123 protein-coding genes (2 of these 123 running past the window's edge) are annotated in these 108,965 nt (G+C 62.4%); 72 read left to right on the top strand and 51 right to left on the bottom strand.

The window, feature by feature from the left end:
* The 3 genes from AC1D1L_RS04520 to AC1D1L_RS04510 form a co-directional block, all read left to right on the top strand.
* Positions 1-128, top strand: the final stretch of a protein-coding gene (locus AC1D1L_RS04520; RefSeq protein WP_477339143.1) for an extensin-like domain-containing protein. 673 nt of this gene lie to the left of the window's left edge; 128 of the gene's 801 nt are visible here — the last part of the coding sequence; its start codon lies off the left edge, out of view; the stop codon is at positions 126-128.
* Positions 129-192: 64 nt separating this feature from the next.
* Positions 193-900, top strand: a complete 708-nt coding sequence (locus AC1D1L_RS04515) for an LssY C-terminal domain-containing protein (protein WP_477339141.1) — start codon at positions 193-195, stop codon at positions 898-900.
* A gap of 70 nt (positions 901-970) precedes the next feature.
* The gene (locus AC1D1L_RS04510) at positions 971-2,281 is read left to right on the top strand and encodes a hemolysin family protein (protein ID WP_112561005.1); all 1,311 of its coding nucleotides are present in this window, start codon (positions 971-973) and stop codon (positions 2,279-2,281) included.
* A gap of 13 nt (positions 2,282-2,294) precedes the next feature.
* On the opposite strand, the gene AC1D1L_RS04505 is transcribed toward AC1D1L_RS04510, so the two are convergent.
* The 5 genes from AC1D1L_RS04505 to AC1D1L_RS04485 form a co-directional block, all read right to left on the bottom strand.
* Positions 2,295-3,173, bottom strand: a complete 879-nt coding sequence (locus AC1D1L_RS04505) for a DMT family transporter (RefSeq protein WP_477339754.1) — start codon at positions 3,171-3,173, stop codon at positions 2,295-2,297.
* A gap of 135 nt (positions 3,174-3,308) precedes the next feature.
* Positions 3,309-4,865, bottom strand: a complete 1,557-nt coding sequence (locus AC1D1L_RS04500; protein ID WP_477339139.1) for a DHA2 family efflux MFS transporter permease subunit — start codon at positions 4,863-4,865, stop codon at positions 3,309-3,311.
* Between the two features lie 7 nt (positions 4,866-4,872).
* Positions 4,873-5,571, bottom strand: a complete 699-nt coding sequence (locus tag AC1D1L_RS04495; protein ID WP_477339137.1) for a hypothetical protein — start codon at positions 5,569-5,571, stop codon at positions 4,873-4,875.
* Complete coding sequence (locus tag AC1D1L_RS04490; RefSeq protein WP_477339135.1) at positions 5,568-5,978, bottom strand: hypothetical protein; 411 nt, start codon at positions 5,976-5,978, stop codon at positions 5,568-5,570. Before AC1D1L_RS04490 ends, AC1D1L_RS04495 begins: the two co-directional genes overlap by 4 nt.
* Positions 5,975-6,526, bottom strand: a complete 552-nt coding sequence (locus AC1D1L_RS04485; protein ID WP_477339752.1) for a winged helix-turn-helix transcriptional regulator — start codon at positions 6,524-6,526, stop codon at positions 5,975-5,977. Before AC1D1L_RS04485 ends, AC1D1L_RS04490 begins: the two co-directional genes overlap by 4 nt.
* A gap of 260 nt (positions 6,527-6,786) precedes the next feature.
* Here AC1D1L_RS04485 and AC1D1L_RS04480 point away from each other — a divergent pair, with 260 nt between their 5' ends.
* Positions 6,787-8,088: a glucoamylase family protein gene (locus AC1D1L_RS04480; RefSeq protein WP_477339133.1), complete on the top strand. Its 1,302-nt coding sequence runs from the start codon at positions 6,787-6,789 to the stop codon at positions 8,086-8,088.
* A 103-nt stretch (positions 8,089-8,191) separates the two neighbouring features.
* On the opposite strand, the gene AC1D1L_RS04475 is transcribed toward AC1D1L_RS04480, so the two are convergent.
* Positions 8,192-8,797: an NADPH-dependent FMN reductase gene (locus AC1D1L_RS04475; protein ID WP_192257837.1), complete on the bottom strand. Its 606-nt coding sequence runs from the start codon at positions 8,795-8,797 to the stop codon at positions 8,192-8,194.
* Positions 8,798-8,886: 89 nt separating this feature from the next.
* Here AC1D1L_RS04475 and AC1D1L_RS04470 point away from each other — a divergent pair, with 89 nt between their 5' ends.
* Positions 8,887-9,255 (top strand): winged helix-turn-helix transcriptional regulator, encoded by a 369-nt coding sequence (locus AC1D1L_RS04470; RefSeq protein WP_352556453.1) that lies wholly within the window; start codon positions 8,887-8,889, stop codon positions 9,253-9,255.
* Between the two features lie 457 nt (positions 9,256-9,712).
* On the opposite strand, the gene AC1D1L_RS04465 is transcribed toward AC1D1L_RS04470, so the two are convergent.
* On the bottom strand, positions 9,713-10,108 hold the full coding sequence (locus tag AC1D1L_RS04465; protein ID WP_112561014.1) for an acyl-CoA thioesterase: 396 nt from the start codon (positions 10,106-10,108) through the stop codon (positions 9,713-9,715).
* 225 nt (positions 10,109-10,333) lie between these two features.
* On the opposite strand from AC1D1L_RS04465, the gene AC1D1L_RS04460 reads away from it, so the two are divergent.
* From AC1D1L_RS04460 to AC1D1L_RS04450, 3 genes are read left to right on the top strand one after another with little or no spacing between them, the layout of a single operon-like run.
* Positions 10,334-11,950 carry a GMC family oxidoreductase gene (locus tag AC1D1L_RS04460; protein WP_477339130.1) on the top strand — a complete coding sequence of 539 codons (1,617 nt, stop codon included), beginning with the start codon at positions 10,334-10,336 and terminating at the stop codon, positions 11,948-11,950.
* Complete coding sequence (locus AC1D1L_RS04455) at positions 11,947-13,161, top strand: mandelate racemase/muconate lactonizing enzyme family protein (protein ID WP_477339128.1); 1,215 nt, start codon at positions 11,947-11,949, stop codon at positions 13,159-13,161. Before AC1D1L_RS04460 ends, AC1D1L_RS04455 begins: the two co-directional genes overlap by 4 nt.
* Positions 13,158-14,075, top strand: a complete 918-nt coding sequence (locus AC1D1L_RS04450; protein ID WP_477339126.1) for an NAD(P)-dependent oxidoreductase — start codon at positions 13,158-13,160, stop codon at positions 14,073-14,075. The genes AC1D1L_RS04455 and AC1D1L_RS04450 overlap by 4 nt, the downstream gene beginning before the upstream one ends.
* Before the next feature lie 72 nt (positions 14,076-14,147).
* On the opposite strand, the gene AC1D1L_RS04445 is transcribed toward AC1D1L_RS04450, so the two are convergent.
* Both AC1D1L_RS04445 and AC1D1L_RS04440 read right to left on the bottom strand, forming a co-directional pair.
* Entirely contained in the window at positions 14,148-15,086 is a 939-nt protein-coding gene (locus AC1D1L_RS04445) for a diacylglycerol/lipid kinase family protein (RefSeq protein WP_477339124.1), read from the bottom strand.
* A gap of 891 nt (positions 15,087-15,977) precedes the next feature.
* Complete coding sequence (locus AC1D1L_RS04440) at positions 15,978-16,580, bottom strand: hypothetical protein (protein WP_477339122.1); 603 nt, start codon at positions 16,578-16,580, stop codon at positions 15,978-15,980.
* A gap of 284 nt (positions 16,581-16,864) precedes the next feature.
* Between AC1D1L_RS04440 and AC1D1L_RS04435 the strand changes: the two genes are divergently transcribed.
* Together AC1D1L_RS04435 and AC1D1L_RS04430 are read left to right on the top strand one after the other, a co-directional pair.
* Positions 16,865-17,386, top strand: a complete 522-nt coding sequence (locus AC1D1L_RS04435) for a hypothetical protein (protein ID WP_477339120.1) — start codon at positions 16,865-16,867, stop codon at positions 17,384-17,386.
* Positions 17,387-17,475: 89 nt separating this feature from the next.
* A complete protein-coding gene (locus AC1D1L_RS04430; RefSeq protein WP_477339118.1) occupies positions 17,476-17,970 on the top strand; it encodes a YegJ family protein in 495 nt (164 codons plus the stop codon).
* A gap of 6 nt (positions 17,971-17,976) precedes the next feature.
* Here AC1D1L_RS04430 and AC1D1L_RS04425 read toward each other — a convergent pair whose 3' ends face one another.
* A complete protein-coding gene (locus AC1D1L_RS04425; RefSeq protein ID WP_477339117.1) occupies positions 17,977-18,954 on the bottom strand; it encodes a hypothetical protein in 978 nt (325 codons plus the stop codon).
* 53 nt (positions 18,955-19,007) lie between these two features.
* Positions 19,008-20,054, bottom strand: coding sequence for a CapA family protein (locus AC1D1L_RS04420; RefSeq protein WP_477339115.1), 1,047 nt, complete (start codon positions 20,052-20,054; stop codon positions 19,008-19,010).
* A 155-nt stretch (positions 20,055-20,209) separates the two neighbouring features.
* Between AC1D1L_RS04420 and AC1D1L_RS04415 the strand changes: the two genes are divergently transcribed.
* The 6 genes from AC1D1L_RS04415 to AC1D1L_RS04390 all read left to right on the top strand — a co-directional run bounded on the left by AC1D1L_RS04415 (position 20,210) and on the right by AC1D1L_RS04390 (position 27,703).
* A complete protein-coding gene (locus AC1D1L_RS04415; RefSeq protein WP_477339113.1) occupies positions 20,210-21,466 on the top strand; it encodes a hypothetical protein in 1,257 nt (418 codons plus the stop codon).
* Between the two features lie 122 nt (positions 21,467-21,588).
* A complete protein-coding gene (gene uvrB / locus AC1D1L_RS04410; RefSeq protein ID WP_477339111.1) occupies positions 21,589-24,768 on the top strand; it encodes an excinuclease ABC subunit UvrB in 3,180 nt (1,059 codons plus the stop codon).
* A 387-nt stretch (positions 24,769-25,155) separates the two neighbouring features.
* Positions 25,156-26,676, top strand: a complete 1,521-nt coding sequence (locus AC1D1L_RS04405) for an ABC-F family ATP-binding cassette domain-containing protein (protein WP_477339109.1) — start codon at positions 25,156-25,158, stop codon at positions 26,674-26,676.
* Between the two features lie 103 nt (positions 26,677-26,779).
* Complete coding sequence (locus AC1D1L_RS04400) at positions 26,780-27,058, top strand: type II toxin-antitoxin system RelE/ParE family toxin (RefSeq protein WP_142869261.1); 279 nt, start codon at positions 26,780-26,782, stop codon at positions 27,056-27,058.
* 27 nt (positions 27,059-27,085) lie between these two features.
* Positions 27,086-27,394 (top strand): HigA family addiction module antitoxin, encoded by a 309-nt coding sequence (locus AC1D1L_RS04395; protein ID WP_057143482.1) that lies wholly within the window; start codon positions 27,086-27,088, stop codon positions 27,392-27,394.
* A 135-nt stretch (positions 27,395-27,529) separates the two neighbouring features.
* Positions 27,530-27,703 (top strand): hypothetical protein, encoded by a 174-nt coding sequence (locus tag AC1D1L_RS04390; protein WP_185970417.1) that lies wholly within the window; start codon positions 27,530-27,532, stop codon positions 27,701-27,703.
* A 55-nt stretch (positions 27,704-27,758) separates the two neighbouring features.
* On the opposite strand, the gene AC1D1L_RS04385 is transcribed toward AC1D1L_RS04390, so the two are convergent.
* Positions 27,759-28,373, bottom strand: a complete 615-nt coding sequence (locus AC1D1L_RS04385; protein ID WP_477339106.1) for a glutathione S-transferase family protein — start codon at positions 28,371-28,373, stop codon at positions 27,759-27,761.
* A gap of 201 nt (positions 28,374-28,574) precedes the next feature.
* Between AC1D1L_RS04385 and AC1D1L_RS04380 the strand changes: the two genes are divergently transcribed.
* On the top strand, positions 28,575-29,003 hold the full coding sequence (locus AC1D1L_RS04380; RefSeq protein ID WP_112561031.1) for a VOC family protein: 429 nt from the start codon (positions 28,575-28,577) through the stop codon (positions 29,001-29,003).
* A gap of 194 nt (positions 29,004-29,197) precedes the next feature.
* Positions 29,198-29,551, top strand: a complete 354-nt coding sequence (locus AC1D1L_RS04375) for a DUF1428 domain-containing protein (protein WP_112561032.1) — start codon at positions 29,198-29,200, stop codon at positions 29,549-29,551.
* A gap of 8 nt (positions 29,552-29,559) precedes the next feature.
* On the opposite strand, the gene AC1D1L_RS04370 is transcribed toward AC1D1L_RS04375, so the two are convergent.
* The gene (locus AC1D1L_RS04370; protein ID WP_477339104.1) at positions 29,560-31,194 is read right to left on the bottom strand and encodes a tetratricopeptide repeat-containing sulfotransferase family protein; all 1,635 of its coding nucleotides are present in this window, start codon (positions 31,192-31,194) and stop codon (positions 29,560-29,562) included.
* 249 nt (positions 31,195-31,443) lie between these two features.
* Positions 31,444-31,626, bottom strand: coding sequence for a hypothetical protein (locus AC1D1L_RS04365; RefSeq protein WP_477339102.1), 183 nt, complete (start codon positions 31,624-31,626; stop codon positions 31,444-31,446).
* 328 nt (positions 31,627-31,954) lie between these two features.
* Between AC1D1L_RS04365 and AC1D1L_RS04360 the strand changes: the two genes are divergently transcribed.
* The 4 genes from AC1D1L_RS04360 to AC1D1L_RS04345 all read left to right on the top strand — a co-directional run bounded on the left by AC1D1L_RS04360 (position 31,955) and on the right by AC1D1L_RS04345 (position 33,094).
* Positions 31,955-32,224, top strand: a complete 270-nt coding sequence (locus AC1D1L_RS04360; RefSeq protein WP_112561035.1) for a hypothetical protein — start codon at positions 31,955-31,957, stop codon at positions 32,222-32,224.
* On the top strand, positions 32,221-32,487 hold the full coding sequence (locus AC1D1L_RS04355) for a hypothetical protein (protein WP_142869210.1): 267 nt from the start codon (positions 32,221-32,223) through the stop codon (positions 32,485-32,487). The genes AC1D1L_RS04360 and AC1D1L_RS04355 overlap by 4 nt, the downstream gene beginning before the upstream one ends.
* A 41-nt stretch (positions 32,488-32,528) precedes the next feature.
* On the top strand, positions 32,529-32,666 hold the full coding sequence (locus tag AC1D1L_RS04350; RefSeq protein WP_192257804.1) for a hypothetical protein: 138 nt from the start codon (positions 32,529-32,531) through the stop codon (positions 32,664-32,666).
* Positions 32,667-32,875: 209 nt separating this feature from the next.
* Positions 32,876-33,094, top strand: a complete 219-nt coding sequence (locus AC1D1L_RS04345; RefSeq protein ID WP_477339100.1) for a hypothetical protein — start codon at positions 32,876-32,878, stop codon at positions 33,092-33,094.
* Between the two features lie 138 nt (positions 33,095-33,232).
* Here AC1D1L_RS04345 and AC1D1L_RS04340 read toward each other — a convergent pair whose 3' ends face one another.
* Positions 33,233-33,631 (bottom strand): Kazal-type serine protease inhibitor domain-containing protein, encoded by a 399-nt coding sequence (locus tag AC1D1L_RS04340; RefSeq protein ID WP_477339098.1) that lies wholly within the window; start codon positions 33,629-33,631, stop codon positions 33,233-33,235.
* Between the two features lie 486 nt (positions 33,632-34,117).
* Between AC1D1L_RS04340 and AC1D1L_RS04335 the strand changes: the two genes are divergently transcribed.
* From AC1D1L_RS04335 to AC1D1L_RS04320, 4 genes are all read left to right on the top strand, one after another.
* Positions 34,118-34,330, top strand: a complete 213-nt coding sequence (locus AC1D1L_RS04335; RefSeq protein WP_006202520.1) for a cold-shock protein — start codon at positions 34,118-34,120, stop codon at positions 34,328-34,330.
* A gap of 51 nt (positions 34,331-34,381) precedes the next feature.
* Positions 34,382-34,555: a hypothetical protein gene (locus tag AC1D1L_RS04330; protein WP_477339096.1), complete on the top strand. Its 174-nt coding sequence runs from the start codon at positions 34,382-34,384 to the stop codon at positions 34,553-34,555.
* Positions 34,556-34,680: 125 nt separating this feature from the next.
* Positions 34,681-34,893 carry a cold-shock protein gene (locus AC1D1L_RS04325; protein WP_112561038.1) on the top strand — a complete coding sequence of 71 codons (213 nt, stop codon included), beginning with the start codon at positions 34,681-34,683 and terminating at the stop codon, positions 34,891-34,893.
* Between the two features lie 194 nt (positions 34,894-35,087).
* Entirely contained in the window at positions 35,088-35,498 is a 411-nt protein-coding gene (locus tag AC1D1L_RS04320; protein WP_477339094.1) for a BA14K family protein, read from the top strand.
* 70 nt (positions 35,499-35,568) lie between these two features.
* Here the strand turns inward: AC1D1L_RS04320 and AC1D1L_RS04315 are convergent, their stop codons facing one another.
* The 3 genes from AC1D1L_RS04315 to AC1D1L_RS04305 form a co-directional block, all read right to left on the bottom strand.
* Positions 35,569-36,207, bottom strand: coding sequence for an MBL fold metallo-hydrolase (locus AC1D1L_RS04315; protein ID WP_477339092.1), 639 nt, complete (start codon positions 36,205-36,207; stop codon positions 35,569-35,571).
* A gap of 194 nt (positions 36,208-36,401) precedes the next feature.
* Entirely contained in the window at positions 36,402-36,710 is a 309-nt protein-coding gene (locus AC1D1L_RS04310; protein ID WP_454576898.1) for a hypothetical protein, read from the bottom strand.
* A 146-nt stretch (positions 36,711-36,856) separates the two neighbouring features.
* Positions 36,857-37,750: a branched-chain amino acid aminotransferase gene (locus AC1D1L_RS04305; RefSeq protein WP_477339089.1), complete on the bottom strand. Its 894-nt coding sequence runs from the start codon at positions 37,748-37,750 to the stop codon at positions 36,857-36,859.
* A gap of 251 nt (positions 37,751-38,001) precedes the next feature.
* On the opposite strand from AC1D1L_RS04305, the gene AC1D1L_RS04300 reads away from it, so the two are divergent.
* From AC1D1L_RS04300 to AC1D1L_RS04290, 3 genes are all read left to right on the top strand, one after another.
* Positions 38,002-38,535: a MarR family winged helix-turn-helix transcriptional regulator gene (locus AC1D1L_RS04300; RefSeq protein WP_112561176.1), complete on the top strand. Its 534-nt coding sequence runs from the start codon at positions 38,002-38,004 to the stop codon at positions 38,533-38,535.
* Positions 38,522-39,241, top strand: coding sequence for a response regulator (locus tag AC1D1L_RS04295; RefSeq protein ID WP_112561043.1), 720 nt, complete (start codon positions 38,522-38,524; stop codon positions 39,239-39,241). The genes AC1D1L_RS04300 and AC1D1L_RS04295 overlap by 14 nt, the downstream gene beginning before the upstream one ends.
* A 307-nt stretch (positions 39,242-39,548) precedes the next feature.
* Entirely contained in the window at positions 39,549-40,559 is a 1,011-nt protein-coding gene (locus AC1D1L_RS04290) for a phosphatase PAP2 family protein (RefSeq protein WP_477339087.1), read from the top strand.
* 27 nt (positions 40,560-40,586) lie between these two features.
* Here AC1D1L_RS04290 and AC1D1L_RS04285 read toward each other — a convergent pair whose 3' ends face one another.
* From AC1D1L_RS04285 to AC1D1L_RS04260, 6 genes are read right to left on the bottom strand one after another with little or no spacing between them, the layout of a single operon-like run.
* A complete protein-coding gene (locus tag AC1D1L_RS04285) occupies positions 40,587-41,657 on the bottom strand; it encodes a phosphatase PAP2 family protein (RefSeq protein ID WP_477339085.1) in 1,071 nt (356 codons plus the stop codon).
* A 25-nt stretch (positions 41,658-41,682) separates the two neighbouring features.
* Positions 41,683-42,222, bottom strand: a complete 540-nt coding sequence (locus tag AC1D1L_RS04280; RefSeq protein ID WP_477339083.1) for a prepilin peptidase — start codon at positions 42,220-42,222, stop codon at positions 41,683-41,685.
* A 9-nt stretch (positions 42,223-42,231) separates the two neighbouring features.
* The gene (locus AC1D1L_RS04275; protein ID WP_477339081.1) at positions 42,232-42,771 is read right to left on the bottom strand and encodes a tetratricopeptide repeat protein; all 540 of its coding nucleotides are present in this window, start codon (positions 42,769-42,771) and stop codon (positions 42,232-42,234) included.
* Positions 42,772-42,824: 53 nt separating this feature from the next.
* Entirely contained in the window at positions 42,825-43,775 is a 951-nt protein-coding gene (locus tag AC1D1L_RS04270) for a type II secretion system F family protein (protein ID WP_477339750.1), read from the bottom strand.
* 18 nt (positions 43,776-43,793) lie between these two features.
* Positions 43,794-44,765, bottom strand: a complete 972-nt coding sequence (locus AC1D1L_RS04265; protein WP_477339079.1) for a type II secretion system F family protein — start codon at positions 44,763-44,765, stop codon at positions 43,794-43,796.
* Complete coding sequence (locus AC1D1L_RS04260) at positions 44,765-46,147, bottom strand: CpaF family protein (RefSeq protein WP_477339748.1); 1,383 nt, start codon at positions 46,145-46,147, stop codon at positions 44,765-44,767. The genes AC1D1L_RS04265 and AC1D1L_RS04260 overlap by 1 nt, the downstream gene beginning before the upstream one ends.
* A 504-nt stretch (positions 46,148-46,651) precedes the next feature.
* Between AC1D1L_RS04260 and AC1D1L_RS04255 the strand changes: the two genes are divergently transcribed.
* The 10 genes from AC1D1L_RS04255 to AC1D1L_RS04210 all read left to right on the top strand — a co-directional run bounded on the left by AC1D1L_RS04255 (position 46,652) and on the right by AC1D1L_RS04210 (position 54,805).
* Entirely contained in the window at positions 46,652-46,861 is a 210-nt protein-coding gene (locus AC1D1L_RS04255) for a Flp family type IVb pilin (RefSeq protein WP_477339077.1), read from the top strand.
* A gap of 95 nt (positions 46,862-46,956) precedes the next feature.
* The gene (gene cpaB / locus AC1D1L_RS04250; protein ID WP_477339075.1) at positions 46,957-47,973 is read left to right on the top strand and encodes a Flp pilus assembly protein CpaB; all 1,017 of its coding nucleotides are present in this window, start codon (positions 46,957-46,959) and stop codon (positions 47,971-47,973) included.
* Positions 47,974-48,024: 51 nt separating this feature from the next.
* On the top strand, positions 48,025-49,470 hold the full coding sequence (locus AC1D1L_RS04245) for a type II and III secretion system protein family protein (RefSeq protein WP_477339073.1): 1,446 nt from the start codon (positions 48,025-48,027) through the stop codon (positions 49,468-49,470).
* A complete protein-coding gene (locus AC1D1L_RS04240) occupies positions 49,457-49,756 on the top strand; it encodes a hypothetical protein (protein ID WP_477339071.1) in 300 nt (99 codons plus the stop codon). Before AC1D1L_RS04245 ends, AC1D1L_RS04240 begins: the two co-directional genes overlap by 14 nt.
* A 70-nt stretch (positions 49,757-49,826) precedes the next feature.
* On the top strand, positions 49,827-51,344 hold the full coding sequence (locus AC1D1L_RS04235; RefSeq protein ID WP_477339069.1) for a TadE/TadG family type IV pilus assembly protein: 1,518 nt from the start codon (positions 49,827-49,829) through the stop codon (positions 51,342-51,344).
* A gap of 7 nt (positions 51,345-51,351) precedes the next feature.
* Positions 51,352-51,843, top strand: coding sequence for a TadE/TadG family type IV pilus assembly protein (locus tag AC1D1L_RS04230; RefSeq protein WP_477339067.1), 492 nt, complete (start codon positions 51,352-51,354; stop codon positions 51,841-51,843).
* Positions 51,837-52,472, top strand: coding sequence for a TadE/TadG family type IV pilus assembly protein (locus AC1D1L_RS04225; RefSeq protein WP_477339065.1), 636 nt, complete (start codon positions 51,837-51,839; stop codon positions 52,470-52,472). The genes AC1D1L_RS04230 and AC1D1L_RS04225 overlap by 7 nt, the downstream gene beginning before the upstream one ends.
* Positions 52,469-53,632 (top strand): CpaE/TadZ family protein, encoded by a 1,164-nt coding sequence (locus AC1D1L_RS04220; RefSeq protein WP_477339746.1) that lies wholly within the window; start codon positions 52,469-52,471, stop codon positions 53,630-53,632. Before AC1D1L_RS04225 ends, AC1D1L_RS04220 begins: the two co-directional genes overlap by 4 nt.
* On the top strand, positions 53,616-54,215 hold the full coding sequence (locus AC1D1L_RS04215; RefSeq protein ID WP_477339063.1) for a L,D-transpeptidase: 600 nt from the start codon (positions 53,616-53,618) through the stop codon (positions 54,213-54,215). The genes AC1D1L_RS04220 and AC1D1L_RS04215 overlap by 17 nt, the downstream gene beginning before the upstream one ends.
* Positions 54,212-54,805: a hypothetical protein gene (locus AC1D1L_RS04210; RefSeq protein WP_477339061.1), complete on the top strand. Its 594-nt coding sequence runs from the start codon at positions 54,212-54,214 to the stop codon at positions 54,803-54,805. Before AC1D1L_RS04215 ends, AC1D1L_RS04210 begins: the two co-directional genes overlap by 4 nt.
* A gap of 146 nt (positions 54,806-54,951) precedes the next feature.
* On the opposite strand, the gene AC1D1L_RS04205 is transcribed toward AC1D1L_RS04210, so the two are convergent.
* Together AC1D1L_RS04205 and AC1D1L_RS04200 are read right to left on the bottom strand one after the other, a co-directional pair.
* Positions 54,952-55,491, bottom strand: coding sequence for a hypothetical protein (locus AC1D1L_RS04205; RefSeq protein ID WP_477339059.1), 540 nt, complete (start codon positions 55,489-55,491; stop codon positions 54,952-54,954).
* Between the two features lie 131 nt (positions 55,492-55,622).
* Positions 55,623-55,919 (bottom strand): hypothetical protein, encoded by a 297-nt coding sequence (locus AC1D1L_RS04200; protein ID WP_477339057.1) that lies wholly within the window; start codon positions 55,917-55,919, stop codon positions 55,623-55,625.
* Between the two features lie 143 nt (positions 55,920-56,062).
* On the opposite strand from AC1D1L_RS04200, the gene AC1D1L_RS04195 reads away from it, so the two are divergent.
* The 3 genes from AC1D1L_RS04195 to AC1D1L_RS04185 all read left to right on the top strand — a co-directional run bounded on the left by AC1D1L_RS04195 (position 56,063) and on the right by AC1D1L_RS04185 (position 59,887).
* On the top strand, positions 56,063-57,478 hold the full coding sequence (locus AC1D1L_RS04195; protein ID WP_477339055.1) for an ATP-binding protein: 1,416 nt from the start codon (positions 56,063-56,065) through the stop codon (positions 57,476-57,478).
* A gap of 275 nt (positions 57,479-57,753) precedes the next feature.
* Positions 57,754-58,776: a glycosyltransferase family 4 protein gene (locus tag AC1D1L_RS04190; RefSeq protein ID WP_477339053.1), complete on the top strand. Its 1,023-nt coding sequence runs from the start codon at positions 57,754-57,756 to the stop codon at positions 58,774-58,776.
* A gap of 184 nt (positions 58,777-58,960) precedes the next feature.
* Entirely contained in the window at positions 58,961-59,887 is a 927-nt protein-coding gene (locus tag AC1D1L_RS04185; protein ID WP_477339051.1) for a hypothetical protein, read from the top strand.
* Here the strand turns inward: AC1D1L_RS04185 and AC1D1L_RS04180 are convergent.
* The 3 genes from AC1D1L_RS04180 to AC1D1L_RS04170 all read right to left on the bottom strand — a co-directional run bounded on the left by AC1D1L_RS04180 (position 59,884) and on the right by AC1D1L_RS04170 (position 61,382).
* Entirely contained in the window at positions 59,884-60,243 is a 360-nt protein-coding gene (locus AC1D1L_RS04180; protein WP_142869237.1) for a tRNA-binding protein, read from the bottom strand. The genes AC1D1L_RS04185 and AC1D1L_RS04180 overlap by 4 nt on opposite strands.
* 19 nt (positions 60,244-60,262) lie before the next feature.
* Positions 60,263-60,763, bottom strand: coding sequence for a type III secretion system chaperone family protein (locus tag AC1D1L_RS04175; RefSeq protein ID WP_112396392.1), 501 nt, complete (start codon positions 60,761-60,763; stop codon positions 60,263-60,265).
* Positions 60,764-61,079: 316 nt separating this feature from the next.
* The gene (locus AC1D1L_RS04170) at positions 61,080-61,382 is read right to left on the bottom strand and encodes an accessory factor UbiK family protein (RefSeq protein WP_477339049.1); all 303 of its coding nucleotides are present in this window, start codon (positions 61,380-61,382) and stop codon (positions 61,080-61,082) included.
* A 177-nt stretch (positions 61,383-61,559) separates the two neighbouring features.
* Here AC1D1L_RS04170 and AC1D1L_RS04165 point away from each other — a divergent pair, with 177 nt between their 5' ends.
* From AC1D1L_RS04165 to AC1D1L_RS04155, 3 genes are all read left to right on the top strand, one after another.
* Entirely contained in the window at positions 61,560-61,799 is a 240-nt protein-coding gene (locus AC1D1L_RS04165) for a BrnA antitoxin family protein (protein WP_477339047.1), read from the top strand.
* Between the two features lie 104 nt (positions 61,800-61,903).
* Positions 61,904-62,788 (top strand): prolipoprotein diacylglyceryl transferase, encoded by an 885-nt coding sequence (lgt, locus tag AC1D1L_RS04160; RefSeq protein ID WP_477339045.1) that lies wholly within the window; start codon positions 61,904-61,906, stop codon positions 62,786-62,788.
* Complete coding sequence (locus AC1D1L_RS04155; RefSeq protein ID WP_477339043.1) at positions 62,785-63,849, top strand: class I SAM-dependent methyltransferase; 1,065 nt, start codon at positions 62,785-62,787, stop codon at positions 63,847-63,849. Before lgt ends, AC1D1L_RS04155 begins: the two co-directional genes overlap by 4 nt.
* A 125-nt stretch (positions 63,850-63,974) precedes the next feature.
* Here AC1D1L_RS04155 and AC1D1L_RS04150 read toward each other — a convergent pair whose 3' ends face one another.
* Positions 63,975-64,874, bottom strand: coding sequence for a hypothetical protein (locus AC1D1L_RS04150; protein ID WP_477339041.1), 900 nt, complete (start codon positions 64,872-64,874; stop codon positions 63,975-63,977).
* A gap of 151 nt (positions 64,875-65,025) precedes the next feature.
* Here AC1D1L_RS04150 and pgeF point away from each other — a divergent pair, with 151 nt between their 5' ends.
* From pgeF to AC1D1L_RS04125, 5 genes are all read left to right on the top strand, one after another.
* Positions 65,026-65,820, top strand: coding sequence for a peptidoglycan editing factor PgeF (pgeF, locus tag AC1D1L_RS04145; protein WP_352588480.1), 795 nt, complete (start codon positions 65,026-65,028; stop codon positions 65,818-65,820).
* Positions 65,820-66,971 carry a M24 family metallopeptidase gene (locus tag AC1D1L_RS04140; RefSeq protein WP_142869245.1) on the top strand — a complete coding sequence of 384 codons (1,152 nt, stop codon included), beginning with the start codon at positions 65,820-65,822 and terminating at the stop codon, positions 66,969-66,971. The genes pgeF and AC1D1L_RS04140 overlap by 1 nt, the downstream gene beginning before the upstream one ends.
* A 54-nt stretch (positions 66,972-67,025) precedes the next feature.
* Positions 67,026-67,628 carry a hypothetical protein gene (locus tag AC1D1L_RS04135; protein WP_477339039.1) on the top strand — a complete coding sequence of 201 codons (603 nt, stop codon included), beginning with the start codon at positions 67,026-67,028 and terminating at the stop codon, positions 67,626-67,628.
* Positions 67,629-67,787: 159 nt separating this feature from the next.
* Complete coding sequence (locus tag AC1D1L_RS04130) at positions 67,788-68,723, top strand: ribose-phosphate pyrophosphokinase (RefSeq protein ID WP_142869247.1); 936 nt, start codon at positions 67,788-67,790, stop codon at positions 68,721-68,723.
* 110 nt (positions 68,724-68,833) lie between these two features.
* Complete coding sequence (locus AC1D1L_RS04125) at positions 68,834-69,805, top strand: Bug family tripartite tricarboxylate transporter substrate binding protein (protein WP_477339037.1); 972 nt, start codon at positions 68,834-68,836, stop codon at positions 69,803-69,805.
* On the opposite strand, the gene AC1D1L_RS04120 is transcribed toward AC1D1L_RS04125, so the two are convergent.
* Complete coding sequence (locus AC1D1L_RS04120) at positions 69,777-70,706, bottom strand: AraC family transcriptional regulator (RefSeq protein WP_477339035.1); 930 nt, start codon at positions 70,704-70,706, stop codon at positions 69,777-69,779. The two genes, AC1D1L_RS04125 and AC1D1L_RS04120, sit on opposite strands and share 29 nt — an antisense overlap.
* Before the next feature lie 181 nt (positions 70,707-70,887).
* Here AC1D1L_RS04120 and AC1D1L_RS04115 point away from each other — a divergent pair, with 181 nt between their 5' ends.
* Both AC1D1L_RS04115 and AC1D1L_RS04110 read left to right on the top strand, forming a co-directional pair.
* Entirely contained in the window at positions 70,888-72,132 is a 1,245-nt protein-coding gene (locus AC1D1L_RS04115; RefSeq protein WP_352556403.1) for an MFS transporter, read from the top strand.
* A 270-nt stretch (positions 72,133-72,402) separates the two neighbouring features.
* On the top strand, positions 72,403-73,317 hold the full coding sequence (locus AC1D1L_RS04110) for an alpha/beta fold hydrolase (RefSeq protein WP_477339033.1): 915 nt from the start codon (positions 72,403-72,405) through the stop codon (positions 73,315-73,317).
* 77 nt (positions 73,318-73,394) lie between these two features.
* On the opposite strand, the gene AC1D1L_RS04105 is transcribed toward AC1D1L_RS04110, so the two are convergent.
* On the bottom strand, positions 73,395-74,237 hold the full coding sequence (locus AC1D1L_RS04105) for an alpha/beta fold hydrolase (RefSeq protein ID WP_477339031.1): 843 nt from the start codon (positions 74,235-74,237) through the stop codon (positions 73,395-73,397).
* A 152-nt stretch (positions 74,238-74,389) separates the two neighbouring features.
* Between AC1D1L_RS04105 and AC1D1L_RS04100 the strand changes: the two genes are divergently transcribed.
* The 7 genes from AC1D1L_RS04100 to AC1D1L_RS04070 all read left to right on the top strand — a co-directional run bounded on the left by AC1D1L_RS04100 (position 74,390) and on the right by AC1D1L_RS04070 (position 79,875).
* Positions 74,390-74,821, top strand: coding sequence for a MarR family winged helix-turn-helix transcriptional regulator (locus AC1D1L_RS04100; RefSeq protein WP_477339029.1), 432 nt, complete (start codon positions 74,390-74,392; stop codon positions 74,819-74,821).
* Positions 74,822-75,064: 243 nt separating this feature from the next.
* Positions 75,065-75,709, top strand: coding sequence for a 50S ribosomal protein L25/general stress protein Ctc (locus AC1D1L_RS04095; protein WP_023686131.1), 645 nt, complete (start codon positions 75,065-75,067; stop codon positions 75,707-75,709).
* A 21-nt stretch (positions 75,710-75,730) separates the two neighbouring features.
* Positions 75,731-76,471 (top strand): aminoacyl-tRNA hydrolase, encoded by a 741-nt coding sequence (gene pth / locus AC1D1L_RS04090; protein WP_477339026.1) that lies wholly within the window; start codon positions 75,731-75,733, stop codon positions 76,469-76,471.
* A 95-nt stretch (positions 76,472-76,566) separates the two neighbouring features.
* Positions 76,567-77,670, top strand: a complete 1,104-nt coding sequence (gene ychF, locus AC1D1L_RS04085; protein ID WP_477339024.1) for a redox-regulated ATPase YchF — start codon at positions 76,567-76,569, stop codon at positions 77,668-77,670.
* A 213-nt stretch (positions 77,671-77,883) separates the two neighbouring features.
* Positions 77,884-78,858 carry a magnesium/cobalt transporter CorA gene (gene corA, locus AC1D1L_RS04080; protein WP_477339022.1) on the top strand — a complete coding sequence of 325 codons (975 nt, stop codon included), beginning with the start codon at positions 77,884-77,886 and terminating at the stop codon, positions 78,856-78,858.
* A 94-nt stretch (positions 78,859-78,952) separates the two neighbouring features.
* Positions 78,953-79,414 (top strand): MaoC family dehydratase, encoded by a 462-nt coding sequence (locus tag AC1D1L_RS04075; RefSeq protein ID WP_352556395.1) that lies wholly within the window; start codon positions 78,953-78,955, stop codon positions 79,412-79,414.
* On the top strand, positions 79,411-79,875 hold the full coding sequence (locus AC1D1L_RS04070) for a MaoC family dehydratase (protein ID WP_477339020.1): 465 nt from the start codon (positions 79,411-79,413) through the stop codon (positions 79,873-79,875). The genes AC1D1L_RS04075 and AC1D1L_RS04070 overlap by 4 nt, the downstream gene beginning before the upstream one ends.
* A 44-nt stretch (positions 79,876-79,919) precedes the next feature.
* Here the strand turns inward: AC1D1L_RS04070 and AC1D1L_RS04065 are convergent, their stop codons facing one another.
* The 6 genes from AC1D1L_RS04065 to petA all read right to left on the bottom strand — a co-directional run bounded on the left by AC1D1L_RS04065 (position 79,920) and on the right by petA (position 85,388).
* Entirely contained in the window at positions 79,920-80,465 is a 546-nt protein-coding gene (locus AC1D1L_RS04065; RefSeq protein WP_477339018.1) for an adenine phosphoribosyltransferase, read from the bottom strand.
* Positions 80,466-80,474: 9 nt separating this feature from the next.
* Positions 80,475-81,620, bottom strand: a complete 1,146-nt coding sequence (locus AC1D1L_RS04060; RefSeq protein WP_436261069.1) for an alpha-hydroxy acid oxidase — start codon at positions 81,618-81,620, stop codon at positions 80,475-80,477.
* A 167-nt stretch (positions 81,621-81,787) separates the two neighbouring features.
* Positions 81,788-82,483 carry an acid phosphatase gene (locus AC1D1L_RS04055; protein ID WP_192257707.1) on the bottom strand — a complete coding sequence of 232 codons (696 nt, stop codon included), beginning with the start codon at positions 82,481-82,483 and terminating at the stop codon, positions 81,788-81,790.
* Between the two features lie 127 nt (positions 82,484-82,610).
* A complete protein-coding gene (locus AC1D1L_RS04050) occupies positions 82,611-83,483 on the bottom strand; it encodes a cytochrome c1 (RefSeq protein ID WP_436261070.1) in 873 nt (290 codons plus the stop codon).
* A 23-nt stretch (positions 83,484-83,506) separates the two neighbouring features.
* Positions 83,507-84,811, bottom strand: coding sequence for a cytochrome b (locus AC1D1L_RS04045; protein ID WP_192258845.1), 1,305 nt, complete (start codon positions 84,809-84,811; stop codon positions 83,507-83,509).
* Positions 84,812-84,827: 16 nt separating this feature from the next.
* Positions 84,828-85,388 (bottom strand): ubiquinol-cytochrome c reductase iron-sulfur subunit, encoded by a 561-nt coding sequence (gene petA / locus AC1D1L_RS04040; protein WP_027024461.1) that lies wholly within the window; start codon positions 85,386-85,388, stop codon positions 84,828-84,830.
* Between the two features lie 316 nt (positions 85,389-85,704).
* On the opposite strand from petA, the gene AC1D1L_RS04035 reads away from it, so the two are divergent.
* Positions 85,705-86,049, top strand: coding sequence for a cupin domain-containing protein (locus AC1D1L_RS04035; protein ID WP_477339014.1), 345 nt, complete (start codon positions 85,705-85,707; stop codon positions 86,047-86,049).
* A gap of 15 nt (positions 86,050-86,064) precedes the next feature.
* Here the strand turns inward: AC1D1L_RS04035 and AC1D1L_RS04030 are convergent, their stop codons facing one another.
* Genes AC1D1L_RS04030 through AC1D1L_RS04015 form a run of 4 tightly spaced genes read right to left on the bottom strand, consistent with a single transcriptional unit; the run spans position 86,065 to position 90,739 of the window.
* On the bottom strand, positions 86,065-86,376 hold the full coding sequence (locus AC1D1L_RS04030) for a DUF6665 family protein (protein WP_477339012.1): 312 nt from the start codon (positions 86,374-86,376) through the stop codon (positions 86,065-86,067).
* 9 nt (positions 86,377-86,385) lie between these two features.
* A complete protein-coding gene (locus AC1D1L_RS04025) occupies positions 86,386-88,269 on the bottom strand; it encodes an ABC transporter ATP-binding protein (RefSeq protein ID WP_477339010.1) in 1,884 nt (627 codons plus the stop codon).
* Between the two features lie 10 nt (positions 88,270-88,279).
* Positions 88,280-90,160 carry an ABC transporter ATP-binding protein gene (locus AC1D1L_RS04020; RefSeq protein WP_477339008.1) on the bottom strand — a complete coding sequence of 627 codons (1,881 nt, stop codon included), beginning with the start codon at positions 90,158-90,160 and terminating at the stop codon, positions 88,280-88,282.
* 27 nt (positions 90,161-90,187) lie between these two features.
* Positions 90,188-90,739, bottom strand: a complete 552-nt coding sequence (locus AC1D1L_RS04015; RefSeq protein WP_477339006.1) for a hypothetical protein — start codon at positions 90,737-90,739, stop codon at positions 90,188-90,190.
* Between the two features lie 298 nt (positions 90,740-91,037).
* Here AC1D1L_RS04015 and AC1D1L_RS04010 point away from each other — a divergent pair, with 298 nt between their 5' ends.
* Both AC1D1L_RS04010 and soxR read left to right on the top strand, forming a co-directional pair.
* The gene (locus AC1D1L_RS04010) at positions 91,038-91,496 is read left to right on the top strand and encodes a tRNA (cytidine(34)-2'-O)-methyltransferase (protein ID WP_477339004.1); all 459 of its coding nucleotides are present in this window, start codon (positions 91,038-91,040) and stop codon (positions 91,494-91,496) included.
* A 138-nt stretch (positions 91,497-91,634) separates the two neighbouring features.
* The gene (gene soxR, locus AC1D1L_RS04005) at positions 91,635-92,084 is read left to right on the top strand and encodes a redox-sensitive transcriptional activator SoxR (protein ID WP_477339002.1); all 450 of its coding nucleotides are present in this window, start codon (positions 91,635-91,637) and stop codon (positions 92,082-92,084) included.
* On the opposite strand, the gene AC1D1L_RS04000 is transcribed toward soxR, so the two are convergent.
* Positions 92,081-92,338, bottom strand: a complete 258-nt coding sequence (locus tag AC1D1L_RS04000) for a hypothetical protein (protein ID WP_006202578.1) — start codon at positions 92,336-92,338, stop codon at positions 92,081-92,083. The two genes, soxR and AC1D1L_RS04000, sit on opposite strands and share 4 nt — an antisense overlap.
* Before the next feature lie 112 nt (positions 92,339-92,450).
* Between AC1D1L_RS04000 and hemF the strand changes: the two genes are divergently transcribed.
* The 3 genes from hemF to AC1D1L_RS03985 all read left to right on the top strand — a co-directional run bounded on the left by hemF (position 92,451) and on the right by AC1D1L_RS03985 (position 94,388).
* Entirely contained in the window at positions 92,451-93,365 is a 915-nt protein-coding gene (gene hemF / locus AC1D1L_RS03995) for an oxygen-dependent coproporphyrinogen oxidase (protein ID WP_477339000.1), read from the top strand.
* Positions 93,366-93,609: 244 nt separating this feature from the next.
* Entirely contained in the window at positions 93,610-93,870 is a 261-nt protein-coding gene (locus tag AC1D1L_RS03990) for a DUF1344 domain-containing protein (protein WP_477338998.1), read from the top strand.
* Between the two features lie 332 nt (positions 93,871-94,202).
* Entirely contained in the window at positions 94,203-94,388 is a 186-nt protein-coding gene (locus tag AC1D1L_RS03985) for a DUF1059 domain-containing protein (protein WP_112561098.1), read from the top strand.
* A 6-nt stretch (positions 94,389-94,394) separates the two neighbouring features.
* Here the strand turns inward: AC1D1L_RS03985 and AC1D1L_RS03980 are convergent, their stop codons facing one another.
* From AC1D1L_RS03980 to AC1D1L_RS03970, 3 genes are read right to left on the bottom strand one after another with little or no spacing between them, the layout of a single operon-like run.
* Positions 94,395-95,660 (bottom strand): CCA tRNA nucleotidyltransferase, encoded by a 1,266-nt coding sequence (locus AC1D1L_RS03980; RefSeq protein WP_477338996.1) that lies wholly within the window; start codon positions 95,658-95,660, stop codon positions 94,395-94,397.
* On the bottom strand, positions 95,657-96,289 hold the full coding sequence (locus tag AC1D1L_RS03975) for a CoA pyrophosphatase (protein ID WP_477303869.1): 633 nt from the start codon (positions 96,287-96,289) through the stop codon (positions 95,657-95,659). Before AC1D1L_RS03975 ends, AC1D1L_RS03980 begins: the two co-directional genes overlap by 4 nt.
* Positions 96,289-96,918 carry a DUF1285 domain-containing protein gene (locus AC1D1L_RS03970; protein ID WP_477339743.1) on the bottom strand — a complete coding sequence of 210 codons (630 nt, stop codon included), beginning with the start codon at positions 96,916-96,918 and terminating at the stop codon, positions 96,289-96,291. Before AC1D1L_RS03970 ends, AC1D1L_RS03975 begins: the two co-directional genes overlap by 1 nt.
* Before the next feature lie 147 nt (positions 96,919-97,065).
* Between AC1D1L_RS03970 and AC1D1L_RS03965 the strand changes: the two genes are divergently transcribed.
* From AC1D1L_RS03965 to AC1D1L_RS03950, 4 genes are read left to right on the top strand one after another with little or no spacing between them, the layout of a single operon-like run.
* The gene (locus tag AC1D1L_RS03965; RefSeq protein WP_477338994.1) at positions 97,066-98,070 is read left to right on the top strand and encodes an AAA family ATPase; all 1,005 of its coding nucleotides are present in this window, start codon (positions 97,066-97,068) and stop codon (positions 98,068-98,070) included.
* On the top strand, positions 98,070-98,984 hold the full coding sequence (locus AC1D1L_RS03960; RefSeq protein ID WP_112561103.1) for a DUF58 domain-containing protein: 915 nt from the start codon (positions 98,070-98,072) through the stop codon (positions 98,982-98,984). The genes AC1D1L_RS03965 and AC1D1L_RS03960 overlap by 1 nt, the downstream gene beginning before the upstream one ends.
* Positions 98,981-101,806, top strand: coding sequence for a DUF4159 domain-containing protein (locus AC1D1L_RS03955; protein ID WP_477338992.1), 2,826 nt, complete (start codon positions 98,981-98,983; stop codon positions 101,804-101,806). Before AC1D1L_RS03960 ends, AC1D1L_RS03955 begins: the two co-directional genes overlap by 4 nt.
* 4 nt (positions 101,807-101,810) lie before the next feature.
* Entirely contained in the window at positions 101,811-103,898 is a 2,088-nt protein-coding gene (locus AC1D1L_RS03950; RefSeq protein ID WP_477338990.1) for a hypothetical protein, read from the top strand.
* A 253-nt stretch (positions 103,899-104,151) separates the two neighbouring features.
* Here AC1D1L_RS03950 and clpS read toward each other — a convergent pair whose 3' ends face one another.
* The 4 genes from clpS to AC1D1L_RS03930 all read right to left on the bottom strand — a co-directional run bounded on the left by clpS (position 104,152) and on the right by AC1D1L_RS03930 (position 105,656).
* Positions 104,152-104,457 (bottom strand): ATP-dependent Clp protease adapter ClpS, encoded by a 306-nt coding sequence (clpS, locus tag AC1D1L_RS03945; RefSeq protein ID WP_352588371.1) that lies wholly within the window; start codon positions 104,455-104,457, stop codon positions 104,152-104,154.
* Positions 104,458-104,589: 132 nt separating this feature from the next.
* Entirely contained in the window at positions 104,590-104,928 is a 339-nt protein-coding gene (locus tag AC1D1L_RS03940; RefSeq protein WP_477338988.1) for a hypothetical protein, read from the bottom strand.
* A 160-nt stretch (positions 104,929-105,088) separates the two neighbouring features.
* Positions 105,089-105,316, bottom strand: coding sequence for a hypothetical protein (locus AC1D1L_RS03935; protein WP_112561108.1), 228 nt, complete (start codon positions 105,314-105,316; stop codon positions 105,089-105,091).
* A gap of 37 nt (positions 105,317-105,353) precedes the next feature.
* Complete coding sequence (locus AC1D1L_RS03930) at positions 105,354-105,656, bottom strand: hypothetical protein (RefSeq protein ID WP_477338986.1); 303 nt, start codon at positions 105,654-105,656, stop codon at positions 105,354-105,356.
* Between the two features lie 256 nt (positions 105,657-105,912).
* Here AC1D1L_RS03930 and AC1D1L_RS03925 point away from each other — a divergent pair, with 256 nt between their 5' ends.
* The 3 genes from AC1D1L_RS03925 to AC1D1L_RS03915 all read left to right on the top strand — a co-directional run bounded on the left by AC1D1L_RS03925 (position 105,913) and on the right by AC1D1L_RS03915 (position 108,539).
* A complete protein-coding gene (locus AC1D1L_RS03925; protein ID WP_112561185.1) occupies positions 105,913-106,629 on the top strand; it encodes a response regulator in 717 nt (238 codons plus the stop codon).
* Positions 106,626-108,035, top strand: coding sequence for an ATP-binding protein (locus tag AC1D1L_RS03920; protein ID WP_477338984.1), 1,410 nt, complete (start codon positions 106,626-106,628; stop codon positions 108,033-108,035). The genes AC1D1L_RS03925 and AC1D1L_RS03920 overlap by 4 nt, the downstream gene beginning before the upstream one ends.
* Before the next feature lie 93 nt (positions 108,036-108,128).
* A complete protein-coding gene (locus AC1D1L_RS03915) occupies positions 108,129-108,539 on the top strand; it encodes a YciI family protein (protein WP_352588357.1) in 411 nt (136 codons plus the stop codon).
* A 25-nt stretch (positions 108,540-108,564) separates the two neighbouring features.
* Here AC1D1L_RS03915 and AC1D1L_RS03910 read toward each other — a convergent pair whose 3' ends face one another.
* Positions 108,565-108,965 carry the 3' portion of a pyridoxal phosphate-dependent decarboxylase family protein gene (locus AC1D1L_RS03910; protein ID WP_477338982.1) on the bottom strand. It continues 1,075 nt past the right edge of the window, so 401 of the gene's 1,476 nt are visible here — the last part of the coding sequence; its start codon lies beyond the right edge, outside the window; its stop codon occupies positions 108,565-108,567.

Raw genomic sequence — 108,965 nt, 5'->3', positions numbered from 1 at the left:
ACAATGTGCGCGCCGACGGCTGCCAGTATTTCACCACCGTGCTCGGTCCCGGCTACAATTACGACCACCGCAACCATTTCCATTTCGACATCAAGAACCGCAAGAGCGGCTACCGCGCCTGCCGCTAGCCGGCTCTTTGCCAAAGCCCCGTCACGCCGCATAAGGTGACGCCTCGCAGGCAGGCGGCGACAGGTGGGACAGAAAAGCCTCAGACGACGTGCAACGATCTGGCTTGCGGCTTTCGTGGCCGCCTGGCTGGCGCTCGCTTATGTCGCCGCACCTGAATTCTGGACATTCAGGGATCGCGGCTTTCGCAAGCAGACCTTCGAGATGGTGACGCACACGCCGCAAGGCATTCCTGGCGACCCGATCAATGTCGGCCTGGTCGGCAGCGAAAAGGAGCTTGTGCATGCCTTCGCCGTGGCCGGCTGGGACACGGCAGACGGTGTGACGCTGAAGACCGCGATCGAAATCGGGGAAAGCGTGCTGTTCGACCATCCCTATCCCGACGCACCGGTAAGCCGGCTGCTGTTCGAAGGCCGCGCCCAGGACCTCGCCTTTGAAAAACCGGTCGGCGACAGCGCCGACCGACGTCATCATGTCCGCTTCTGGCGCACTGACGCGACGGGCGACGATGGCCGCGCGCTCTGGCTGGGCTCGGCCAGCTTCGATCGTGGCGTTGGGCTGAGCCACGACACCGGCGCCATTACCCACCATATCGGCCCCGACATCGACGCCGAGCGCGATCTCGTGATCCACGACCTGTCGGCTGCCGGCATGGTGATCTCGGTGAGCGATATCCCCGGCATCGGCGCCACCAAAGCCGGACGCAATGGCGGCGGCGATCCCTATTTCACCGACGGCAAGGCCATCGTCGGCGTGCTCAGGCAACTTCCCTGAACCACTGTCATTTTTCAAAAATCGACGCGGACTATTTTCCAGCGGCCTGCCGCAATGCTATTGACCCCTGATGCTATACGTCGAAATCGCTACCGTGGTCGTCCTCATCTGTGTGAACGGCCTTCTGTCGATGTCCGAGCTCGCCATCGTTTCGTCGCGCCCGGCACGGCTCAAGGCGATGATCGACCGCGGCGTCAATGGCGCCGGGCGCGCGCTGGCGCTCGGCTCCAACCCCGGCAAATTCCTGTCGTCGGTGCAGATCGGCATCACCTTGGTCGGCGTGCTGTCGGGCGCCTTCTCCGGTGCCACGCTGGGCGACAGGCTGTCCGTCTTCCTGGCCTCGACCGGCATCCGCGAGAGCGTCGCCGATCCGCTCGGCGTCGGCATTGTCGTCGCCATCATCACCTATTTCTCGCTGATCGTCGGCGAACTGGTGCCCAAGCAGATCGCGTTGCGCGATCCCGAGCGCGTTGCAGCCCGCGCCGCCCCGGCGATGACCATCCTCGCCACCGTCTCGGCGCCGCTCGTCTTCCTGCTCGACATTTCCGGCCGCGCCATATTGTGGCTGCTCGGCCAGCGCGGCGAAAGCGACGAAAAGGTCACCGACGAGGAGATCAAGATGCTGGTCGCCGAGGCCGAGCATCACGGCACCATCGAATCCGACGAACGGCGCATGATTGCCGGCGTCATGCGGCTCGGCGACCGCGCCGTGCGCGCGGTGATGACGCCGCGCACCGAAGTCGACTGGATCAATCTGCAGGCCGATGAGAGCGCCATCCGCAAGCTGTTGATGGACACCCAGCATTCGCGCCTGCCGGCGGGCGATGGCGGTGTCGATGTCATGGTCGGCGTCGTCCAGACCCGCGACGTGCTGGCGGCGATCCTTGCCGGCCGCCCGCTCGACCCACGCAAGCATGCGCGCGCCGCCCCCATCGTCTATGACCAGGCCGACGCGCTGGACGTGTTGCAGAAGCTGAAGGATTCCGACGTGCCGATGGCCCTGGTGCATGACGAATACGGCCATTTCGAAGGCATCGTCACCCCCGCCGACATTCTGGAAGCCATCACCGGCGTCTTCCGCGCCGACCTCGACGCCGGCGAGGAGGAAAACGCCGTCAAGCGCGAGGACGGCTCATGGCTGCTCGCCGGCTACATGCAGGCCGACGAGATGGCTGAGGTTCTCGGCATCGACCTGCCGGAAAACCGCGACTACGAGACCGTCGCCGGCTATGTGCTGTCGCACATGCACCATCTGCCGGCGACCGGCGAATGCGTCGACGCGCAAGGCTGGCGCTTCGAGGTCGTCGACCTCGACGGCCGCCGCATCGACAAGCTGATCGCCACCCGCCTGCCGAGCGGCCATCGCGAAGTGGTGCGCTGACAACAGCGCCGCTTCAGACCGCAGCTTCGATCGGTTCGGCAAGTCTGGGATTGGAACGCGAGGCGATCAGGCAACTGGCAACGATCAGGGCGGCGCCAGCCAGCGTGGTCCAGGTCGCCGCCTCGTCGAAGAACAGCCAGCCAAACACGATCGCCCAGATGAAGGCCGAGTACTCCGTCGGGATCAGATATTGCGCTTCGGCGCGCGCATAGGACCAGCTCATCAGGTATTGGCCGGAGAGCGACAGTGCCGTCACGCCGGCCAGGGGAAGCCAGAGATTACCCGGCAGGGAAACCGCCAGCCAGGGCGCGGCGGGGAGAAGGACAGCGGCAACGCACAGGTTCTGGAACAGCATGATCTCGACTGGTTTGGCCACCAGCGCCTGCCGCCGCGAGAGGATCAGATTGTAGGCGTAGAACACCGTCGATGCGAGCACAGCCACCGTGCCAAGCAGAGCATCCCCGGTATAGTTCCCTTGCCCGAACTGTCCGGCCATGATGATGACGACACCGGCAATGCCCGCCAGCGACGCCCAGATCGCCTGACGCTGTATGCGTTCGCCCAAGAGCAGCGCGGCCAGCAGAAGAGCAAACAGCGGCGCGACGAAACTAAGCCCGATCCCATCCGCCAGCGGCAGCCTTGCAAGCCCCCAAAAGAATGACAGCAGGACGATACCGACGACGATGGCGCGTAGCGCGTGCAGTCTGAGCACGGAGGGCGTGGGAAGCGAGCGCGGCCCCGCCGCCCAGGCCGTGCCCGCGACCACGGTCGCAAGCATGCTTCGCCACAGCACCGTGTTGTAGACGCCGACGGCGATGACCAGCACCTTCATCGCTGCATCCATGGCCGACAGAAGGAAGATCGCAAGCGCGCAGACCAGCACCGGGATCATGGGGGAAACGACGCCTGTCAAGCTGGATGATTTCACGGGGACCGCTCATGTGATGGATCGCGGCCGATATATCAGGGCAAAACGGCAGGGCCAGATGGCAGCCCTGCCCATATGCCGGTCCAAGGCAAGTTTGCCTCAGTGCGCGTCCGGCGGCGGCGCCTTCGGTGCGACGTTGCGCAGGAAGGGAACCAGCGCGGTGGCGATGACGAAGGCAACCATGATGACCAGGAACGCATCGGCATAGGCCATGGTGGAGGCCTCGCGATAGGCAAGCTGCCAGAGCTGCTTCAGCGCCGCGGCATGACCATCGTCGACAGCACCCGGCAACTGCCCATAGCGCTGCCCGACATTGTCGAGGAGCCGCATCGCCGCCTCGTTTTGCGGCGTCAGATGCGAGGCGATGGTCAGGAAATGGAAGTTGGTGCGGTCGTTCAGGATCGCCCCACAAATGGCAATGCCCACCGCGCCGCCCAGATTGCGCATCGTGTTGAACAGGCCACTGGCATATTTCAGCCGCTCCGGCGGCAGGCTGCCGAGGCCGAGATTGACGCTCGGCGCCACCGCAAAGACCTGCGGAAAACCACGAAAGATTTGCGGCAGAAGCAGTTGCGCGGCGCCCCACTGGCTGGTGATGGCGCTAAAGCTCCACATCGAGGCGCCGAAGGATGCCAGCCCGAACATCATCAGCCAGCGCGTGTCGAAGCGCTTGGCGAGGAAGATGTAGACGGGCACGCCGACCATCGAGGCGACGCCGGTGGAAAACACCGCAACCCCGGTCTGGAAGGCGTCGTAGCCGCGGACATAGCCGAGGAACAGCGGCGTCAGATAGATCGTGGCAAAGATGCCGATGCCGGTGACGAAGGAGAGGAAGCAGCCGATGGCAAAGTTGCGGTTGCCGAAGGCGCGAAAGTCGACCACCGGCTGCGCATAGGTCAGGCTGCGGATGACGAACAGAACCAGGGTAACGCTGGCAATGATGGCGCCGTTGCGGATCGTTGCGTCGTCGAACCAGTTCCAGCGCGTGCCCTCCTCCAGCACATATTCGGCCGTGCCGAGGCTGACCGCCATCAGCACCATGCCGATATAGTCAGCGCCCTTCAGCAGCGACGGATCGGCCTTGTCGATCTTGACCAGCAGCGCGACGAGGATGGTGATGATGGTGCCGGGAATGACGTTGACATAAAACAGCCAATGCCAGCTCAGCGTATCGGTGATCCAGCCGCCGATCACCGGGCCGAGCGTTGGCGCGATCGACGCGATGCTGCCGACCACCGCCGCCGCATAGACCCGCCTCGGCCCCTGGAAATAGTGGAACGACGAGGTGAACACCGTCGGGATCATCGACGCGCCGAGCAGCCCCTGCAGTGCGCGGAACACGATCATGCTTTCGATGCTCCAGGCGAAGCCGCACAGCATGCTGGCCAGCGTGAAGCCGGCTGCCGAGAAGGTGAAAAGCCAGCGTGTCGAGAACACGCGGGTCAGCCAGCCCGAGAGCGGGATGACGATGATTTCCGCCACGAGGTAAGAGGTCTGCACCCAGCCGATCTGGTCTTGTGCCGCCGACAGACCACCACCGATGTCCTGCAGCGAGGACGCCACGATCTGGATGTCGAGCAGCGCGATGAACATTCCCACGCACATCACCATGAACGGCAGGATGCTGGTGATGAAGGATTCCTGGCGCTCCGGCATGGCGTCCTCAGCGTGACGCGGTATCGACGGTGACCGTTGTCGACAGACCCGGTCGCAGCGCGACTTTCTGCGCCTGGTCCGGGTCGATCGTGATCCGGACCGGAACGCGCTGGACGATCTTGGTGAAATTGCCAGTCGCGTTCTGCGGCGGGATCACGCTGAAGATCGCCCCGGTCGCGGGCCCCAGGCTGGTGACGTGACCTTTGAGCGGCGCATCGGGCGCAATGTCGGTGTAGACCGTTGCCGCCTGGCCGTCGGTCATGTCGCGCAGCTGGTCTTCCTTGAAATTGGCGTCGACCCACAGGCCCGATGCCGGAACGATCGTCAGCAGATAGCTGCCCGGCGAGACATAGCTGCCGACCTGCGCCAGCCTGTTGCCGATGATGCCGTCCAGGGGCGAGCGGATTTCCGTGAAGCCGAGATCGAGCTCGGCCGTATCGACGTCGGCCTTGGCCGCCGCGACAGCTGCGGTCGCTTCCGCGATCTGGGTGTTGAGCACGTCGAGCTGCTGTCTGGCGGCGGCAAGCCCGGCGCGCGAGGCGGCAACGGTAGCCTTGGCCTGACCGTCGGCGGCGAGGCTTCTCTGCGCATCCTGCTGCGTTCCGGCCCGGGTGCTGGCCAGCACTTCATAGCGCTTGGCATCCTGGGCGGTGAAAGTCGCGGCAGCGCTCTTGGCTTCGAGATCGGCCTCGGCCTGCTCGATCACCGAATTCTGCAACGATATCTGGGCGCGCAGATTGTCCAGGGCGCCGATTGCTGCTGCTGGACGGACGCCTGAGCATGCTCCAGCGCCGCCTTGAACGGCCGGTCGTCGATGCGGATGATGAGCTGTCCGGCGGCGACGTGCTGGTTGTCCTCGACAAGGATCCGATCGATGTGGCCGGCGACCCGCGGCCCCAGCGGCGTGACGTTGCCGCCGACATAGGCATCGTCGGTCGACACGAGGAAGCGGCCGGCCCGCCACCAGTCGAAGCCATACCATCCGGCGGCACCGACGACGATCACGGCTGCCAGCGTTAGCCACGGCTTGCGGCGCTTTTTGGCGGGTGCGGGGATTTGCACGACCGGGGGCTGCGCCGGCTGCAGCTCGGCGGCGGAAAGAACCTTGTTCATTGGCGCGCCTCATCCGACCTGTGCTCAATCACCGTATTCTCTATAAGCGGAAGGCCTGAGCCCGCGCTGCTGAAGCGATATCGCAACCGCATACGGTTGGTGGCAGTCGGCCCAGTCGCCAGGGTGAAGCCCTCGCTATCGAGTTCGCTGCCGGTTTGGCGGTCGACCAGAACCGGCTCGGCCCAGCGTCCATCCGCCCTGTCCACCACCACCAGGCTTGGGCCTTCAGGGGCCAGATGCTTGTTGCCCCAGGCGAGCAGCGAGAGGAGAACCGGGCGAAAATCGCGCGCCTTGGCGGTCAGCACATATTCATGGCGAAGCGGCCGTTCGCAGTAGACGCGCTTTTCGAACAGGCCGCGCTCGACAAGGCTGTTCAGCCGCCGCGTCAGAATGTTGGGCGCAATGTCCAGGCTCTTTTGAAACTGGTCGAAGCGCGTCAGGCCCTGGAACGCGTCCCTGAGCAGCAGGATGCTCCACCACTCACCGACAGCATCGAGGCTGCGCGCAATCGGACATGGGCGATTTTCGAAGCTTGTCTTTGCAACCATGACTACGGTCTCTTTCATAATGAAAGTTACAGATAGCAGTGTGAGTTGCATTATGCAATTCACTCGGACGTGATCGAGCAAGGGACACGAGCGCGTGGCGGCTCAAGGTCGGCAAGCAATGCCCGCGACGTGGCGTCAGAAGGCCTTTGTCAGATGCTCGCTTGCATGGCGAAGTACGGACTCCGAAAGCAGCCTGCCTCACCTATGATTGATCCACTGAGAGATTGGGAAACGCAGCCAAAGCCTCTATATCGGTAGCCATGGATGCATCGAACGAACACGCGCTAAACGACGAGCTTCTCCAAGATATCCAGCGTCTGTCCTTCGAGTATTTTCTCAACGAGGCCAACCCTGCCAACGGCCTGGTCGCCGACCGCAACACGCAGGCGTCGCCTGCCAGCATAGCCGCCGTCGGCCTCGCTTTGTCGTCCTATCCCGTCGGTGTCGAACGCGGTTTCATGACGCGCGCGGCCGCAATCGAGCGCACGCTCGCCACGCTCCGTTTCTTCTGGAACGCTCCGCATGGGCCAGAGCCCGATGCCACCGGCTACAAGGGTTTCTACTATCATTTCCTCGACATGCAGACCGGCCGCCGCGTCTGGAAGTGCGAGCTGTCCACGGTCGATACCGCGCTCCTGCTTGCCGGCGTTCTATCCGCCGGCGCCTATTTTGACCAGGACGATGGATCCGAACTGGAAATCCGCCAGCTCGCCGATGCGCTCTACCGCCGCGCCGATTGGCGCTGGGCGCAGAATGGCGGCGCCACCGTCACCCATGGCTGGCGGCCCGAAAAAGGTTTTCTGCGCTATCGCTGGCAAGGATTTGACGAGGCGCTGATCCTCTACGTGCTTGGTTTGGGATCGCCGACACACGCGCTGCCGCCCGAGAGCTACGCGGCCTGGCTGTCCAGCTACAAGTGGAAGAAAATCTACGGCCGCGAACTGGTCTATGCCGGCCCGCTCTTCATCCACCAGTTCTCGCATATCTGGATCGATTTTCGCGGCATCCGCGATGCCTTCATGCGCGATCACGACAGCGACTATTTCCAGAACAGCCGCCAGGCGACCTATCTGCAGCGCGACTACGCCATCCGCAATCCGAAGGGGCTAAGCGGCTATGGCGAGAATTGCTGGGGCGTCACCGCCAGCGACGGCCCAGGTCCAATCAAACGGGAAATGACGATCGATGGCCGCCGCTTCTTCGGCTATCTCGCGCGCGGCGCGCCTTTCGGGCCCGATGACGGCACGCTGTCGCCATGGGCGGCGATTACCTCCCTGCCCTTTGCGCCGGAAATCGTGCTGCCGGCGCTGCGCCATTTTCACGAGATGGACCTGCACGTGGGCAATCCTTACGGCTTCGTCGCAAGCTTCAATCCGACGATCGCCGCAGCCGACGGCCGCGCCTGTGGCTGGGTATCGCCGGACCACGTCGGCATCAATCAGGGGCCGATCGCCCTGATGATCGAGAATTACCGGTCGGACTTCCTGTGGCAGCTGATGCGCGGCGTGTCGGCCGTCACAACAGGTCTGCGCCGAGCCGGTTTTTCCGGCGGTTGGCTGTGACGGGCGGCCGGCGCGATTAATCGAAGCAAGATACTCAAAGCACCAACGAATTCGCGGAACTGAAAAAGGGCGGCGCAAGCGCCGCCCCTTGGGAGGATAAGGCTCAGGCCGCCTGGGCTTCACCGGCAATCGCGTCGGCCTGACGCGCAGCCTTGAGCACCCGGGCCCACCAGGCGACATCGTTGACCAGCGCGGCAGCAGCCTGGTTCAGATGCTCGATCTCCTCGAGCTTCTTTTCGCCCTGGCGTACCGCCAGGAAATCGCCCCAGGCGATGTGGACGGCAGACTTGACCGGCGCCATCTGCAGCTCAACGGCGGCAAGGCGCAGGTGCTCGACAGCACGCGAGCCGCCGACGCTGCCATAGCCGACGAAGCCGGCCGGCTTCTTGTTCCATTCATTGGCGGCATAGTCGATGGCGTTCTTCAGCACGGCGGTCGGGCCGTGATTGTATTCGGCGGCGGTGAAGATGAAGCCATCGAACTCGGCGACCTTCTTCTGCCAACGCTGCGCAACTTCGTTCTGCGACGGTGCCCAGGCGGACGACGCAACTTCATCGAAGAAGGGCAGCGGCCAGTCGCGCAGATCAACGATCTCGACATCGATGTCGGCATGCGATTTTGCGATCTTGGCGATCCACTGGGCGGGCACATCGGCGAAACGCGCGGCGCGTGTCGAACCGACGACGATGGCGATTTTGGGCTTGGACATGGGGCTCTCCATATATGTAAAAGCTGGTATCGTTTGGATACCGGCGCTATATGAGATACTGTCAAACCACTGCGCAAGGAGGCACCGTTTTGTTACTGAGGCACCCGCACAACACCGAAGACTGCCGCGCCGTCTCGGAAATCCTGCAGCGCGTCGGCGACAAATGGACCGTCCTGGTCGTCGGCAAGCTCGGCGGCGGGCCGCTGCGTTTCAATGAATTGCGCGCCGCCGTCGGCGGCATTTCGCAAAAGATGCTGACCACCACTTTGCGTGGCCTGGAGCGCGACGGTTTCGTCACCCGAACCGTGTTTCCGACCATCCCGCCACGCGTCGATTACGAGCTGACCGAGCTCGGCCATGAGCTGCTGGTCCCGGTCGGCGCCCTCGGTCTCTGGGCGCGCAAGAACACCGGCAGAGTTCAGGAAGCGCGCGCGAAATTCGACAGCTTGAACGGCTGAAAGCCTTGCTGCAAAAAGGGTTTCGCGCCGAAGGCAAGCAGGCCGCTTTTCGGCGAGCGCGCCTGTGGCCATAGGGAACCCGTCGCGGCTCAGTTGCTCTGTTGCGCCCGCCAGGTACCTGTCCACCCTGCACGGAGGAATGTCTTACGCGCCTGGTCCGTCAGGCCTTTGGCGTGGGATTGCCGCAGCACTTTGTGCACACGTTTCGACCCGTGCACCCTGCTGGTTGTCGACTGTCCGGTGGTGCTTGCAGGCGACGCTCGGAAGTTCTTTCCTGATCTCGGTATAGGCGGTGGTGCCAAGCAGACAGATCACCGCGACAAGGGCCGCCACGAGCCAGCCGTTCAGCATGTGTTGACGCATTGTCTTCCCTCCGCCATCCGTAGAATCGGATGGGAAGGCAACCATTGGATGTCGCGCAGCGCATCGCCCGCGTGGGGGATGTTACATAAGCGCGTCAGCTTTCCGCTGGAATCGGCTTCGGCTTGCCGTCGCTATCCAGCGCCACCATGACAAAATCGGCATGGGTGACCTTCTCCATCAGATCGGAGAGGTAGCGTTGTGCCCAGGCTTCGACCTTGAGCGTCATCGACGTGCGGCCGACGCGCTCGACATGGGTGTAGATGCACAGCGTGTCGCCGATCTTCATCGCCTTGGCGAAGGACATCTCCTTGACCGCCGCCGTCACCACGCGGCCCTTTGCGCGCTCGGCGGCGCGGATGCCGCAGGCAAGGTCCATTTGCGCCATCACCCAGCCGCCAAAGATATCGCCGGCCGCATTGGCATCGGCCGGCATGGCCAGCGTGCGCAAGGTCAGATCGCCGATCGGCTGTCCGTCCGCGTAATGCACCATGCGCCAAATCCCCTGAAACGATTGCCCTCGATCCCGTAGCGTCACGGCGCAGGGAGGTCAACGCGATGTGCGAGGCTGGTGGCGCAATGTCGTTTCCCTGTTGGCATTTCCGAACCAGGCGTCTCGCAGTCGCATTTTTCACAACGCATGCCGGAAGGTGCGGCGACTTGGCGAAGCCGTCGCGTCTAGGCTGCGGCCAGTTTTGCGGAGCCGCCAACACCAATCATGCAGACCTATGACTTCATCATCGTCGGCTCCGGCTCGGCCGGCTCGGTTCTCGCCGACAAACTGTCGGCTTCCGGCCGCTACTCCGTGCTGGTGCTGGAAGCTGGCGGCACCGACCGCCGTTTTTACGTCCAGATGCCGCTCGGCTATGGCAAGACCTTCTTCGACCCGGCGGTCAACTGGAACTACAAGCCCGAACCGGACCCCGGTCTCGGCGGCAATGTCGACCATTGGCCGCGCGGCAAGCTGCTTGGCGGCTCAAGCTCGATCAATGCCATGGTCTGGATCAGGGGTGCGCGCGAGGACTTTGACGACTGGCGCGATGCCGGCAATCCCGGCTGGGGCTATGACGATTTGCTGCCGGGCTTCAAGGCGCTCGAGGACAATGAGGCCGGCGCCGACAAATGGCGCGGCACCGGCGGGCCGCTGCACATCACCGACACCACGAACGCCGTCCATCCGCTGACCAAACGCTACCTTGCTGCCGGCCAGCAGGCGGGCCTGCCGCTCAATCCCGACTTCAACGGCGCCGCCCAGGAAGGCGTCGGCGTCTACCAGATCTCGACCAAAAATGGCCGCCGCATGTCGGCGGCGCGCGCCTTCCTGCGCCCGGCGATGAAACGCGGCAATGTGCGCGTCGAGACGAATGCGCTGGCAAGCAAAATTCTGTTCGAAGGCAAGCGCGCCGTCGGCATCGAGTACCAGCAGAACGGCGAGACCAAGACCGCCCGCGCCGGTCGCGAGGTCATCCTCTCCGCCGGCTCGATCAACTCGCCACAGCTGCTGCAGTTGTCCGGCGTCGGCCCCGCCGCTTTGCTCGGCGGCCTCGGCATTCCGGTCGTGCATGCCAACGAGAATGTCGGCGCGCATCTGCAGGACCATGTCGGCATAAACTACACCTTCAAGGGCAAGGTGCCGACGCTGAACCAGATCCTGCGCCCCTGGTGGGGCAAACTGCTGGTCGGCATGCAATACATCCTCACCCGCTCCGGCCCGCTGTCGCTGTCGATGAACCATGGCGGCGGTTTCTTCCGCACCGACCCGGCGTTTTCACGCCCTAACATGCAGCTTTATTTCCAGGCCTTCTCGACCGTCATTCCGAAAAGCGGCGAGCGGCCTATCCTGACGCCGGACCCATGGCCGGGTTTCTCCATCGGCCTGTCCAACTGCCGCCCGTCGAGCCGCGGCGAGATCATGATCCGCTCCAGCAATCCGCTCGACCATCCCAAGATCGTCGCCAACGCCTACTCCACTAATGCCGATGTCGACGAGATGCTGGCGGCGGTGAAATTCGTGCGCAAGATCGCCTCGATGCCGGCCATGGCCGAGATCATCGCCGAAGAGGTTTTGCCGGGGCCATCGATCCAGTCGGATGCCGACCTGATCACGGATTTCAGGAAGCGCTCGGGCACCGTCTATCACCCGGTCTCGACCTGCCGCATGGGCCCCGATGCCGGGCAGGCGGTCGTCGATCCGCGCCTGAAAGTGCATGGGCTCGACGGCCTGCGCGTCATCGACGCCTCGATCTTTCCCGCCAACATCACCGGCAACACCAACGCCGCCGCCATCATGACCGGATGGAAGGGCGCCGAACTGGTTCTGGAGGACCAAAAATGAAGATCACCGACGTCAAGACCTGGGTTGTCGGCAATCCGCCGCCCGGCATCGGCGGCAAGTATTTCATCTTCGTCAAGCTGACCACCGATGGCGGTGTCGTCGGCTATGGCGAGGCCTACAACGCCACCTTCTCGGCCCACACGACCGCGAAAATGGTCGAGGACATGGCAGAGCGCTATCTCGTCGGGCGCGACCCGCACGACATCGAGAACTTTTTCCGCCGCGCCTATTCCTCCGGCTTCACCCAGCGCCCGGATGTTTCCAGCATGGGCTGTTTTTCCGCACTCGAAATGGCCTGTTGGGACATCATCGGCAAGGAAGCCAACAAGCCGGTCTATAAATTGCTCGGCGGCCAGGTGCACGAGACGCTGCGCTCCTACACCTACCTCTATCCACACACCGGCAGTGTCCATTCGGAGGACGCGCCGGATGGCAGGAATGTCTACAACGATCCCGAATTGGCGGCAGCCTGCGCGCTCGAATATGTCGAGCAGGGTTTCAATGCCGTGAAGCTCGACCCGGCGGGGCCCTACACCGCTTTCGACGGCCACCAGCCGCGCCTCATCGACATCGATGTCTCCACCCGCATGATCAAGGCGATCCGCGAGGCGGTCGGAACCCGCGCCGATATTCTGTTCGGCACGCATGGCCAGTTCACGGCATCGGGCGCGCTGCGCATGGCGCGCGCCATCGAACCTTACGATCCGCTGTGGTTCGAAGAGCCGGTGCCGCCCGACATGCCCGAAGTGATGGCGCAGGTTGCCCGCGGCACGTCGATCCCGATCGCCACCGGCGAAAGGCTGACGACGAAATTCGAATTCGCCCGCGTCATCGAGAACCGCGCCGCGACCATCCTGCAGCCGGACCTCGGCCGTTCCGGCGGCATTCTCGAAACCAAGAAGATCGCCGCCATGGCCGAGGCCTACCACATCCAGGTCGCGCCGCACTGCTATTGCGGGCCGATCGTCGGCGCCGCCAACATCCAGCTGGCCGTGACGCTGCCCAATTTCCTCATCCTGGAATCACTGAAGCAGTGGGACGGGTTCCACGCCACGCTGTTGAAAACGAAGATCGAGTGGCAGGACGGCAATGTCATCCCGTCGAAGGAGCCTGGCCTTGGCGTCGAGCTCAACGAAGCGGTCTGCGATGCGCACCCTTACACCGGCAAGGATTTGCATCTGCAGATGATGCAGACGCCGCTGATGCCGTGAGCGAGCGCTACGCATTCATCGGCCTTGGCCATCTCGGCGGCAACCTTGCCGCCAGCCTGCTGCGCAACGGTTTTGCCGTCGTCGTCTTCGACCGTGACCCCACAGCCGTCGAGCGGTTGGTTGCGCTCGGCGCGACAGCAGCAGCTAGCCCTGCCGAAGCGGCGGCGCAGGCCGGCAACGCCATCACTTGCCTGCCTTCGCCAAAGGTCAGCGAGATGGTGCTCGCAGGTTCAGACGGATTGCTCGAAGGCCTGCCCAAGGGTGGCACCTGGATCGAGATGTCGACCAACGGCCGCGATGAGATTCTGCGCCTCGCAGCCCTCGCCTCGTCCAAGGGCGTCGAGACGCTGGAGTGTCCGGTCACCGGTGGCGTGCATCTGGCGGCAGTGGGAAAGATCACCGCGCTGGTCGGCGGCGATGCAGTCCTCTACGAACGCCACCGGCCGGCCATCGAGGCGATGTGCGCAAAATCGTTCCTGATGGGACCGGTCGGCTCGGCGGCGGTGATCAAGGTCATCACCAACATGCTGGCCTTCATCCATCTCGTCGCCGCCGGCGAGGCGCTGATGCTGGCCAGGCAGGGCGGCCTCGACCTTGCCCAATCCTACCACGCCATCGTCGCCTCTTCCGGCAACAGCTTCGTCCATGAGACAGAAAGTCAGCTCATCCTCAACGGCTCCTACGACATCGGCTTCACCATGGACCTGGCGCTGAAGGACCTCGGCTTCGCGCTCGCCATGGCCGAACAATCCGGCGTACCGCTCGACCTTGCCACGCGCGTCAACGCGATTTTCGAGCAGGGCAAAGCGGCCTATGGCGGCAGCGCCTGGTCGACCCAGATCGTCAAATTGCTCGAGGATGCCGTCGGCACCGACCTGCGTGCACCCGGCTTCCCGGCCAAACTTGAGACCTAGCCGGCAAAGTATTTAGCCAATGTCTTCAGTGGCTTAGTCTGGCCTTCAGAATCAGCACCTAAGGCACTTGATTCAATATCTCAGCGTCAGCGCTCCGGGCAAAATCTCGAAGGTCGCGGGAATACGCCCCGGCGACTCGCCATCTATGTCGACAAGCGCGCCATTTTTCTCGGCATCGCCGAGCGGTTCGACCACCACTTTCCGGCCTCGCAGGATCGTGATGGCCGGATGGTTGCGGTGCCGTCCGCCATAGAGCAGGCGGATGTCCCAGATCAGCTTCAGCTTGCCGGCCGCCCGCAGGATGACGATGTCGAACTGACCATCGGCCAGCTCAGCGTCCGGCGCAATCATCATGCCGCCGCCGAAGTACTTCCCGTTGGCCACCGCCACCAGCGCCATGCGCGCCTCGACCGGCACACCGTCGTCGACAGTGATCCGGACGTCCTGGAAACGGTAGCGGATGAACTCGACCACGGTGCGCCACAGGAACAGCGCCCTGGCCGACATCTTGCCCTTGCGCTTGTCGGCATTGACCGCGCGGTCAGTGGCGCCGGACAGGCCGAGGCTGGCGATGTTGATGAAGTGCCGGCTGGCCAGCGCGCCATGATCATCGATGTAGCAGATGCGCCCGGCATCGACCTTGCGGGCCTTGGCTTCGGCGATCCGCTTCAGCACTGCGTCCACCTCTTTCGGCATGCCAAGCCCGCGGGCGAAGTCGATCCCTGTGCCGCAAGGCAGCACCCCAAGTTCGGTTATCCGGCCGTTCTCATCGAATGCCTGCAGCAACCCATCCGCTACTTCGCTGGCGGTGCCGTCGCCGCCGGCTGCGATCACCAGATCGAAACCGCTGGCCGCGAGGTCGAGTGCCAACCTTTCGGCGTCGCCCTCGGCTTGCGTCTCGCGCAGCTCAAAGTCGCCGAAATGGGTTTTCAGAGACGCGGCTACCTCCGGCCAATGCCGTTTCAGCCGGCCGCCACCGGCAATCGGATTGAGCACCACCCCGACTTTCAAAGCGCACCCTCCCCGCACCGAGCCGATAGGTGCGATGCTTTGCCGGCATTGAAACCCGCGCCTGCGTGCGGAGCAAGGGGTACAACCGGCTGGGCGTCAAAAAGCGGGCAGGCTGTCTAAGGCAGCCGACGCCGAGATTCCGAGGTTTGTGGCAAACCGTCCCCGATAATCCCGTTATCCACAGGCTCACCCCCATTCCCCAAAACCCTTACCCCGCGTAAGTTTAACCCATCTCAGGCGGCTACCGATCGCCACGCCGAAAGGCAAAGCGAAAAGGCGGATTTCCTGAGGCCCGTACGGCCCGAAGCGAGAGCAGGCTTGCCTGTTCGAGGGACGGATGCCGAGACCTACGGGGCCGCGGAAAGCGTGCGAACGCCGACGGCGGACCGATGCTGCCATGAAGGACGGCAAAAACCTTCGATGGCACGCTGAGCGAAGCTCGCAAGAGTGGAGAACGGCGTGGCCTGGAACGGGCATCGCCTTCGGGTGGTGACTGGCAGGGCCGTCAAAATCAAGGCCGGCATGGCGCGACATCTCTAGGGAAGTTGCTGCCCGACCGTGTCCTGATCTGACAGGGAGGCGCTGGGAGAAATCCCGGCGCCGACTGTCCTTCGGGCCTCCCACATACCTTTCCAGCTGGGGCTGCAACCCTCGGCAAAATCGGCTAACGTCCTGTCGGCGGCCGAGCTTGCGGCGCCCGAAGGCGCCCGCGTGCTGTTCAGCCAGCCGATCCCGGTCGATCCGGCCAACCACCGCACCGGGCTGATCGTCGCCGTGCGCAAACTGCACCTTTGCTGCCGGAGCTGCTGAGGGCCGGCGCCAGGCTGGAACACGTCTACGATTGCTGAAGCCGCGACGGCCGTACTGCGACGAGGCCGGCCTCCGCGCGGCCTACTTCTTTGGCCCGATGCCCGGGATCAAATTGAGGGCAGCGTTGATATATTCCGGCCGTATGGCGCCGCTGATGATCGTGAAGGTGGCCAGCATGATGCTGGCAAGCGCCCCGTCATGCCATGGCCTGAAGGCGAGAGCATCGACAGCGTAAGCCCAGAACGGGAAGGCGAGCATCGACATGACGATGTTGGCGCCGGGAGCCTCCGCACTGTCGGCGGAATCGCTCACCGATTTAAGATAGATTGGCGTCATTGCCAGCGCGATGATCAACACGATCCATGAAATGTTCCAGATGCTGAAGCCGGCCATTTTGACCGTGTCTATAGCGGCCCGCACAGCGCCGGGAACATCGGTGGATTTCTCATCCAGCGCCTTTGCCAAAGCCTTGGCCACCGGCTCCTCGGCCGCGTTGTCGAGGATGGAATTGACGAAGATGAAGAACGCCACGACCTCGGCGGGCACATATTTCGCCACCCGGTCAAGATAACCATCGCCGCCTTTCGAGTCCGTTTCGCCCTGACCGTTCCGCCCGCCTTGGTCGTCTGCAACGCCCTCAAGATTGCCTTTCGACACCACCGCCGATCGGACAATTCTTCCCATGGTAACCCCTCCGATATTTGTTGTATCGCCCCGTCAGTATCGTAATAGAAAACCGCTCCAGGAAACAGTTGTTGCTGTCATAGAATGCAATATTTATTTTGCCCTTCTTTCACAAACGCACCATGGTCGCCGCCCTATCTGCTCCCGGGCATCTCGAAATCCACCTATAGTGAGCCGTTCCCGAAACCGCATCGCCTGGCTCATTGCGCGATCGTGGCCAAAATCCCGCCTTGTTCGCGCGCGATGGAAAGGGGGCTGCCGGGGGGCAATCCGAGGACAAGACCGTGATCAAGACCGCCCTTGTCGCCATGACCATCGTCGGCTGCGACTGCGACGCCAAGCTTTGCGAATATATCGGCGAGACGCCGGCGAAGTGGGCAACCATCGCCGACTGCGAAGCGGCGATGAAAAGCCAGATGCTGCATCAGAAGAACTTCGACTATCCGCTGGTCTCCGGCATCTGCCGCACCAAGGGGTCGGCATCCTCTTCGCAACTGGCGGCGACCGCATCCGGCCCGGAACTGAAGCCGGCCAGCCGGAGTGTTCAATCCGAAAGCCCATTGCCGCCGGAACTGAGCCGTCGGCCGAGCGTGCCCGTCGGCTCGCCGACGACGGCCATGGAAGCAGCAGCGGCGCGGCCCGTCGCCTACGAGCAAGTGGTCGATGGCGGAACCGGCGTGCTCTACCGCACCAGGAACGGCTATGCCGTGGTCAAGACCGATCTCGGCCGTGCCGCATCGGCAACGGTCGGCATGGCCAAGCGATCCGCGAACTGGCTGGCAGGGCTCGTACCGAGCGGGCTGTGAGCGGGTCCCCCGCCCGTGTCGCACTGCGGTTGAAAACCCTCGCTAGATGCCTGATGGCACCTGGCATCAAGGTGGAGGATCGCCATCCCATGAAGCATGCAATTCGCGTTATGCTATCCCTGATATTGGTGTCTGCTCCGTTAGCCGCCGGGGCGCAAGACTCCAGCCAAGGCGATGACAAGGTCGTCAACGTCGCCAGGGACGATCCGGACATGGCAGCGGCCATTGCGCAGGCGCGCGTCAGCCTCGATCAATTCCTGTCCTTGTCGGAAGCACCGCCAACCGGAACCGCCGATTACAAATTGAAGGTCGAGGTCAAGGACGGAGACACTTCGGAACACTTCTGGATCATCCCCTTCCACAAGACCGCAACCGGCTTTGCCGGAACATTGGCGAATGAGCCGCAGGCCGTGCACAACGTGGTTGCCGGCCAGGAACTCGAATTCACCCGGGACGATATTTCCGACTGGGGCTACACCAGGAACGGCCGCCAGGTTGGCAGCTTCACCGTCTGCGTGCTGTTCAAGACGATATCGAAGGAAGAAGCCGACTATTATCGCGAGAATTACGGCTTCGACTGCTAACGCGAGTCAGCTGGGCTGAACCTCGCCATCCGTCGCGCCGATCTTGCGCACCAGCGCCGCCGTCGCCAGGATCGAGCCCATATCGGCGATCATCGGCGCTATATGGCTGGTGTAGTCGAGCGGCACGGAAATGGCGGGCAGCTCGAAAAAGTTCTTCGGCTGCGGCAAAAGCAGGAAACCGTCGCTGCCGTTGAGCGCGACCCGCGCCGGATCATCGCGCCATGTCTCATGCAGCCATTTCAGCGCCTGCGCCAGCCGGCCGGTTACCAGCGGCTGGGCGGCGGCGACATTGTCGGTGCGGAATTCGTAGTCGCCATCGAGCAGGGGATCACCGCTCGACAGTTCCTGCATCTTGCCGGCGAAGATGCCACGGAAGAAACCGACGACCGCATTGCTGCGCCGCGTCGCCACCAATGTGCCGGGAAATGGCGCGATCGTCTCGAAGGCGACGATGACGCCCTTGAAGACCGTCGACGAGCCTTTGCCCGAGCCTTGGCGCAACTCCGCCTCGTAAAGCTCGAACGGAAACTCCTCGTAGCGGCCTGACACGATGTCGTCGAAGCTCTGCCGGTTGAAGGCGCCGACCACGGCCCGCGGCAGCCGGTCGAAGGAATTCGGCGTCACGCTGTGCTGATAGCGCACATCCCTGATGAAGCCGAAAATGATCGGCAGCAGCGTGTCGCGGAACGATTGCTGCAGCCGCGTCGCCGGTCTCATCGCCAGGAAATAGAGCAGCAGCGCCGCGAAGAAACCAACGACATAGAGGAACACATGCGGTGTCGAGAACCACTGCTCGTTCAAGTCGGCGACCTTGTTGAACAACCAGGCCACCAGAGCGACGAAGACCAGCAGCAGCCCGAGAAACACCGGCACCCGCCAGCGCACCTGGCGATAGGCCGAGGCGCGTCCGGCCTCATAGGCTTCGATGTTCTTCCTGATGCCGGCGATGACCGTTTCATCAGGCATGAAATCCGCTGTTTCCATCGCCCCCTCGCAAGCCGCATTTCACCTATCATACCGTTTTTTGCGGAGAGTCGTCAGTCGCCGAAAATCGCCTTCAGCCTGGCCTCGACCTTGCCCTTTATCAGGTCGGTGAGCGCCTCGACCGGGACCAACCGCTCATGCCCGCCGGCGCGGAGCCGCATGAAGGGATACATCCTGTAGCCGGCGATGGCGCCGCGCTTGCCAAGATCGGCGCTGACATCGACGACGAAAATGCCGCCGATGCGGCCAGGCCATGGCTGGCGCGCCAAGGCGGTACCGAGGAAGTCGCCGAGCCCATAGGCGACAAGCGTCTTGCCGACCCACTGCACCGGCTGCACGACATGGGCATGGTGTCCGGCAATCAGCCCGACGCCATGCGAGGCAAGCTGCCTTGCCAACGCCTGCGTCTGGGGCTGTGGGAAATGCCGGAACTCCCAGTCCCAGTGCGGAATGGCACAGCGGAGATCGATGCTCTTGTCCGCTGCACCTTTTGCCCATGCCACCGGATCGCTTTGCATCGACACACGCTCGTTGAACAATACAGCGTCGGCATTGCGCCACAGCGTGAAGGCGGCAAAGCCGATCGTCAGTGGCCCGGCCTTGACCTGCTCTACAGGTCCTTTTTTCGCGGTGCCGATGGTGCGGATGCCGAGCCGTTCCAGCGCCGCAACGGTCTCGTCGAAACCGGCGATACCCTGGTCGAGCACATGGTTGTTGGCCAGGGACAGCACCAGTCTTTCGCGCGCGATGCCGAGGGCGGCCAGCGCCTCGGCGAGAAACCGTTCGCTCATCGCGTGGTGCGTGCCGAGCCGTGTGCCAAGCGCTACGCTCGGCCGCTCCACGACCGGACTCTCGCAATTGCCGATCACCAGATCGGCCGATGCCAGCAGCTTTGCGATCATCGGGTCGCACTCCGGCGCACTGCGGTTTGCCACCGCCGAAATGTCGCCGACGAAAGCCAGCCGCACCTTCCGCGCCGGCGGCGGATCGATGATGGTTGTGGCCGCAATCGGCGCAAAGTCCCTGACATCGCCGCCGAGCGACGGCTTCAGGAAGCGCGGCAGCCATGACAGTTTATAGGAAAGCGGATAGTTCGACACGCGACGCCCAATCGTTTGCCCAATCGGTTGGCTTGTGTAGACGGTCTGCCCGGGAAGTGTCGACCGTCAGCCTCGAAACACTGCCGCTCGTGATGGGCAGACGCGGCGCACTGAATACGTGTATGGTCCGCGCAATGACATAGTGGAGGAATGAGATGACACGTGTAGCAAGCCTGCTGGCGTCCGCCCTCCTTCTGTTGCTGCCGATATCTTCCGCCCGCGCCGCGGCGCCCGAAGCGGCAACCGCTTTGTTCGAAGCCAAAACCGTGGCCGACCGTAACGCCGCGCTGACCGCGCTCGAGGCCGCGTCATCAGGCGATCCGGCACCGGCCTACGCCGCCGGCGCGGGCGAGTTCTTCACCGCGCTGGAAATCCTGGCCGGCGGCCTGCACCGCCACGGCTTCGATAGCCCGCAATCCTTCATGCTGCCGCTGATGCGGCTTCCGGTTCCGGACAATCCCAATCCCGAACCGCTGACCTATGAACAGTTCCGCGCCATTCTGGTCGCTTTCCGCGACCGGCTGGAGAAATCCGCCGCCACGCTGGGTTCGGTACCGGCGGATGCCGATATCGGCATGGTCATCGACCTCACCCATGTCGGCATCGACCTCAACGAGGACGGCGCCATCGCGCCGGACGAAAGCATGGCCGCCATCATGGCCTCGCTGGCGCGCGGCGGCGTCGCTCCGGACGCCGCCGCTCCCTCACTCGCCTTCCGCTTCGACCGCGCCGACGGCTACTGGCTGCAAGGCTATGCCGAGTTCCTGATGGCGCAAGCCGATTTCTGGCTGGCGCATGATTTCCGAAATATGTTCGACGGCTCGTTCCACATGCTGTTCCCGCACGCCAAACTGCCGCTGCAGGACATTCTCGTGCCGCTGGACGGCGGCACCAGCGGCGGCATGCTGGCCTCCGAATGGCGCATTGCCGACTTCATCTCGCTGGTCCACCTCGTCAACTGGCCGGTGGTCGAGCCCGAGCGCCGGCAGGCTGCCCGCCGCCATCTCCTGGAAATGATCCGGCTGTCGCGCGAGGACTGGAAGGCGATCCGCACTGAGACCGACAATGACCGCGAATGGCTGCCCGGCCCGCAGCAGAAGGGCGCAAACCCGCTGACCGGCCTCGAAGTCGGCGAGGAGCAGGTGCAGGCCTGGCTCGCCACTTTGACCATGGCCGAGGATCTGCTCGAAGGCCGCGTGCTGCTGCCGCATTTCCGCATCGCCGACAAGGGCATCAACATGAAGCGCTTCTTCGAGGAGCCGAAAAATTTCGACCTGGTGCTGTCGATCACCGGCCCTGCCATCGCGCCCTATCTCGAGAGCGGCAAGATCCTGACCAGCGACGAGTTCGACCAAATCCAGCGCCAGTTCGGCGGCGCCGGATTTTTGACCTTCGCGCTGTGGTTCAACTGACGGCAATCGCCAGGCATTCGCACCACCGCTCCTGACACCCTTGTGTCAGCAGCCGCGGTTCGCATCGGGCCCCTCGCCACTGCGCCCTTTCCATTTCGGCGGACTCTGCCCATATTCGGGGCATGGCCAAACTCCCCGACAAAAAGACGCCCTCGACGGCGGGTGACAACAGCGCTTCGCCGCCCAAGCGGCGCAGCCCGCTGACCGATTTCCTCGATGCCTCGGAGCCCCTGCACAAGGGCGGCTTTGCCGAGGCGCCGCAAGCCGACTTCACCGGCACGCCGCTGACCGGTTCGATTGCGGACTGGGCCGAGCAGATCGAGCAGGAGGCCGAGAAGGAAGGGCGTCTCGCCGGCAAGGGCGACGGCGGCAAATCGCCCAAGGCTGCGAAAAAGATCCCGGAGCGCTCCGCCGCGCCCGGCCGCAGTTCACGCGGCACTTCGATGGGCGGCGCCGCCACGGCCCGCGAACGCACCGCCGCCGGCCTCAATCCGGTTGCCGGCCTCGACATCTCGCTGGAAGACGCCGAGACGATGGCCTCGGGCAGTGTCACCGCGACGGTCGCGGCGCTGTCGGCGCTGATCGAATCCGGCAATCCGCTGCACAAGGACGGCGTGCTGTGGACACCGCACCGCCCTGCCCGCCCGGAAAAATCCGAAGGCGGCATCGCCATCAAGATGGTGTCGGATTTCGAGCCAGCCGGCGACCAGCCGACCGCCATCAAGGATCTGGTCGAAGGCGTCGAAAACAATGACCGCACCCAGGTGCTGCTCGGCGTCACCGGTTCGGGAAAAACCTTCACCATGGCCAAGGTGATCGAGGAGACGCAGCGCCCTGCCTTGATCCTGGCGCCTAACAAGACGCTGGCAGCGCAGCTCTACTCCGAGTTCAAGAAATTCTTTCCCGACAATGCGGTGGAGTATTTCGTCTCCTATTACGACTATTACCAGCCGGAGGCCTACGTTCCGCGCACCGACACCTTCATCGAGAAGGAATCCTCGATCAACGAGCAGATCGACCGCATGCGCCATTCGGCGACGCGCTCCCTGCTTGAGCGCGACGACGTCATCATCGTCGCCTCGGTGTCCTGCATCTACGGTATCGGCTCGGTCGAGACCTATACGGCGATGACCTTCCAGATGCAGATCGGCGACCGGCTCGACCAGCGCGCTCTGCTCGCCGACCTCGTCGCCCAGCAATACAAGCGCCAGGACATCAATTTCGTCCGCGGCTCGTTCCGCGTCCGCGGCGACACGATCGAAATCTTCCCGGCCCACCTTGAGGATCGCGCCTGGCGCATCTCGATGTTCGGCGATGAGATCGAAGCGATCACCGAATTCGACCCGCTTACCGGCCAGAAGACCGGCGAACTGAAAAGCGTCAAGATCTACGCCAACTCGCACTATGTGACGCCGCGCCCGACCTTGAATCAAGCCATCAAGTCGATCAAGGAAGAGCTCAAGCAGCGCCTGCAAGAGCTTGAAAAGGCTGGTCGTCTGCTGGAGGCGCAGCGGCTGGAACAACGCACCCGCTTCGATCTGGAGATGCTGGAAGCCACCGGCTCCTGCGCCGGCATCGAGAACTATTCGCGCTATCTCACGGGACGCCAGCCGGGCGATCCGCCGCCGACCTTGTTCGAATACATTCCCGACAATGCGCTGGTGTTCGTCGACGAAAGCCACGTCACCGTGCCGCAGATCGGCGGCATGTATCGCGGCGACTTTCGTCGCAAGGCGACGCTGGCCGAATATGGATTCCGCCTGCCCTCCTGCATGGACAACCGTCCGCTGCGCTTCGAGGAATGGGACGCCATGCGTCCGCTTTCGGTCGCGGTTTCCGCTACGCCCGGCGGCTGGGAAATGGAACAGTCCGGCGGCGTCTTCGCCGAGCAGGTCATTCGCCCGACCGGGCTGATCGACCCGCCGGTCGAGGTGCGCCCGGCCAAAAGCCAGGTCGACGATGTCGTCGGCGAGATCCGTGACACCACGGCCGCCGGCTACCGCACGCTGGTCACGGTGCTGACCAAGCGCATGGCCGAGGACCTGACCGAATATCTGCATGAGCAGGGCATTCGCGTCCGCTACATGCACTCCGACATCGACACGCTGGAGCGCATCGAGATCCTCAGGGATTTGCGCCTCGGCGCCTTCGACGTGCTGGTCGGCATCAACCTGCTGCGCGAAGGCCTCGACATTCCCGAATGCGGTTTCGTCGCCATTCTCGACGCCGACAAGGAGGGCTTCCTCCGTTCCGAGACGTCGCTGATCCAGACCATCGGCCGCGCCGCCCGTAACGTCGACGGCAAGGTCATCCTCTATGCCGACCAGATCACCGGCTCGATGGAACGGGCGATGGCGGAGACCAACCGCCGCCGCGAGAAGCAGATGGAGTGGAACGCCGCCAATGGCATCACCCCGGAATCGGTCAAGTCGCGCATCTCCGACATTCTGGATTCGGTCTACGAGAAGGACCATGTCCGCGCCGACATCTCGCAGTTCACCGACGGCGCCGGCGCGATGATGGGCAACAATCTCAAGGCCCATCTGGACGCCATGGAAAAACAGATGCGCGACGCCGCAGCCAATCTCGACTTCGAGAAGGCCGCCCGCATCCGCGACGAGATCAAGCGGCTGCGCGAGATGGAACTGTCGATCTCGGAAGACCCGCTGGCCAAATATGCCGACATGGAAAGCCCGGTCTCCGGCCGCGAGAAGGGCAAGCACAACAAGGGCGTGGCCAAACACCGTACGGCTGAGGAGCAGGAGCGTTTCCGCAAGTTCGACGAGGCACGTGCCGCCGAAGAGGCGGCCAGGGCTGCCCGCTCCAACCTGTTCCGCAAGCCGGCGCTCGACGAGATGGGCGCCGACGGCGCCGTACCGGTGAAGAAGCCGCTGTTTGCCAAACCGTCGCTGGACGATATGGGTCCCGGCACCGACATGCCGACGCCGTCAGGCGCGGTGTCGCGTTCGCTGTTCAAGAAACAGTCGGCACAGGAAGCACACGGCTCCGACTTCGGCATTCCGGGTGACGCCACCAAGCCGCTGTTCAAGAAGAACTCGCTCGATGAGATGACCGTGCGGCGGACGGAAAAGCCGGTAGAAGGAAAAGTGCCGGCCAAGCCGCAGCCAATCTCCCCCCTTGTGGGGGAGATGTCCGGCAGGACAGAGGGGGGCGCGAAGGATCGCAGCGATTCCGCCAAGCCCATCGTTCGCCAGCGCGCCGGCATCGGTTCCTACGAGGACGCGGGCGACGCCCGCCGCGAAAAGCGCCGGCCCGGCAAGACCGGCAGGCCGGGGAAGTAGGTTCGTTCGAAACGTGTGCGGGACAGCGCCCCCCTCTGTCCTGCCGGACATCTCCCCCGCAAGGGGGGAGATCAGCAGTCTCGCCGCCCCGGCACTCCCCCACCCACTTGCCTCCACCACCACCTTTGGTGTAATCGCTCCCGCACACTCAACGTCTTGTCTTGAAAGGAGGGCTCACGTGTTTACGTTTTTTCGTCACCATCGTCAGCGTGGCCCGATTTCTGCCCTGCGAGTTCGCTTGCAGGGCTGACCAGGGACATCACGGGTTTTTTCCCGCTTTGATTTTTTGGTCTGCCCTTCGTGGTGCGCAACACTGAGCCTGATGGCCGGAATGCGCACCGTCAAAGTGCATCCGGAGCTGTCTCCGGCAAGACCAGAGAAATCACAATGGCCCTGATCAGCCTCAAATCCCTTGGCGTCACCATGAGTGCGCCGCTGTTTTCCAACCTCGATCTCACCATCGGCACCGGCGACCGGCTCGGCATCGTCGCCGCCAATGGCCGCGGCAAGTCAACCTTGCTCAAATGCCTGACCGGCGAGATGGAGCCGACCTCCGGTGACATCAGCCGCACGCTGCGCGTCGGCCATGTCGAGCAGTCGGTTCCCCCTGCCCTTCTCAGCCACACTTTCCATCAGGTGGTGGCTGACGCGTTGCCGGCCGAGCAGGCCGACAGAGAGATGTGGCGGGTCGACGTGGTGCTGGATTTGCTCGACGTGCCGGAGCCGATGCGCGAGCGCCCCATGCAGGCGCTGAGCGGCGGCTGGCAGCGGCTGGCGCTGATCGCCCGCGTCTGGGTCACCGATCCCGATGTGCTTTTGCTCGACGAGCCGACCAACCATCTCGACCTCGCCAAGATCAGCCAGCTGGAGAGCTGGCTGAACGCGCTGCCGCGCGAGGTGCCGGTGGTGACCGCCAGCCATGACCGCGCCTTTCTCGACGCCACCACCCACCGCACGCTGTTCCTCCGCCCTGAGGAATCGCCGGTGTTTGCGCTGCCCTATTCGCGGGCGAGGCAGGCGCTGGACGAACTGGACGCTTCGATGGCGCGCCGGTTCGAGCGCGACATGAAGGTCGCGCAGCAACTGCGAAAACAGGCCGCCAAGCTCAACAACATCGGCATCAATTCCGGCAGCGACCTTTTGACGGTGAAAACCAAGCAGCTCAGGGAACGGGCGGAGAAGCTGGAAGACGCCGCGGTATCAGCGCATCGCGAGTGCCCGGCCGGCGCGATCCGGCTGGCGAACCGCGGCACCCATGCCAAGGTGCTGATCACGCTTGACGACGCAGCCGTGGAAACACCCGACGGTACGCTGCTGTTCAAGACCGGCAAGCGCCACATCTGCCAGGGCGACCGCATCGTGCTGCTCGGCCGCAATGGCGTCGGTAAGTCGCGTTTCGTCAATCTGATCCGCAATGCCATCACCGAGCTGGACACAGTGCCCAACGTCAAGGTGACGCCTTCGACGGTGCTCGGCTACAGCGACCAGGCGCTGGCCGGCATCAGCGGCGACGACACGCCGCTGGCCATGGTCTCGCGCCGCTACGATGTCGGCGAGCAGCGCGCCCGCTCGCTGCTCGCCGGCGCCGGCGTGGTCATCGAGATGCAGGAGAAGAAGATCGGCATGCTGTCAGGAGGCCAGAAGGCGCGGCTGATGATGCTGGCGCTCAGGCTCGCCAACCCCAACTTCTACCTGCTGGACGAGCCGACCAACCATCTCGACATCGATGGCCAGGAAGCGCTGGAGGAGGAATTGCTCAAGCACCAAGCGAGCTGCGTCCTCGCCTCGCACGACCGCTCCTTCATCCGCGCCATCGGCAACCGCTTCTGGCTGATCGACAAACGGCGACTGACCGAAGTTGAAGATCCCGAGGACTTCTTCCGCTCGGTGGCCGAACCAGACGGTTGAGGGCGAAGGATCGACGCTCGATGGACTTATCGATGATCAATCCGTCTGTAAATTATTTGCTTACAGGCCCTTGATCTATGTAAGCAATATGTTTACATACGGCATGATCAAGTCCTTCAAGAATAAGGCGCTGTCGGACCTCTTTCAAACCGGGAAAACCGGTAAGATCGACGCCAAGATGCACAAGCGCATTCTTGTCCGGCTTGACCGCCTGGAAGCTTCAGAGAAGCCGGAGGAGATGAACCTCCCCGGCTTCGACTTCCACCCGCTGAAAGGCTTCGATCCCATCCGCTACACGGTCCACGTCAATGGCCCGTGGTGTATCACATTTGAATTCGACGGCATGGACGCCGCCCGCGTCGATTTCGAGCAATACCACTGAGGCGGCCAGATTGGAGAAGTTCGACTTATGACCGTGCACGAGCCGACGCGTCCGATTGAGCGTTGTCCCTCCCACCCGGGAGCGCTGCTTGAGGACATTATCCCGGCAACTGGAAAGACCAAGGTGGAAATCGCAAATCTGCTCGGCATCTCTCGACAGCAGCTCTATGACATCATCCGCGAAAAGAAACCGGTTTCGCCGGCTGTGGCTGCCCGCCTTGGGAAGCTGTTCGGCGACGGCGCCGCGATCTGGCTTCGGATGCAGGCGGCTTTCGATGCCTGGCACGCCGAGCGTGAAGTTGATGTTTCAGCCATCCCGACGCTGAAGGTTGCGTAGGCGCATTCGGCGGCGTCTGAATGGATATCAAATTCTGCAGCAAAAAGATTTCGGCGCTCTGTCGGATCGCCTGAACCTGCTGCGTCCTTGGGATGCCGACACGATGATGCCGGCTTCATCTGAGGAGAAAGCATCATGTCCATTCTGTCATCCATAGGCCGCGTCGCCACCCGTTACGCACAGAACCGCGCCCGCCATCGCAGCGAGCGCGAGCTGCTCGCCCTGCCGATCGAACTGCGCAAGGATATCGGCTGGCCTGAAATCGTCATCGACGCCCAAAACGGCCCGAGGATCTGCAGGGCGCCCTGACCATGCGGCCCGGGAGAAGTGCTATCGATGCAGGCCGCCGCCGGGCGACCTTTGCTCAGTCATGCGTATCGCCCGAAAGCGGCGTCGCCTGCATCGATGCGCGCTTTTCGAACGCTTCGAACCAGCGCGTCAGCCGCACGCGCGCGCGAAACGACGGCAGCTGGCGGAACGCCATCCAGGACAACGTGGTGGCAAGCGCTATGTGGCCGACATGGAGCGGCGCCTCATCATCCAGCGTGCTGTCGATCCAGTCGTAGCTCGCCTCGATCTTGTCCCGGTATCCCTGGGCGAGCGTGGCATGGCGCAATTGTTCGGGCCTCCTTTCCGTCTCCCAGCGCAAGCCTATCCCCGTCTGCGCCAAGCCTTGGGCGACCGCCTGCAGCCGCAACGCCTGCCAACGCGCCTCGCCATCCTGCGGCAGCAATTTGCGGCCGTCATGCAGCGTGTCGAGATAGGCGCAGATGACATCGGAATCGAAGAGCGGCGACGCATCCGGCCGCAGCAGCACCGGCACCTTGCCGAGCGGATTTTCGGCGTAGACACGGGCGTTGCGCAAGGTCGAGCTGGTCTCGTGGTGAATGATCTCGAGCCGATCGGCAAGGCCGACCTCATGGGCGAAGACGAGCGCCTTGCGCGCGAAGGGCGAATGGGTCTGGTAGTAGAGGATCATTGTCGTCTCAACGGGTTGAAGAAGCGGTCCCTTTTCTAACCCGCGGGCCGCGAGGATTGCGCTCTGATTGGGCGCCGCCGGCGCAAGTTCCTTTCACGCCAAAAAATCGCAGCGGCCATGTAGGATTGCCGCCGCCTCGTTCGTCCTAGGGTTCGCAAGACCAGATCAAACGCCCAGTCCAAACGCAAAGAGGAGCAAGATATGACCGACCAGACCCCCGTTCAGCCGGCCGCGAAAGTTCTCGGTGGATTGACCCCCTATCTGCAACTGGACGGCGCCTTCAAGGCAGCCGAATTCTACAAGAAGGCCTTCGGCGCCGAGCAGGTGTTCTTCTATCCGCCCGACGACCAGGGCCGCACCATGCACATCCATCTCCACATCAACGGCTCGACGCTGATGATCTCCGATTTCTACCCCGAAAACGGCATGCCCGCCGTCAAGCCGCAGGGCTACACCATGCAGCTCCATCTCGGCGCCGACGACATCGACGCCTGGTGGAAGCGCGCTGTCGATGCCGGCTGCGAAGTCGCCGTACCGCTCCAGCTGATGTTCTGGGGCGACCAGTGGGGCAACATGCGCGACCCCTTCGGTGTCGAGTGGGCGATGAACGCACCGGCGAAGAAAGGCTGACGCTTCTTACCTCTCCCCCTGTGGGAGAGGTCGGATTGCCCCGAATTGCTCTTCGCAATTCGGCTGGCAATTCGGGTGAGGGGTAACTTGGCGCCAAGCTGGAACACCCCTCAACCGTCTCGGCGCTGCGCGCCGATCCACCTTCTCCCACAACAAGGGGAGAAGGAAGAACGCCACCAACCAGGGAGAACCCCATATCCTACGTCGATGGTTTCGTGCTCGCCGTGCCCAAGGCAAATCTCGATGACTACAAGAGACTGGCCAACCTCGCAGGCCCGATATGGATGGAGCACGGCGCGCTCGCCTATGTCGAATGTATCGGCGACGACGTGCCCAATGGCGAGGTCACTTCGTTTCCGCGTGCAGTTCAGGCCAAGGACGATGAGATCGTCGTCTTCGCCTGGGTGGTTTATGAATCCAGGGAAAGCCGCGACACGGTGATGCCCAAGGTGATGGCCGATCCGCGTTTCACGCCCGATTGGGGACCTATGCCCTTCGATATGAAGCGCATGATCTACGGCGGCTTCCAACCGTTCGTGGAGCTGTAGCCGCTGCCTCAGGCCAGCTTGTCGAGGAGAGGCTTCAGCCTGTCTCCATAGCGCTTCCACAGATCGACCGAGCCCTGATACATCGGCTGGCGCACCTGCGCGGCCGAGGCCGTGCGCACCGGACGATCGGTCTCGTGGAACGACAGCACCTTGTCGTCCCAGGGCAGGCCGAGATGCGAGATCAGCGCCCGCGTCTGTCCCTCCTGGTCGGCGACGAAATCCTCGTAACGCACGTCATGGACAACGCCGGGCAGCACGCTGCGCCAATGCGCCATGATGTCGGTGTAGAGATTGTGGAAGTCGGCAAGTTCGCCGAGATCATAGCCGTAGCGGTGACTGTCGCCGCGGAAATGCACCTTGTAGATCGAAAGGCACGTCGCCGCCGCATCGCGCGCGCAATGGATGATTTTCGCCTTCGGCAGCATCATATGGATAAAGCCGATGAGCAGGAAGTTGCCGGGCATCTTGTCGGTGACATGCCTGAAGTTGGGATAGCGGGCATGCAGCATGTCGAGATAGGCTTGGCCTGCCTCGGCAAACTCCGCGTCGGATACATCAACCAGTCCCCAGGGGAAGCCGCCGGGCATATTTGTCGGGAATTGCTTGCCGACCGCGGTCTTCAAAATGCTGAGCTCGCCCGCACCGTAGACCTCAGGATGGCTGGCGATGATCTGTTCGACCAGCGTGGTGCCCGAACGCGGCATGCCGACGACGAAGATCGGCGTGTCATTGGAAATCGGGCTCGGCTTGTGCTTTTCGAAAAAGCCGGTGTCGAACACCGTCTTCATCGCCTCGAATTCGTCGCGTGTCCTGACGGAATCGTAGTCGATGCCCTTGCGGCGAATAGCATTGCCTTCGGCGAAATAGTCGAAGGCCCTGCTGTAATCCTTCAAATCGTCATTGGCCTTGCCGAGACCGAAGGAGAGCTGCATGCGCGCCAGGCTGTCGGCCGGCGCCTTGGCGTGCTGTGCCTCCATCCCCGCGAGTTCGGCGTCGCGCTCCTTCTGGCGCTTGACCTGCGTCAGCATCAGCCAGGCTTTGGCCATGCCCGGCGCGATCTCCAGCGCCTGCCGGAACAGGTCGGCGGCTTCATCGAGCTTGCCTTTTTCCATCAGCCCGACGCCGAGCCCATGCAACAGGTCGGCATCCTTCGGTCGGATGGTCAACGCCTCGCGGAAGGTCGCCAACGCCTCGTCCAGACGCCCGGCCTCCTGTAGCGTTTCGGCAAGCCCGATGCGGGCACGGACATGGAAGGGATTGCGTCCGACCGTGCCACGATAAATGTCCTCCGCACCCTCGAACTGGCCGAGCTGTTTCAACGCGGACCCCAGATTATCGCGTGCCGCGAGCTGGTCGGGCTTGAGATCGACCGCACCACGGAAGAAATCGGCCGCTGCTGCAACGCGACCGAGATCGCGCATCACCGTGCCGAGATTGTTGAGGAAATCGGGATTCTTCGGCTGCAGACGCACCGACTGCTCGATCAGCTCCAGCCCTTCGGCGCTGCGCCCGGTCTGGTGCAGCAGCAGGCCCAGGAAATGCGCCGCCGCCGCGTGATTGGCCTTGCGCGCCAGCACCTGCCGGTAGAGCGTCTCGGCCTCCTGCCGGCGCCCGGCCTGGTGCAGCTGCAGCGCCTGCTGCACATATTGGTCGAGGCCTAGCGGTGGCTGTCCGCCCGAACCTGCGCCTGCCGCTCTTCTCTGATCTCTGTTGATGGGAAACCTGCCGTGTTTGTCCGCTAGCCGGACCTAAGGCATGGAAGAGACAGATTCAAGGGCAGATCGAAGCCGGGTATCGTCTTCGATCAGGGCAACAACCGTGCGTAAAATCAAAGTGCTGCGGGGGTGTCCAGCGGGCGCGCAGCACTGCACGTCGTGACAAAGCTCGTCCGGTCAAATTAGCCGGTTGCTTTCGGCAAGCTGGCGCTTCCGCCGCAGCGTTCCGTCGGTGTCGGCGACCTTGCGCCGTGCCGCTTCGTCGCTCCTTATCGTCAGGCGCACAGAGAGGGCTTTCGGGAACGCGACGATTGGCGCGACGGTTGCGACTGGGCCGTCCGGTGTTTTCATGATTCTCATAGATTCCGCCTTTCAGCAAAAATAAAATCAGGCGACAGGACAATTATTCCGGCGCGCCATCGATAAGGGATTTGTTGATATAATGACGTCATAGCAGTTTTATCCAAGATTTATATGCGTTAAATTTTTAGGTTGGTCGAATCGAGCCAGAAATTATCTTGAACAAGCCACTGTTTAAGGCTATGAGTTGTAAGATCGTTTTTGGGCCAAGCTTGGCATATCGCGGCGTCAGAAGTTCTCGACCCGCCAAACTCATTCCAAATCGCCGATATCTGAATTGCCGGCACAGTGGCGTGCAGCGCGTCCAGGCGGAACCAGAGCGAAGCCAATGTCGGAGCGCACCACCCATTCCATCGCCCATTTCGCGGCACCCTTCGTGCTCGGCGGACTGGAAGGGCAACTGCCGGCCGGCGACTATGACATCGATCACGATGAAGAGCTGATCGAGGGCATGTCGCGGCTTGCCTGGCGTCGCGTCGCCACCTTCATCCATTTGCCGGCAAGGGCAGTGAAGAACCCGACCACCAGCCAGCTTGTCGCCATCGACTACCTCGAACTCGAAACAGCGCTGAGGCGCGACCAGGAGAACGCAGCATGATCCGCTTCCAGCAGAATGCGCGTCCGCGCACCGACACGCCCTCGCACCGCTTCGCCGTCGGCCAGACGGTCCGCATGAAGAGCCGCATCGGGATGCTCCAGAAGCCCGTGGAACTGTTCGAGATCAAGAGCAGGTTGCCGGTCAAGGACGGCTCGCCGCAATACCGCATCCGCAGCGAGCAGGAGACCTATGAGCGGGTCACCACGGAAGACAATCTCGAAGTGGCCGACGATCCGGTTGCTGCCAACAACCCGGCCGCCTGAAACGCCGGCAAAGCCAAGCCAACACGCACCAGGAGCAGTCCATGTCCAAGGGTCAACAGCGAAGCAACCGCGAAACGCGCAAGCCGAAGAAGGATAAGGTCGTCGCCAAGCCGGCCGCCCCCTTCGGCTCGTCGGTCAAGCAGGCCGAGAGCGGCCTGAAGCCGAAGTCCAAAAACTGACCGGCAAGGGGCGCTTCGTGCGCCCCTCCGTCGCCTTAGAGCAATTCCAGGAAAAGTGTGAGCGGTTTTCCCAGGAAAAGCGCGTAGCGCTTTCCCTAGGGAATTGCGAAAAAACAGAGAGATAGAGCGGTTCGCCGTTTCCGGGAAACGCGCTCTAGGTGCAAGGTGACGGCAACAAGCTCGCGCAACGCTCTGCCACGGAGACGTGCTTGAACTTCTTCATCGAGTTCTACCGTTCGCGCGACGCCGACGAAGCCACGCTCGACAAAGTGTCGCTGGAAGCGCCCAACCTGCGCGCCGCCCTTCAGGGCGCAACCGCGCTGTTCCATACGCTGGCCATGCCGCAGATCCCCGACCGCCTCCGCATTTGCGACGAGGACGGCAGCGAGCTCTACGCCGGCCCGGCCGACGGGGCGTATCCGGTGTAGGCAGCCATTCCGATTTGATCCGCGCGCCAACCCCAAGCGCTCGTCTCATCCCGTCCAGCCACCCTTCCCGGCCTCGGCGCTGGCGCGGCGATCCCCCGCCCGGGGCGAGTTATGGGTCTCGCCCCATCCTTTGCCCTCTCAGCAGGGGCCGTTGTCGACGACGCGATAGTCGGCGGCACGGGCCTCGCAGGCATTTGGGAAGGTGCGCAGTTCGCCATGACGGCGGGCGCAGACGGGCGCATATTCGCGCGTGCAGAATGTCGGTTCCTCACCACCGCCGTCACGGCAAGGGCCGTCTCGCACGATGCGGTAGCCCGAGCGCTCTGCCAGGCAGGCATTGGCGAAGGTCTGGCGGTCACCGCCGCGCCGCGCGCAGACCGGCTCATATTCCCTGGTGCAGAATTCCGGTTCCGGCCGTGGCGGCCGCGGACGGGGTCCCGGCCCGTCGTCGACGACGACGGTGCAGGCCGCAAGAAGACCCGACAGGAAGAGAATGGCAAAACCCTGGCGCGAGAAGATCGTCGCAAGAAATCTCATGAATATGCCTCCCTCGAGAACCTCCGTCCCGGCGCAAAACGCGCCTGTCGATCCTCGTCATTCCCTTGCCAAATACAACCCCTGTTTGCGGCGCGGCGGAGCCATGCGACACCCCTCCCCGCATTGTTTTAACCTTAGACTATATCAGCTGGACCATGCGTGGCCGGGCTCTGGCTGATGACCGCCAACGGGGCCGGGTCTATCGAAGCGCCTGCGTTGGGATGCGTCGATGGTCGCGGCCCGCGGCGCTATCTTGCAACTATCACGTTTCCGTGCGATAAATTTTGTGTTCGGGCATTTGCGACCCGGAGAGCGGAACGTTTTGGACGACCTTTCCCCGATACTGTGAATCTCTGACGGCCCCGTTTTCGGCGGGGGGTTTTACCATGCGCAAATGCAGGACTGCCGAAGCAACCACCGGGACTTGCCCACGATGCCAGGCGGCGGGCAAACCACAAGACTGACACGGGTGAAGGAGTTTCCCCAATGGCCCAGACCGGCACCGTTAAATTCTTCAACGCGACCAAAGGCTTCGGCTTTATCACGCCCGACGGCGGCGCCAAGGATGTGTTCGTCCACATTTCCGCGATCGAGGCTTCGGGCCTGCGTACGCTCGTCGACGGCCAGAAGGTCACCTTCGACGTTGAACCCGACCGCATGGGCAAGGGCCCGAAGGCGGTCAATCTCCGCGCGGCCTGAACCGGCGGTGCCCGCGCGCCTGTCAGGGCGCGCGAAGGAAGTACTGAAAGCGTGCTTGAACCGGCTTTGTCAGCCGTCACAGAGTTTCGAAGGCGCGACGTTTCCCGTCGCGCCTTTTTCGTGTCCGCCGGTGATGGGCAAAGGACGCTCGACCCGTTCATCGAATGGCTGATCGCCGGCGCGATCGTCTGGCGCGAATTGCCTTGCCTGCAACGATCTATTTGACCCCCTCGACCGTTGCCGGCCTCGCCAAAACTTTCTCTTGCCGATAGCGCTAAAATAAAGGACAAATTTCCCTTCGGGCATTTGCCGGCCCGAAACTGACTTTATGGGATCAAAGGGAGCTTCCCATGCCGCAGACCGGCACCGTCAAATTCTTCAATCATGCCAAAGGCTTCGGCTTCATCACGCCGGACGACGGCCAGAAGGATGTCTTCGTCCACATTTCCGCCGTACAGGCGTCGGGTCTTCCCGGTCTGGAGGATGGGCAGAAAGTGACATTCGACACCGAGCCGGACAAGCGCGGCAAGGGTCCGAAGGCCGTCAATCTGTCGGTCGGCTAAGCCGGCTCAAGACAGTCTGGACGGAGATTGATGAGGCGGGGCGCCTTCCGCACGCGCTTGGTTTTTGCCGCATGGCCTGAATTCAGAGGTGTAAATTCCGTTCAGCCCCCGTTCAGCCACGGTCTCCTATTAATCGTCCCCAAGGCCGGACCGCATCCCCTAGAACTACCCGGGCCGGCACGAAGGAGACCAAAATGAATCGCATTTTCAAGACCGCCATCCTGGGCGCCGCACTCGGCGCGACCACGCTCGCCGCTCTGCCCGCCGCCAACGCCGACGAATGGCGCCATCGCCATCATGGTCACCACAATGGTGACGCGCTTGCAGCCGGTGTGGTCGGCCTTGCGGCCGGCGCCCTGATCGCCGGAGCGCTGAGCAATCCGCAGCCGCGCTACAGCAGCTATGACGACGACTACGAATATCGCGAAGTGCGGCCGGTGCGCCGTTACTATGCCGAGCCGAGGGTTGTCTATGCCGACCGCTATGCCGAGCCGTGGACCCGCGACTGGTACGAATACTGCTCGGACCGCTACCGGACCTTCAACGCCCGCAGCGGCACGTTCACCGGCAATGACGGTGAGCAGCATTTCTGCACCGCTAATTGAGGCTTCCCTGCCCCAAACAAAAAGCGCTGACTGCAAGGTCGGCGCTTTTTTTGTTGGCAGAAAGACATCGCTAAGTAAGGAACGGATTGGTCCGCCGCTCCTCGCCAAAACGGCCGCCCGGGCCATGGCCGCAGATGAAGCCGATGTCGTCGCCGAGCGGCAAAAGCTTGTTCTTGATCGAGGCAATCAGCGTCGCATGGTCGCCACCAGGCAGGTCGGTGCGACCGACCGAGCCGCGAAACAGCACATCGCCGACATGGGCGAACTTCGCCGCGCGGTTATAGTAGACGACATGGCCGGGCGCATGGCCAGGGCAATGCAGCACCTCGAACACATGCGAACCGAACGACACGGTTTCGCCTTCGGTGAGGAAGCGGTCGGGAACGCAGTTGCGCACCCCGGCAATGCCGTAGCGCTGGCCCTGGTTCTCGAGATTGTCGAGAAGCAGCTTGTCGGCCTCATGCGGCCCGATGATCTCGACGCCGAGCGCCTCTTTCAGTTCCATGGCGCCGCCGGCATGGTCGATGTGGCCATGAGTGATCCAGATCGCTTCGGCCGAGATCGCATTGTCCTTCAGCACCGCCAGCACCTGGTCGATGTCGCCACCCGGATCGACGACGACGCCATGCTTGTCATCCATGTCGAACAGGATGGTGCAGTTCTGCTGGAAGGGCGTGACCGGCACGATGCCGGCATTGAGCTGACCCATGGTTGTCCTTTCGCTGTGTCTGGCGTGATGTAGAGCAATTCCAGGAAAAGTGTGAAACGGTTTTCCGTCCGGAATTGCGCCAAAATAGGCACAGGCAGGCAACGTCCACAGCTCCGCGGCAATCTTGACAGACCCCAAAACAGAAATGGGCGGCCCAACGGCCGCCCATTTGACGAAGCCCGAGATGTCGAGGCTTATTTCTTCATCGCGCCCATGACCGCACCGATGATGCCGGTCAGGATCGCGCCGCCGCCTGCGCCGCCGACGAGATTGTCTACGTTAAACGCGCTGCCCGCTGCCGTCGCGGCCGCTGCCGGATCGACCGTGCCGCCGCCGAGCAGGCTGCCGAGGATCGCCGCGCCGCCGACGCCGCCAATGGCGCCGCCCAGGATTTTGGTCAACTGGCCCATCGCCGCATTCTTCAGCGCAACGCCGATCGCCTGACCACCGACAACACCCGCTATTACCTGCACAACGATCGCAATGAGCGTGTTCGTATCCATGTACCTAGTCCCTCCATAGCTGCCAGCCTCCCAGGCCGACACCCATCATGAGACGCCGAATTAGACGAAAGTCAAATGCGTAAATGCTGAAATAAAAGGGGCGGCCCTAAAACCGCCCCTGCTTGCGAAAAAAGCTGTGATTTTCGTTATTCTGCGGCTATGGCATGCTTAGGCTGCACTGCGGCAGAATAGTCATTCATCAAAGTCTTGGCGATTTCACCGACCTCGAATCGGTAGGGACCGATCTCGGAAACCGGCGTCACTTCCGCCGCCGTTCCGGTGAGGAAGCACTGTTCGAAGCCTTCGAGTTCCTCAGGCATGATGGCGCGCTCGATCACCTCAAGGCCGCGGTCCTTGGCCAGGCCAATGACAGTGCGGCGGGTGATGCCGTCGAGGAAGCAATCGGGCTTGGGCGTATGGATCTTGCCGTCCTTGACGAAGAAGATGTTGGCGCCGGTTGCTTCCGCGACCTGGCCGCGCCAGTCGAGCATCATGGCATCCGCATAGCCCTTGGCCTCGGCGGCATGCTTGGACATGGTGCAGATCATGTAGAGGCCGGCGGCCTTCGACTTCGACGGCGCCGTGCGCGGGTCGGGCCGGCGCCATTCCGCCAGATCGAGACGAATGCCCTTGAGCTTCTGCGCCGGGTCGAAATAGCTCGGCCACTGCCAGATGGCGATGGCGCAGTTGATGCGGCTGTTCTGCGCCGACACGCCCATCTGTTCGCTGCCGCGCCAGGCGATCGGCCTGACATAGGCATCCTGGAAACCCTGCTTCTTCAGAAGCGTGGTCGAGGCCTCGGTGAGCTCGGCCACCGAATAGGGAATCTTGAAGCCGAGCAGCCGCGCCGATTCATGCAGGCGCTCGGTATGCTCGTTCAGCTTGAAAATCGCGCCGCCATAGGCGCGCTCGCCCTCGAAGACGGCGCTGGCATAGTGCAGGCCGTGGGTCAGCACGTGGATCTTGGCGTCGGCCCATTTGACGAACTCGCCGTTCATCCAGATGAAGCCTTCCAGCTGGTCGAAGGGAACGGATGCCATGGAAACCTCCCGCGGGCGGAGGCCCGCACATCATTGGTGTTGTTGTTTGTTTCGCGACAGCCGCATCGGGCGGCCGGATATCTTGAAGCGTAAGCGGATAATCGAACTCTGGCAAACTCAGGAAGTTCCGGAAAAACCGCGCTCCCTTGCCTTTTCGTTCGCAATCCGCCCAAAAGCTTGTCAAAAATTACCATTGCAGGGAAATTACGTCAATAGTACTGACATAATTTCCCTCTATGGACGGAGAAATGATGACGGATCGAAGCCCAGCTGCCGGAAAACCGATCAAGACGGCGATCACCGACGAGGACGGCATCGACTTCGCCATCATCGAACTGTTCTTCTTTGCCTATCGTGATTTCACCTCCGACCCCGACCAGATCCTGGCCGATTACGGCTTCGGCCGCGCCCATCACCGTGTGCTGCATTTCGTCAACCGCCGGCCGGGGCTGACGGTGGCCGAACTGCTCGACGTGCTCAAGATCACCAAGCAGAGCCTGGCGCGGGTGCTGAAGCAGCTGATCGACACCGACCATATCGTGCAGTTGCAGGGCCCGCGCGACCGCCGCCAGCGTGAACTCTACCCGACGGCCAAGGGCCGCGCCCTGGCGCTGGCTCTGGCGCGGCCACAGTCACGCCGCATCCGTGCTGCATTGGAAGATTCCGGAGCCAGCGAGCGCCCCTTGATCGAAAGATTCCTGGAAGCCATGGTCAATCCGGAACTAAGGGCGCAGATCGACATTGTGCCTGCAAACATGTCAGGGAAAAGCCATGGAGACCATTGAGAGGGTGGACCAGCCGGCGGCGCCGGACGATGACGCGCCGCATCTGCTTGTGGTCGACGACGACACCCGCATCCGCAATTTGCTGAAGCAGTATCTAACCGAAAACGGTTTTCGCGTCACAGTCGCGGGAAATGCCGGCGAGGCCAGGCGCAAGCTCGCCGGTCTCGACTTCGACCTCCTCGTCCTCGACGTCATGATGCCGGGTGAAACTGGCGTCGACCTCACCAAGGCGCTGCGGGAGGAGAAGAACGTACCGATCCTGATGCTGACCGCGCTATCGGAGACCGACAGCCGCATCACCGGGCTCGAGGCCGGCGCCGATGACTATCTGCCCAAGCCCTTCGACCCGCGCGAGCTGATCCTGCGCATCAACAACATCCTGCGCCGCGGCGGCCCGGCGACCACGCCCAAGGTCGAGCAGCTGGTCTTCGGCCCCTACACCTTCCAGATCGCCAGGCGCGAACTGAAGCGTGGCGGCGAGGCGCTGAAGCTGACCGACCGAGAGCAGGAGATCCTGGCGATCTTCGCCGCACGCGCCGGCGAAACCATACCGCGCCATGAGCTGGTCGGCGACGATTCCGAAGTCGGGGAGCGCACCATCGACGTCCAGATCAACCGCCTGCGCCGCAAGATCGAGCGCGATCCGTCCAATCCGGTCTGGCTGCAGACGGTGCGCGGCATTGGCTATCGGCTCAGCGTGGAATAGCGGGCCCGGCCAGGCGTTTCAGTTGCTTGCTAGCTGCACGGTGCCAGGCGATGGCATTCATCGCTTCATGCGGCATGCGCTCGCTAACGAAGTAGTTGCTTCTTAACCAAGTCGAGCGCATCCTCTCTGCCGGCTTGAGGAGCGATTTGCGCGTGGGCTTTTTGAGAATGCTTGTAATTTGCGCGATTGCGAGCGCCGGTGCCGGCGGCTTCGTCACCGTCGTTGAACACTTGATGTTTACCCCACCGCCGCCGGTCGCGCTCGACGCTCCGGTCCTTTTGAAGAAAGACCCGCCAAAGAAGCGAATATGGCGGCGAGCGCTGACCTAACTTCCGCACCGAGGATAGGGCTGTCGGCAAGACTGGCGATCTTCGGCCTTTGCTACGCTGGTGTCGCGGCCGGCCTGTTCCCTGAAACCTACCTCGCGGCACTGGGAACGCAGCGGCTGCTGATCCTTTATTTCCTGCTGCCCTTCTTCATCCTGCTCGGGATCGGCATCGCGGCACCATTTAGAGACCGACGAGCCCCGGCGACTTGGTTCCTCGCGAAGATCAGTTCCCGCTGGCGCGGCGCGACCCTCACCCTTGGTATCTTCATTCTCTGCCTGGCCGCCTTCACCACCTACAAGCATGAGCTTGCGCAGATGGTGCCGTTCTTCGCGGACCGGCAGCTTGCCGAAATCGATGCGGCCCTTCATTTCGGGCATATCTGGAAATGGGCGCGCTCGGTTCCCTTGCCAGGTGTTGTCGACCAAGCCCTCTATGTCCTCTATGCCCAATTCTGGTTCGTGGCAGTCGCCTTCGTGGTCGTCACAGCCGCCTGGATGGATGACGCCCCCAAGCGCCAGCGATACTTCTTGTCGCTCTCTGCGACCGCGGTCATCCTCGGCATCGTTGTGCGGGTAGTGGGGTCATCCGCAGGCCCGATTTTTTACGACCGGCTGTTTGACCCGGACCTTTTTGACGATCTCACCGCCTCGCTTCGAAGCAGCAATGCAGGCCCGGCCATCCTGCGCATAAGCGACTATCTCTATTCGTCCTACACCAACCGCCAGGCCTCGATCGGGACCGGCATATCCGCGATGCCAAGCTTCCATGTCGCCATGGTCACGCTTAACGCGCTTCTACTTGGCAGCATTAACCGGACGGCTGGCATCTTCGCCTGGCTCTACGTCGCAGCGATCATGTTCGGCTCGGTCTATTTCGGTTGGCACTATGCCATTGACGACTATGTCTCGATCATCCTGGTATGGCTGATCTGGCGTGTCGCAGGAAAGCTTACAGGCGCAAAGCAGAAAATGATCTCGTATGAGAGCTAGCCGGGTTTAATGGCGATTTAGGCAAGCTCAGTCCATTTCGGCCCGACGATCTTTCATACCGATCTGAAGGCCAGGCTGGGCGTTCGACAGCCGTCCTGCAATAGCCCAGATGATTGGCGTCAACAGCATAGAAGCGTATCCATCGACCGCGTAGTGCCAGGCCAAGTGCACCGAGCCCAGCTGGATTGCGGCCAGAAACGCAATGCTGGCCCAGCGGAGTAAACGCCCAAAACGCCAGAGATAAATCGCGTTCAGGGTCGCGACAGCCACGTGCAACGATGGAAAGGCTGAAATGCCGCTGCCCAAGCGTGGCCCATCGAGTCCGGCATTGGCCAGCAGATAATTTTGCGTATCCAGCGCCGAGACGGGATAGGTCAGGTTGGTCGTCTGAAGGTAGTCCATCAGGGGAGAAAACGTACCTTCGCCATAAAACGGCATAACGAATACTGGCCCAACTGAAGCGAAGACCGCCGCCAAAACGTTACCTATCAACACCCAGGTAAGGACGAAAGTGACCAGAAACTGGGAACGCAGCCGCCCGTCCCTCGTTGAAAAAGCGACGCAAAACAAAACGATGAAAACCTCGGCAAACCAAAGATTGTAAAGAACGTTCAGCGAAAAGGTGAGAGGGCCAAAGCCAAGCACAGGATGAAAAAATCTCCATGCATCGACCCCGCCATGAATTGCCCTGTCGATCGCCGCCAGGGACGTGTCGGCATAGAATGGTTGAATCTTGCTGATCCCTCCCTTGATGCTGGTAAACATCGAGAAAAAGAGCGGAATGACGAGCGCAACCGGCAGTCCGGCTGCAAGTCGATCCGGCAGGTTGTTGGCCAGCATGAGATCTTTCATGGCACGTAACGGTTGCTCTGGCCGTTGAATAGCCAACCGAATCAAGACTATAGCAAGAAGGATCAGGGTCACCGATGCCCCGAAAAATAGGAAATTCTTATTATATATTTTTAAGTTTATGACGATGTTCCAATGCGCCGCGGCAATAAGCGCGAGTAGAACATAGGCGATTACTGTCAGGAAAAATGGTTGATTGGCGCGCCAAGCCTCCGAAGTGCTACGGACCGCTAGCCGCGCTATCGACATTGAAGAAAATCTCCGGAACCAAGCGCTAGTTAAGCTGCTGCAGTATCCCCGAACTGCCCACCAACGCCAGACTGGCATAAATCTGGAACGCTATCGTGCAGATCGCAGCCGCCGAAATCGGCACGCCGAAGGGCACGACGCCCTTGCGGTCCAAGTGCTGTATATAGACGCGAAACGCGCCTGCCGGCAGCATGAAAGGGTTTTTCATGATCGCCACGGTGGCGACGGCGAAAACCAATAGCAGCACCGAGAACACGGCGAGACCGCTTCCAGCGGTCAGAAACGGAACGACCGCCATCAGCTTGACGTCGCCGGCTCCGACCTTGCGCAACGCCCAGAACGGAAAGAGCGCAAGAAACAGCACGAGGCCAGCTAGCGCGCTCAGGCCCATGTCCCACCATGATCCGGATAAGATCGAAAGGAACTGCAGCGATCCCAGCCCGAGGCATAAAAGCAGCAGCACGTCACGATTGGATATTTTCTGTGTCGTGAAGTCCAGCCATGCAATCCTCGCGAGAAGCGGGAGGGCGAGAGCCTTCAGCAGCAGCGACGCGGCAAGCAACATGTTGGGGTTCTACCGCTCGATGTTCTGCACGCTGGACGATAGCAGCTTCAGATTGTTGGCCACGGTCGGATCATTGGGCGCCAGTTCGTAGGCCTTGAGGAAATTGCTGCGCGCGTCCTGCAGCTTGCCGCGCAGCAGGTAGGAATAGCCGACATTGTTGTAATATTCGGGCGTCGCGCCAACCAGCTTGAAGGCACGGCCATAGGCCCGATCGGCAAGGTCGAAGCGGTGTATCCGGTCGCAGGAGGCGGCCAGTCCCATCCAGGCGCCACCATCATTGGGGGCGAGCTGCGTCGCCTTGAAGAACAGTGCGCCGGCATTGCCGTAATTTTCCGCACGGAACTGGTTCTTGGCCTCCGCGACAGCCTGATCCGAGGCGTAATATTCGACGTCACCGACCGTCTTCAATCCGTCGAAAGCGTCGCCAAAGGACGTCACGTCGCCTTTCGACGGCTCGTTGGTTCGAACGACACCGTCCGCCCCGTTCGTCTGGCAGCCGGCAAGTGCCGCCATGAACAGGCAGGCCATGACTGCAATGGGCCTTTTCATACAATCTCCCCGTGAGTCCCCCGACCCATATTAGGACCAAAGCATATACGCAACTAGAAGAAAATGCCCTTCATGCGAATGACCACCGGCAGCATGATTACCATCATCACCACCGGAAAGATGCAGAGTCCCAGTGGGATCATCATTTTGACAGGCAAGGCATTGGCGCGCTCTTCCGCCTGCAGAACCCTCTGGCTGCGCATCTCCGCGCTGTAGACACGCAGGGCATCCGTCAGGCTGGTGCCCAGTTCTTCCGACTGCCGGAACAGCACGGCCAGCGCCCGCGCCTCGTCAAGGCCAATGCGGTCAGACAGTTCGCGAAGCCCTTCCCGAAGTGGCTTGCCGGCGCGCAGTTGCAGATTCATGATCGTGAGCTGAATTCCCAGCCATTTGTGCGTGGCCGCAAGTTCCTGGCTTACCCGTTCGACCGCGGCTTCGAGGCTCATACCGGCGTCGGCGCAAGTGATCATCATATCCATGAAATCGGGGAAGGCGCGACGATAGATCTGTTTCTGTGAATTCTCGAATCGGTCGAGCATGATGCTGGGAATGACGATGCAGGCTAACCCAAACAAGGCCGCGCCACCGAAAGTCATGAATCCCGGCAGCCGTGGCGGCAGCACCCACGACAGCAGGGCATACATGGCCAGAAACCCTATACAAACGGCGCCGAGGCGACAAACCGTGTACACGAGAGGCGCGCCCGCTCGATAGAATCCAGCGCGAAAGAGTTTCGCCTCCAGAGCATTGGGCTCGGTGCGTTCTTTCTCGATCGACCTGAAGTAAGCGTCAACAGGCTTCTGCGCCGCGATCTTGGCGAGGCGGTCCCGTCCCAGGATCGATCGCGGATCGACAGCGCCTTCGCCCAAAAGGCTGTCCGCGACCAGTTTCCGCGTTTGCAGTGCCGGCAGGAAAACCAGCGCCGCAAACAGGAACAGCGCCACCGCCGACGCGAAGACTGCGATGGATACAAAAAAGGTCAGGTCGTCGGTGTTCGAAAGCAGGTTTATGATTCGCTCCTGTCAGAAATCGAAATTAACCATTCGGTACATGATGTAGTCTCCCAACAGGGCCCAGCTTCCAAAGATGACGAATGCGGGCGTAATGAGAGGATTGCTCCAGACTTTGCCGTAGTAGCTTGGCGCGATGAGCCAGAGTATCCCAAACATGACGAGCGGAAACAAGGAAATGATCCAGGCCGAGGCCCGGCCTTCGGCCGACAACGCCCTGATCTTCAACCGCAGTTTCTGGCGTTCCCGCAACACGGTTGAGAGATTCGCGAGGATTTCGGTAAGATTGCCGCCGGTCCTCGCCTGAATAGAAAGGGACACCGATAGCAAATTGAGTCCCTCGAAGCCGACCCGTTCCGTTAATTTCCGCACGGCCTGCTCCATGCTGAGACCGAAAGTAATCTCGTCAGAGACGATGCCGAATTCGGTGCCAAGCGGATCGGGTATCTCGCGGGCGACGAGACCTATCGCAACTGAGGCGGGATGGCCTGCGCGCAATGAACGAACGATCATGTCCAGTGCATCGGGCAATTGCCTGGCGAATTTCTGAATCCGCCTGTTACGTGCCCGGCGCAAAACAAGGACAGGCAAGGCAAAGCCCACCATGAGAAAGATGATGAAGGCTACCGGCGCCGCAACGTGCAGGAAAAGCCAGAACAGTAAAGCCGACGCCAGGCCGGCCAGAAAAAACGACGCTGCGAAGGTCATCGGGTTTCCGGTGATGCCGGACTGGGTATAAAGCCTGTTCAGCGAGACAAAGCCGAAGATAAAATCTCCTGAATCGGTCAGGCCGCGTTCTCGCAGCAAACCTTGCAAGGTTTTCTCCGCGGGCGCTTCATCAGCGAGACGGCGGAGCCGGTGGTTCACCGCCACGATTCGGGAGCGGCGACCGGCCAGAGAAAGGTAAAGGGCTTCGCCGGCAAGGATCACCGAAGCTGCCGCAAGCATGTAGATGAAATAAAGCAGCGCCTGTCCGGTAAGCATCAGAGGGGGACCTGCGGGTTGAAGGCATCCTTGGCGAAATGGAGCCCCAGCGTTGCGGCCTCTGGCGCGAAGCGTGGACGGATACCGGTGGCGCGAAAATCCCCGACAATCGTTCCATCCGCGGCTACATCGCGCCTCACGAAATTATAGATCTCCTGCAGTTGGACGACGTTGCCTTCCATGCCGGTAATCTCGGAAATCGACGTTACGCGCCTGCCGCCATCGGCGAGCCGCTGCGTCTGCACGATGATGTCGATGGCTGAAGCAATCTGCGCCCGGATGGATTCGTGCGTCATTGGCATGCCGGCCATGCCGACCATCTGCTCCAGACGAGAAATAGCATCGCGAGGCGTGTTGGCATGGATAGTGGTCATCGACCCTTCATGGCCGGTGTTCATGGCCTGCAGCATATCAAAGGCCTCCTCGCCGCGAACCTCACCGACGATGATGCGGTCCGGCCGCATGCGTAGCGCGTTCTTCAGCAGTTCGCGTTGACGAATCTCGCCTCTGCCCTCGACATTCGGTGGCCGGGTCTCCAGCCGGCCGACATGCGGTTGCTGCAATTGCAGTTCGGCCGCGTCTTCGATGGTGATCAGGCGCTCCCTGGCCGGGATGTAGCTCGACAGCGCGTTGAGCAAGGTCGTCTTGCCGCTACCGGTTCCGCCCGAGACCAGGATCGACTTGCGCGCCTGAACGGCGATCCGCAGCAGCTCGATCATTGGCGGGCGTATCGAATTGAACGTCATCAGGCGCTCGAGCGAATAGGGATTCTTGGAGAATTTGCGAATTGACACCAGCGGACCGTCTACAGAAATCGGTCGCACCGCGATGTTGACGCGCGAGCCGTCCGCCAGGCGAGCGTCGACCATAGGCGCCGATTCATCGACGCGCCGACCGATGGCCGAGACGATCTTGTTGATGACCCGCAACAGATGCGCCTCGTCGCGGAAACGGATTGCCGTCTCCTCGATCACGCCGCGCCGCTCGATGAACACGCGTTCATGCGTATTGATAAGGATATCGGTGATGGAATCGTCCTTGAGCAGCGGTTCGATCGGCCCGAGGCCTAGCATCTCGTCAGCGGTGTCACTGGTCAACTGGTCGAGCTCGCGGGCGTTTAACGGCACGGCACGAATGCGAACGAACTCGCGCACGATCGGGCGGATCTCGTTAAGGATCTGGTCCTTGGAGGCTGTTTCAAGAGCGGACAGATTGAACCTGTCAATCAGGTGCCGGTGCAGCTCGACCTTGAGCGTCAGAAAATCGTTGCTGTGCGGTTCGACTTCGGGCGGCGGGGCTGGCGCCGAAACGCTTACAGGCACCGGCGCTTGCTGCTGCAGCGCCTGCGGCTCACTCGGTCCCTTGATGAAGCGGCCCAACATCTCGCCCAAGTCCTCTGAAATCCCCAGGCTGAAACTAAGCGTTAACCACGAGGGGCACAAGCGCCGAACAAGGCCAAGGCGACCGATACTTACAACATAGTTAAGAATGGCTTCCAGAAAAAGGCGCTTTATCTTTCCTGAAAGCGTCCTTCCGCCGACCTCACGGAACCTTTCGGCTCGCAACAAGCCGTGCACCCTCCGGACGCCCTCTCTAACCCATTAGATATAAACGAATATGCAGAACGACTAATTCAATCGCGCCGCCACCGCACCGTGGCGGAATTGTGAATGAATGGTTAAGGCGACTTGAAAAATTAAACGAATCAAGCTCTTGTCGAAATTTAAGTCGCTTCTGATCAGGTATTCGAAGGTTAAGGAACTGTTAATCCGTTTGACTCTGCTTTTTGGTGCGACCTAGGATTGAGGTGACGGGGGATGCTTGGGTATGGGGTTCATCCTTGGCTCTGTCTCGTCGGGTTTAAACCTCCAGAGGGAGAAATTGACATGAAAAAGCTCATGACGATGACCCGGCAGTTCCGCGACGATGAAAACGGCGCTGCTATGGTCGAGTATTCTATCCTGATCGGCATCATCGCGGTGGCCTCTATCGGCTTCATCATCGGTATTGGTCTCTGGGTCGCGGGCCGTTTCAGCGGCCTTTGCACTGCGCTCGACAGCACGATTGGCTCTTGCTCCAGCGGTGCCGGTTCTTGATCGTTTGATCGACATCAGGCCCGGGTTGTCCAACCCGGGCCTGAACTCAGTCGTGGCGGGCGAATTCCCGCTCTATTGACTTGGGGCTTGGGGTTATGCGCGCCAACACGCTTATTATGATAGTCCTCGCCGGCGTCTTCGGAGTACTGGCGGTCGTGCTGATCAATATCTGGCTCGCTGGCCAGCGTAGTGCCTTGGCTCAATCAAACGGCAAAGGCGTTACGATCGTTGTTGCGGCAATGCCGTTGAAGTTCGGCGATACATTGAGCGCCGACAAATTGCATGAGATAGCTTGGCCCGCGGGAGCAGTCCCTGCTGGAGCGTTCAAGACCACCAAGGAAGCCTTGGCCGGCAGTGGCGCAAGGCAGGCGCTGCAGGCGATCAGCACCAATGAGCCGATCCTCGCCAGCAAGATCACCGGTCCAGGCCAGCGCGCCACGCTTTCGGCGGTACTCGGCGAGGGCATGAAGGCCGTATCCATCCGCGTCAACGACGTGCTGGGAGTAGCCGGCTTCGTCTTCCCAGGCGACCGGGTTGATGTGCTGTTGACGCGCTCCGCGCGCGGTGATGACGGTTCGGACAAGAGTTTTGTCGACGTTCTACTGCAGAGCATGAAAGTGCTCGCCGTCGACCAGGTTGCTGACGTGAGCAAGGACAACCCGACGGTGGTTAAGTCGGTGACGCTCGAAGCCAGCACAAAGGACGCCCAGAAACTGACGCTGGCCGCCGGCGCCGGGCAGTTGTCTCTTGCACTGCGCCAGGCCGCCGCCAACAAGGGCGAGACGACCGAACGCGTCACACTTTCGGACCTGAACGGCGAGACGCCGGCTGATGTCGCGAAGAGGCAGGCCGAACTGGACAAAAAGGCCGCGGCCGACGCCGCAGCCGCAGCCGAACGTCAGCGCGCGGATGACAAGATCGCCGGCTTGGAAAAAGCCGTCGACCAGTTGAGCAAGGTCAAGCCGGTTCCGGCCGTGGTGACGGCACCCGCATCGAAGGAAGTCGTCAAGGAAGTTATCAAGTATTTGGAGCCGGCACCGCCAAAGAATGTTACAGTGGGCGTGTTTCGCGGCGTGAAGCTCGAATCCTATGACGTGCCGCGACAACCATAAAGGGGCGCGGCGAAGCGGGGGCTGCCGGCGGCAGCAGTTTGGGAGATGGGGATGCAGGGTTTTTGGATGAGGGTAGCGGCGGCCGCGCTGTCGTGTTTGGCTGCGCTGCTGACGTCGAGCCTTGGGGCTGAAGCGGCCGACCGCTTCATCGACGTATCGAACCCGAGCGTCCATCGCGTCTTCCTGCCCATGTCGCAGTCGGTGACCCTCCAGGTGAGCGCCAATCTCGGCGATATCGTCGTTGGCGACGAGAAGATCGCCGATGCCCAGCCGATGACCGACCGGACGCTTTACGTCATCGGCAAGAGCGCCGGCACCACAACGGTCAATCTCTTCTCCCCGGAAAAGCGCTCACTGGGCGTGATCCAGATCGAGGTCGGTGTCGACGTCAGCGACATGGCGCAGGCGATCCGCCAGGTGGCGCCCAGGGCGCGCATCGAGATCGGTTCGATCAACGGCAAGGTCAGGCTTGGCGGTCACGTCAAGGACGGCGCCACGCTGGCGTCGATCCTTGAGGTGGTCCAGCAGTATGGCCCCGACGCCATCATAAATTCCGTCATTGTCGATGACAGCCAGCAGGTCAATCTTGAGGTCCGCGTGCTTGAGGCCAAGCGCAATGTTGGGCGCGATCTCGGTGTCTCAATAAGAAGCACGAATGGCAGCGGCACAACCCGTACGGGGACAGGCGACGCGGCCGTCGACAAAGATGGCATAGTGCTTGGCCCGGGCGAACTGCTCAGCGGCCTCTTGTCGGGCAGCAATCCATTTGCGGCTTTGATCACCCGGGTTATCGACAGCAACATCAAGGTCGACCTGATTATCGAAGCACTCGAGGCCAAGGGTGTGGTGCGCACGCTGGCTGAGCCCAACCTGACGACGCTTTCGGGCGAGCCGGCCAGCTTCAACGCCGGCGGCGAAGTGCCCATCCGTGTCATCGGCACCGATGGCCAGGTAACCATCACGTACAAGCAATTCGGCGTCAATCTGCTGTTCACGCCGGTCGTACTCGACGACGGCAAGATCCATATGAAGCTGGCGCCCGAAGTGAGTGACCTCACCGGCTTCACCACCGCCGGCGACCCGATCTTCACCAACCGCAAGCTTGATACCGTCGTCGAACTGCGCGACGGCCAGAGCTTCGCGGTCGGCGGGCTGCTGTCCAGCAAGACCACCAAGCTGCAGAACCAGGTGCCATGGCTCGGCCAGGTGCCGGTCATAGGCACGCTGTTTCGCAATTCGAGCAACCAGAAGGAAGAGACCGAACTGGTCGTCATCGTCACGCCGCACGTCGTGCGGCCGGTGAAGCCCGGCGAACAACTGGCGACGCCGTTCGACAAGACACGGCCGGCCAACGATCCGGAATTCTTCGTGCTGGGTCAGCTTGAGGTGAACAAGGACATGATCCGAAAATATGAAACGGGCGACGGTGTGACTGGCCCCTATGGCCACATGCTGGACTTCAAATCGAAGGACAAGATGCTCTATGTCAAGAAATAGCGCCTTGATCCTCATTCTGTGCGCCGGTGCACTATCGGGCTGCGCCGCCGACTATCTGAACCACTACGATTCGGTGACCCTGGCCGCCGGCGACACGCAGAAATACAATTCGCTGGCGCAGACGGTCGATCCGTTCAATCCGAACGCGAAGAACACACATATCGAAGGCGACGGCACGCGGGCTGCACTTGTTGCCCGCAACTACAAATTTCCACCACCACCACCGCCACCGCCCGCGATGACGGTGAATGTCGGTGGCTCGGGTGTGACCAACGGAGCGAATTGAACAGAAGGATGCGGTCGCAATGCGCCGGGCGGGACGAGGGGCCAGGTGCAGGGAAGCAGAGAGTAAGGTCATGTTGGGGACCATTAGGGCGTTCTGGAACGATCAACGCGGCATAGCGATGATCCTTGTCGCGATCATGCTGCCTGTGCTGATTGGCTTCGCATTGTTGGCCATCGATATGAGTCGGGCCTACGGACTGCACAATGATCTTCAGAAAGGTGTCGATGCTCTTGCGCTTGCCGCCGCAGCCGAATTGGATGGCCGAGCGGATTCGACTGCACGGGCAACCCACGCGGCGACGACGCTTCTGACCACCAACACGACCCTGTTTTCGACTTCGGGCGGCCACACGCTCGCACCAGCGGACGTGACGATCACCTATCTGTCCGGTATCCCCGCCAGTGACAATACCAGGTTGGGCGCCAACGGTGTTGACGCCGATGGTGTCAACTGGGTGGCGTCTGACTCCAAGTCCGCGACATTCGCCGAAGTCACGGTGAATGCGTCAGGCTTGGCAGATGGCGCCGGTGCCTTCGCAACGATCTTTCCTGCAAGCTTTATCGGCAGCAACGACACTATGGACATGCGGCCACAGGCCGTGGCCGGGTTCGTTCAGTCGATCTGCGAAACCGTACCGATTTTCATGTGCAACCCGTTCGAGACGACCGACACGTCGACCAGCAAGACAATCCAGCAGGCGTTCGCATCGGGCGATACCTACAGTCGGGAATTCCGCATCCTCAAGGTAGATTCCAACCCCGGACCAGGCAACTTCGGGCTGATCGACAACAACCTGACCTCGCTGCGCGATGCCATAGCGATGGGAACGGCAGGCACTTGCTACAACCGCGAGGCGCTCACCACGAAAACCGGCGTCACCTTGGGGCAGGTCAACACGGGGCTGAACACCCGGTTCGATCTGTATAGCGGCTCGCTGAACAAGAACAACAAGGACTGGAACTACCGGCCAGCCAGCAATGTCCGCAAGGGCCAGAAGACCGGTTGCAGCAAATATGACCCCGTTACCGATGGAACGGCGCTGCCGCTTCCGCCCGGAACGAACTATGACGACACGAAGGGAATGTCCGACAAGATCGCCAATGCAACCTTCTGGACCACATACTGGACCGTCAATCACGGCGTGGCATACCCCAATGTCCCAAGCGCCACCAACCCGACCGGTACCAAAACTGCGCCGGCCTCCCGATACGACGTCTACAAATACGAGATTGCGAACGGGCTCGTCGGGGACAAATCCAAGGCGCCGACAAAGGAGACTGGAACGCCGTCTTGCTACAAGGGCGACAACCCGACACCGGACCCCGACCGGCGGCTGCTCAATATGGCGATCGTCGACTGCCTCGCCAACAAGGCCAAGATAAATGGCCACATCTCGCTCAAGCCGGACGGCTATGCCAGCGTATTCGTCAACGCGCCGGTACAAAAGCAGGACAACACCAAGGATCCCGAGGATACCACGGCCGGTGAGAAACCCATCAGCCTGGAGATCGTCGACGTCGATGGCGGGTTTGCGAACAACACCCTTGTCGACAAAGCATTCCGCAACGAAGCCCAGCTGTACCGGTAGAGCCGACATGACCAAGCTTGGCCAAATCATCCGGCGGTTCCAGGGCGACGAAAGGGGCGCCGCCTTGGTGGAAGTCGCGATCACCGTACCACTCGTCTTGCTGTTGTCGGCCGGTGTGTTTGAGTTCTCCAACATTCTGAACACGCGCCTGCTCCTTGCAGCAGGCGTCGAGGATGCAGCTCGCTATATGGCGCGATGCAGTAGCGACTGGGACACTTGCGTGGCGCGCGCGCAAAACCTTGCTGCCAATGGGGCGGTCTCTAGCGGCAGTGCCAGAGTGGATGGATGGCTTCCAGAAACAGTTGACATTGACAAAACATCCTTTGATGCGACCGATGTATCCACGGGCACCCAGATTTATCTTAGCAACAAGAGCACGGTCGATGTCGTAGACGTCAGTACATCCTATTCTTACCCGGACGTCGGCTTCTTGTCGTATCTTGGCTTTGGTACTCTTACCCTCAGTGTCTCCCATCAAGAACGAGTCATCGGATGGTGATGGGAAACCAAAGGTTTTGCGCCGAGCAGTCGGGCACCGCTATGGTCGAAATGGCCATCGCTCTGCCATTGCTATTGACGCTTCTCCTCGGCTTCGTCGATTTCGGCTATGCCTTTTACCAATGGAACTCTGGAAACAAAGCTGTGCAAGCCGGCGCAAGACTGGCGCAAATTTCTGGCCCTGTAGCACTCGGCCTCCCATCTGAGACGATAACGCAGGCCGATGTGACCAAAGTCGGAACCGCGGTGCCGGCCGGCACGTATGACTATGTCTGCACTGCAAGCACAGCAGGCGTCGCTTGCTGCAGTATCGGAGGAGGCTTGTGCAAGCCCGAGAACGCGAGCCAGGACTCGTTCGACGCGATCTATGACGGCACCACCAACCGTGCCGGAATGCATGACTTCCTGCCGATGCTGGAAAAGTCAGAAGTGCGGATCGAATACACCGCCTCCGGCCTCGGCTATTGGACGCGCCCCAGTGGCCCGGTGCCGACCATCACGGTCAGCATCACCGATCATCCCTTTCAGTTTTTCTTCCTGGCCGGACTGCTCGGATTCGGAAACATCACCATGCCCTCCATGCTGAGCACGGTTACGGGCGAAGACATGAAGAGCACGTGGACACCATGAACGCCATCAACACCAAGGTTACACCGACCAAGCGAAAGCAGGTGGCGCTGTTCTCGTCGGATGCGAATTTCAAGCGCGAAGTGACGACGCGGCTCGATGCGCTGGCGATCTACGACGTCAGGGTTTCCGAGACCGGCGACTTCCTTAGGGGTCCGCCCGCGGATACGCGCCCTGGCATCGTCATCCTCGACCTCGGCAATGGCGAGCTGCTCGGCAGGCCCGACATCGTCGAAGCGCGCGCCCTTTGGGCGGCCGTGCCGCTGATCGCGGTCTCCGACGAACTGTCGTCGGAGCAGACGCGCGTGCTGGTGCGCATGAACGCTTCGGACTGGCTGCACAAGCCGCTCGATGGCAAGGAACTGCTGAACGCAGTGACCTTCCACGACACCGGCAACCAGGGAACCAAAAGCCGCATCATCACCTTCATCGGCGCCAGCGGCGGCGCCGGCGCGACGACGCTGGCTCTGTCCGCGGCGGAACACCTGGCGTCGAAATCGACAGAGCGGGCGACGTCCACCTGTCTGGTCGACCTCGATTTCCAGAGCGCCAATTGCGGCGCCTATCTCAACCAGTTCAACCAGTTCGACCTTAGTGGCATCATCGGCCAGCCGGAGAGGCTCGACGTTGAGCTGATGGATGTCATCAAGCTCTCGCGTCCGTCCGGGCTGACGCTCTATTCCTTCGAGAGGCCGCAATTGCCTTTCGAGCCGCAGGGCGCCGATTTCGTGTTTCGTCTGCTGGACCTCGTCGCCTACCGGTTCGACGACATCGTCATCGACCTGCCGAACATCGAGACGCGCTGGCACAATTCCGTGCTGTCGACGAGCGATGAGATCTTCATCGTCTTCGAACTCAACGTCGCCTCGCTGCGGCAAGGCAAGCGGCTCTACAAGAAGATCCGCGAGTTGCGTGGCAATGCGGTAAGCATCACGCTGGTCGCCAACAAGCACAAGCGCAAATGGTTCGGGAACCACTTTTCGCGCAGCGAACTCGAAAAGATTTTCAAGGCGCCGCACATCAAATCGGTCGCGCTGGACAATGCGCTTCTGGCCGATGCGTTGAACCGTGCTATCCTGCCTGCCGAGGTGGATGGGCGTGCGCGCTTCAACAAAGACTTGAAGCGGATGTTCAAAGAGCGGCTTGATGACGCTGCCAAATAGGTATCGGCCAGGTAGGAATCGGGTTGGCCCGGGATTGGCCTGCGTCATGGCCATGGCGCTGGCAATGTCGGTTCAGGACTTCGCCAGCGCGCGATCGGCACTTGCGGATCGGCCGCCGCTGCCGGCAATGGGCCCCAGCCTGCGCAAGACTGTCGCCTTCGAGACCACGGAACAACCCGGAACGATCGTTATCCGCAAGGGCGAGAAAGCGCTTTATCTGGTGACCCGACAAGGCCAGGCGCTTCGCTATCAGATCAGCGTCGGTCGCGACGGATTTGGCTGGACCGGGGTCGTCAAGGTGGGGGCGAAGACCGAATGGCCGGAATGGCGCCCACCCCGGGAAATGCGCGCCCGCCAGCCGGAGCTGCCGCAAATGGTACCTGCCGGTCCCTACAATCCACTCGGCGCCCGGGCGCTCTACCTGCTTCGGGACGGGCGTGACACGCTCTATCGGATACACGGAACCAACGATCCGTCAGGGGTTGGCTTCGACGGAACATCGGGGTGTTTTCGCCTTACCAACACCGATGTGATCGATCTCTTCAAACGCGTCGCGATCGGCGCAAAGGTGGTGGTTCAATGACGATGATCAGCGAACCGGACATGCCGGCAATCGAGATTGGGACAGCAACCCGCGTTGAAGAGCAGGCTGTCGCTGGGAAACCGAGCGACAAAAGCATTATCGGCGCAGTCATTATCGGCACGTCCCTGATCACCCTGGTGAACATAATAGCCGCCGTTTATCTCTACCGCGGCATCAGCGATATGCGCTTTCTGGAAGGGCGCCTGGAACAACTCGGAACCTTCGAACAACGAATCGGGGGCCGGCTGGACACGGTCAACAACGGTTTTCAGAGCCGATTTGAAAAACTCGACAGTCAACTGCAGAGCAGCTTCGGTGAGATCAACAGGAGCATAGCCCGGCTGGAACAGAACCAGCCCCTTGCCCGTGACGACGTCATGTCGAGCGCAGCGGAACCTTCGATGGTCGCAGCCAACGCCGTGGCGGAGGCACCCACCGTTATCGATGGTGAAGACGCGACCGACCCCAGCGTGGTCGATGCGCCGCGTGCTCCGAAAAAGAGGATCGTCGCTACGGCGCCTGCCCCAAGCCCAAACTACCAGCGCATAGAACAGGCCGACGGCAAGGTTTACTACAGAAAGATCAACTAGGCAGTTCCAGGAAAAGTGTGACGCGCTTTTCCCGGGAAAAGCGCGTAGCGCTTCCCCGAGGAACTGCATCAAAACAAAGAGATAGGCCGGTTCGCTGTTTCCGTGAAAAGGTGAAACGCGCTAGCGCAGGAAAAAATGGAGCTGCCCTAGTAATCTCGCTGCAGAGCAACAAGCCGCGCGGCCAGCGCTTCGGACCGCTTTCGGGTTTCGCTTAGGAAGGCAACGTGACAGTAGGCGCATGCTGTCAGACCCAGAAACAGCACAAGGCTGTTCTTCAAGGTGAAATCGACCATTAGTGAGAAGGGAAGGCCCCCGGGTACCGTGAACGAGGCGATCGTGCTCGCCGTTTCGGAATGGCTGGTGGCGGCGATCATCAACCCGGCAAAAAGCAGGGCGACGTGATTTGCAAGGAAGAAGAAGGCAGCCGACTTTCTTGTGCGGCACGCCGTCCAGCAAACGATCGACGCGGCTGCCAGGATGGAGGCATCAACGACCATCGACGCTCCCAGATAGAGATCGATCTGTTGCCAGAACATCGTCGACAGCGGCCTTAGTTCAAGCCAGATCCACCACATTGTGGGACTGGCCGGATAAGCCCCCAGCAAGAAGGCCGCCATGCGCTCCCCTGCCAGGATCAGCAGGATCAGAGCTGGGAAGGCAAAGAGCATTACCGACTTGCGCTTCATGTCACCCTCGACAATCTGGCATTCAAGATAGATTGCATAGATTGAGCGAGGCTTAACGGAGCGTTGGTGGTCCTGCGGCAGCGCGGCCAGTTGCGAATGGCAGCCTGCATATCAGAAAGAGCCATTCGTCATCAGTTGTTTTGGCTGAGCACGAGCGTCACCACCTTCGGCTCGACCCGTTGCAGACATCGTTCCGGAATATTGGGCCACATCGCCTTGGCGCATCCCTCTTCGCCTGGCGCCGGCGCCAGCGAGAGTTCTGAGCTCCGGGCTTCCTCAGCGGTCGATAGGAATACCTGTGTAGCCAGCGCGGCCGCCATGGATACCTGGACGAAGATAAGGGCGTAGGCAAATTGTCTGATCATCCGCTCGTAACGCTCGATCCGCGAAGTGGTTCCAACGCAACGCGCCGGTGAACCCTTGATCACGAGACTTGCGATTCCGTGCCTGCTGGTCGTCGGCCGCCATGCCACGGCTGTTCCAGAACGGCTCGGCGTGGAATAGAATGCCACCGACGGTCGCCGTTTGGCCATAGACGAGTGCCATCGACGAGCGACCAGCGGAAGGACACATGGCGACCACGCAACTGGAACGGCCGGAACAGGGCGGCTTCGGCACGCGCATATTACGCGCGCTGAAAGCCATGCCGCGCGCCTGGAACCGGTTCTGGCGCCTGGTCGCTCTCTATATGCCGAAGCGGCTCTATGCCCGCTCGCTCATCATCGTCATCGCGCCGATGATCCTTCTGCAATCGGTCGTCGCCTTTGACTTCATGGAACGACACTGGGCAACCGTGACGCAGCGCCTGTCGCAGGCCACCGTGCGCGACATCGCCGCCATCATCGACATGATCGAGACCTATCCGCACGACGGCGACTACGCCAACATCATCCGCATCGCGCAGGACCGCATGCAGCTGAAGGTCGACCTCTTGCCGCCTGACCCGCTGCCGGCGCCAGGTCCCAAGCCATTCTTCTCGATCCTGGACGACGTCCTTTCCACCGAGATCACCCGCCAGATCAACCGCCCGTTCTGGATCGACACCGTCGGCAACTCCAACATCATCGAGGTACGCATCCAGCTTGAAGGCAAGGTGCTGCGCGTCTTCGTGCGCCGCAGCCAGGCCTATGCCTCCAACACCCACATCTTCCTGATCTGGATGGTCGGCACCTCGCTGGTGCTTTTGACGATCGCCATCCCCTTCCTGCGCAACCAGATCCGGCCGATCCTGATGCTGGCCGAGGCCGCCGAAAGCTTCGGCAAGGGCCGGCCGATGCCGCGCGATTTTCGCCCCCGTGGCGCCGAGGAGGTTCGCCGCGCCGGCTTTGCCTTCATCCAGATGCGCGAGCGCATCGAACGGCAGCTGGAACAGCGCACCGCCATGCTGACCGGCGTCAGCCACGATCTCAGAACCATCCTCACTCGCTTCAAGCTGCAGCTGGCGCTTGCCGGCGGCAAGCCCGAGACCAAGGCGGCGCTCAACCAGGACATCGACGACATGCAGTCGATGCTGGAAGGTTATATCGCCTTTGCCCGCGGCGAAGCGTCGGAAGATGCCGGCCATTTCGATCTCGAGGCCTATTTCCAGAAGCTCGGCGAGGAGGCGTCGCTGCACAAGCGCAAGCTGTCGACGGTGCTCGCCGGTGACCCGGACGTGCATGTGCGCCCGCACGCTTTCGCCCGGCTGTTGTCCAATGTCGCCGGCAATGCCTTGCGCTATGCCAAGACCGTGGAGATCAGCGCCAATCACGGCCGTGGTTCGCTTGTCGTCACCATCGACGACGACGGTCCGGGCATCCCGCCCGAAAAGCGCGAGGACGTGTTCAAGCCGTTCTTGCGGCTTGATGAAGCTCGCAACCTCGACGCCAGCGGCACCGGTCTTGGCCTCTCCATCGCCCGCGACATCGCCCGCAGCCATGGCGGCGACATCACGCTGGACGACAGCCCGCTCGGCGGCCTGCGGGCGGTGATCAAGGTTCCTGCCTGACGAGGCATGATCCCGAAAAATGGGAACCGGTTTCCTCGAACAAACGGGAAACCGTTTGTCCAGAGATGATGCTCAGCCAAAAACCGCCTTCATCCGCCCGTCATGAAATCATGGTCAAGAGCGCGCATGAAGCGCGCGACCTCAGTTGATTCGGCTCAGCCGCCTCACTTCGAAATCGTGCCCGCCCGGGTGCGCTGGAGCGAAGCGAGGGCCGCCGTGTGGGTGCCGTTCCGCCATCGCATCAAGGCATCCGTCGATCCGAGCAAAGGACCGCCATGCGCATCCTGATGGTCACCGACGCCTGGCGCCCTCAAGTCAACGGCGTCGTCCATACGCTGGAGCGGCTTACCGAAACGCTGAAATCCTTTGATGTCGAGGTCGACTTCCTGACCCCGAACATCTTTCGCACCTTGCCCTTGCCGACCTATCCCGACATCCGGCTGGCACTGACCACGCCCGGCAACGTCGCGCGGTTGATCGATCAGCGCAAGGCCGACCACATCCACATCGTCACCGAGGGACCGCTCGGCATCATGGCGCGGCGCTATTGCCGCAACGCCGGCCGTCCTTTCACCACCAGCTATCACACCCGCTTTCCCGAATATCTCAGCGCCCGCCTGCCGGTGCCGGAGAGCTGGGCCTACCGCTGGCTGCGCGATTTCCACAATTCCGGACAAGGCACGCTGGTTGCCACACAGTCGCTGGCCGACGATCTCGCCGCGCGCGGCTTCAACAAGCTCAGGCCGTGGACGCGCGGCGTCGACACCGACCATTTCCGCCCGGACAAGAAGAAGGACCTCGGCTTTCCCGGCCCGGTGTTCCTGTGCGTCGGCCGTGTCGCCATTGAAAAGAACCTGGGCGCCTTCCTCGATCTCGATCTCCCCGGCAGCAAGGTCATCGTCGGCGAGGGGCCGGAACTGGCCAAGCTCAAGGCGAAGTACCCGCAGGCCCATTTCCTTGGCCACCGTCCGAACGACGAACTGGCGGAAATCTACGCCTCTGCCGATGTCTTCGTTTTCCCGAGCCGCACCGACACGTTCGGCAACGTCATCATCGAGGCGCTGGCCAGCGGCACGCCGGTCGCCGCCTATCCGGTCACCGGGCCGATCGACATCGTCGGCGACGGCATCGGCGGGGCGGTGTCGATCGATCTGCGCGAGGCCGCGCTCGCCGCGCTAAACGTCGACCGCGCCGAGGCGCGCGAACGCGCCATGCGTTACAGCTGGAAAGCCTGCGCCGAAATGTTCATGGACACGGTCGAAGAGGCGCTTGGCACCAAGCGGAAGCTTGCCGCCTGATACACCAGCGCGCAGGATGTAACGAGTTCCAGGTCAGGTCGAGCCGGGAATGGTGCATCAGCCTCGGCGATGCCGATCGGTGGCAGTTGCGTGGCCTCTTCAATGGCGCCCACTCGCTCCTTGCGAGAGCTTGTGCGGCGGTTTCTTGCGGTGCATTATTCTGCGTGTGTAGTTCCCTGTGGGATTGACGCCGATTTCAACGCTGGACGAGTTGCCTGCTTTATTGCCGAAGCGTCGCGTCGTGCGCATCAGCAAAACCGTTGCGCGGGTGTTCGACTATTGCCGTGCGAATGCCTGGCCACTGTTCTTGGCTGCCTGGTTTCCCTGCTTTCTGACGACGATCTGTCTGACGGTGCTTGCTCTTATTCTTTTTGCCGATCCGGAGCAGGCGCCCGCCTGGCTTCTATCGCGCGGCTTTGACCCCAGGACTTGGCTTTCCGCGATTGTTGCCGCTCCGTTCTCGGCGATGGTCTTTGCGTTTGTTCTGGACCGCATGGCAAACGCGCCCGAGCACGGCCGTGTCGTTATTCGGCGAGGCATTGAAGGTGTTAAACCCTTCGCTATCCCGGGCATGCGCTTTGAGCTCGGCCAGCGGATTCTTTTGGCTGCGTTGCTTCTGGCGACCATTCAGCTTCTTTGCGGCTTTGCGGTCGCCGGCGAGCACAGACTGCTTGTAGCCGGCCTGCTGGCCACACATGACTTGCCGCTCAGACCCGAGGACATCGCGCCTTGGACGTCGGCGATGGGAGTCGCCAACGCGTTCGCGGGTGGTGTTGTCCTTGTCTGGACATATCTCTTTGTCGGCGATTTTCTGTGGACGGGGTCGTTTGACCCAATCGGGTGCTGGCGTGCGCTCGACGGCAATCGCCTACGTTTCGTCGCCATAATGTTCATCGTTCTCGCGATCGTTGCCATACTCAAATATGGGCTGATCCTGGCCGCAGGCTTGATCCTGATTCCCGCTGATGCCGCGCCGCCTTCCTTCTTGAACCTCATGCTGATGCATTTCGGCCTCGCCTTGCCGTTCGACGTCCTGCATCTTGTGCTCTCGGCCGCAACGGTCGGAACCATTCTCGGCGCATTCCGGCCCCAACCTCTTCGCCAGTCCTAGAACAGCCGCCCGCCGTCCGGCACCTTGCGCTCGATGGCGCCGAGCACCACGGCGCCCTCTTCGTCGGGAAAGCCGAGCGTCAGCACTTCGGACATGAACGGACCGATCTGGCGCGGCGGGAAATTCACCACCGCAAACACCTGCCGGCCGATCAGCGTTCCCGGCGCATAATATTTGGTGATCTGCGCCGAGGATTTCTTCACGCCAATATCGGGGCCGAAATCGATCTTCAGCTTGAACGCGGGCTTGCGCGCCTCGGGGAAAGGCTCAGCCTCGACGATGGTGCCGGCACGGATGTCGACACGATCGAAATCGGCAAAGCTGATCTCGGGCTTGCGCGCGCTGCTCGAACTCATCTTCTTTTCTTAGCGACGATCAGGCGTTACCGTAGGTCTCGAACAGGACGCCGGCCAGCGCATCCTTGGCCGAGGTTCCCGACCAGACAACGAACTGGAAGGCCTGAAAATAACATTCACAGGCTTCCAGCGCCGACGACAAAAGCACCTCGACCTGCTGGCTCGACGGTTCGACCCCGCCGGCGAGCAGCAGCGACTGGCGAAACATGATCGCGCCCTCCTGCTCCCAGAGATCGAAATGGCCAAACAGCATCTGCTCGTTGATCAGCGACAGAAGCCGCATCACTTCCAACGCACGGGCTTCCGGCACCTTGATGTCGAACGCGCAGGCCAGATGCAGCGCCTCGAAATCCTCCATCCACGAGAAGGAGACATGATAGTCCGTCCAGCTGCCGGCGACCGAGATCGAGATTTCGTCATCGCCGGCCCGCTCAAAGGCCCAGTCGTTGTTATGGGCCACCTGCTCGATGACATCCACCGGATGGATTTCGCGGGAGAATTCGAGTTCGAGAAGTTCCATGGAATGCTTCCTGTGTTCAGGGGAGCGCCACACGCTCCGCGGGGCACACACGACGAACAATCTTGCCTAGAACTCGGACGGCCAGGACTTCACGACACAAAGACCCCGGACCGGACCCCACCGCCCGGCCGCATGACCCTGCTCCGAATCATGCAACAAATTCAGTCTATTGATCGGGAGTCGCGTGAACAGCCTAATTTTTCGCACTGCGTCATCCGCATGTGGAAAGGCACTGTCACAAAGATTCATGCATCGCCGGTAAACGATTCACGGCAAAGCACTTTTTCGGATTGCGCTTTGTGGAAAAGTTTAAAGATTATTTTTTTGCTTTGGGCTTTGCCGCCGCCGCAGGTGCGGCCTGACCGGTCAATTCGGCAAGCCTGGCCTCGAGCGCATCGATGCGCGCGGCCAGCTTTGTGTTTTCTTCCCGGGCCTTGGCGGCCATGTCGCGGGCAGCCTCGAACTCTTCGCGCTGCACCACATCCATGGTGTTGAGGAGGCGCTCGGCTTGGCCCTTGAAGGCAGTCTCGACCTCGCGGCGCACGCCTTGCGCGGCACCCGCGGCATCGGTCATCAGCTTGGCGAATTCATCGAGAATGCGGTTCGGTCCGGTCGACATGGCAAATCCTCGCTTGGTCGAATTGAGGTAATGGCGCCGTGTGCGGAATGCAAGAACGTTGCGATGGCTGCGGCATCGCACCTCGGCTGCCCAGCCCTGTACGTGATGGCGCGACGTCGCCTATTGTAGTGCTTTCAAGTCGACCTGCGTCAAGTCGCTCTGATCAAGGATCAACCAATGGCATCACCCCCGCGCCGACCGATAAATCCGATGGAAGCCGCAGAAGCAGCCTTCAAGCCGATCAAAAAACCGGCGCCACCAATTCGCGAACCTTCGACCGCACCAAACGTCAGGGAGCTCGTTTCGATCAGGATCGACCGGGCCGTACTGGATCATTTCCAGGAAGATGGTCCCGGCTGGCAGGACAGGATCAACGACGCCCTCAGGCAATTGGTCGCCGGCAAGCCTCAGGGTTGAACTCGCCATCTGTGGCGAATAGGGCAATCACCACCTTGCCTTGACCCCGCCAAAACCCTGCCGCATGGTCCGCGCCCGAACGCGAGCCCTTCTGGGAGACCCTGTTGAACGACTATTTCCTGCTGCCGATGGCGTCGCTGCCTTTCCCCAACATTGACCCGATCCTGGTCCAGATCGGCCCGCTGGCGGTGCATTGGTACGGCATTGGCTACATCGTCGGCATCCTGTTTGCCTGGTGGTATGCCAAGCGGCTCGTCACCAACACCAGGCTGTGGCCTGACGGCGTCTTGCCGATGAAACCCATCGACCTCGACGATTTCATCGTCTGGGCCGCCGTCGGCGTGGTGCTTGGCGGGCGCACCGGCTACGTGCTGTTCTACGACCTCAAGCGCTACATCGACCACCCGCTCGACATCTTCGCCGTCTGGCAGGGCGGCATGTCGTTCCATGGCGGTTTGCTCGGCGTCATCCTCGCCATGACGCTGTTTTCCATCAAGCGCGGCATCCGCACCTGGTCGCTGTTCGATGTCGTGGCGGCCGGCGTGCCGGTCGGTCTCGGTCTCGTCCGCATTGCCAACTTCGTCAACGCGGAACTGTGGGGTCGCGTGACCGATGTGTCGTGGGGCGTCGTCTTTTGCAACGAGCGCCTCCAGCAGACGGTGGCGGGCTGCGTCGCTGGCCTCGAACCGCGCCATCCGAGCCAGCTCTACGAGGCCTTGCTCGAGGGCCTGGTGCTGTTCCTGGTCCTGCGGTTCCTTACCCATTCGCGGCTGAAGCTGAAGACACCGCGCTTCGTCGGCGGCGCCTTCATCTGCGGTTACGGCCTGTCGCGCATCTTCGTCGAGTTCTTCCGCGAGCCCGACCAGCAACTTGGCTACCTCCTCGGCGGCTGGCTCACCATGGGCATGGTGCTGTCGCTGCCGATGGTGCTCGCCGGCATCTGGGCGATGGCCACCGCCAGGCCGGTGCCGCAGCCACAGCCGGCATGACACGGCTGAAAACCCGCATTGTCGACCTGATCGGTGCGCTAGGCCCCCTTCCCGTCAACGAGTACATGGCGCTCTGCCTGTTCGATCCCAGCGATGGCTACTACACGACGCGCGAGCCGTTCGGCGCCGAGGGCGACTTCGTCACCGCGCCGGAGATCAGCCAGATGTTCGGCGAACTCGTCGCCGTCTGGCTGTATCAGGCCTGGTCGGCGATCGGCCGGCCGCTGCCGGTCACCATCGCCGAAATCGGCCCCGGCCGCGGCACGCTGATGAAGGACATACTGCGTACCCTGGCGCGGCTGGATCCCACACTCGCAGCCGGTGCGTCCTTCGCCCTGATCGAGACCAGCCCGCGCCTGGCTGAAATCCAAAAGCAGACGCTTGCCGACAGTTCAGCTGAGGTCGGCTGGCACGAAACCATCGCCACGCTGCCGCAGGCGCCGCTGCTGATCGTCGGCAACGAATTGTTCGACGCGGTGCCGATCCGCCAGTTCATTCGCGCCGACGCCGGATGGCGCGAACGGATGATCGGCCTGGATGTGTCAGATGAACTGAGCTTCTTCGCCGGCGCCGGCTCGGTCGACGCGACGCTGCTGCCGGACAATGCCGCCGAGGCGCCGCAAGGTTCTATTTTCGAAGTAGCACCGGCCCGCGCGGCGCTGATGGCGGCCATTGCCGAATACATAGCCGGCCACGGCGGCGCCGGGCTATTCCCTGACTACGGCCATCTCCAGCCCGGTTTCGGCGACACGTTGCAGGCCGTGCGCAAGCACGCTCCCGAAGACGTGCTGGCCAATCCTGGTGAAGCCGATCTCACCGCCCATGTCGACTTCGCAGCGCTGGCCGCTGTCGTGCGGGCGCTTGGCCTCGATGTGGAATTGACCACGCAGGGCGACTTCCTGCTTTCCATGGGTTTGCTCGAACGGGCCGGCCTGCTGGGTAGCCAGGCAAGCGACGAGGCAAAACAAACCATTACCGACGCCGTCGAGCGCCTGGCCGGCCCCGACGCCATGGGCACGCTGTTCAAGGTTCTTAAAATCCTGCCCCACCAGCCAGGCTGACAAGAGCAATTCCAGGAAAAGTGTGAGCGGTTTTTCCGGGAAAAGCGCGTAGCGCTTTCCCTTGGGAATTGCGTCAACACAAAGAGATAGAGCGGTTCGCCGTTTCCGTGAAACGGTGAAACGCACTAGAGGTCGTTTACAAGCCGCTCCGCCACACCGCCAAGATAGGTCTCCCAGACATGATCGCACATCAGCCGGCGATAGTGGCGCGTGCTGATCAGGCCGCGATACGAAGCGCCGCCGACATGAAAGAAGCTGTTGTCCATCATGCGATGGTCGGCCTCGATGCCGCCGAGCTTCAGGCTGATCGTGGTCTTCTCGGCATTGACGATATTGCTGTCGTCCAGCCTGTCGCGCAGCATCGGCCAGTTGCCGCCGCCAGTATCGAGCCCGGTGTCGAAGCGCGGCGTGAAATCGAGCTCAAGGTCCTCGACGACGGAAAAGCGAAAGAAGCAAAGCCCCGCCCAGAAATACCAACCTTCATGGCCTCTTTTGGCGGGGTATTTGGTGCCGTAGGCGTCCGTGCCCGCCATGCGCGTGGCTATATCGAGGGCAACCACCGGAAAGCAGTCATGGTCGAGAAAGCCGAACAGGTCGGGCCGCAGCGGGCGCACGATGTTATGAAAAACCCAGTTCATCGAAATGCCATGCGACCGGTTCGGATTCCATTCGGGATTTCGCGGCAAGCCGAAATAAGCAATGCCGCGCCGCTGGCAGATGGCCTCGATCGCCTGCCGCGCCGCGGGCTTGGACGAATTGTCGATGACCACCAGGGTCATCCCGCTCGAATAGGTCAGCCATGCCTTGGTCAGCGCATCGATGACCCAGGGCGTGTTGTAGGCGATGGAGAAGCAAAAATGCCGGGCGCCGGTTCGCCGCAGACCTTCGGCGAATTCCGCTCCCGACGCCGCATTGCGTGAGCGGAAATAGCCTTTCACCAGCGCGTTGCGAAAATCCTTCGCCTTGCGCACCTGGCGATTTCGGTGGATCTGTCGGATCAGGCTTTTGACTGGATTCCAGCCCATGCACTTTCGCCCGCCCCGGAAATTGTCTGGCCATTGCCTATAGTCGAATGCCCGCTTTTCGCCAACTCGGAGCCAATGCGGCATGGCTGCCGCATTGGCTTGGCCGAACTTCGCCTTGACGAAAGCGCTGGCGCGGACAACAAACCCATCCATGCTGAATCAGACCAAACCGGATCCTGTTCGCTCGCCGCTGCTGGAAGCGGCGAAGCCGCGAGGCATCCGCCATGGCTACTTCACCCGTATCGGCGGTGTCTCCAGCGGCATCTACCAAGGGCTCAACATCGGCACCGGCTCGGATGACGACCAGACGCTGGTCGCCGAGAACCGCCGCCGCGTCGCTGCCTGGATGGGCGTGCCGGCCAGCCATCTCTTGACTGCGCATCAGGTTCACTCGCCCGACGTCGTCATCGTGAACGAACCCTTCCCCGGTCCACGGCCCAAGGCCGACGCCGTCGTCACCGACCGGCCGGGCATCGCCATCGGCGCCTCGACAGCCGATTGCGGCCCGGTGCTGTTTGCCGATGCAGAGGCGCGCGTCATCGGCGCGGCGCATGCCGGCTGGAAGGGCGCTTTCACCGGCGTGCTTGAAAACACCATTGCGGCGATGGAAAGCCTCGGCGCCCGCCGAGAGCGCATCGTTGCTGTTCTCGGTCCTTCCATCGGCCCTGAAAACTACGAAGTCGGGCCGGAATTCGTCGCCCGTTTTGTCGAAGCCGATGCCGAAAACATCAGCTATTTCATCCCTTCGGCCAATCCGGGGCATGCGATGTTCGACCTCAACCTCTATACGGTCGACCGGCTGAAAAAGGCTGGCGTGATCGCCGAGGGGCTTGGCCGCTGTACTTATGCCGAGGAGGATCTCTTCTATTCCTACCGGCGCACCACGCATCGCAAGGAACCGGACTACGGTCGGCAGGTTTCGGCAATTGTTTTGGAGAATGAATAATGGCGCTGCATTTCGAACGCTCGGAGTTTGACGCCCGGCGTGACCGGCTGATGATCGAGATGACCGAGAAGAAGCTCGACGCAGTGCTGCTCTTCGCCCAGGAGAGCATGTACTGGCTGACCGGCTACGACACGTTTGGCTTCTGCTTCTTCCAGTGCCTGGTGGTAAAGGCCGATGGCTCGATGGTGCTTTTGACCCGGTCGGCCGATCTGCGCCAGGCGCGCCACACCTCGATCATCGACAAGATCGTCCTTTGGACCGACCGCGACGGCGCCAACCCGGCGATCGACCTGCGCAACCTGCTCAACGACCTCAATCTGCTCGGCGCCCGCATCGGCGTCGAATACGACACCCATGGCCTGACCGCCTTCAATGGCCGCCGCGTCGACGAGCAGTTGCAGACCTTCGGCCAGATCGCCGACGCCTCCGGCATTGTCGGTCGTCTGCGCCTGTTCAAGAGCCCGGCCGAAATCGCCAAAGCCGAAAAGGCCGCCAACCTGTCCGACGACGCGCTCGACGCGGCCCTGCCGCTGATCAAGCAGGGAGGCGACGAAGCCTTGATCCTTGCCGCCATGCAGGGCGCGGTCTTTGCCGGCGGCGGCGACTATCCGGCCAATGAATTCATCATCGGCTCGGGCGTCGACGCACTGCTCTGCCGTTACAAGGCCGGGCGCCGCAAACTGACCAAGAACGACCAGCTGACGCTCGAATGGGCCGGCGTCTTCCACCACTATCACGCCCCGATGATGCGCACCGTGCTGACCGGCAAGGTGTCGAAGCGCCATCAGGAGCTGTTCGACGCCGCCCGCGCCGCCCTGCTGGCGGTCGAGAAGGCGATGACGCCGGGCAACACCTTCGGCGACGTCTTCGACGCCCATGCCCGCACGCTGGAAGCGCATAATTTGACCAAGCACCGGCTCAACGCCTGCGGCTACTCGGTCGGGGCTCGCTTCACCCCGTCCTGGATGGACATGCCGATGTTCTACCAGGGCAATCCCGAGCCGATCGCGCCCAACATGACGCTGTTCGCGCACATGATCATCATGGACTCCGAAACCGAGACGGCAATGACGCTTGGCCGCACCTACCTGACCACCGAATCCCAGCCGAAGCCGCTTTCGCGCCATGATCTCGACTTGATCGTACAGTGAATCCATAATGGCTGGTCCACGCGGGCGCGTTCACGGCTAAGGAGTTTCGGGCAGATGAGACGATCGCGTGTGACGACCGTGTCATTGCTCGCAGCGCTTGTGCTGGCCGGTTGCACCAACGCCAAGGACGTCCTCGAACCGTCCGCCATCACGCCGCCGGCAGCCTCTGCCCAACCGGCCCAGCCTCCGTCGGCAACCCCAGGCACCGCGCCAGCTGGCACGCCCTCGCCGCCGGCCGTCGGCGCCACAACACCCGCCAATCCCGCGCAGAGCGCCGCCGCCCTGTCGAAGACGCGGCTGCAGATCGCACCGATCGTCGGCGCCTCGGTGGAAGCGGCAACGCCGCTGACAGCCGAACTCCAGACCCGCGCCAGGCAGCGCGGCATCACCCTTGCCGGCAGCACCGATCAGACAGCCACCCATGTGCTGAAGGGCTACTTCTCGACCATGACGGAAGGCAAGGACACCACCGTCATCTATGTCTGGGACGTCTATGACCCCGCCGGCAACCGGCTGCACCGCATCAACGGCCAGCAGAAGGCGGCCTCAGTCAGTGGCGCCGAAGGCTGGCCCGCCGTCGCCCCCGCTACCATGCAGGCAATCGCCGACCAGACGATCGACCAGTTCGCGGCCTGGCTCGGCAGCAGCGCCGGCTGATCCGCCTGGTACCGCCATTCGTCACGCGTTGACGTTTTTGAGATTAGCCGGCGGAATCCGGTTGACGAGGCTTGCAATACCGGCACGGCTCGCTAAAAGCCCGGTTAAGAGGCTTTCGAGAGTCTGTCGCGCCTCTCCATCCTTCGCCAGGAACGGTGCATGAAGCTTTTCGCGGGCAATTCCAACCGGGTGCTGGCCGAAGCGGTCGCCCGCTATCTCAACGTCCCGCTGGGAAAGGCCAGCGTCAGACGCTTCGCCGATCAGGAAATCTTCGTCGAAATCCAGGAAAACGTGCGCGGCGAGGATGTCTTCATCCTGCAGTCGACCTCGTTTCCGACCAACGATCATCTGATGGAACTGCTCATCATGATCGATGCCTTCATGCGCTCCTCGGCCAAGCGCATTACCGCGGTCATCCCCTATTTCGGCTACGCCAGGCAGGATCGCCGCGCCTCGGGCCGTACGCCCATTTCGGCCAAGCTGGTCGCCAACATGATCACCCGCGCCGGTGTCGACCGCGTTTTGACGCTCGATCTCCATGCCGGCCAGATCCAGGGTTTTTTCGACATTCCGACCGACAATCTGTTCTCGGTGCCGGTGATGGCACGCGACGTGAAGGCGAAATACAAGCAGCTTGCCAATGTCGTCGTCGTCTCGCCCGATATCGGTGGCGTGGTGCGCGCCCGTGCGCTGGCCAAGCGTTTCGACGCCCAACTGGCCATCGTCGACAAGCGCCGCGAACGCCCCGGTGAATCCGAAGTGATGAACATCATCGGCGCCGTTGCCGGAAAGGATTGCCTGTTGATCGACGACATCGTCGATTCCGGCGGCACGCTGTGCAACGCCGCCGATGCTCTGCTCGCCAACGGCGCCACCAGCGTCACTGCCTACATCACCCATGGCGTGCTGTCTGGCGGCGCGGTGGCTCGTATCGCCGGCTCGAAGCTGCAGGAACTGGTGATCACCGATTCCATCCAGCCGACGCAGGGCGTGCTCGACGCGCCGAACATCCGCGTCATCTCCATCGCCGACCTGATGGGCGAGGCGATCTCGCGCACGGCAACCGAAGAGTCCGTGTCGAGCCTGTTCGACTAAGCGGACGCACACATTAGCGGCCCGTAATCTGCACTGTTGCGGGAACCAGACGTTTCTCCTGACGCGCTTGGCATGGCATACTGCTCCTCCAAACAATGGAGGAGTAGCAGATGCGGCGAAGGACTTTGCTCGGGCTTGCGGTTTCCATCGCGGCCGCCTTTTCGGCGCCGGCGGCCTGGGCCGCGGATTTCCCGGATCGGACCATCACAATGGTTGTTCCCTTTTCCGCTGGCGGCTCGACGGATCTGGTCGCGCGCCTCGTCGCCAACAAGATGTCCGAAAAACTCGGCCAGCAGATTGTCGTCGAAAATGTCGGCGGCGCCGGCGGCAGCATTGGTGCTGCCCAGGTCGCCCGGGCCGAACCGGACGGCTACACAATCCTCATGGGCACGGTTGCGACACACGCGCTCAACCCTCTTATCCTGAAGACAAAGCCCTACGATGCGGAGAAGGATTTTGCGCCGATATCGCTGCTTGTCCTGGTGCCGAACGTCCTGGTCGTGAACCCTACGTTCCCCGCCAAGGACGTCAAGGAACTGATCGAGATGCTGAAGAAGGACCCGGACAAATACGCCTACGCCTCCTCGGGCAATGGCACCCCGCTGCATCTCTCCGGCGAGCTTTTCAAGACGATGGCCGGCGTCAGCATGCAGCACATTCCCTACAAGGGCGCCGGACCGGCCTTGAACGACGTCATTGGCAATCAGGTGCCGATGATGTTCGACAACCTTCCGTCCTCGTCGGGTCATATCAAGAGCGGGACGCTGAGAGCGCTCGGCGTTACCACCAAGGAGCGCGTCCCCTCCTTCCCCGACATACCGGCCATTGCCGAAACCATTCCCGGCTATGAAACCTACAGCTGGAATGCTTTGTTCGCACCCGCGGGCACGCCGCCGGAAGTGATTGCCGTGATTCAGAAAGCGGCAGTTGAATCCCTGAAAGATCCAGACGTGATTGCCCGCATGGCCCAGTTCAGCGCCTCGATCGTGGCCTCCACCCCGGAGGAGCTTGGAGCGCATGTGAAAGCCGAGCTCGCCAAATGGGAGCCGATCGTCAAGGCCAGCGGCGTCCAGATGGACTAGCGGCGTCCGCTCCGGTGCCCCTCAGGGTTGCCGGGGCCTCAAGCCGAGGCGGGGCTCGCCGCACGGCTTCGCCACTGTCGCGCGCGCCGCGCATATAGCCGCGCGGCGAGGCGCCGAGCATGCGCTTGAACATGGTGATGAAGGCCGGCACGCTGTCATAGCCGAGGTCGAGCGCCACCCTGGTGATCGGCTCGCCGTCAGCGAGCCTGGGCAGTGCTGCAAACAGGCAGGCCTGTTGGCGCCATGTCGACAAGGAAAGCCCGGTCTGGCGGTGGAAGGCGCGGGTGAAAGAGCGCCGGCTCATCCCGGCGGCATCGGCCCACTCGTCGATCGTGGCATGCGGAGACGGTGCGGCGACAAAGCGCCGGCAGAGCGCTGCCAGCCTGGGATCGGACGGGAACGGCAGCCCGAGCGGCCGTTCCGGCAAGATCGGGATTTCATGCAACAGCAGGTTCATGATCAGCCCGCCGCGTCCTTCCAGTTCGCCGCCTTGCGGTAGCTTTTCTGATTCGACGATCAGGCTGTGCATAAGTTCGGTAACGCCGACGACGCGCAAACCTTCCGGCAGCCCGGGGATCGCGCCCGGCATGACATAGACGGAGCGCATCGAAACATCACCCAGCATTTCGACGGAATGCTCGGTGCCGGCCGGTATCCACATTGCGTGGTCGGGCGGCACCATCCAGCGCCCGTACCGAGTCGTCACCAGCACGACACCGACCAGCGCATGCAACAACTGGCTGCGGCTGTGGCGGTGTTGCGGCACATGATAACCGTCGGGATATTCGGTCGGCAAAGCCACCGCCGGCCCGGAAACTTCCTCGAGCCATTGCCAGCGGCTTTCGTGCAATCGGCCGAGATCGGCATTGCCGGCGCGGAAGACGTCCCTGCCATGTGGCATTGGCTATGGCCCACTTGCGAAACTATTGGACCAAACCACGAAAGAAGTCGCCTCGCAAGCGGCTTATAAGGCAGTCGTCCCCCAAGGCGCTTCAGACGAGCGTCCTTAAGACGGTCCGCAAGATGCGTCCGCCAAGCCTGCCTGCGGGCAAACGCCCGCCAAAAAGACCTCGGAGCCTGCCTTGACCGATACGACAGCCGCCAGCATTGCGCCGCAGCCGAGCGCCAGCCTCCCTTCAGTCCAGGCAACCGCCTTCACCGTCATCCTGGCGGTGAGCTTTTGCCACGGCATCAACGACATCATGCAGTCGCTGCTGCCGGCGATCTATCCGCTGCTGAAAGAGAATTACGGTCTCGATTTCTGGCAAATCGGTCTTTTGACCTTCACCTTCCAGGTCACGGCGTCGCTGCTGCAGCCGATCATCGGCATGATCACCGACAAGCGGCCAATGCCCTATTCACTGCCCTATGGCATGGCGTCCTCGCTGATCGGTCTGATCGTGCTCGCCTATGCCGGCCACTATGCGCTGCTTCTGGTTGGCGCCTCGCTGATCGGCATCGGCTCGGCGATCTTCCATCCGGAATCCTCGCGCATTGCCCGTTTCGCATCGGGCGGCCGCTTTGGTCTGGCGCAATCGCTGTTCCAGGTCGGCGGCAATTTCGGCCAGTCGATGGGGCCGCTGCTCGCCGCCTTCATCGTCGTGCCCTTCGGCCAGACCAGCATCTCCTGGTTCGCCGTTGGCTCGCTGATCGGCATCATCGTTCTGTCGCGGGTCGGCGGCTGGTACAGCCGGATGCGCGCCGCGCAGGGCAGCCGCAAGGCGGCAAGCTTCGTCTCGCCCTTCCCGCGTAAAAAGGTCATGGGAGCGCTGGCGGTGCTGACGCTGCTGGTGCTGACCAAGAACGCCTACATCGCCTCGCTCTCCAGCTACTACACCTTCTATTCCATCCATAAGTTCGGCGTGTCGGTGCAGATGAGCCAGGTCATGTTGTTCCTGTTCCTCGGCGCCTCGGCGCTGGGCATCCTGCTCGGCGGCCCGTTCGGCGACCGCTATGGCCAGAAGGCGATGATCTGGTTCTCGATCGTCGGCGTGCTGCCCTTCACGCTGGCGCTGCCCTACGCCAATTTCGAATGGACGATGGTGCTGACGGTGCTGATCGGCCTGATCCTGTCCTCGGCCTTCTCCAACATCGTCGTCTTCGCGCAGGAACTGGTGCCGGGGCGCGTCGGCACGATCGCCGGCATCTTCTTCGGCTTCGCCTTCGGTATGGGCGGCATCGCGGCCGCCGTGCTCGGCGTCGTTGCCGACATGAAGGGCATCGATTTCGTCTTCCAGGTCTGCTCGTATCTGCCGCTGCTCGGCCTGCTGACGGTGTTCCTGCCCAACATGAAGGAAGCCAGGAAGGCGCAGGCCACCGCCAGCTAGAGCAATTCCAGGAAAAGTGTGATCAGTTTTCCCGGGAAAAGCGCGCAGCGCTTTCCCTTGGGAATTGCGTAAAAACAAAGAGATAGAGCGGTTCGCCGTGAAACGGTGAAACGCTCTAAGACACCGATCTCCAGGACTCGACATAAGGGCGTGGCAGCTGCCGCGCCCTTACTGATTCTTTCCCATGCGCCGGGTGAAAAGCCTGTTAGTGTTCGAAACGTGTGCGCGGGGCGACGCTGCCACAGATCCTCAACGTCTCTGGAGAATGATATGCGCAAGATCGTATTGGCTGTGTTGGGTGTGCTTTTTGTTACCGTGCCGGCTATGGCACGCATCGTTCCCTTTCCTTCGGGTTTCAAGACGCAGTCCGTCGAAACCAACGGCACCAAACTCTATGTGCGCGTCGGCGGGAAAGGTCCCGCGGTCGTGCTGCTGCACGGCTTTGCCGATACCGGAGACATGTGGGGCGCCGCTGCGGTGGCACTTGCGAAGGACCATACCGTCATCGTGCCGGATTTGCGCGGCATGGGTCTGTCCGCTCACCCGGACGCCGGCTACACCAAGAAGAACCAGGCCGTCGACATCGCCGGCATGTTGGACGCGCTGAAGATCGACAAGGCCGACCTGGTCACGCACGACATCGGCAACATGGTCGGCTACGCGCTTGCCGCGCAATATCCCAAGCGCATCACCAAATGGGTCATCATCGATGCGCCGCTGCCCGGCATCGGCGACTGGGAAAAGATCAAGCAAAGCCCGCTGCTTTGGCACTTCAACTTCCGCGGCCCGGATATGGAGCGGCTGGTCGCGGGTCGCGAGCGCATCTATCTCGACCGCTTCTACAATGAGCTTTCGGCCGACCCGAAGAAGATCGACGAGGCAACGCGCAGGCACTACGCCAAACTCTATGCCCGCCCGCATGCGATGCATGACGCCTTCGAGCAGTTCAAGGCCTTTGACCAGGACGCGATCGACAACCAGGCGATGCTCGCCGCTGGCGGTAAACTGACCATGCCGGTGCTGGCAGTTGGTGGGGAAAAATCTGCCGGCACCACGCAGGCCGATACACTGCGGCTTGTTGCGACCGATGTCACCGGTGGCATCGTGCCCGCCTCCGGTCACTGGATCATGGAGGAAAATCCCGACGCCACCGTCAAGCTGATCACGGGTTTTCTCGCCAAATAGGCCCCGCGGACATTTCGATCAAAGCATGAAGGCACCCGCCTCACGGCGGGTGCCTTGCCTACCCCAAGTGGACAATACTAGGCCTTGATGAAGGCCAGGAGGTCGGCGTTGATGACATCGGCGTGGGTGGTCGCCATGCCATGCGGGAAGCCCTTGTAGACCTTGAGCTCGCCCTTTTTGAGCAGCTTGACCGACAGCAGCGCCGAGTCCGCGATCGGAACGATCTGATCGTCGTCGCCATGCATGACCAGCACCGGCACGTCGATGGCCTTCAGATCGTCGGTAAAGTCGGTTTCCGAGAAGGCCTTGATGCAATCGTAGTGCGCCTTGGTGCCGCCCATCATGCCCTGGCGCCACCAATTCTCGACGACCGCCTGCGAGACGTTGGCGCCGGGACGATTGAAGCCGTAGAACGGACCGGCCGCAACGTCGTGGAAGAACTGGGCGCGGTTGGCGGCCTGGGCGGCGCGAAAGCCGTCAAACACCTCGATCGGCAGGCCGCCGGGATTTGCCGCCGTCTTCAGCATGATCGGCGGCACGGCGCCGAGCAGCGCCGCCTTGGCGACGCGACCGCCTGAACCATACTTCGCGACATAGCGGGCCACTTCACCGCCGCCTGTGGAATGGCCGATATGGACGGCGCCCTTGAGGTCGAGATGCGCCACAAGTTCCGCGACGTCGGCGGCATAGGTGTCCATCTCGTTGCCGGTATCGGTCTGGGTCGAGCGGCCATGGCCGCGCCGGTCATGGGCAATGACGCGGTAGCCTTTCTCCAGGAAGAATAGCATCTGGGCGTCCCAGTCGTCGCTGCTCAGCGGCCAGCCATGATGGAAGACGATGGGCTGGCCGGTTCCCCAATCCTTGTAGAAAATCTCGGTTCCGTCCTTGGTGGTGATCGTGCCGCTGCCGGGCTTGGTCATCTCAATCTCCATTGATTATCTTTCGCGATAATCAATATCGCGATAACAATATGACTAGCGCAGTTCGAAAGCCTTGTCTACAGAAAATATGTATCGCGATATAATTTTTCGTGGTACATATCTGAAACGCTCAGTCGGCAAAGGAATATATCGTGCCTCTCCCTTTGGACAACCAGCTCTGTTTCACGCTCTACGCCACCAGCATGGCGATCAACCGCACCTACAAGCCGATGCTGGACGAGATGGGGATCACCTATCCGCAGTACCTCGTGCTCAACGCGCTTGCCGAGGCCGACGGCATGTCGGTGGGCAGCATCGCGCACAGGCTTGCCCTGGAATCGAGCACCATCACGCCATTGGTGAAGCGCATGGAACAGGCGGGCCTGGTCACCCGTCAGCGCAGCCAGACCGACGAGCGCCAGGTGCAGGTCGACCTGACCCCTGCCGGCCGCGCCCTGCTCGTCCAGTGCAACTGTCTGAACGAAACCCTGATCGAGCGCTCGGGCATGACGCTGGCTGAGCTGGATGCCCTGAACCGGCAAATTCAGGCTCTGCGCGACACGTTGAATGGAGACCGGACATAGCTATGGCCGCCCTTGCCGGCTATGGCTTGCACCCTTTCCCGCCTTCCGCTATAGAGCCGCCACCCGCGTAGACACCCTTGGAGGCAACGCGGCGGAAGGCTGCCTTCCCCCGGTGATCCCGAACAAAGCTCCGTGTCAAAGCGGCTGCGTTCTCTGGGATATCCAGGCATGGCGGCTTTCGACGTTTACGGTCCAGGCACGTTGCCCGCCGCAAACGCTCCATAACACGCGAAAGGAAATGCCATGAGCCACGATACTTACGAGCTCAAGGCCGAAGCGCGCGAACAGGTCGGTAAGGGGTCCGCCCGTGCAGTTCGCCGCAACGGTAAAGTGCCTGCAGTCATTTACGGCGACAGACAGCCTCCCCTGGCTATCGCGCTGAACTACAAGGACGTCTTCTACAAAATCCATGGCGGCGGGTTTTTGACCACGATCGCCACGATCGATGTCGACGGCAAGAAAATCCAGGTTCTGCCCAAGGATTTCCAACTCGACCCGGTCAAGGATTTCCCGGTCCATGTCGACTTCCTGCGCATCGGCAAGGACACCGAGGTCAATGTCGACGTGCCTGTCCACTTCATCAATGAAGACAAGTCGCCCGGCATCAAGCGCGGCGGCGTGCTCAACATCGTGCGTCACGAAGTCGAGTTCCACTGCCCGGCCAATGCGATCCCGGAATTCATCACCGTCGATCTCACCGGCGCCGACATTGGCGATTCGATCCACATCTCGGCGGTGACCCTGCCGGCCGGCGTCAAGCCGGTGATCTCCGATCGCGACTTCACCATCGCGACCATCGCCGGCTCCTCGGCGATGAAGCCGGAGACGGAAGAGACGGCGGAAGCGGCAGCCCCCGAAGCGGCGGCCCCTGCTGCCGAAGAGAAGTAATTTTCGGGTCCGGAGCGCACGATGCTTGTCTTTGCAGGCCTCGGCAATCCGGGCGCGAAATACGCTGATAACCGGCACAATGTCGGCTTCATGGCGGCGGACGCAATTGCCCGCCGCCATTCCTTTTCGCCCTGGTCGAAGAAGTTCCAGGGCCTGATCGCCGAAGGCACGATTGCCGGCGAAAAGATCCTCTTGATCAAACCACAGACCTTCATGAACCTGTCGGGACAGCCGGTTGGCGAAGCCTTGCGCTTCTACAAGCTCGGCCCCGAGGCGCTGACGGTCTTTTACGACGAGATCGACCTGCCGGCCGGCAAATTGCGGGTCAAGGTCGCCGGCGGCGCCGGCGGCCATAACGGCATCCGCTCGCTCGACCAGCACATCGGCAAGAATTATCGCCGCGTACGCATCGGTGTCGGCCATCCCGGCGTCAGGGAAATGGTGCAGGGCCATGTGCTCGGCGACTTCGCCAAGGCCGACCGCGAATGGCTGAACGTGCTGCTCGACACCATAGCCGACGATGCCGGGCTGCTGGCCAAGGGCGACGACAATTCATTCATGAACCGGGTGACGCTGGCCTTGCGCGACAAGCTAACGCCGACCGGCGATGACGACCGCCCGCCGCCCAAGGCGCCGAAGGCGCAAGGCCCGAAAGCCCAGAGCCACATCCGCCAGGCACGACCGCAGCAGGCGCCGGCCAAGCTGCCGGAAAGCGGACCGATGGCCGCTATGCTGAAGAAACTGTTCGGCAAGAAAGACTGAGCCTCGATAGGATCCGGACCGCAGGGCTTGACGTTCCTCACCCCTATCGCCCATAGCCCTCATCAAATTTCTATTTTCCCGATAGGACCGGACACATGGGTTTCAAATGCGGCATCGTTGGCTTGCCCAACGTCGGCAAGTCGACGCTTTTCAACGCGTTGACCAGGACGGCGGCGGCGCAGGCCGCCAACTATCCGTTCTGCACCATCGAACCAAACACCGGCGAGGTCGCGGTGCCCGATCCGCGGCTGCAGAAGATCGCCGCGGTTGCCAAGTCAAAAGAGATCATCCCGACCCGCATCTCCTTCGTCGACATTGCCGGCCTGGTGCGCGGCGCCTCCAAGGGCGAAGGGCTGGGCAACCAGTTCCTCGCCAACATCCGCGAGGTTGACGCCATCGTGCATGTGCTGCGCTGCTTCGAGGATGACGACATCACCCATGTCGAGGGCCGCATCGACCCCGTCGCCGACGCCGAGACGGTCGAGACCGAGCTGATGCTTGCCGATCTCGACAGCCTCGAGCGCCGCATCGTGCAGATCCGCAAGCGCGCCGGCAGCAAGGACAAGGAAGCCACCACCGTGCTGCCGATGATGGAGGCAGCACTTGAGCTGCTGCAGGCCGGCAAGCCGACCCGCATCCTGCTCAAGGGCATTTCAGCCGAGGATCTGCGCATTCTGCAGGGGCTGAACCTTCTGACCTCGCACCCAGTGCTCTACGTCTGCAACGTCGCCGAGGCCGACGCCGCCACCGGCAACGAGCACACCCAGGCCGTGGAAAAGATGGCCACCGCGCAGGGCGCTGGCACCGTGGTGATCTCGGCCGCGATCGAGGCCGAAGTCGCGCAGCTCTCGGACGAAGAGGAGATGGAGTTCCTGTCCTCGCTCGGGCTCGACGAACCGGGCCTCAACAAGGTCATCCGCGCCGGCTACGATCTGTTGCACCTGATCACCTATTTCACCGCCGGGCCGAAGGAGACGCGCGCCTGGACGATCCACAAGGGCGACAAGGCCCCGCAAGCAGCCGGCGTCATCCACACCGATTTCGAGCGCGGCTTCATCCGCGCCCAGACCATCGCCTACAATGACTATGTCACGTTGGGCGGCGAAGTGGCCGCCAAGGAAGCCGGCAAGGCGCGAGACGAAGGCAAGGAGTATGTCGTCCAAGACGGCGACGTGCTGCTGTTCAAGTTCAACACCTGAGGCGCCGAGGCCTCTCGCGGCCGGCACGCTGACCGCGGCCGATCACAGCTGCGTCAAGTGGAAGAGCCCGCATGCTGCTTCGCTTGACTGCCCTTGGCACCGGGTCTAAGGCCGTCTGCATGCGACCTGCCCGTCTCCGTGGGAAATGGCTGCGCGCGCAGGACCCATCGCTATCGAACGAAACCTCTTGGGTTCAACCAACGGAGACCGGCGATGATCAAGGCCTTCGTCGTCGACAATGACCGCCTGCGCGTCACCGACGATCTCGCGGCCAGCAGCGATCAGGTCGTCTGGGCAGACCTTCTCAACCCGACCAGGGAAGAAGAAGCCACGATCGAGAGCTGGCTCGGCGTTGCCATTCCGACGCGCGAAGAGATGGAGGAGATCGAGATTTCGAGCCGCCTCTATATCGAGGACGGCGCCTATTTCATGACCGCCACTTTGCCAGCGCAGACCGAGATCGACGATCCGCTGATGTCGCCGGTCACTTTCGTGCTTGCCGGACCGAGACTGGTCACCATCCGCTATCATGAGCCGAAGGCGTTCAAGACCTTTCCGCTGCGCGCCGAGAAGGTGGCGACAGGCTGCACTACCGGCAACACCATCCTGATCGGCCTGCTGGAGGCGATCGTCGATCGGCTCGCCGATATTCTCGAACGCGCCGGCCGCGACATCGAGACGATTTCGCGCGATATCTTCGAGGCGCGCTCGACCAAGGTGAACAAGCGCAACCGCGATTTCCAGGAGCTGCTCAAGGCCATCGGCCGCAAGGAGGACATCGCTTCCTCGATCCGCGACAGCCTGATCTCGCTGCAGCGCCTCGCCGGCTTCCTCGCCCATGTCGCGACCCAGACCAAGATGAGCAAGGACGTCCGCGCCCGTATCAAGACCGTGTCGCGCGACGTGCTGTCGCTCGCCGACCACGCCACCTTCCTGTCGCAGAAGATCTCGTTCCTGCTCGACGCGACGCTGGGCATGATCTCGATCGAGCAGAACGCCATCATCAAGATCTTCTCGGTCGCCGCCGTCATCTTCCTGCCGCCGACGCTGGTGGCTTCGATCTACGGCATGAATTTCGACGTCATTCCAGAGCTGAAATGGGAGCTCGGCTATCCCTTCGCCATTGGCCTGATGATCCTGTCGGCGATCCTCCCCTTCTGGTATTTCCGCCGTCGCGGCTGGCTCTGACCGGGTCTGGATCACTAGAATTCACTTGACCCAACGCCCTCGGGACGGCATCCGGATGCCCGGTGATCGTACAATCTTGAACTGGATTAGGATCATGACTGGAAAGACCTGGGCCTATGAGGATTTCACCGAGGGCGCATCGATCGACCTCGGCGCCAAGCAGGTGAGTGCGGCCGAAATCGTCGAATTCGCCACCGAGTTCGACCCGCAGCCGATGCATCTCGACGAGGAGGCCGGCAAAGCCAGCATCCTTGGCGGGCTCGCCGCTTCCGGCTGGCACACCTGCGCGATCTTCATGCGCATGCTGTGCGACGCCTTCCTGCTCGACTCGACCGCGCAAGGTGCGCCGGGCATCGACCAGGTCAGATGGAAGAAGCCGGTGCTGGCCGGCGACACGCTTTCCGGCAGGACTGGTGTGGTCGCCAGGCGCCTTTCGAAGTCACGACCCCAACTCGGTCTGGTCACCTTTCGCAGCGAAATGGTCAACCAGCGTGGCGAGCGCGTCTTCGAACTCGAAAACACCGTCATGTTCCTGACCCGCGAGGCCGGCGCATGAGCCTCGACGCGTTCTTCCGCATTGGCGAAACCATCGATCTCGGCTCGCACACATTCGAGGCCGAGGCGATCAAAGCGTTCGCCCGCAAATACGATCCACAACCCTTCCATGTCGACGAGGAGGCAGCAAAGAAAAGCGTTTTCGGCGGCCTCTGCGCCTCAGGCTGGCACACCGCCGCCACCTGGATGAAACTCAACCTCGAAAGCCGGCTGGACGCCACGCGATGGAGCGGTCCCGGCCCGTTGCCCGAATTCGGCCCCTCGCCCGGCTTCAAGAACCTGAAATGGCCAAAGCCGGTCTATGCCGGAGAAACCGTAACCTTCATGCGCACGGCCGTCTCCCACCGCCCGCTCGCCACCCGCCCCGGCTGGCGGCTGCTCGCGCTGCGCTCGGAGGGGTTCGACTCGACGGACGACAAGGTGCTGGAATTCGACAGCGCCGTGCTGGTGAAGGCGGGGTAGCCTCTTCCTTCTCCCCCAGGGGGAGAAGGGAAAAAGTGCCCTGCCTAATGTCCTTCAAACCCGATCAGCGTCCGCACCGGCACACCCAGCGCCTCAAGCTTCGCCCGCCCGCCCAGGTCCGGCAGGTCGATGACAAAGCATGCAGCAAGAATGTCGGCGCCGATCTGTCTGAGCAGCCTGACCGCTGCTTCCGCCGTGCCGCCGGTGGCGATCAGGTCGTCGACCAGGATCACCTTCTCGCCCGGCACAACACCGTCCTTGTGCATCTCCATCTCGTCCAGCCCGTATTCCAGGCTGTAGGCGACGCGCACCGTCTCGTAGGGCAGCTTGCCCTTCTTGCGGATCGGCACGAAGCCGGCGGAAAGCTGGTGTGCGACGGCGCCGCCGAGGATGAAGCCGCGCGCCTCGATGCCGGCGATCTTGTCGATCTTCTGGCCGGCATAGGGATGCACCAGCTCGTCGATGGCGCGGCGGAAAGCGCGCGCATTGCCGAGCAAAGTGGTGATGTCGCGAAACAGGATGCCGGGTTTGGGATAGTCCGGAATGGTGCGGATCGCGGCGAGCAGCGTGTCTTCGAGCGAGGATTTCATGAGCCGAGATTACCTGAAACGGAGATTCGTGCGCGACAATTGTTCGATCGAACTGCAGCCCATCAGCTTCATGCCACGCTCGATCTCGACCCGCATCTGCTCCAGCGCCCGCTCGACGCCGGGCTGGCCGGCCGCCGCCAGCGGGAACAGATAGTAGCGCCCAACGCCGACAGCCTTGGCGCCGAGCGACAGCGCCTTCAGCACATGCGTGCCGCGCTGCACGCCGCCATCCATGATGACGTCTATTCTGTCGCCGACGGCGTCGACGATCTCGGCCAGCTGGTCGAAGGCCGCCCGCGAGCCGTCCAGCTGCCGGCCGCCATGGTTTGAAAGCACAATGCCGCTGCAGCCGATCTCGACAGCGCGTTTGGCATCCTCCACCGACATGACGCCCTTGAGGCAGAACGGACCACCCCACAGCCTGACCATCTCGGCGACATCGTCCCATGTCATCGACGGATCGAGCATCTCGGTAAAATAGCGGCTGATCGACATCGTGCCGCCGCCCATGTCGACATGCTCGTCGAGCTGCGGCAGCTTGAACCCCTCATGGGTGAAATAGTTGATCGCCCAGCCCGGTTTGAGCGCAAACTGCAGCATGCCGGCAAGGTTGAGCTTGAAGGGAATGGCAAAGCCGGTGCGCTTGTCGCGCTCGCGGTTACCTCCGGTGATGCTGTCAACGGTCAGCATCATCACCTCGACGCCGACCGCCTTGGCCCGCTGCATCATCGCCCGGTTGAGGCCTCGATCCCGGTGGAAATAGAACTGGTAGACCTGCGGGCTGCTGCTGATCTTGCGGGCTTCCTCGAGGCTCACCGTGCCGAGCGAGGACACGCCGAACATCGTGCCGAATTTGGCCGAAGCCTTGGCCACCGCACGCTCGCCCTGATGATGGAACAGCCGCTGCAAGGCGGTCGGCGAGCAATAGACGGGCATGGCCAGTTTCTGGCCCATCACCGTCACCGACATGTCGATCTCGCTGACACCGCGCAACACATTGGGAACGAGGTCGCAGCGCTCGAAACTCTCGGTATTGCGGCGATAGGTGACCTCGTCGTCCGCCGCGCCGTCAATGTAGTTGAAGATCGGCCCCGGCAGCCGCTGCTGCGCCATGCGCCGGAAATCGGAAAAGTTGTGACAGTCGCTTAGCCGCATCATCGATTTCCAAATGCCATGGCGCAAGAAGCTCGCTGCGTCGAATATCAATCCGATGCCGCCATGCCAACGGGTGAATTGCCAAACTGCCTCTTGGCCACAGCCATGAACGAAAAAGGGACGCCGCTGGCGCCCCTTGCCGTCGAAAACCGACTGTTGGGAATAGCTTACATACCGAGGTCGGAACGCAGCTCGGCCTTGGCCACGTCGTACTCGGCCTTGAAGTCGTCGCGGTTGAGCAGGACGGCGGCGATAACGCTACCGGAAATCTTGCCCATCTCGACGTCGGACGGATAGTGGATGCCGCCGACCACACGGTTGTGGGCGTATTCGGCCGCACGCGCCATGATCTCGGCGCGCCTTTCCGGAACCATGTCGGCAAGGATGATGCCCATCATGGTGCCGACCGTGGCATGACCCGAAGGCCAGGAACCGGAGCTCGACAGCTTGACCGCCGGCTTGACGAGGTCGCTGAGTTGGTGCGGACGCGGCCGCTTCCAGACATCCTTGGCCGGATCGACGACGGCGCCTTCGGTGGCCACGACGCGATCGAAGAAGGCTGAGAATTTCGGCAGCTTTTCCTTGTTGAAGTTCGGCCCCATGACATTGGTGAAGCGCCAGACGTCTTCCTCGGCGTCGGCAATGGCGCTGGCCTCCATTTCGGGCGTGCGCGTCACCTGCAGCGTCAGCACCGCGCCGAGCTCGGCCTTGGTCTCAGCCGAATCGTTGGCCGGCGGCGGCGGCAGGATCATCGTCAGGTCGACATCCTTGTTGGTGATGAAGGGCTTTGCGTCTTCGGCCTGGGCGGCCGAGCCGACGATGAGCAGCAGCAGTCCTGCCGCGAGCGATGCGTATCTTTTCATGGGTGCGATCCTTTGATGAGGGCAGCACAGGATCGCCAGATGTGGTGACGGTCATGTGACATGCCCGCCTCCGGAAAAGCAAAAGGGCGCCTTTCGGCGCCCTTTCTTGATCGCAGGCTGCTTGGCCTTAGTGGGCCACGCCTTCCCACACTTTGCGCTTGGTCAGATAAACCAGGGCGCCGAAGAGCAACAGGAACACCAATACGCGGAAGCCGGTCTTCTTGCGGTCTTCCATATGCGGTTCGGCCGCCCACATCAGGAAGGCCGAGACGTCGCGCGAATACTGGTCAACCGTCTGCGGCGAACCGTCATCATAGGTGACCTGGCCGTCCGAGAGCGGCTTCGGCATCTTCAGCGACACGCCGGACATGAAGTACGGGTTGTAGTGGGTGCCTTCAGGGATCACCATGCCGGCCGGCGGCGTCTCGTCGTAGCCGGTCAGCAGCGAATGGATGTAGTCTGGGCCGCCCTGAGCGTACTGGGTGAAGATGTCGAAGACGAAGCGCGGGAAGCCGCGCTCGACACCGCGTGCCTTGGCCAGCAGCGACATGTCGGGCGGGGCTGCGCCACCGTTGGAGGCGGCAGCCGCCTCCTCATTGGCGAACGGCGCCGGGAAATGGTCGGACGGCTTGCCCGGACGGTCGAACATGTCGCCGGCATCGTTGGGACCGTCATGGATGGTGTATTCGGCGGCAAAGGATTTCACCTGTGCTTCCGAATAGCCGAGGCCTTCCAGCGTGCGGAACGCCACCAGGTTCATCGAATGGCAGGCCGAGCAGACTTCCTTGTAGACCTTCAGGCCGCGCTGCAGCTGCGCCTTGTCATAGGTGCCGAACGGACCGGCGAAACTCCAGTCCATTTCCTTCGGCTCGTCGATCGGGAAATGCGTCGGTGCCGCCGCGTTATGCGCCTCTTCGGCCGCCATCGCCACGCTGCCGACCGCTCCGATGCCGCCAGCCAACAGGCCGAGCAGGGCGAGCGAGGTGAGAATCTTTTTCATGCCAAATCCCCTTAGATTCTCGCTCAGCCCTTGGTTTCCGGCGCGGCGTTCGCACCTGCCGGATGTCCCCCACCGGCACCCTTGTTCTTCTCCAGCACCGCTTCGGTGATCGAATTCGGCAGCCTGCGCGGCGTCTCGATCAGGCCGAGCACCGGCAGGACGACGAGGAAGAAGGCAAAGTAGAACAGCGTCGCCATCTGCGCCATGAACACGAAGCTGCCTTCGGCCGGCTGCGAGCCCAGCCAACCGAGCAGGACGGCGTCGGCTGCGAAGAGCCAGAAGAACAGCTTGTACCAGGGCCGGTAGACCGCCGAGCGCACCTTGGAGGTGTCGAGCCACGGCACCAGGAACAGCATGACGATGGCGCCGAACATGCACAGCACGCCGCCGAGCTTGGAGTTGATCGGCCCGATGTTGAAGGTGATGGCGCGCAGGATCGCGTAGAACGGCAGGAAGTACCACTCCGGCACGATGTGGGCCGGCGTCTTCAGCGGGTTGGCGACCGTGTAATTGTCCGGATGGCCGAGGAAGTTCGGCAGGTAGAAGACGAAATAGGCGAAGAAGAACAGGAACACGATCATGCCGAACGCGTCCTTGATGGTCGCATAGGGCGTGAAGGCGACGGTGTCGGTCTTCGACTTGACCTCGATGCCGGTCGGGTTCGACTGGCCGACCACATGCAGCGCCCAGACGTGCAGCACGACGACGCCGGCAATCATGAACGGCAAGAGGTAGTGCAGCGCAAAGAAGCGGTTGAGCGTCGGGTTGTCGACGGCGAAACCGCCGAGCAGCAGCTGCTGGATCCAGTCGCCGACCAGCGGAATGGCGCTGAAGAAACCGGTAATGACGGTGGCGCCCCAGAAGCTCATCTGACCCCAGGGCAGCACATAGCCCATGAAGCCGGTCGCCATCATCAAGAGGTAGATGATGCAGCCGAGGATCCACAGCAGCTCGCGCGGCGCCTTGTAGGAGCCGTAATAGAGCCCGCGGAAGATGTGGATGTAGACGGCGACGAAGAAGAACGAGGCGCCGTTGGAATGCATGTAGCGCAACAGCCAGCCCGAATTCACGTCGCGCATGATCTTCTCGACCGAATTGAAGGCGAGATTGGTGTCGGCCGTATAGTGCATGGCCAGCACGATGCCGGTCAGGATCTGCGCCACCAGCATGATCGCCAGGATGCCGCCGAAGGTCCAGGCATAGTTGAGGTTGCGCGGCACCGGATAGGCGATGAAACTGTCATAGACCATGCGCGGCAGCGGCATGCGGGCGTCGAACCAGCGTTCGATACCGGTCTTGGGCGTATAGGTCGAGTGTCCCTCGCTCATCGAAATATCCCCTGCCTCAACCGATAAGGATCTTGGTATCGGAAATGAACTTGAATACCGGCACGGCCATGTTCTCGGGCGCCGGACCTTTGCGGATGCGGCCGGCGGTGTCGTACTGCGAACCGTGGCACGGGCAGAACCAGCCGCCGAAATCACCTTCCTGGCCGAGCGGAATGCAGCCCAGATGCGTGCAGACCTGCACCATCACCATCCAGGCTTCCTTGCCGGGCGTGGTGCGGTTGGCGTCGGTCGCCGGCGCATCGGCCGGCAGATTGGCGTTGCGGGCGATCGGATCCTTGAGATCGGCAAGGTTGACGGCCTCGCCGTCCTTCATCTCCTGCTCGGTGCGGTTGCGCACCACGACCGGCTTGCCGCGCCACTTGACGATCAGCGACATGCCAGGCGTCAGCGAGGAAACATCGACCTCGACCGAGGCCAGCGCCAGCGTCGAGGCATCGGGGCGCATCTGGTCGATGAACGGCCAAGCGACGGCCCCTGCGCCGACCACTGCGGCCATGCCGGTGGCGACGTAGAGAAAATCACGACGGTTGGGATCCTGGGTGTCGGTTGCGCTCACGGGTGCCTGATCCTTTCGCCTCTTCCGAGCCGGCGGTCGAGCTTTGTTCCCCGCTCCATCGCGCCGGCCCGACAGCGCATGGCGAACAAGCTAGCGAATTCCTCCGGCAATTTGGATTTCGGTTTATGCGTGAAGCCCGTTTTTGTCCAGCGGGGTGAGGCCACAAGGGCAGATTGTCGCGGGGACAGAAGAGCGCGTCAGTCGGCCAGATGTCCAAAGGCCGGCAAAGGCGGCTAAACAATAGGGACATATCAGCAAATCCGAGGCTCCCCGCCTGTCTCGACAGGACAGGTTGCCGTGATCTAGTCTCGCTGGAATGGCACACATCATCGACCGCGAGACCTGGACCAGGACGCCCGGCCTTTGGCAGGGCGAATTGCAACTCGCCGCCCATGGCTCCAACTCCTGCCTGATCTTCAATTACCAGGCAGAGATCGGCGGCGGCCCGCGGCTGCACACGCATCCTTATTGCGAGATCTTCATCCTCCGCCAGGGCACCGGCCTGTTCACGATCGGCGACCAGCAGATCGAGGCTACGGCCGGCCAGATCCTCATCGTGCTACCGAACACACCGCACAAATTCACCAATCTCGGCCCAGGCCCGCTCGAATCGACCGACATCCACGAAAGCGGCAGCTTCATCACCGAATGGCTGGAATGATGTTGCCGGCAGCCTTTAGCTGGCGCCGAGCCTGACCAGCACTGCCCTTGGGATGTCGTATTCGCGGATCACCGAGTCATGCCGGCGTAAGCCGCAAAGTTCGCGCTGGATGAAATAGGCGTGCACTGCCGCGGCGGCTTCCTTCAGCAGCCGGGCGCGATGCTCGTCATCACTGTTCTCGCGCAGCCTCTTCAGCGTTTCCTCGACACGTTGGCCAGCGCGGCCGAGTGCCGCCGCCTTTTCGGCCAGGATCTCGTGGCCGAGCAGGTCCAGCGCGCTCTCCTGCGCGCCGCCGCGTCCAAAATTCGAGGGCATTCTGACCGACATTTCAGCGTTTTACTCCGCCGGCCGCGTCTCTTCCAGCACGCTTTCCTCGTGATAGAGGAAGCCGCCGGACTGCCGTTTCCACAGCCGCGCATAGAGCCCGTCCTGTGCCACCAGCTCGTCATGCGTGCCTTGTTCGACGATGCGGCCGCCGTCCAGCACCACCAGCCGGTCGAGTGCGGCAATGGTCGACAGCCGATGCGCGATGGCGATGACCGTCTTGTTCTCCATCAGCCGCGTCAGGTTCTCCTGGATCGCTGCCTCGATGTCGGAATCGAGCGCCGAAGTCGCTTCGTCGAGGATCAGGATCGGCGCATCCTTGAGGAAGACGCGGGCGATCGCCACGCGCTGGCGCTGGCCGCCCGACAGTTTGACGCCGCGTTCGCCGACAAATGCCTCGTAGCCGGCACGGTCCCGGTTGTCGCGCAGGCCCAATATGAACTCGTGCGCCTCGGCCTTCTTTGCCGCCGCGATCACCTCGGCGTCGGTTGCATCAGGCATGCCGAGCTTGATGTTGTCGCGCAGCGAGCGATGGAAGAGCGCAGTGTCCTGGCTGACGACACCTATATTGGCGCGCAGCGAATTCTGCGTCACCTCTGACACATCCTGCCCGTCGACGGTGATCTGTCCGCTCTCGAGGTCGTAGAGGCGCAGGATGAGGTTGGCGAGTGTCGTCTTGCCGGCACCGGACGGTCCGACCAGCCCGACCTTCTCGCCCGGCCGCACGACAAGGTCGATGCCGTTGAGCACACCGAACCCCTTGCCGTAATGGAACTCGACATTTTTCACGTCGATGCGGCCGCCGGCCACGACAAGCTCCTTGGCGTCGGACGCATCGATGAGGCCGAGCGGCTGCGAGATCAGCGCCTTGGAGTTCTCCAGCACGCCGAGGTTTCGCAAAATGCCGTTGAGCTGCATCATCACCCGCCCGAGCAGCATGTTGAGCCGCAAGACCAGGGACAGCGTGAAAGCGACGGCGCCAACGGTGATCGACCCCTCGACCCAGAGATAGACGGCAAAGCAGCCAATCGCCGTGATCATGATGCCCGACAGCGTCGTCAGCGCCATGCGCACGCCGGTCAGCCGGCGGGTGAAAGGCCGCAGCGCGTCGAGATAGATGTCGAAGCCATTCTTGATGTAGCGGTCGTCGCCATCGGCCGAGAACAGCTTCAGCGTCTGCACGTTGGAATAGGAATCGATGATGCGCCCATTGATCATCGAGCCAGCTTCAGCCGTGGCCTCGGCATGCCTGCGGATCGAGGGCAGATAGAGCTTGGCCAGCCAGGCGAAAGCAAGGATCCAGATCACCACCAGCACGGCCAGGCGCAGATCGAGCCCGGCGACCAGCGCCAGCGTCGTCACCGTATAGATGAGCATGAACCAGATGACCTCGATGAAGCTCTCCATCAGGTCGCCGGTCGCTTGCCCCGCCTGCCAGACTTTTGTCGCGATGCGGCCGGCGAAATCGTTCTGGAAGAAGGTGTAGGACTGGCGCGAGACATGCCGGTGCGCCTGCCAGCGCACCAGATTGTAGAAGCCCGGCGTAATCGTCTGTTCGTTTACCAGCGCCGACAGTCCGACGACGACGGTGCGGATGACCAGCACCACCGCGATCATGAACACCAGTTCAGGACCGGCGGCGGTCCACAGCGCATGCCAGCTGCGTTCACCGGGAAGCTGGTCGAGAATATCGACCAGCCGCCCGACGAAGTAGAACAGCCCGGCCTCGATCAGCGGCGCGAAGCCGCCGATGACCAGCATGGCGAAGAAGGCGAACTTCGCCTGGCCGACATAGTGCCAGAGGAAGCCGCCAACGCTTGACGGTGGCCGAAGATTCGCTGGCTCCCTGAACGGATAGACCCAGTTCTCGAACCAGCGATAGACGGCTGTCATCATGCTGACGTCATCACTCCGCGGCTTCTCCTTTGGCCATGGCGTCATTGGCGGCATCGACTGGACCATCGTCGAGCAGGAACCCGCCCGACTGGCGCTGCCAGAGCTGCGCGTAGAGCCCGCCGCTGGCGACGAGTTCCTCGTGCGACCCCTCCTCGATGACACGGCCCTTGTCGAGGACGACGAGCCTGTCCATCGCCGCAATGGTCGACAGCCGGTGCGCAATGGCGATGACGGTCTTGCCTTGCATGAGCTTGTAGAGATTCTCCTGGATGGCGGCCTCGGCTTCGGAATCCAGCGCCGAGGTCGCTTCGTCAAGGATAAGTATCGGTGCGTCCTTCAACATAACGCGAGCTATGGCGATGCGTTGCCGCTGGCCGCCGGACAATTTGACGCCGCGGTCGCCGACATGAGCGTCGAGCCCTTTGCGTCCAGTGTGGTCCGAAAGCCCGGCGATGAACTCCAGCGCCTCGGCCCGCCCGGCTGCCTCGACAAGCATCTCTTCCGTGGCATCGGGCCGGCCATAGAGGATGTTGTCGCGCACCGAACGGTGCAGCAGCGAGGTGTCCTGCGTTACCATGCCGATCTGTGCGCGCAGCGAATCCTGCGTCACCGACGCGATCTCCTGGCCGTCGATCAGGATCCGGCCATTCTCCAAATCGTAGAAGCGCAACAGGAGGTTGACCAGCGTCGACTTGCCCGCACCTGAGCGGCCGACAATGCCGACCTTCTCGCCGGGTTTCACCGTCAGCGACAGGCTCTCGATGACACCCTTCTGCTTGCCGTAATGGAAGCGAATATCGTCGAAACGGATTTCGCCTTTGGTGACGGCAATGTCCTTCGCCCCCGGCCGGTCCTCGACCAGGCGCGGCAACGAGATCGAGGCGATGCCGTCCTGCACCGTGCCGATGTTCTCGAACAGGCCAGACATTTCCCACATGATCCACTGCGACATGCCCCACATCCTGAGCACAAGGCCGATGACCACGGCGACGGCACCGATCGTCACCGCCTGTCCAAGCCACAGCCATAGCGCCAGCGCGGTGACCGAGAACAGCAGCAACGCATTGAGGATGTAGAGCAGGCCGTAGAGCACTGTCACCAGCCGCATCGACCGGTAGACCGTGTCGAGGAAGCCGGCCATGCCTTCTCTCGCGAACGTAGCTTCGCGGCGCGCATGGGAAAACAGCTTGACCGTCTGGATGTTGGTGTAGCTGTCGACGACGCGGCCGGTCATGGTCGAGCGCGCATTGGCCTGCGCCTCGCCGACCTTGCCCAGCTTCGGGATGAAGTAGCGCAACAGCCCGATATAGCCGAGCAGCCAGACGCCAAGCGGTGCTGCCAACCGCAAGTCGGCCGAACCGACGATGAAGAGCATGCCGAGGAAATAGACGATGACGTAGTTGAGGACGTCGATCACCTTGATGACGCATTCGCGCACGGCGAGCGCCGTCTGCATCAGCTTGGTGGCGATGCGGCCTGCGAACTCGTCCTGGTAGAAGCTCATCGACTGCTTCAAGAGATAGCGATGCACCTGCCAGCGGATGCGCATGGGGTAGTTGCCCATCAGCGTCTGCTGGTTGAGCAGCGAATGCAGCCACACCGTGCCCGGCAGCGCGAACAGCACGACGAACGCCATGCCGGCGAGCTTCCAGCTCTCGGTCTGCAGGAAGGTTTCGCGATTCTGCCCGGACAGCCAGTCGACGATGCGGCCCATAAAACCGAACATCCACACTTCGGCCACCGCGATCGCCGTCACCAGCACGGCATCGACGATGATGTAGGGCCAGGCGCCGCGCGTATAATGCACGCAGAACGCAACCAGCGTCTTCGGCGGCTCGACCGGTTCCGCTGCGGGGAACGGATCGAGCCTTTTTTCAAACCAGCTAAACATAGTGATGCTCACAAAACTGTTGTCCGCTCACGCGGCACGGGAAAAGTCCCCGGAGCGTACGGCGTCAGGGACCGACGGCCCGGAATCACCCGGGCCATCGGTCCTGCTTCGCGCAATATAGGGACTTGCGGGCTTTTCGCCGACAGGCACGTTCGACTGACCTGACGGCGCGCCGCCGCCAGCCCGGTTTTTCGCGCCCGGCCGGATCAGCCGGATGATCCGGCGCACCAGCGACGGCCGGCTGTGGTCAGGAACCGCGCGCGAGAAATCGACGTCCGGCAGCATGCCGCGATGCGGGCGCCGGCGCGTCTCGGCGTGAACCGCCGACGAGTAGGTCTCGCCGATCAGCAACGCCCAGGTTGCCGTCTTGCGCTCGTGCAGGCTTCGTGAACCAGGTATTTTATAGGGATCGAACATCGGTCCGTCCTCCGTGTGCAAATAGAGATAATAAGGCGAAGCAATGTCGTGCGCCGGCATTCGGCCGGAGGCACGGATTGCATCGGTCGGGACGCGAGGGGACACCTCGGTCAGGACACGCTCATCTGGGGCGCTTGGCCCCTTCAACAGGTTGAAAAACATCGCAGGATTCCTTCGAAAGCCGAAAACTGGGTTCGGCGGGAATCGGTGCGATCAGATCTAGGAAGTCAGGTAAATCGTCGTACCGAAACCGCCGGCAGGCAGGTAAGCCCACGGGAGGGGCGCTGGATGTGCATGGCCATCATGAAATACCCCTCCATCGGTTCGGGTTGACAATGCGTGCGGTATAATCGACTTCGCAGAAAATGGCCACCCGCAGGTCCAGCAATTTCCAAAACCAGGAGCCCGCTGTGGCCGATCTGCCACTTATTAGAAAGACGCGGATTAGAAAGACGCGGAAATGAACCACCGTCTCCGCATCGCTCTCTACCAGCCTGACATTGCCGGCAACACCGGGACAATCCTGCGCTTCGCTGCCTGCCTGGATCTCGGCGTCGATATCATCGAGCCGGCCGGCTTCCCGCTCTCCGACAAAACGCTCAAACGCGCCGGCATGGACTACCTCGAAATGGCGGCTCTGACCCGACACGTCGACTGGAACGCCTTCGAGGATTGGCGCCAAGCGAACGCCCGCCGGCTGGTGCTGCTCACCACCAAAGCCGCAACCGCCTACACGGGCTTCAACTTCGCCGCCGGCGACATCCTGTTGTTCGGCAGAGAATCGGCTGGGGTACCAGATCCTGTCCATGAGGCGGCGGATGCGCGGCTGACGATCCCGATGCAGCCGGGCACACGCAGCATCAACGTCGCGCTGTCCGTCGCCATGGTCGCCGGCGAAGCCATCCGGCAGCTCGGCTAATTCCTCGTCGCCGTCGCGAACGGCCTTTATTTCTTGCGTCATTCTCACCCAGGCGCACATCGCCTTCTCCTCAATTGCCCTATCGACATTTCTTGGCTACAAGCTCAACTTAAGTTGAGGTCAAGCGGAAAAGTCGAAATGGCTCCGGTAAAGGAATTGACGGTTGGCCAGGTGGCCATGCGCAGCGGCGTGGCGGTGTCGGCGTTGCATTTCTACGAGGCGCGCGGGCTGATCCGCAGCCACCGCACGTCAGGCAACCAGCGGCGCTATGGCCGCGACGTGCTGCGGCGGGTGGCGATCATCCGGGTCGCGCAGGAGGTCGGCATCTCGCTGGCCGAGATCGCGGCGGCGCTTCAATCCCTGCCCGAAGGCCGCACGCCGACGCGTGAGGACTGGAACCTCTTGTCGACCGGCTGGCGTGACGAGCTCGACCGCAAGATCAGCCAGTTGAAGAAGCTGCGCGATGGCCTGACCGACTGCATCGGCTGCGGCTGCATGTCGATCGACAAATGCCCGCTGCGGAACAAGGAAGACCGGTTGAGTGCGCAAGGACCGGGCGCAAGGCGACTGCTGATGGCCGAACCCTAATCCGCTGCAGGCAGCCGCCTTATGGTGAATTCGATCACATCTCCCGGCCGCTCGAACCAGCTTTCGATCTCGGTCCAGTAGGCCTGTTTGGGAAAGCGTTCGAACCATTCCTTGGCTTTGAGCCGCGCATCCGAACGCGGCAGGACGAAGGTTTCACGCAGAAAACCGTCGCGCGGCATGCGCTCGCGCTCGGCGCGCGAACGGTCGAGCCGCTTCTTCAAGCCATCCAGCGGCGGTCTTGCCGGGGTGCGCATGAAAGAACTCCTGGGGTCTTGACCAGATGACACTTGACCCTTGCCCTTAAGAGATTAGGGATCGCGCCCTAAAAAGACGAGTCATTTGTCGGCTGCGACCGGAGACCTGATTTTGGAACGACCAGAAATACCGGCAGGCCTGCCGGCCGACATCGAACAGAAGAAGATGAAGGCCAGGCTCTGGTTCGAGACGCTGCGCGAGCGCATCTGCACCACTTTCGAGCAGATCGAGCAGGAATTGCAGGGGCCGATGGCCGCCTGGTCGCCCGGCCGCTTCGAAAAGACGCCGTGGGAGCGCGACCATGGCAAGGGCGGCGGCGGCACCATGTCGATGATGCATGGCCGCGTCTTCGAAAAGGTCGGCGTCCACACCTCCACCGTCTATGGCGAATTCTCACCCGAATTCAGGAAGCAGATGCCTGGCGCCGAGGAAGACCCGAGCTTCTGGGCCTCAGGCATTTCGCTGATCGCGCATCCCTGGAGCCCCAACGTGCCGGCCGTGCACATGAACACCCGCATGGTGGTGACGTCGCGCCACTGGTTCGGCGGCGGCGCCGACCTGACCCCGGTGCTCGACCGCAACCGCACCGAGGATCACCCCGACACGGTCGCCTTCCACCGCGCCATGCAGTTCGCCTGCGAGAAGAACGCTGCGGTCGCCGACCACCCGAAATTCAAGGCCTGGTGCGACGAGTATTTCTATCTGCCGCACCGCAACGAACCGCGCGGCGTCGGTGGCATTTTTTTCGACTGGCTGCATTCGGGCGAGGACAGAGGCGGCTGGAATGCCGATTTGAACTTCGTGCAGGATGTCGGGCGTTCTTTTCTGGTGGTCTACGGCCATTTGGTTCGGGCCCATTTCAACGAAAACTGGACCGACGACGACCGCGACGAACAGCTCATTCGCCGCGGCCGTTACGTCGAGTTCAACCTTCTTCACGATCGCGGCACCATCTTCGGCCTGAAGACCGGCGGCAATGTCGCCTCGATCCTGTCCAGCCTGCCGCCGGAGGTCAGGTGGCCGTAACAAATCGGTGATCGAGACCAGCGCCGCATTGACGTCCCATTCGCTGAATCTGGGCATGGAATGTGGCGCGAAAACTATCTTTTTCGTCTAATAGGCAATTGAAATAAAACGACTATTTGTCGTTTCCGGGCCGGGAAGCGCCGGCGGTTCAGTTCCGAACCGCGACACGACGCTACCGGACGGCCCTGAACAAGGCGGAGCATTCTCAAGAAACGGATGCCCGCATTTTCCAGGAGTACTTACCATGCGAAAGCTCATTGTAACGGCAGCCGCCGCTGCCCTTCTCGCTTCCGGTTCGGTCGCCTTTGCCGCGGTCAAGCACACCACCGGCACGATCAAAACCTATGATGGAACGGCCATGAGCCTTGTTCTGGACGATGGATCCACCTTTACGCTGCCCAAGACCTTCAAGGATCCTGGCCTGAAGGCCGGCGAAAAGGTCCGCGTTTCCTGGGACATGAGCGGCAAGAACAAAGTTGCCGAGTCCGTCAAGATCGTGAAGTGACGGCCCTGTCGGGACAAGACCAAGCTGGTCTTGCTCTGGGGTAGCGTAGAGAGGCGGAGCAGCGCTGCTCCGCCTTTTTCGTCTCTGCATGTCAGCCAAAAGCGACCTCGGTTCTGGGAAAATGACATGCATAAAATCAAAGGCCTAAAGCGCGTCGCGTGAATCCGCTTCGACGCGACGCGCTTTAGCGGCAACCAAAACCGCCGAACCGTGTTATGTTTGTTCCCCCGTACGTGCCCCAGAACCGACTGCTACGACAGGGCGCGGAACAAAGGTGGCGGAGCGTCGTGCCCATGAGAGGCACAGGCTCCCAGGAGGAAAGGAGAAATCCCATGAAGGAATTCCATTGCGGCTCGCTGGTGCCCGGCTGTGAGTGGCACACCCGTGCCGACGAAGAAGCCGAGGTGATGCGCCGCGCCGTCGACCATATGCGCGAGACGCATGGTGAAACGGTCATCCGCGAGACGATGATCGAGGCGATCCGTTCGCGCATCGAGAAGGTTCGCGACGCGGCCTAATGACGCTTATCGGGCCTTCAGGGCCTCCGCGGCGCGCTCAAGCAGCGCGTCGCGATCAAGCGCAAAGCCGGAGCCGATCCATTCCTTTTCCAGGTTTTTCAGGATCGCGCCGAGTTTCGGCCCCGGCGACGCGCCGAGCGCGGTCAGATCGGCGCCCTTGATCGGAAACACCGGTTTTTCCCATTTTCCGGCGAAAGCCAGCAGGCGCGAAAAGCCGCCCGCTTGGATCATTGCATCATTGTCCTCGACGGCGCGCGCTCGTGCCGACGCGAGCGACAGCCCCAGGCGATCGACAAAACCCTGGCGGTCGCCGGCATAGAGTTTTTTTGCCAGTTCCGCTTCGCTCGTCTTGGGCTCGATGGCAGCCGTCAGCGCCCAGTGTCGCAGGCGCTCCGCCTCATTGGTGGACAGTCTCAGCCGCTCCGCCAACACCTTCATCCGCGCCGCATCGGGTGGCACGATGGCCTCCAGCCTGAGCAGCGGATCCGCCGCCCAGCCCAGATCCTTCTCGGTCTTGGTCAGCCCGTGAATGGCATCGATGCCCCATTTCTCGCTTTCCGGCAGGGCGCTGGTCAGCACGCCGGCCTGGCGCATCCACAGCAGCGCGCGCGACGGATCGGGGGCCGCCAGCAACTTCTTCAGTTCGGACCAGATGCGCTCGGCCGAGAGTTTTTCGAGCCCATCCTTGAGCCGGGCGCAGGCCTTCAGCCCCTCGGCATCGGGCCGGCCTTCGCCATACCAGGCGAAGAAGCGGAAGAAGCGCAGGATGCGCAAATAGTCCTCGCGGATGCGCTGCTCGGCATCGCCGATGAAGCGCAGCCGGCGCGCTTCGATATCGCCGACACCGCCGACCAGGTCGATGACGGTGCCGTCGGCCTCGGCATAGAGCGCGTTGATGGTGAAATCGCGCCGCTCGGCGTCAGCCTTCCAGTCGCGGCCGAACGACACTTTGGCGCGGCGTCCGTCGGTCTCGATGTCGGCGCGCAGCGTGGTGATCTCATAGGGCGCGCCGCCGGCAATCACCGTGACCGTGCCGTGCTCGATACCGGTGGGCACCGCCTTGAAGCCCGCCGCCTCGGCACGGCGGATGGTTTCCTGCGGCAGGCAAGTGGTGGCGATGTCGATATCGGCGACCGGCTGGCCGATCAGCGTATTGCGCACCGCACCACCGGCGACACGCGCCGCCTCGCCGCCATCCGACAGCACGGCGAGCAGGCGCTGCAGATGTTTTTCACCGAGCCAGTCTGCTTTGCCCGCGATCGAAACCTTCACGCATAAAGCCTTTCATAGAGCGTGCGGATGATGCCGGCGGTGACGCCCCAGATGCGCTGGCCGCCATAGGGCATCTCGTAGAAGAACCATTCGAGCTCGTTCCACATGCGGCTGTCCCTGGTGTGATTGGCCGGATCCATCAGGAAGGAGAGCGGCACCTCGAAGGCGGCATCGACCTCATCGGCATTGAGCGAGAGCGCAAAACCAGGTCGCACGATCGCCAGCACCGGGGCGATGCGATAGCCGCTGCCGGCGACATAGTCGGGCATGCGGCCGATGATCTCGATGCGGTCCGGGCCGAGCCCGATCTCCTCGAAAGTCTCGCGCAGCGCTGCTGCTTCCGGGGTCGGATCGGTCGGATCGATGGTGCCGCCGGGAAAAGCCACCTGCCCGGAATGGCTGCGCAGCTTTTCCGCCCGCTTGGTCAAGAGCACGGTCGCATCGCTCCCGTGATCGACGACAGGGATCAGCACGGCCGCATCCCGCAGCGCTTTCAGCTGCTTCAACCGGGGATGGCCGGGGTTGAAGCGATGGTCGCCATAGTCGTCGCCGGCATGGGCGTCAGCCTGCGCTGCGACCCGCGCGCGAAAATCAGCTGTGGAAAACGGCGGCGGCGTCACCTGGTCCATCATGCGCTCAACCGCTTCAGTTTTTCCGCCGGCATGATCGGATAGACCTCGCCTTTAGAGCGCACGGCAAACATCGCCTTGCCGTCGATGTCGATCTCCTCGCCATGCTCGACCAGTTCGTACATCACCGGCCGCGCCACCAGCGCTTCCAGCCGTCCGCGCACCAGCACATAGGGTTTTAGCCCGCCGGTCTCGTCCTCGTCGACGAAGCGCAGCGGATGGCCGGGGCCGGCCTCGACGACATCGCCGACATTGGTGCGGAAAGTGATGATTTGCCCGGCGCCGGCGCCGGAAACGTCCATTTCGACGGCAACGAACGGCGCATCGACGACGCGGATGCCGACCCGTTCGACCGGCGTCACCAGATAGGTCCTGCCATCCTCGTCCTTGCGCAGCACGGTGGAAAACAATTGCACCAGCGGCATCCGACCGATCGGCGTGCCGAGATAAAACCAGGTTCCGTCCTGCTTGATCTCCATGTCGAGATCGCCGCAAAAGTCGGGATTCCAGCGCTCCACCGGCGCCGCACCCTTGCCGGCGCGGGTGGCGCGCGAGATCAGCGCCTCAAGGCCGCGGGCCTCTGTGGCACCGGTAAGGCCTTGTTCGCTATGTTCGGAGCGGTCCGTCATGGTCACGAAATAGTCACTGTTGTTCCGCTTGTCAGCCTAAGTCTGTGATTTAAGTTGAAATGCAGGCGCCAGGCGAGGCCGAATCGCGGCATTCTGCGGCACTGCTACAGTGCAAGCCGGTACTTCCAGCACAAGGATCGATGCGGCATGAGCGTGATGGTCAAGGAAAGCCCGATCAGTGAAAAGGACATGATCGCCCAGGCGGAGGCGGCGCTGGCCGATATTTCGAGGGTCCGCGACGGTGTCGGCGGCGTCATCTTCGGCCAGGAAGCGGTGGTCGAGCGTACGCTGGTGGCACTGCTTGCCGGTGGCCATGCGCTGCTGGTCGGTGTGCCCGGCCTTGCCAAGACCAAGCTGGTCGAAACGCTCGGCGTCGTGCTCGGCCTCGATTCGCGCCGCATCCAGTTCACCCCCGACCTGATGCCGTCCGACATTCTCGGCTCTGAGGTGATGGAGCAGGACGAGGCCGGCAAGCGCTCCTTCCGCTTCATCTCCGGCCCGATCTTCGCCCAATTGCTGATGGCCGACGAGATCAACCGCGCCTCGCCGCGCACCCAGTCGGCGCTGTTGCAGGCGATGCAGGAATATCACGTCACCATCGCCGGCGTTCGTCACGACCTGCCCGCACCCTTCCATGTGCTGGCGACGCAGAACCCACTGGAGCAGGAAGGCACCTATCCCCTGCCCGAGGCGCAACTCGACCGCTTCCTGATGCAGGTCGACATCCTCTATCCCGAAATCGAGGCCGAGCGCCGCATCCTGCTCGAAACCACCGGCATCGAGGACGCGAAGGCGCAAAACGTCCTGCAGCCGGTGCGGCTGAAGGAGATCCAGACGCTGATCCGCCGCATGCCGGTGCCGGAAAGCGTCGTCGACGCCATCCTCAAGCTGGTGCGCTCGGCGCGCCCCGGCCAAGGCAATACCGAGACCGACAAGCACGTCGCCTGGGGTCCAGGCCCGCGCGCCAGTCAGGCGCTGACGCTCTGCGCCCGCGCCCGAGCGCTTTATGACGGACGGCTGGCGCCTTCGGTCGACGACATCCGCGCACTGGCCGAGCCTGTCCTGCAGCATCGCATGGCGCTGACCTTTGCCGCCCGCGCCGAGGGCACGACCGTGCGTGACGTGGTGGCGAAACTGGCCAAAGGCATCTGATGGCGCGTATCGGCGAAGTCCAGACACCGGCAGCGACGCGCGACGCGCTCGCCAGGGGCCGGTTGCGGGCTTCGCTGGTGCCGGACCTGCTGGTAGAAGCGCGCCGCATCGTCAACACTGTGATTGCCGGCTGGCATGGCCGCCGCAAGCGCGGCATCGGCGAGAATTTCTGGCAGTTCCGCCCCTATGTCGAAGGCGATTCCTCGCGCATCGACTGGCGCCGTTCGGCCCGCGACGATCATACCTATGTGCGCGACCGCGAATGGGAGGCCGCCCATACAGTATGGCTGTGGGCCGACCCCTCGCCTTCCATGCTCTACAAATCGACCGGCGCCAGCGTGTCCAAGGAATCGCGCGCGCTGGTGCTGGCGCTGGCCATGGCCGAACTGTTGTCGCGCAGCGGCGAGCGCATCGCCTGGCCCGGTCTGACCGATCCGTTCACCGCCCGCAACGGCGCCGAGCGCATCGCAGCGCAGTTGATGCACGCCGCCGATCCGCCGGCAAAGCCTGACCTGTCCAGCATCCGCCGCTTCTGCGACATCGTCATCGTCAGCGATTTCCTCGATCCGGTCGAGGAGACTATGGCCTGGCTCGACGTGCTGGCCCGCCATGGCGTGCGTGCCCATCTGATCGAGGTCGCCGATCCGGCCGAGGAGACCTTTCCCTATGCCGGCCGCACTGAATTCACCGATCCCGAGACCGGCGACAAGCTGACCGCCGGTCGCGCGGAAATGCTCGGCGATGAATATCGCCTGCTCTACACCGCCCGCCGCCAGGAGCTGGCCGGCTGGTGCAAGCGCCTCGGCTGGAGCTATACGGTCAACCACACCGATCGCCTCGCCTCCGAGGCACTGGTGCGCATCCATATGGCGATGACCGCCGATGGCGCGTTCGCCGGAAGGGCCAGCGCATGAGCTGGCTGCCGCTCTCCTTTGGTGCTCCCATGGTGTTGTGGGGCTTGCTGGCGCTGCCGGTGATCTGGTGGCTGCTCAGGCTGACGCCGCCCAAGCCGCAGACCGAGGTGTTCCCCCCCCTGAAGATCCTCGCCCCCGTGCTGAAGCGCGAGGAGACGCCGCAGCAGAGCCCGTGGTGGCTGACGCTGCTTCGGCTGCTGATGGCGGCCCTGATCGTTGCGGCATTGGCCGAACCCGTCTTCAACCCGCGCGAAAAACTGCCGGCAGAGGGGGCAGCCTTGGCACTGGTCATCGACAATGACTGGGCAAGTGCCGCCGACTGGGGCAAACGCGTCGCCACCGCGCAGCGGCTGATCGCCGATGCCGGCTCGAATGGCGTGCCTGTCGTCATCGCCTTCACCGCCGAAAAGCCGAATGCCGAGATCGGCCCCTTCGACGCCGCAACCGCTCTCGACCGGCTGCGCGCGGCAAAACCGCGGCCGATCCCGTCTGACCGTCCTGCCGTCTATGCCCGTGTTGCCGGCGTGCTGGAGACCTTGCCCGGCGCCAGCGTTGCCGTTCTCGCCGATGGCCTTGCCGCAAAAGGCGACGAGGCCGCCTTCAACACGCTGCTGTCGAAAAATGCCGACCGTGTTGTCTGGGCCAGTTCCGACCGGCTGGCGCTGACCGGCCTCACCGGCGCCGAGAACCAGGTCGACGGCTTTGCACTGACCGCCATTCGCGCACCCGGCGATCCAGCCCCGGCGCAGGTCACCGCCGGCGCCTTTGATGACAAGGGCCGGCGCATCGCCGATGCGACGCTGACTTTCGCACCCGGCGAGACCACCGCCACCGGCACGATGGCGGTGCCGTTCGAGCTGCGCAACGACTTCGCCTCGATCGCGCTCGACGGCGAGCGCCAGGCGGGTGCGGTGCGCGTGCTCGACGAGAGCTCGAAGCGCCGCCGCGTCGGATTGTTGTCGCAGGCCGAGGCCGACCAGGCGCAGCCGCTTCTGTCGCCGCTCTACTATATCAGGCGCGCGCTGCAGCCCTTCGCCGATCTGGTGGAACCGTCGAGCGCCGACCTTGCCGATGCCATCCCGCAACTCCTCGACCAGAAGCCGGCGATGATCGTCATGGCCGATATCGGCACCATTCCGCCACAAGTCCATCAGCGGCTGGTCGACTGGGTCGACAATGGCGGCACGTTGGTGCGCTTCGCCGGGTCGCGGCTGGCCGCTGCAGGTAATGACGACGATCTTCTGCCGGTGAGGCTGCGCACCGGCGAACGCTCGCTCGGCGGCTCCCTGTCATGGACGACGCCGCAGCCGGTGACCGAATTCCCGAAGAACGGCCCCTTTGCCGACCTCGCGCCGCCGGCCGAAGTCACGGTGAGCCGGCAGGTCCTGGCCGAGCCGACGCCCGATATCGTCGAGCGCACCTGGGCAACGCTGGCCGACGGCACGCCGCTGGTGACCGGGCTGAAAAAGGGCAAGGGCACGCTCGTCCTGTTCCATGTCACCCCGGAGGCGACATGGTCGACGCTGCCGATCTCCGGCAGCTTCGTCGAGATGCTGCGGCGTATCGTGCAGCTGTCGCGCAACCAGGGCGCCGCAGTCGCCAACGCCGAAGCCGCCGCCACCTCGCTGGCTCCTTATCGCATGATCGCGGCCGACGGCGCGCTGGTGCCGCCGACGCCGGACGCGCGGCCGCTGGTACCCGTCGCCGGCCCGCTGCCTGTGACGTTCGAGAACCCGCCCGGTCTCTACGGCTCCGAAACCGGCGTCTTCGCCCATAATCTGCTTGATCCGGCCACCGTCTTCGCGCCGCTGGTCCGTCCGCAATTCACGGTGCCGGTGACCAATGTCCAGTATGCTTTCGATGAATCGCGCGACCTCAAGGGTCCGCTGGTGACCGCAGCACTTGTGCTGATGCTGCTCGACACGCTGGCGGTGTTCTGGATGGGCGGGCTGTTGTCACGTCGGCCGCGCCGCGCCCGCACGGCTGCGGCAACGACGGCTGCGCTGCTGCTTGGCCTCGGCATGTTGTTTGGCCATGCCGACCTCGCCCGCGCCGACGATGCCAAACCGGGCGACGCCGCGGCCATCGAGGACATTGCCAAGACCCGCATCGCCTATGTGCTGACTGGCGTGCCAGGCGACGATTCGATCAGCCGCGCCGGGCTCGAAGGCCTGACCCGCTTCCTGATCGAGAAGACCGCGCTTGAGCCGGGCGCGCCGGCGGGCGTCGACATTTCGAAAGACGAGCTGTCCTTCTATCCGCTGATCTATTGGCCGATCGACCCTTCCGCGCCGATGCCGAGCGAGGCCGCGATCGCCCGCATCGACGCCTATATGCAGCAGGGTGGCACGGTGCTGTTCGACACCCGCGATCAGTTTGCCAACGGCATAGGTGCGGATTCGGCGAGCCCGGCGACGGAACGATTGCGCGACATCCTCGGCAATCTCAACGTGCCGCCGCTGGAGCCGGTGCCTGCCGACCATGTGCTGACCAAATCCTTCTTCATCCTGCCCGAATTTCCCGGCCGCTTCGCCGGCAGCCCGCTCTGGGTGGAAGCCTCGCTCGACGCCAGCAACGCCGAAAACCGGCCGGTGCGCGTCGGCGACGGCGTCTCGCCGATCCTGATCACCGCTAATGATTTTGCCGGCGCCTGGGCGGTCGACGAGAATGGCGACCCGCTTTTGCCGACCGTGCCGTCGGATCCGATGCAGCGCATCTATGCGCTGCGCGCCGGCGTCAACATCATGATGTACATGCTGACCGGCAATTACAAATCCGATCAGGTGCACGTGCCCATCCTACTCGAACGGTTGGGGCAGTAAGATCATGAACTGGTCGATCTCCTTCGAACCGCTGCTGTCCTGGCCGCTGCTGGCTTTGGTGCTGGTGCCTTTGCTGCTGCTCGCGGCTGTCGGCCTGTGGTTTCGCCAGCGCGGCGCGATCTTCCGCTTCGCCGCGCTGATTGCGCTGGGCGCCGCCTTGCTCAACCCGGTCTTCCTCGACGAGGAGCGCGAGGCGTTGAAAAGCGTCGTTGCCGTCATCGTCGACCGCAGCCAGAGCCAGGACATCGGCGACCGGACCAAACAGACAGACGAAGCGCTGGCAGGGTTGCAGCAGCGCCTTGCCCGCTTCAAGCAGTTCGACGTGCGCGTCGTCGAAGCCGGCAAGTCCGAAGCCGCCGAAGAGCGCACCGAGACCAAGCTTTTTGCAGCCCTCGAAGGCGCTTTCCGCGACGTGCCGCCATCGCGCATCGGCGGCGCCATCATGATCACCGATGGCGAGGTGCATGACGCGCCGCCCGCCGCCCCCGACTTCAACGCGCCGCTGCACGCGCTGATCACCGGCAATGAGCACGAGAAGGACCGCCGTATCCGCTTCGAGAACGCGCCGCGCTTCGGCCTCGTCGGCAAGCCGCTCGACATGACTTACCGCGTCATCGCCACCGACGGCGAAACCGGCCCAGTCGATGTCCGGGTCTCGGTCAATGGCGAGCAGGTCGCGGTCGAAGAGGCGACCATCGGCCAGGCGATGCCGCTGCAGGTGACCATTCCCGGCGCCGGCCGCAACATCGTCGAACTTTCCATCGACCGCGAGCCGGGCGAACTGACCGAGGCCAACAACCGCGCCATCGCGCTGATCGACGGCATCCGCGAAAACCTGCGCGTGCTGCTGGTCTCAGGCGAGCCGCATGCCGGCGAGCGCACCTGGCGCAATCTGCTGAAGTCAGACGCTTCGGTCGATCTCGTCCATTTCACCATTTTGCGGCCGCCGGAAAAGCAGGACGGCACGCCGATCAACGAACTGTCGCTGATCGCCTTCCCGACGCGCGAACTGTTCGTCGAGAAGATCAAGGATTTCGACCTCATCATCTTCGACCGCTACCAGCACCGCGACGTGCTGCCGATCCTCTATTACGACTACATCTCCGAATATGTCGAAAAGGGCGGCGCGCTTTTGATCGCCGCCGGGCCGGAATATGCCGGCGATGCCTCGATCGCCCGCACGCCGCTGATGTCGTCGCTGCCGGCGATGCCGACCGGCGAAGTCATCGACAAGGCCTTCTATCCGCGCCTCACCGATGTCGGCCAGCGCCATCCTGTGACGCGCGGGCTCGACGGCTCGGCGTCGGAGCCGCCGCACTGGAGCCGCTGGTTCCGCACCATCGGCGTGCAGAATCCCGAAGGCGAAGTGGTGATGAAGGGCGCCGACAACCGTCCCCTGCTTTTGCTCGACCACAAAGGCGAAGGCCGCGTCGGCATGCTTTTGTCCGATCAAGGCTGGCTATGGGCGCGCGGCTTCGAGGGCGGCGGCCCGCATGTCCAGCTCTACCGCCGCATCGCCCACTGGCTGATGAAGGAGCCTGAGCTCGAGGAAGAGCGGCTGACCGCCGACGGCCGTGGCATGGTGCTGGAAATCCGCCGCCAGACGATGAGCGACGACCCCGGCTCGGCCCAGGTGATCACCCCCTCAGGCAAGGCGCTGATCGTCAAGCTGGAAAAATCCGAGCCCGGCGTGTTCCTCGGCAGCATCGAGACCAAGGAGATCGGCCTCTACCAGATCGGCAATGGCGACCTGACCGCACTTGCCCATGTCGGCCCGGTCAACGCGCCGGAATTCTCCGACGTCATCTCCACCGAAGGCCGGCTGAAGGCGCCGGCCGAAGCCACCGGCGGCAGCGTTCGCCGACTGGCGGCGTCCTCGACCCTTGGCCAACTCACCGGTAGTGTCGCCCTGCCCTCCATCGTCCCGGTCCGCGCCTCGGGCGCGGCCTCGGGTGCCGACTGGATCGGCCTGCGCACCACCGACGACAGCGTGCTCAAAGCCGTCTCACGCGTGCCGCTGTTCGGCGGCTTCCTCGGCCTCGGCCTGCTGCTGCTGGCCATGGGCGCGATGTGGTACAGAGAGGGAAGGTGAGAGCTTCTTCCTTCTCCCCCTGTGGGAGAAGGTGGATCGGCGCGAAGCGCCGAGACGGATGAGGGGTGTTCCAGGGAACGCCAACGCCTCACTCCGCTGGAACACCCCTCATCCGTCGCCTTCGGCGACACCTTCTCCCACAAGGGGAGAAGGAAGAACGCGCGCACGGCCCTGCCCTCCGCTATGGCTCCGGGCGTTCGTCGTTTCAATCGACAAATCGTTGTCGATTGATCGCCCTACGGGCGACCACTCCTCACTCCTCCGGCTCTGTGGTAAACAGCAGCGGATAGCCCTTGGCCTTGCCGGCATCGGTGGCTCGTGTCGCCTTGGTCTCGGCCACGTCCCTGGTGAACACGGCGACGACGCAGACGCCGCGCTGGTGGGCGGTGATCATCACCCGGCGCGCCTGGTCTTCGCTGAGCTTGAACTCGCCCTTCAACACCGTCACCACGAATTCGCGCGGCGTGAAATCGTCATTGATGAGGATGACCTTGTAGAGCTTCGGCCGCTCGGTCTGCGGCTTGGTCTTGGTGCGGGGTTTGGAGGTGATCTCAGGCATCGGAAACCGGCATTACGCGAGGGTCGCTCTCACTTTGTCATGGGGGAAAGCAGTCGTCCATTTTGATCGGCGCGCGAAACCGGCTTCCCGGGAGTGCTGCCATTCACAAATTTAGGAACTGTCCGGTACGGTTCAACGGCCCTGGCGGTCGACGGTGCGACGAGCGTGGAATTGCCCTGCTGAGGCGGACCTGGCCGCATCCGCCTTGCGCTCCATCCAGGCGACAGCAAGCCAGCCGAAAAAGCAGGCCAGCGCGCCGCTGGTGAGCACGGCAAGCAGCAGGCTCTGCCATGGCGTTATGTATTGCCAGTTGCTGGAGATAGCCGGCGCAAACAGCGACGGCTCGGTGCGCCCGCTCACCGGATCGGGCACCGGGCTGGCGGTAAACTGGATCAGCACCCTGACCACAGCCGAGGCCACAAGACCGCCAATGGCCATCAAGCGCAGAATGGATGAAAGCCGCTTCTTCATGCTGGCTGTCCTATCGGACCGGCATTGCAAAGGGGTTAAAGTCCTGGGTGGCTGGCACCCATCAACGGGATAATCATGCTTGTCAGATACGACAAGGCCGCTCCAGCCGGGGGGTGCTGGAGCGGCCTTGTTACAGACAACCCTATTGGGTTGGTCTGGATCAGGCCTTCGGGGCGTCCTTCTTGACGACCTTCTTGGCCTTCTTGTGCTTCTTGACGGGCTTCTTGGCGACGACCTTCTTCACCGGGGGCTTGGCGGTCGTGGTCGCCGGAGCGGTCGTCGAGGCAGCCGGAGCAGCGGTCGTGGTGGCAGCGGCATTGCCCAGAGCCGGCATCGCGAAAGCGAGAGCGACGGCGAGACCGGTGGCGGAGAGGATGGACTTTTTCATGGCTTCATTTCCTTTTTTGTGCGGGTCGGTTTGAGTGTCACTGAACCGGGTCGATCGGTGTCACTCCAAGCAGCTTCAAAGCGTTCGCGAGCATCCGGATACCCTGTGCCTGTTTCTTGTTGGCGCAGAACCGGTTTCCCTTTCTTTGCAGTGCTTTCGCCGCGGTGACCTGCGTTGCCGCGGCATGGGTTTCGATGGCTTCGTCTACCTGGCGATTGAGATCGATGCAGCGCTCGCTCCTTGTGATCGGCGTCACCTTTGCGCTGGAGGCTGCGACCGCGGCCGTGACGAGCGAAATGCTGAACAGCGCACCCATCAAGCTGATCGTGAACCTGTGCATTGGTAATGTCCGTTACTCCGGAGACTAGCGTCGCAGCCGATGACCTGACCGCCACGGCACCCTTTATGCCCTTGATTTTTTTCGGAAGTTTTTCCGGACTATAGAAATTTGTTTCTGGATTGTTTCTGGCAAATCCGCTCTGCGGGCGATCATCGCCGCTGGCCAACATGTGGCAAGAATTCTATCGTGTGGGTGACGTCGCCAAGCAGACTCAAGGGCGGCCACCGACTGGCCCGCCAACAATGACAGGATCGCCGTGAAATCCGATGCGCACATACTGATCGTCGACGACGACAAGGGCATTCGCGACCTGCTTCAGGAATTCTTCCAGAAGCGCGGCCTGCGCACCACGGTTGCCGCCGACGGCATCGAGATGGAGGACATACTGCGCCGCACGCAGGTCGACCTGATCGTTCTCGATGTTATGCTGCCGGGAAAGAGCGGGCTGGAGCTCTGCCGCGACCTGCGCGCCAGCTATTCGACACCGATCATCATGCTGACCGCGGTCACCGAGACCACCGACCGCGTCGTCGGCCTCGAAATGGGCGCCGACGATTATGTGCCCAAACCCTTCGATCCGCGCGAGCTTCTGGCCCGCATCCGCGCCGTGCTGAGGCGCAATGGCGCTGCCGAGCCGAAGCGCGCCAGCACCAAGCAGATCTACCATTTCGCCGGCTGGACGATGGACTGTTCGCGCCGTCGGCTGATGGCACCGGGCGACGTCAGGGTCGAGCTGACCATGGCGGAGTTCAACCTGCTGCAGACCTTCGTCAAGAGCGCACAGCGCGTGCTCACCCGAGACCAGCTCATCGAGCTTTCCGGTGGCGACAGCGACTATTCCTTCGACCGCAGCATCGACATTCTGGTCAGCCGTCTCAGGCGCAAGATGGAAGACGATCCCAAGACGCCGAAACTGATTCTGACGGTGCGCAGCGGCGGCTACCAGTTCCTGCCCGAGACCACCTCCGAATGAGACGCCTGCTGCCGCAAACCCTGCCGGTCTGGGTTTTGCTCATCGTCATTGCCGGCCTGCTGATCAGCCAGGTTGCCACCCTCTATATCGTCTCGCGCGACCGCGCCGTCGCCAATGACGAGGTCGATCTCTACCGGCTCAACGACCGCGCCTATTCGCTGGTGCAGCTGATGCATGACGACACGCCCGATCAGCGCAAGCTGACGGCGTCCGGCCTGTTCAACGCCACTTATGCATTGACCGTTTCGGACACGCCCGCAGTCACCTCGTCGATCGCCGGCGACGACGAACTGGCCGAACTCGAGGACATACTGGTCGGACGGCTGTCGAAATTCGGCATCACCGACGCACGCGTTCGGCGCGATCCTGCATCGCAGGCGGCCAACACGCCTGGCGGCGTGGTGCTCACCAAGGATGTCGGTGCGGTGGAGCGCGACCTCCTGGGATTGGCGGCGAGCTTCGCCCAGAGTGACAAGCTGACGGCATCGGTCCGCTTCGCCGACGGCCAATGGCTGAATTTCACCGAGCCCAACACGCCGGCCGGGCCTATCCTCAGCTTCGACAGCCTGCCGCTCTATTCGCTTATCGCGGCCCTGGTGGTGATCATGTCGATCTGGTCTCTGCGCCGGCTGACCGCGCCCTATCGGATGATGGAAACGGCGGTGAATCGGATCGGTACGGATCTGAAAAGTCCGCCGATCGCCGAAACCGGCAGCCGCGAGATCCGCGCCGCGGCGAAAGCCGTCAACGCAATGCAGGTCAGATTGCGCGACTATGTCGAGGACCGCGAGCATCTTGCGGCAGCACTCGCGCATGACCTGCGCACGCCGCTGACCCGCATGCGGCTGCGCCTCGAACTCCTGCGCAAATCGACGGCGCGCGAGGCGCTGGCCCACGACCTCGCCGACATCGAGAGCATCGCCAGCTCCGTCATCGACTTTGCCACGTTCGAAGTCACCGAGGAGAGGAGCGAGCGGATCGATTTCTGGTCGCTGGTAGAATCGATCGCCGACAGCTTCGAGGACGTCTCGTTCGACCATGATGGCGCCAGGCCGCGTGGCATGATCTGCATGGCGCGGCCGGTGGCGCTGAAGCGCTGCGTCAACAATCTGGTCCAGAATGCCGTGACCTACGGCAAGAAGGCCCATCTCAGCCTGCGCCAGTCCGACGGTACGATCACGCTGGTCATCCGCGACGAGGGACCGGGCATCCCGCAGGCGCAGCTCGACCAGGTGTTCGGTTCCTTCGTGCGGCTGGAGCAGTCGCGCAACCGCCAGACCGGCGGCCTTGGCCTCGGCCTGACCATTGCCCGCAACATTGCGCGTGCCGCCGGCGGCGAGGTCCATCTGTCCAACCATCCCGGCGGCGGCCTGCTGACGGAACTCAGCCTGCCGCTGGCGGCATAAGGCAGGAGACTACCGTCTCGATGGGCACCGGGGCTGGATCGGCCAACCCAACCTTGCAATAGTGCGGCCGCTCGAACAGGAGGAGATCGCCGCATGTTTTACGCCATCCTGGCCTATCACGTCGAACAGACCATCCAGTCCCTGACGCCGCAGCAGGATGCGGCGCTGATGCACGACCTGCTCGAGGTCAATGCCAGGCTGACCCGTGAGGGCAAGCTCGGGCCGGCGGCAAGGCTGGGCGCAACCGCCGACGCCGTCACTCTGCGCGGCCCGGGAGACGGCATCGTCATCGACGGTCCGTTTGCCGAGACCAAGGAGCAATTGCTGGGTCTGTATGTGCTCGACTGCGCCACCCAGGATGAAGCCATCGCGGCGGCGCGTGACCTGAGGCGCGTGAACCCTTCGGCAGTCTACGAAATCCGCCCTATCACATTTTACCTTCCCGGCCTGACGTTTCCCGTCACGGAAGGCGGGGACGATTTCAAGGCGGCCGCCAGCGGCTGAGCCGCCTGCCCGACACCACGGCCGGTCAGGCAGCCGAAATCTCGTTGCCCAGGCGGATCGTTTCGGCGACCAGAAGGTCGAGGTCCTCGCAACGGGTTCGGTGGTTATTGATCGCCGCCCTGAGGCAATGTCGGCCCTGCACCGTTGTATCGGAAATGGCGGCGATGCCTTCTTCCTGCAGCCGCAGCATGATCTCGGTGTTGAACGCTTTCGCGCGCTCGCTGTCGAGCCTTTCCGCGCGATAGCGGAAGCAGACGATGTTGATACTGGTTGGGGCTGTCAGCTCAAGCGCCGGTTCGGCCTCGATCAGGTTCGCGAGATAATGCCCTTGCGCAATATTCTGGTCGATCAGGCGGCCGAACTTCTCGACGCCATGTTCCCGCAGCGCCATCCACACTTTGAGCGCCTTGAAGCCGCGTGACGTCT

The organism is Mesorhizobium sp. P2_D6 (assembly GCF_056404315.1).
The sequence above is the reverse complement of the archived record's forward strand: the minus strand, read 5'-3'. Positions and strand labels throughout refer to the sequence as shown.

Coding starts and splice junctions, on each gene's coding strand:
- AC1D1L_RS04510 (WP_112561005.1), top strand. CDS start 971: ATGCTATACGTCGAAATCGCTACCGTGGTCGTCCTCATCTGTGTGAAC.
- AC1D1L_RS04505 (WP_477339754.1), bottom strand. CDS start 3,173: ATGATCCCGGTGCTGGTCTGCGCGCTTGCGATCTTCCTTCTGTCGGCC.
- AC1D1L_RS04500 (WP_477339139.1), bottom strand. CDS start 4,865: ATGCCGGAGCGCCAGGAATCCTTCATCACCAGCATCCTGCCGTTCATG.
- AC1D1L_RS04490 (WP_477339135.1), bottom strand. CDS start 5,978: ATGAACAAGGTTCTTTCCGCCGCCGAGCTGCAGCCGGCGCAGCCCCCG.
- AC1D1L_RS04485 (WP_477339752.1), bottom strand. CDS start 6,526: ATGGTTGCAAAGACAAGCTTCGAAAATCGCCCATGTCCGATTGCGCGC.
- AC1D1L_RS04480 (WP_477339133.1), top strand. CDS start 6,787: ATGGATGCATCGAACGAACACGCGCTAAACGACGAGCTTCTCCAAGAT.
- AC1D1L_RS04475 (WP_192257837.1), bottom strand. CDS start 8,797: ATGTCCAAGCCCAAAATCGCCATCGTCGTCGGTTCGACACGCGCCGCG.
- AC1D1L_RS04465 (WP_112561014.1), bottom strand. CDS start 10,108: ATGGTGCATTACGCGGACGGACAGCCGATCGGCGATCTGACCTTGCGC.
- AC1D1L_RS04460 (WP_477339130.1), top strand. CDS start 10,334: ATGCAGACCTATGACTTCATCATCGTCGGCTCCGGCTCGGCCGGCTCG.
- AC1D1L_RS04455 (WP_477339128.1), top strand. CDS start 11,947: ATGAAGATCACCGACGTCAAGACCTGGGTTGTCGGCAATCCGCCGCCC.
- AC1D1L_RS04440 (WP_477339122.1), bottom strand. CDS start 16,580: ATGGGAAGAATTGTCCGATCGGCGGTGGTGTCGAAAGGCAATCTTGAG.
- AC1D1L_RS04430 (WP_477339118.1), top strand. CDS start 17,476: ATGAAGCATGCAATTCGCGTTATGCTATCCCTGATATTGGTGTCTGCT.
- AC1D1L_RS04425 (WP_477339117.1), bottom strand. CDS start 18,954: ATGGAAACAGCGGATTTCATGCCTGATGAAACGGTCATCGCCGGCATC.
- AC1D1L_RS04415 (WP_477339113.1), top strand. CDS start 20,210: ATGACACGTGTAGCAAGCCTGCTGGCGTCCGCCCTCCTTCTGTTGCTG.
- uvrB (WP_477339111.1), top strand. CDS start 21,589: ATGGCCAAACTCCCCGACAAAAAGACGCCCTCGACGGCGGGTGACAAC.
- AC1D1L_RS04405 (WP_477339109.1), top strand. CDS start 25,156: ATGGCCCTGATCAGCCTCAAATCCCTTGGCGTCACCATGAGTGCGCCG.
- AC1D1L_RS04400 (WP_142869261.1), top strand. CDS start 26,780: ATGATCAAGTCCTTCAAGAATAAGGCGCTGTCGGACCTCTTTCAAACC.
- AC1D1L_RS04395 (WP_057143482.1), top strand. CDS start 27,086: ATGACCGTGCACGAGCCGACGCGTCCGATTGAGCGTTGTCCCTCCCAC.
- AC1D1L_RS04390 (WP_185970417.1), top strand. CDS start 27,530: ATGTCCATTCTGTCATCCATAGGCCGCGTCGCCACCCGTTACGCACAG.
- AC1D1L_RS04385 (WP_477339106.1), bottom strand. CDS start 28,373: ATGATCCTCTACTACCAGACCCATTCGCCCTTCGCGCGCAAGGCGCTC.
- AC1D1L_RS04380 (WP_112561031.1), top strand. CDS start 28,575: ATGACCGACCAGACCCCCGTTCAGCCGGCCGCGAAAGTTCTCGGTGGA.
- AC1D1L_RS04365 (WP_477339102.1), bottom strand. CDS start 31,626: ATGAGAATCATGAAAACACCGGACGGCCCAGTCGCAACCGTCGCGCCA.
- AC1D1L_RS04360 (WP_112561035.1), top strand. CDS start 31,955: ATGTCGGAGCGCACCACCCATTCCATCGCCCATTTCGCGGCACCCTTC.
- AC1D1L_RS04355 (WP_142869210.1), top strand. CDS start 32,221: ATGATCCGCTTCCAGCAGAATGCGCGTCCGCGCACCGACACGCCCTCG.
- AC1D1L_RS04350 (WP_192257804.1), top strand. CDS start 32,529: ATGTCCAAGGGTCAACAGCGAAGCAACCGCGAAACGCGCAAGCCGAAG.
- AC1D1L_RS04340 (WP_477339098.1), bottom strand. CDS start 33,631: ATGAGATTTCTTGCGACGATCTTCTCGCGCCAGGGTTTTGCCATTCTC.
- AC1D1L_RS04335 (WP_006202520.1), top strand. CDS start 34,118: ATGGCCCAGACCGGCACCGTTAAATTCTTCAACGCGACCAAAGGCTTC.
- AC1D1L_RS04325 (WP_112561038.1), top strand. CDS start 34,681: ATGCCGCAGACCGGCACCGTCAAATTCTTCAATCATGCCAAAGGCTTC.
- AC1D1L_RS04320 (WP_477339094.1), top strand. CDS start 35,088: ATGAATCGCATTTTCAAGACCGCCATCCTGGGCGCCGCACTCGGCGCG.
- AC1D1L_RS04315 (WP_477339092.1), bottom strand. CDS start 36,207: ATGGGTCAGCTCAATGCCGGCATCGTGCCGGTCACGCCCTTCCAGCAG.
- AC1D1L_RS04310 (WP_454576898.1), bottom strand. CDS start 36,710: ATGGATACGAACACGCTCATTGCGATCGTTGTGCAGGTAATAGCGGGT.
- AC1D1L_RS04305 (WP_477339089.1), bottom strand. CDS start 37,750: ATGGCATCCGTTCCCTTCGACCAGCTGGAAGGCTTCATCTGGATGAAC.
- AC1D1L_RS04300 (WP_112561176.1), top strand. CDS start 38,002: ATGACGGATCGAAGCCCAGCTGCCGGAAAACCGATCAAGACGGCGATC.
- AC1D1L_RS04295 (WP_112561043.1), top strand. CDS start 38,522: ATGGAGACCATTGAGAGGGTGGACCAGCCGGCGGCGCCGGACGATGAC.
- AC1D1L_RS04290 (WP_477339087.1), top strand. CDS start 39,549: ATGGCGGCGAGCGCTGACCTAACTTCCGCACCGAGGATAGGGCTGTCG.
- AC1D1L_RS04285 (WP_477339085.1), bottom strand. CDS start 41,657: ATGTCGATAGCGCGGCTAGCGGTCCGTAGCACTTCGGAGGCTTGGCGC.
- AC1D1L_RS04280 (WP_477339083.1), bottom strand. CDS start 42,222: ATGTTGCTTGCCGCGTCGCTGCTGCTGAAGGCTCTCGCCCTCCCGCTT.
- AC1D1L_RS04275 (WP_477339081.1), bottom strand. CDS start 42,771: ATGAAAAGGCCCATTGCAGTCATGGCCTGCCTGTTCATGGCGGCACTT.
- AC1D1L_RS04265 (WP_477339079.1), bottom strand. CDS start 44,765: ATGCTTACCGGACAGGCGCTGCTTTATTTCATCTACATGCTTGCGGCA.
- AC1D1L_RS04260 (WP_477339748.1), bottom strand. CDS start 46,147: ATGTTGGGCCGCTTCATCAAGGGACCGAGTGAGCCGCAGGCGCTGCAG.
- AC1D1L_RS04255 (WP_477339077.1), top strand. CDS start 46,652: ATGAAAAAGCTCATGACGATGACCCGGCAGTTCCGCGACGATGAAAAC.
- cpaB (WP_477339075.1), top strand. CDS start 46,957: ATGCGCGCCAACACGCTTATTATGATAGTCCTCGCCGGCGTCTTCGGA.
- AC1D1L_RS04245 (WP_477339073.1), top strand. CDS start 48,025: ATGCAGGGTTTTTGGATGAGGGTAGCGGCGGCCGCGCTGTCGTGTTTG.
- AC1D1L_RS04240 (WP_477339071.1), top strand. CDS start 49,457: ATGTCAAGAAATAGCGCCTTGATCCTCATTCTGTGCGCCGGTGCACTA.
- AC1D1L_RS04235 (WP_477339069.1), top strand. CDS start 49,827: ATGTTGGGGACCATTAGGGCGTTCTGGAACGATCAACGCGGCATAGCG.
- AC1D1L_RS04230 (WP_477339067.1), top strand. CDS start 51,352: ATGACCAAGCTTGGCCAAATCATCCGGCGGTTCCAGGGCGACGAAAGG.
- AC1D1L_RS04225 (WP_477339065.1), top strand. CDS start 51,837: ATGGTGATGGGAAACCAAAGGTTTTGCGCCGAGCAGTCGGGCACCGCT.
- AC1D1L_RS04220 (WP_477339746.1), top strand. CDS start 52,469: ATGAACGCCATCAACACCAAGGTTACACCGACCAAGCGAAAGCAGGTG.
- AC1D1L_RS04215 (WP_477339063.1), top strand. CDS start 53,616: ATGACGCTGCCAAATAGGTATCGGCCAGGTAGGAATCGGGTTGGCCCG.
- AC1D1L_RS04210 (WP_477339061.1), top strand. CDS start 54,212: ATGACGATGATCAGCGAACCGGACATGCCGGCAATCGAGATTGGGACA.
- AC1D1L_RS04205 (WP_477339059.1), bottom strand. CDS start 55,491: ATGAAGCGCAAGTCGGTAATGCTCTTTGCCTTCCCAGCTCTGATCCTG.
- AC1D1L_RS04195 (WP_477339055.1), top strand. CDS start 56,063: ATGGCGACCACGCAACTGGAACGGCCGGAACAGGGCGGCTTCGGCACG.
- AC1D1L_RS04190 (WP_477339053.1), top strand. CDS start 57,754: ATGCGCATCCTGATGGTCACCGACGCCTGGCGCCCTCAAGTCAACGGC.
- AC1D1L_RS04180 (WP_142869237.1), bottom strand. CDS start 60,243: ATGAGTTCGAGCAGCGCGCGCAAGCCCGAGATCAGCTTTGCCGATTTC.
- AC1D1L_RS04175 (WP_112396392.1), bottom strand. CDS start 60,763: ATGGAACTTCTCGAACTCGAATTCTCCCGCGAAATCCATCCGGTGGAT.
- AC1D1L_RS04170 (WP_477339049.1), bottom strand. CDS start 61,382: ATGTCGACCGGACCGAACCGCATTCTCGATGAATTCGCCAAGCTGATG.
- AC1D1L_RS04165 (WP_477339047.1), top strand. CDS start 61,560: ATGGCATCACCCCCGCGCCGACCGATAAATCCGATGGAAGCCGCAGAA.
- AC1D1L_RS04155 (WP_477339043.1), top strand. CDS start 62,785: ATGACACGGCTGAAAACCCGCATTGTCGACCTGATCGGTGCGCTAGGC.
- AC1D1L_RS04150 (WP_477339041.1), bottom strand. CDS start 64,874: ATGGGCTGGAATCCAGTCAAAAGCCTGATCCGACAGATCCACCGAAAT.
- pgeF (WP_352588480.1), top strand. CDS start 65,026: ATGCTGAATCAGACCAAACCGGATCCTGTTCGCTCGCCGCTGCTGGAA.
- AC1D1L_RS04140 (WP_142869245.1), top strand. CDS start 65,820: ATGGCGCTGCATTTCGAACGCTCGGAGTTTGACGCCCGGCGTGACCGG.
- AC1D1L_RS04135 (WP_477339039.1), top strand. CDS start 67,026: ATGAGACGATCGCGTGTGACGACCGTGTCATTGCTCGCAGCGCTTGTG.
- AC1D1L_RS04130 (WP_142869247.1), top strand. CDS start 67,788: ATGAAGCTTTTCGCGGGCAATTCCAACCGGGTGCTGGCCGAAGCGGTC.
- AC1D1L_RS04125 (WP_477339037.1), top strand. CDS start 68,834: ATGCGGCGAAGGACTTTGCTCGGGCTTGCGGTTTCCATCGCGGCCGCC.
- AC1D1L_RS04120 (WP_477339035.1), bottom strand. CDS start 70,706: ATGCCACATGGCAGGGACGTCTTCCGCGCCGGCAATGCCGATCTCGGC.
- AC1D1L_RS04110 (WP_477339033.1), top strand. CDS start 72,403: ATGCGCAAGATCGTATTGGCTGTGTTGGGTGTGCTTTTTGTTACCGTG.
- AC1D1L_RS04105 (WP_477339031.1), bottom strand. CDS start 74,237: ATGACCAAGCCCGGCAGCGGCACGATCACCACCAAGGACGGAACCGAG.
- AC1D1L_RS04095 (WP_023686131.1), top strand. CDS start 75,065: ATGAGCCACGATACTTACGAGCTCAAGGCCGAAGCGCGCGAACAGGTC.
- pth (WP_477339026.1), top strand. CDS start 75,731: ATGCTTGTCTTTGCAGGCCTCGGCAATCCGGGCGCGAAATACGCTGAT.
- ychF (WP_477339024.1), top strand. CDS start 76,567: ATGGGTTTCAAATGCGGCATCGTTGGCTTGCCCAACGTCGGCAAGTCG.
- corA (WP_477339022.1), top strand. CDS start 77,884: ATGATCAAGGCCTTCGTCGTCGACAATGACCGCCTGCGCGTCACCGAC.
- AC1D1L_RS04075 (WP_352556395.1), top strand. CDS start 78,953: ATGACTGGAAAGACCTGGGCCTATGAGGATTTCACCGAGGGCGCATCG.
- AC1D1L_RS04070 (WP_477339020.1), top strand. CDS start 79,411: ATGAGCCTCGACGCGTTCTTCCGCATTGGCGAAACCATCGATCTCGGC.
- AC1D1L_RS04065 (WP_477339018.1), bottom strand. CDS start 80,465: ATGAAATCCTCGCTCGAAGACACGCTGCTCGCCGCGATCCGCACCATT.
- AC1D1L_RS04060 (WP_436261069.1), bottom strand. CDS start 81,620: ATGCGGCTAAGCGACTGTCACAACTTTTCCGATTTCCGGCGCATGGCG.
- AC1D1L_RS04055 (WP_192257707.1), bottom strand. CDS start 82,483: ATGAAAAGATACGCATCGCTCGCGGCAGGACTGCTGCTGCTCATCGTC.
- AC1D1L_RS04050 (WP_436261070.1), bottom strand. CDS start 83,483: ATGAAAAAGATTCTCACCTCGCTCGCCCTGCTCGGCCTGTTGGCTGGC.
- AC1D1L_RS04045 (WP_192258845.1), bottom strand. CDS start 84,811: ATGAGCGAGGGACACTCGACCTATACGCCCAAGACCGGTATCGAACGC.
- AC1D1L_RS04035 (WP_477339014.1), top strand. CDS start 85,705: ATGGCACACATCATCGACCGCGAGACCTGGACCAGGACGCCCGGCCTT.
- AC1D1L_RS04030 (WP_477339012.1), bottom strand. CDS start 86,376: ATGTCGGTCAGAATGCCCTCGAATTTTGGACGCGGCGGCGCGCAGGAG.
- AC1D1L_RS04025 (WP_477339010.1), bottom strand. CDS start 88,269: ATGATGACAGCCGTCTATCGCTGGTTCGAGAACTGGGTCTATCCGTTC.
- AC1D1L_RS04020 (WP_477339008.1), bottom strand. CDS start 90,160: ATGTTTAGCTGGTTTGAAAAAAGGCTCGATCCGTTCCCCGCAGCGGAA.
- AC1D1L_RS04015 (WP_477339006.1), bottom strand. CDS start 90,739: ATGTTTTTCAACCTGTTGAAGGGGCCAAGCGCCCCAGATGAGCGTGTC.
- AC1D1L_RS04010 (WP_477339004.1), top strand. CDS start 91,038: ATGAACCACCGTCTCCGCATCGCTCTCTACCAGCCTGACATTGCCGGC.
- soxR (WP_477339002.1), top strand. CDS start 91,635: ATGGCTCCGGTAAAGGAATTGACGGTTGGCCAGGTGGCCATGCGCAGC.
- AC1D1L_RS04000 (WP_006202578.1), bottom strand. CDS start 92,338: ATGCGCACCCCGGCAAGACCGCCGCTGGATGGCTTGAAGAAGCGGCTC.
- AC1D1L_RS03990 (WP_477338998.1), top strand. CDS start 93,610: ATGCGAAAGCTCATTGTAACGGCAGCCGCCGCTGCCCTTCTCGCTTCC.
- AC1D1L_RS03985 (WP_112561098.1), top strand. CDS start 94,203: ATGAAGGAATTCCATTGCGGCTCGCTGGTGCCCGGCTGTGAGTGGCAC.
- AC1D1L_RS03975 (WP_477303869.1), bottom strand. CDS start 96,289: ATGGACCAGGTGACGCCGCCGCCGTTTTCCACAGCTGATTTTCGCGCG.
- AC1D1L_RS03970 (WP_477339743.1), bottom strand. CDS start 96,918: ATGACGGACCGCTCCGAACATAGCGAACAAGGCCTTACCGGTGCCACA.
- AC1D1L_RS03965 (WP_477338994.1), top strand. CDS start 97,066: ATGAGCGTGATGGTCAAGGAAAGCCCGATCAGTGAAAAGGACATGATC.
- AC1D1L_RS03960 (WP_112561103.1), top strand. CDS start 98,070: ATGGCGCGTATCGGCGAAGTCCAGACACCGGCAGCGACGCGCGACGCG.
- AC1D1L_RS03955 (WP_477338992.1), top strand. CDS start 98,981: ATGAGCTGGCTGCCGCTCTCCTTTGGTGCTCCCATGGTGTTGTGGGGC.
- AC1D1L_RS03950 (WP_477338990.1), top strand. CDS start 101,811: ATGAACTGGTCGATCTCCTTCGAACCGCTGCTGTCCTGGCCGCTGCTG.
- clpS (WP_352588371.1), bottom strand. CDS start 104,457: ATGCCTGAGATCACCTCCAAACCCCGCACCAAGACCAAGCCGCAGACC.
- AC1D1L_RS03940 (WP_477338988.1), bottom strand. CDS start 104,928: ATGAAGAAGCGGCTTTCATCCATTCTGCGCTTGATGGCCATTGGCGGT.
- AC1D1L_RS03935 (WP_112561108.1), bottom strand. CDS start 105,316: ATGAAAAAGTCCATCCTCTCCGCCACCGGTCTCGCCGTCGCTCTCGCT.
- AC1D1L_RS03930 (WP_477338986.1), bottom strand. CDS start 105,656: ATGCACAGGTTCACGATCAGCTTGATGGGTGCGCTGTTCAGCATTTCG.
- AC1D1L_RS03920 (WP_477338984.1), top strand. CDS start 106,626: ATGAGACGCCTGCTGCCGCAAACCCTGCCGGTCTGGGTTTTGCTCATC.
- AC1D1L_RS03915 (WP_352588357.1), top strand. CDS start 108,129: ATGTTTTACGCCATCCTGGCCTATCACGTCGAACAGACCATCCAGTCC.